Below are 114491 nucleotides of genomic sequence, written 5' to 3'. Positions count from 1 at the left end.
GGGGACGGACGCCTGGGGCGGCGTGCGGGGACCGGTGGCCCGGTGGTTCGGCCGGGGCGACCCGGCGCGCGAACGGGCCGAGCTGGCCCGCCTGGACCGCACGGACAAGCAGCTCACCGGGGTGGACGGCGATCTGGGGCGGCGGCTGCGCGGGGACGAGCAGATCTCCTGGCGCACCCGCTTCGAGATCGCTCTGGACGACCTGGACGACGGCGTGCGCCGGGACCTGGGCGACGGACTGCGGGAGCTGGTGAAGGAGCTGCGGGCCACCATCGCGCGCAGCGGGCCCACCGTCGGGCACCTGACGGCCTCCGGGCCCGGCGGGCAGGCCACCCTGGGCTCCGTCGTGAACTACGGCAGCCCGGTCAACATCGGCGAGATGCACGGGGACCTGCGGCTAGACCGCCCTTCCCCGCCGGATCCGGCCGAGGGCTGAGCGGACCGGCGGGTGTCAGGCCGTTCACACGGCACAGCCCCCACATCGTCGGAGTACTGCCCCAGGAGGCGCACTGTTTCCAGGACCGAGGCGTCGGCAGACGCCTCGCGCACGAGATGGCCGACGGCGGCACCGCCGTGCTCGGCCAGGTCCTCTCCGGCACCGGAGGGGTCGGCAAGACCCAGCTGGCCGCCCGCTACGCCCGCGACCTGCTGCACAGCGGCGAGGTCGACCTGCTCCTGTGGGTGACCGCGGTCAAGCGTGAGGCCGTCGTCGCGGCGTACGCGCAGGCCGCCGAGGACGTGCTCGGCATCACCCTCGCCGACTCGGAGCAGGCCGCCGCCCGCTTCCTGGCCTGGCTGGAGCCGCGGCCGCCCGGCGACGACGGGGAGCAGGGGCCCGGCTGGATGGTGGTGCTCGACGACCTCACCGACCCGGTCGACCTGCTCGCCGACCCCGTCACGCCCCGTATCGCCCTGTGGCCGCCCGCGGGCCCGCACGGCAGGACCCTGGTCACCACGCGGCGCCGCGACGCCGTGCTGACCGGGCACGGGCACCGCTGCATCGACGTCGGCCTGTTCGACAGGGAGGAGTCGGTCGCGTACCTCACGCAGGTGCTCGCGGGGGAGCGCAGGGACACGGGCAACGGCTCGGTCCCGGCCGTGGCGCAGTCGCCCGACTGCATCGCGCTGCTCGCCGAGGACCTCGGGGACCTGCCGCTCGCGCTGTCGCAGGCCGCGGCGTACCTCCTGGAGACCGGCCTCGACTGCCCCCGCTACCGCACCCTCCTCGCGGGCCGCACGCGTGACCTGGCCCGTCTGGTGCCCGAGCCCGGCTCGCTGCCCGACGCGCAGACCGTCACCCTCGCCGCGACCTGGTCGCTCTCCGTCGACCGCGCCGACCGCATGCGGCCGCGGGGCCTGGCGAGCCCGCTGCTCGTCCTCATCGCCCTGCTCGACCCCAGCGGCATCCCCGCGGCGGTGCTCACCGGCGCGGCGGCCCGCGGCTACCTCGCCCGGCACCGCGCCGGACCCGGGCGGTCCGAGGCGGCCGGTGAGCCCGGTGAGCCCGGTGAGCCCGAAGATCCCGTGGAGGCCTTCGACGCCGTCGACGCGCTGCGCGCCCTGCACCGCATGCACCTCATCGACTACACGCCCGGCGTCCCCCACCAGGCCGTCCGCGTCCACCAGCTGGTCCAGCGCAGCATCCGCGAGACCCTCACCCGGGACCGCACCGACGAGGCCGCGGTGGCCGCCGCCGACGCGCTGGTCGAGGCCTGGCCCGAGGTCGAGAAGGACGCCGCGCTCGGCCGGGCGCTGCGCGCGAACGCCGACGCGCTGCGGAGCGTCGCCGACGGGCCGCTGTGGGCGGAGCAGGCGCACGACGTGGTCTTCCGGTCGGCGACCAGTGTGGCGGCGGCCGGGCACTACACGCGCGCCCTGGAGCAGTTCAAGACCCTGGTGCGGCAGGCCGAGCTGCGCCTGGGGCCCGACCACCGCGACACCCTCAGGGCCCGGCTCAACCTGGCCGAGATGTGGGCGATGTCGGGCCACCCGCTGGTCGCGGTCGGCGAACTCCGGGAGGTGGCCGCCGACACCGAGCGGGTCTGCGGGCCCGACGACCCGGAGACGCTGCGTACCCGGCACTCCCTCGCCCACGCGCGGGCGCTCGCCGAGGACGTGCCCGGCGCCCTCGTGGCGTTCGAGCAGGTCCTGTGCGACTTCCAGCGCGAGCTGGGGGACGAGGCGCCCGAGACGCTGAGCGCCCGCAGCTTCCTCGCCCTGTGGTGGGGTGAGGCGGGCGACACGGCCGGGGCGATCGCCGCCCTCGAACAGCTCATCGCCGACCGCGAGGGGCTCCTCGGCCGCGACCACTCCGAGCTGTTCTGGGCCCGGCACAACCTCGCCGGGTACCGGGGGCGTGCGGGGGACACGGACGGCGCCGTGACGGCGTACGAGGAACTGCTCGCCGACCGGGAGCGGGTGCTCGGCCCCGACCACACCGACACGCTGGCCAGCCGCGCCGAACACGCCTACTGGCTGCGGGAGTCGGGCCGCAACACGGTGGCGCTGATGGCCCTGGAGCGGCTCGTCGTCGACATGGAGCGGGTCCTCGGGTCCTGTCACATCGAGCTGTACGGCGTGCTGCGCAGCCTCGCCTTCTGCTGGGAGGAGGCGGGCGACATCGCGGGCTCCGTCCTCGCCCACCGGCAGCAACTGGAAGAGCTGCGCGACGTCTTCGGACCCGACCACGCCACGACGGCGGAGGCCGCCGTCACCCTGACCCGCGCGCTGATCCACCGCGGACGGGAGCTGCGCGACGACAGCAGGACCGCACCATCCGACTCCGAACGGAGAACCGCCATGCCGGAAGAGACCAGCCAGTCGCGGCCCGCCCGCCTGGAGCAGGCCCTCGCCTGCTTCTACGAGGCGCGCGGCCTGACCGACCCCGAGGAGTCGCCGGGCGTCTACGGCATCATCCTGCACGACATCGCCGACACCTACCGCGACGCCCGTGACCTCAAGGAGGCCGTCGAGTACTTCCGGCAGGCGGTCTCGTACAAGCAGCAGGCGGACAATCCGAGCGACCTCGCCACGACGATGACCGCGCTCGCCAACACGCTGGTCGCGATGGGCGAGCGGACCGAGGCGCGGGACGTCCTGGAGCGGCTCACCGTGGAGGTCCCGAAGATCGGGGACACGGAGCGGCGGGCGGCCGTCCTGCACAACATGGCCCTCACCCACGAGGAGTTGGGCCGCATGGGCGTCGAGGGTGCCTACGCCGACGCGGTGGCCGCCTGCCAGGCCGTGCTCGCCCTGGTCGACGGCGAATCCGACCCCGGCTGGTACGCGTCCGTGCTCAAGGACATGGGGGACGTGTACGACGCGCAGGAGATGTTGCCGCAGGCGCACGCGGCGTACGAGGAGGCCGTGCGGTACACCCGCCGCATCGAGGGCACGTCCACGTCACTGATCACCGTGCTGATCGCCCTCGGCCGCACCAGCCGGCGGCTCGGCAAGCAGGAGGGTGAGACGACGGTGTCCGGCGACGGCGCGGCCGTCAACGGCGCGCACTTCGACCGCGCGAGGTCTCAGCCGAGCGACGCACCCCCGGCACCCCCGGCGGCCCCGGCGGACGCCCCACCGCCGTCCGACGGTCCGCCGCCCCCGCCCGACGGCCCGGCACCGGACGCGGCGGCGGACGGCGGGGAGTCGTAGGGACCCGCTCCGGACGGGCGTTCCGTTTCCGTGCGGTAGGAGCCGGGCGTCGTGCCCGTCCAGCGGCGGAACGCCCGGTGGAACGCCGTGTCCTCGGAGAAGCCGAGGCGGGCCGCGAGCTCCGCGATCGGCTCGTGGCCCTCCACCAGCCCCGCGATCGCCGCGTCGCGCCGCACCGCGTCCTTCAACTGCTGGTACGACGTGGACTCCTGGGCGAGCCGACGGCGCAGCGTCGCCGGGCTCACCGCGAGCCGCGCCGCGATCTCGCCGAGGGAGGGCAGCCGCGGCGAGGAGCGCAGGGCGCGGGCGAGGACGCGGCGCACCTGCTCGGCGACCGTCGTGCCGTACTCGCGCCGGGAGAGGAGCTCGAAGGGCGCCCGGCGCAGCATCTCGTCCAGCGCGTCCTCGTCCCTGATGAGCGGCGCGTCCAGCCAGTGCGGGTCGAAGCCCGCGCCGGTCCGCGCCGCGCCGAACCGCACGGGGCACCCGAAGAGCAGCTCGTACTCGTCCTTGTGCGGCGGCGGGGGATGCCCGAACTCGGCCCAGCGCAGCGGGATGCGGCGCCCGATCAGCCAGCTGCACAGCCGGTGCCAGATGATGATGAGGCACTCGGCGAGGAAGTAGTCCTGTTCGAGGTCGTTGCGGACGCCGAACACCGCCTCGTCGCGGTGCCGTTCGAGGACGAGGTCGGGGCCGCCGGGAAACAGGCCGTAGAACGTGGCGCCCCGCTGCACGGCGGTGCCGAGATCGCGGCAGCCCAGCGCGGCCTGGCACATCATCGCGAACGTCCCCGGTCTGCTGAGGGCGGAGCCGAGGCCGAGGAACTCGTCCTGCGTCGCCCGGTACAGCTCCCGGAAGAGCCGGGCGAACTGCGGCGCGGTGACCCGGGCCCGGTCGTCCCCGAGGAGCAGCGGCGGAATCTGCGCTCCCCGCAGCAGCGGCACCGTGTCCACGCCGTGCCGCTCGGCGCCGCGCAGCACGGCCCGTACGTGGTGCACGGTGATCGTCCGCCTGGCCATGTCACGACGTTAACGCCGGGAGGGCTTTCCCAGAACACCGCGCCGCGAGAACGGCTGAGCGGCCCGGCCAGTGGTGCTGACGTTTCCCGTCAGCCCCGGGGCGGGGCGGGCTCCTTAGCGTCGTAGGCATGCAGCAGACGCGGAAGGACCCCGAGAAGCCGTCCGAACTGCCCGGCACCCTCGCCCTCCTGTCGGAGTGGGCGGCCGCCCGTCACGCGGAGCTGCCGGCCCTGCGCTTCCGGCGGGGCGGGGAGTGGGCCGAGATGTCGTACGTGGAACTCCGGGACGCCGCACGCCGGGTGGGCCGGGCGCTACTCGCGCTCGGGGTGCGGGCGGGCGACCGGGTCGCGGTCCTCGCCGAGACCCGCCCCGAGTGGACCTGCACCCACTTCGGCGTCTTCGCGGCGGGCGCCGTCGTGGTCCCGGTCTATCCGACGGCCGGGGACGACGAGGTCGTGTGGGTCCTGTCGGACTCGGGCGCCGAGGTGGTGGTCTGCGAGGACGAGGCGCAGGCCGCGAAGGTCGAGCGGCTGCGGGAACGGCTGCCAGGGGTGCGGCACGTGGTCCTGATGACGGTGGAACCCGCAGAACTCGGGCCGCTCGACGCTCTGTTGGAGCGTGCGGTCGCATGCCGCGGCTCGGACCTGGCCACCGTCATCTACACCTCCGGCACCACGGGACCGCCCAAGGGCTGTCTGCTCACGCACGGCAACCTGCTGGCCGTGCAGGCCGCCACCCTGCCGCTGGTGGACGGCGGGCCCGGCGAGTCCACGTACCTCTATCTGCCGCTCGCCCATCTCCTCGCCCAGCTCATCGAGTTCACGACGCTCATCGCGGGCGGCACGCTCACCTTCTTCGGCGGGCGCATCGAGGACGTCGTCGCCGAGCTCGCCGAGGCACGGCCGACGCATCTGCCGTCCGTGCCGCGGCTGTTCGAGAAGGTCCGGTCCGTGGTGCTGTCCCTCGCCGAGGCGCAGGAGGGCGGGCGCGAGCGGTTCGAGGAGGCCGTCCGCATCGGGGTGCTCGCCGCGGACGGCGTGCTGCCCGATGAGTTGCGGGACGCGTACGAAGCCGCCGACAAGGCGCTCTACAGCCTGGTCAGGCAGGCGCTCGGCGGGCGCGTCCGGTGGGCGCTGACCGGCGGCGCGCCCATCGCGCCGGACACCGTCGACTTCCTGCGGGCCTGCGGGATCGCGGTCTACGAGGGGTACGGGATGACGGAGTCGGCGGGCGTCCTCACCCTCAACCACCCGGGCGCGGTCCGCTACGGGACGGTCGGCCGTCCCGTCGACGGCGTGGAGATCCGCATCGCCGACGACGGGGAGGTCCTGGCCCGGGGCGCCATGGTCTTCCCCGGCTACCACAACGACCCCCGGGCCACGGCCGACGTCCTCGACGGCGAAGGCTGGCTGCACACGGGGGATCTGGGCGTGCTCGACGAGGACGGGTTCCTCGCGATCACGGGCCGCAAGAAGGACCTCATCATCACCTCCGGCGGCAAGAACCTCACCCCGTCGCTGAGTGAACTCGCCATCGAGACCTCGCGGTTCGTCTCCCGTGCCGTGATGGTCGGCGACCACCGGCCCTATCCGGTCGCCCTCGTCACGCTGGACGCGGAGGAGATCGCGGGGTGGGCGGCGCGGGAAGGGGTGACGCTGAGCGGCCCCGCCGCCCGCGACCGGCGCGTCCGCGCCCTGGTCCAGGAGGCGGTGGACGCTGCCAACGCCACGGTCTCGCGGCCCGCCCGCATCCGTGACTTCACCGTCCTCGACGAGGACTTCACGGTGGCGGGCGGCCTGCTCACGCCGAGCCTGAAGGTGCGCAGGAAGGCCGTGACGGAGCGGTACGCGCGGACGGTGGACGAGCTGTACGAGCGGGGGGCCGCTGCCGGGGCCCGGTAGCCGCGGGCCGCTACTGGACGCCGGCCAGCCGCAGCAGCGCCGTGGTCGCCGCCGCACCCACCACGACCACGGCGAAGGGCGCCCTGCGCCAGGCGAGCACCCCGCCCGCCAGCACCCCGGCGGGCCTCGCCCACCCCGCGAAGCCCTGCCCCTCGGTGAGCGCCCCGGTGGCGAGCAGCGCGACGAGCAGGACGGTGGCGCCCACGGCCAGCATCTCCTGGACGCGGGCGGGGAGTTCGACGCGGCCGTGCAGGACGGGCCCGGCCAGGCGGAAGACGTACGTTCCCGCGGCCAGCGCGAGGATGCAGGCGAGTGTGGCGTTCATGCGGCGCTCCTCGAAGAGGCGGGGCGGGGGCGGCGGGGTCCGCGGCGGGCCGCGAGCAGGCCGAGGAGGGCGAGGAGCACCGGGACGCCCGCGGGCAGCAGCGGCGCCGCGACGACCGCGATGACGGCACCGGCCGCCGAGGCCCGCCGTGCCGCACTGTCGGCGCGCAGGGCGGGCAGCACCAGGGCGAGCAGCACCGCGGGGAACGCGGCATCGAGCCCGAACCGGGCGGTGTCGCCGATCGCGGACCCGGCGAGGGCGCCCGCGAGCACGCTGAGGTTCCATGCGGCGAACAGGCCGGTGCCGGATATCCAGAAGGCCGCCCTGCGCTGTCTGCGGCCCTGCTGGGCGAGGACGAACGCGGCGGTCTCGTCCGTGACGAGGTGCGCGCCGATCAGCCGCGCGGTCCAGGACCTGCCGAGGTCGTCGGCGAGGGCCAGACTGAACGCGGCCGTGCGGGAGTTGAGCAGCAGTCCGGTCGCCGCGGCCGCCACCGGGCCGCCGCCCGCGGTGAGCACGCCGACCGCGCTGAACTGGGCGGAGCCCGCGTACACGAGCAGCGACATGAGCACCGGCACCCACACGGGAAGCCCGCCCCCGACGGCGATGGCGCCGAAGGAGATGCCGACGACGGCGTCGGCGAGCCAGACGAGTGCGATGTCGCGCAGCACGCCGGGCGGCAGGTCGGAGAGGCGGACGAGGCCCGTGGACCCCTCGTCCGTTCGGCAGGACGGATCGTCTGTTCGGTGTGGCGAACGCATGCGTCGTAGGATGGGCGGAGCGGATCGCGTTCGTCAAGCCGAACGATCGGTACCCTGTACCGAACGAACGGGGAAGAGGGCTAGGAGAAGCAGTGATGACCGACGCGTCCCGCATGCCGCGCGAGTGGGTGGCCGCGGCCCTGCGCCGCGAGCGCACCAGGGCCGGGCTCTCCCTCTCCGAGCTGGCCAAACGCGCGGGCATCGCGAAGTCCACGCTGTCCCAGCTGGAGGCGGCCACCGGCAACCCCGGCATCGAGACGCTCTGGGCGCTGGCCGTCGCGCTCGGCGTCCCGTTCAGCGTGCTCGTGGAGTCGCCCGCCCCCGCCGTGACGGTGATCCGCGCGGGCGAGGGCCCGACCATGCACGCGGAGAACTCCTCCTACGCGGGCACGCTGCTCTCCCCGGGGCCGACGGGCGTGCGGCGCGACATCTACCACGGCGCGCTGGAGCCGGGCGCGGCCCGCGAGTCCGACCCGCACATCCCCGGCTCCGTGGAGCACCTGATCATCAGCACGGGCCGCCTGCTCGCGGGCCCGCAGGGCGAGACGGTGGAGCTGTCCGTCGGCGACTACATGTCGTACCGCGGGGACGTGCCGCACTCGTACCAGGCCCTGGACCCGGGCACGACGTTCGTCATGGTGATGCAACACACCTGACGGGGACGAGGGCGGACCAAGGGGCGCGGGGAACTGCGCAATCTTTTAGGGGCGCGGGGAACTGCGCGACCAGCCCCCACCCACCCGCAGAGGCGAACCGGCCGAGCTCACCCCTTCCGAGACCTAGAGGCCAGCAACTGCTCCCGCAGTGCGGTCAATTGATGCGAAGTGTCAACAGCCCGCGCCTCATCCAGCGTGGTCAGCGCCAGCAGCACCGCATCGGCGACGACAAGTGCGGTAAGCGCCTCAGTGGTGATCCCGGTCGGCGTGTGCGGCGCGGTCAGTACCGCATCGACCCGCCCCCCGTACAACTCGGCGAGTTCATCCGTGACGAGGACGACCCGCGCCCCCACCGCCCGCGCCCGGTCGACCAGCACGGACAGCTCGCTCAGCGCCCGCCCCGGCTGGAAGATCACCACCGCGTCCCCCTGCCGGATCCCGAGCAGATGGTCGGCGAGCGCGAACCCCGTGGCGCCGACGTACCGCGCACGGCGTCCGATCCTGCCCAGTGCCAACGTCAGGTGCCGGGCGGCGAGTTCGGACGCGGCGACGCCGTAGCAGTGGATCTCGGTGGCCTCCGCGAGCGCCTCCACCGCGGTGCGCAGCGCGTCGTCGGGGGTGAGCCTGCGGGCGTGCTCGATGCGCTCCTGCGCCTCGTCGAACACCTCGTCCCAGATGTCGCCGAGGTCCCGGCCGACATGGTCGATGCGCTGCTTCAGGCGGACCTCGGGCGCCACCGCGGAGGTGAAGTCCGACGCCAACTCCCTTTTGAGCGCGGGCAGTCCCGCGTACCCGAGGCGCTGCAGGGCGCGCACGACCGTGGCGTTGCTGGTGCCGCTCGCCGTGCCGAGCTCCTGCGCGCTGGCGAAGACCAGGGACTGGGGCGGCGCGCTCGCCAGGTACTGGGCGACCGCGCGCTCCGAGGCGGACAGGGCTTCCCACTGGTCGCGCACGGCGGACCGGAGCCGCTCCACACCGCGCTCCGCACCCTCTGAAATTTCCATTACAGCTATTGACTCTCGTGTGACGGCGGTTACTCTCCTGGGCAACGCATTCCAAATGGAGAGTTTCTTGTAATCGACGTTACAGGCTCTCCGTCGCTAGGAGAACCATGGCACCCCGCACGCTCCCCGTGATCGAGATCTCCGGTACGCCCGTCGAACGCGGCCGTCAGTACGGCGAGGCCGTCCGCCCCCAGCTCCGCGCCGCACTCGGCTACTACGAGGAGGCGTTCGGCCAGTCCGCCGGGCTGACCTGGGACCGCGTCACCGCACGGGCCGCCCGCTGGCTGGACCCCGTCCGCGCCCACGCCCCCCACTACGTCGACGAGATGCAGGGCATCGCCGACGGAGCCGGGGCGACCCTGCTCGACGTGCTCGCCCTGAACGCCCGCGGCGAGGTCATCTACGACAAGTCGTTCGCCGAGATGACATCCGACGAGGGGCCCGCCGATGAGGAGCCCGCCGAGGGCTGCACCTCCTTCGCCGCCTACGGAGAGGCCAGCGGCGACGGCCACGTCTACGCGGGCCAGAACTGGGACTGGCGCGCGGGCGTCGCCGACACCGTCGTCATGCTCCGCGTCGTACAGCCCCCGAAACCCACCCTGATCATGCAGGTCGAGGCCGGCCAGATCGGCCGCCAGGGCGCCAGCTCCGCCGGAATCGCGCTCAACGCCAACGGCCTCGGCGGCCGCTTCGACGACAAGGTCGGCCTGCCGCAGACCGTCGTGCGCCGCAGCGTCCTCGACCAGCCCACCATCACCGACGCCCTCGACGTGCTCTGCCGCACCCGCGCCCACATCGCCAGCAACGCCCTGCTGACCTGCCGCGAAGGCTTCGCGATCGACCTGGAGACCACACCCGCGGGACACGGCTGGATGTACGCCACCGACGGCCTCCTCGTCCACGGCAACCACTACCAGGCAGGCATCCCCGCCGCCCTCGCCGCCGACTACCGCCCCCTCTCCTCCGACTCCCTGGTCCGCGTCCCCCGCGCCGAACAGGGACTGCGCGCCCTACGCGCCGCCACCGGACCCGACGAGTCCCTGAAGCTGATCAAGCAGGCGATGTCCGACCACCTCGGACTGCCCGAGTCGCTGTGCACCCACCCCGACCCGCGCCGGCCCGCCGTCAAGCACTGGACCACGCTCGTCTCCTCCTGCGCGGACCTGACCAGCGGCGACTACCACGTCACCGCGGGCACCCCGTGCGACCGCGACTACCAGCACATGCCCTGGAACCTCTACGACGGCCCGTACGGAGACCACTCATGAGCACGTCGAGAACCGCACGCGCGGCCGCGGCGGGCCTGGCCGCCACCGCCCTGCTCGCCACCGCCTCCTGCAGCGGCGCCGACCTGGCCACGACCGGCGGCGCCCCCGCCGACGCCGCCAAGCTGAAACTGTCCGCCACGACACCCGCCGCCAAGGGCACCCAGGACAAGGCCGACTGGCTCCTGGAGGACGAGCCCGACTCCCTCGACCTCGACACCCAGGGCTCCAGCGCGGGACGGGTCGTCCTCACCAACGTCTGCGAACGGCTCTACCGGCTCCGGCCCGACATGAGCATCGAGCCGCACCTCGCCACCAAGGCCCGCACCCCCGACGACAGGACCCTGGTCCTGACCGTCCGCGACGGCGTCACCTTCCACGACGGCTCGCGGCTCACCGCCGACGACGTGCTGTGGAGCCTGCAGCGCCACGCGGACCCCGACATGGAACAGGCCGACGAGTTCGGCAACGTCCGCTCGATGAAGAAGACCGGCGACCACGAGATCACCATCCGCTTCAAGGCCCCCGACGCCCTCTTCACCAAGGCCCTCGCCGGTGACGCGGGCATCGTCTGGAACAAGAAGCAAGTACAGGCGTCCGGCAAGGAGTTCGGCACCCCGGGCCAGGACGACGCCTGCTCGGGACCGTACGAGCTGACGAAGTGGAAGTCCGGCGACTCCCTCACCATCGAGGAGTACGCGGGGTACTGGGGCAAGAAGCCGCGCACCCGGCAGGTCACCTTCCGCTGGGCCTCCGACAGCGCCCTGGTGAACGCGTTGAAGACGGGCGCCGCCGACGGGACGTACGCCGAATCCCCCAACACCGCATCCGCCCTGCGCGGCGCCAAGGGCCTCGACCAGTACTACGGCCCGTCCACCGCCTCGCTCGCCCTCATCCCGACCGGACGCGGCGGACTGAAGGACCCGCAGATCCGCCGCGCCCTCTCCCTCGCCATCGACCGCACCGGCATCGCCAGGTCCGGCTACGGCGGCCTCGTCCAGCCCTGGGCCACCCCCGTCGGCTCCGGGGCGTGGGGCTACGAGAAGCCCCGGTTCGCCGCAGCCCAGAAGAAGTTGGACGCCGCCGCCCCCGCCTCGCCCACCGCCGACGACCTCGCCGAGGCCAAGCGCCTGGTGAAGTCCGCGGGCGCACCCACCGACCCCGTCGTCATCGGCACCGACAGCACCCAGGGCCGCACCGTCGTCGCCAACGCCGTGCGCGCCGCCCTCCAGCGGATCGGCCTCAAGGGACAGATCAAGACCGTGCCGACCGCCCAGTTCGAGGAGTTCTACAGCGACCCGCAGGCCCGCGCCGACATCGACGTCCTGGTGGGGGACTGGTACATCTCCAAGGCCGACCCCATGGGCTTCTACGACAACGGCCTCTCCGACTCGCCCAACAACTGGGTCGGCTTCAAGGACGCCACGTACGACAAGCTCGTGCGCCGCGCCCTCGGCACCCTCGACGACACCCGGCGCGCGAAGCTCGCCGTCGACGTGCAGCGCAGGTTCGTCGACGCCGCCGTGTGGATTCCGCTGGCCCAGGTGCCGACCGCGCTCGTCCTGAACGACCGCATGACGGGCCCGCCCGCATCGCAGTCCTACCTCTACTACCCGTGGGCCGCCGAACTCGGCCCGAAGAAGGGCTAGGTGAGCGGCATGACCTCCTTCGTCCCCCGGCTGATCCGCCGCCTCGCGGGGCTGCTCGCCACCCTGTTCGCCGCGTCGTTCGTCATCTTCGCCGCCGTGTACGCGGCGCCCGGCGACCCCGCCGTGTTCCTCGCGGGCGGCCGCGACAAGCTCACACCGGAACGGCTCGCCACCGTCCGCGCCCAGTACCACCTGGACGAGCCCCTCGTCGTCCAGTACGGACGCTGGCTGTGGGACTGCGTCCACCTCGACCTCGGCCGGTCCTTCAAATACAGCGACCAGGTCTCCGACCTCGTCGCGGCCCGCTTCCCGACCACGCTCCAACTCGTCGCGTACGCCACCGTGCTGTTCGTCGTCCTCGGCGTCGGCGCGGGCGTCCTCGCCGCCGTCAAGCGCTCCACGTGGGTCGACTCGGCCGTCGTCGGCGGCACCACGCTCGCCGCCTCCGTGCCGTCGTTCGTCGCCGCCATCGCCCTCGTCTCGCTCTTCGGCGTGCAGCTCGGCTGGTTCCCGGTCACCGGCAGCGGCGAGGGATTCACCGGCACCCTGCACCACCTCACCCTGCCCGCCCTGTCGCTCGCGCTCGGCGCCCTCGCGATCATCAGCCGGGTGACCCGCCAGGCCATGGCCGACGCGGCCGCCGCCGACCACGTCGAGGCGGCCCGCGCCTCCGGCGTCCCGGAGCGGGAGATCATCCGGCGCCACGTCCTGCGCAACGCGCTGGGCCCCATCGTCACGATGTGCGGCCTCGTCATGGCAGGCATGCTCGCGGGCACGGTCGTGGTCGAGACCGCCTTCGGCATCAGCGGCATCGGCTCGCTCCTCGTCGGCGCCATCAACACCCACGACTTCCCCGTCGCCCAGGCCGTCCTCCTCCTCATGGTCACCGGCTACATCGTGGTCACCACGCTGGTGGACCTGGCGCACCCGCTCCTGGACCCCCGAGTGAAGGGAGCCACGTCGTGACGACGCCCGCCCTCGCCCCCGCCCCGCAGCTGCCCGTACGCCCCCGGCGCCCCGTCGCCGTCACGGTCGCCGGAGCCTTCCTCGCCCTGGTGGTCCTCGCCGCGGTCCTCGCGCCGCTCCTGGCCCCCTACGCCCCCGACGCCATCGACCTCTCCGCCTCCCTGGTCGGCACCGGCGGCGAGCACCTGCTCGGCACCGACTCCTCCGGCCAGGACCTGCTCTCGCGCGCCCTGTACGGGGCCCGGACGAGCCTGATCGCACCGGTCCTGCTGCTCGCCGTGGCCTCCGTGCTCGGCGTCTTCCTCGGCGTCCTCGCCGCCTGGCGCGGCGGCTGGGTGGACGCCGTGGTCTCCCGCCTGACCGACGTGATGTACGCCTTCCCCGGCCTGCTGTTCACCGTCCTGATCATCGCGGTCTTCGGCGCGGGCATGACGACGTCGGTGCTCGCCCTCGGCCTGGCCTTCACCCCCACCATCGCCAAGTACACGCGCTCCCTGGCCCTTTCGGAGGCCCGCAAGCCGTACGTCGACGCCTACCGGGTCCTCGGCATGGGCGGCGCCCGCATCTGCGCCGCCCACGTCGTCCCGAACCTGGCCCGCGCCGTCCTCGGCTACCTCGTGGTCCTCTTCGGCGAGGCGCTGATGTCCCTGGCGACCCTCTCCTACCTGGGCTTCGGAGCCCAACCCCCGTCCTCCGACTGGGGCCTGATGGTGCAGGAGGGGCAGGCCGCCGTGGTCCAGGGCGCGCTGCTGCCCGCCATGGTGCCGGGCACCGCCATCGCGCTCGTCGTCGTGTCCTTCAACGTGGTCGGGGTCTGGGCCGCCGACCGGCTAGGGAGCCAGTGAGCCATGACGCTCCTCGACATCACGGACCTCACCGTCCGCCTCCCCGGACTCCCCGGGACCGCGCGCCCGGTCCTCGACTCGGTGTCCCTGCGCGTCGCGCCCGGTGAAGTCGTCGGGCTGGTCGGCGAGTCGGGCTCCGGCAAGTCGACGACGGCCAAGGCGGCCATCGGACTCTTCCCGCCCGGCGCGTCCGCATCCGGCTCGGTCCGCTTCGCGGACACGGACGTCCTCGCGCTCACCGGCGAGCAGCTCCGCGCCCACCGGGCAGGCCCCGTCGCCATGGTCCACCAGGACCCGCGGGCCGCCCTCAACCCCGTGCGCCGCATCGGTGACTTCCTCACCGAGCGGGGCGCGAGCCGGGCCCGCGCGGCGGAACTCCTCGAAGCGGTGGGCCTGACGTCTCCCGAACAGCGCCTGCGCCAGCGTCCGCACGAACTCTCCGGCGGCATGCTGCAGCGCGTCGTCATCGCGGGCGCCCTCGCCGCCGAACCGCGGCTCCTCCTGGCCGACGAGGCGACCAGCGCCCTGGACGTGACCACGCAGGCGGAGATCCTCGCCCTCCTGCGCACCCTGCGCGCCACCCGCGACCTGGGCCTGCTCCTCATCACCCACGACCTGCACCTGGCGGCGGCGTACTGCGACCGCGTGTACGTGATGTACGCGGGCCGGGTGGTCGAGGAACGCGCGGCGGACGCCCTGTTCGCATCCCCCGCGCACCCCTACACGAAGGGCCTGCTCGCCTGCTCCCCGACGCTGGGCGAGTCCGGCCCCCTCCGCCCCATCCCGGGCCGCCCCCCGTCCCTGACGGACACGTTCACGGGCTGCCCGTTCGTGGCGCGGTGCGGGGAGGCGGAGGAGGCGTGCGAGACGTGGCTCCCGCAACCACGGGCGCTGGCCGACGGCGGCTCGGCGACCTGCCGTGCCGCCACTGCTGTGGACGAGGTGCACCAAGGATGAAGACGGACCTGCTGACGAAGGACCCGCTGACGCCGGACCTGTTGAGGGCGGACGGCCTCACCAAGACCTACCCCCTGCCGGGCGGCGGCCACCACCACGCGGCGGCGGACGTGAGCTTCGCCGTCCCCCGGGGCGGCGCCCTGGGGATAGTCGGCGAGTCGGGATCGGGCAAGACGACGGTGGCCCGGATGCTCGTGGGCCTGGTCCGCCCGGACCGGGGCACGATCCGCATCGCGGGCGAGCCGCGCACCCCGCGCACCCCACGGGGGAAGTCCGCGAGGCTGGCCCGCGCCCGCGAGATCCAGATGGTCTTCCAGGACCCCTACATCTCCCTGGACCCGCGACTCACGGCCGACCAGTGCGTAAGGACGGCCCTGCGCCTGCACGGCCGGGAGGAGGGCCTGGCGGAGGCCCTCCTGGACCAAGTGGGCCTCGGGGCCCGGGAGGCGGGCGCCCGCCCCAGGGAACTCAGCGGCGGCCAGCGCCAGCGCCTCGCCATCGCGAGGTCGCTCGCCGTGGACCCGCAGGTCCTCGTCCTGGACGAGGCGGTCGCCGCACTGGACGTCTCCATCCAGGCGCAGATCCTGCGGCTGCTCGACGAGATCAGGCGGGACACGGGCGTGGCCCTGGTCTTCGTCAGCCACGACCTGGCCGTGGTCCAGCACGTCACGGACGAGGTCCTGGTGATGCGGCACGGCCGGGTCGTGGAGCAGGGCCCCACCGACGGGGTCCTGAGCGCCCCCGAGGACCCGTACACCAAGCTCCTGCTCGCGTCCGTCCCCGGCGAGGGCTGGGACCCGGCGGCAGCGGTCCGGGCGAGGGCCGCCCTCTAGGGCCTGTGCCGGAAGTCCCGAAAAAGGCAGAAAAAGGCAGAAAAAGGCAGGAGCCCCGCTTCCTCCGCTTGCACGGAGGAGCAGGGCTCCTTGGGTACTGCTCTCAATCTCCGGATCTGGTCACCGGAGCAACCACACGCCCCACTTGCGTGAGGCGCCCGATTACATCGGGGTGACGTTCTCCGCCTGCGGGCCCTTCGGACCCTGCGTCACGTCGAAGGAAACGGCCTGGTTCTCCTCGAGGGAGCGGAAGCCGTTCGCGTTGATCGCGGAGTAGTGGACGAAGACGTCCGGGCCGCCGCCTTCCTGGGCGATGAAGCCAAAGCCCTTTTCAGCGTTGAACCACTTCACGGTTCCGGTAGCCATAAGCCCTCCTTGGGCCAAAGGGTTGCCCTGCTCCAGAACCAGCGATTGTTTAAACAACTGCATAAGTCTGAAAACGACGAGAGCCCACGGAGTTACATGCTCCGCAGGCTCTGTACTGCAAGGGAAACCAAACTGCAACTTGCGGCGAGCTTAGCACGCAGGCTTGGGAATGCAATAGGGGGCAAGATCACGTCACCCGGAGGTTTGACGAGGCCCCCAGTGGGGTTGACGAGGCGTGTCCGGGCCCCGGCGCCCGCACCGTACCGCAAGGGGGCTAGCCTCCCCGATGTGGACAATTCTCCCCTGAACGCCTTCGCGGGGGCAGGCGCCGAACAGCCGCACGACTCCCGTCGCATTCCCCGGCCGCGCGTCGGTCACATCCAGTTCCTGAACTGCCTGCCCCTGTACTGGGGGCTCGCACGGACCGGGACCCTCCTCGACTTCGAGCTGACCAAGGACACCCCCGAGAAGCTCAGCGAGCAGTTGGTCAGGGGCGAACTGGACATTGCGCCCGTCACCCTCGTCGAGTTCCTGAAGAACGCCGACGACCTCGTCGCCTTCCCCGACCTCGCGGTCGGCTGCGACGGGCCCGTCATGTCGTGCGTGATCGTCTCGCAGGTGCCGCTCGACCGGCTCGACGGCGCCCGGGTGGCGCTCGGCTCGACCTCCCGTACCTCTGTGCGGCTCGCGCAGCTGCTGCTCGCCGAGCGGCACGGCGTGCGGCCCGACTACTACTCCTGCCCGCCCGACCTGGGGCTGATGATGCAGGAGGCGGACGCCGCCGTCCTCATCGGTGACGCGGCGCTCCGCGCCAACCTCATCGACGGGCCGCGGCTCGGCCTCGACGTCTACGACCTCGGGGAGATGTGGAAGGAGTGGACGGGCCTGCCGTTCGTCTTCGCCGTCTGGGCCGCCCGGCGCGACTACGCGGCGCGGGAACCGGCCGTCGTGCGCGAGGTGCACAAGGCGTTCCTCTCCTCCCGCGACCTCTCCCTCGAGGAGGTCGGCAAGGTCGCGGAGCAGGCCGCACGCTGGGAGTCCTTCGACGCGGGCGTCCTGGAGCGGTACTTCACGACGCTCGACTTCCGCTTCGGCGGCGAGCAGCTCGCGGGCGTGACCGAGTTCGCCCGCCGGGTCGGCCCGACGACGGGCTTCCCGGCGGACGTGCGGGTGGAGCTCCTGGAGTCCTGACCCCGCGCGGTCAGGCGTGCGGGACCGGCGCCTGCATGTGCTTGCTGATCCACTGGATGGAGCCTTCGGCCATGGCGGGGACGTAGGTACGTGCGTTGTGGCCGCCGCCCTGGATGACGTTGAGCCGCGTCTTCACGGGCCCCTTCCCGTACGCCTTGATGAACTTCCGCAGGTTCGCCTGCCCCGACTCCTGCGTGCCGATCTGGAAGGCGAGGTCGACCTCCGGGCCCCCGCGGTCGGCGAGGTGCCGGGCAAGACGCTCCGGGTCGTTGGCCCGGCGCTCCTTCTCGTGGCCCGCCCAGAGCGGGGAGTCGGGGACGGTGTCCGGGCCGCTCGCGATCACGGCCCTGAACCTGTCCGGATGCTTCAGGACGGACTTCAGGCCCACGAAGCCGCCGGACGAGGAACCCATGAAGGCCCAGCCGTCACGGGACTTGAAGGTCCGGAAATTCGCCCGGACGAAATCGGGGACGTCGTCCGTCATCCACGTGCCCATTTTGGGTTGCCCCGGAATATCGCTGCCGTCGTAATAGTTCTTTGCGTCCGGATTGAGTACGGGCATCACCACGATGAACGGGAGGCTCTTCCCTTCCCGCGACCATCGGGCGATGCTGCTCTCCAGCTTGAGGTCGGTCCCCATCCAATAATTGTTGGGATAGCCGTTGCCGCCGGGCAGGGCTATCAGTACGGGGAAGCCGCTGTCGGCGTACTTCGGGTCGAAGTACTGCTTCGGCGCCCAGACCCATACCTTGCCGGTGAATCCGGACTTCTTTCCCTTCAGTGTCGTGACACCGATCTTCGTGCCGTCGTCCAGGGTGCTCTCGGTGGTGAAGGCCGACTTGGGTCCGGTGGGCAGAAGCGTCTTCTCCGCCGCCGCGCCCTTCGCCTGTCCGGTGGCGCCCGGAGGCTTCGGATTGTCGAAGCTCACCGGTTCGCCCTTGTCGGAGGAGCAGGCCGACAGGAGCAGCGCCGAGGCCAGGGCCGCGGCGGTCGCGGCGAGTGCGGTGGGGGAGGGGCGGCGACGGTTCATGGGGACCTCGGAGCGGGGCTGAAAGGGCCGATAGAGCCCAAAGCGGTCATTACTCACATGTAGAGGGGGAAGTGGGCAGGGGCGTTCCCTCGACGGCTCGCGCACTACGCTGATCCGGAGTGCTGAGTCGCGTGAGGTGTCCGGCGCCGCGCCTGGGGGAGGCCAAGGTCATGCATCCGCTCGAAGCCGACGAACCCACCGTGATCGGTCCCTACCGGCTGCTCGGCCGGCTCGGCTCCGGCGGCATGGGCCGGGTCTACCTGGGCCGCAGCGCGGGCGGCCGCACCGTCGCGGTCAAGGTCGTGCACCCGCACTTCGCACTCGACGAGGAGTTCCGGGCCCGCTTCCGCCGTGAGGTCGACGCGGCCCGGCGGGTCGGCGGCGACTGGACGGCGCCCGTCCTGGACGCGGACCCGGAGGCGTCCGTCCCGTGGGTCGCCACGGGGTACGCGGCCGGACCCTCGCTCACCGAGGCGGTACGGGAGGGCGGGCCGCTGCCCGAGCACTCCGTACGCGTCCTGGGTGCGGGCCTCGCCGAGGCGCTGGCGCACGTGCACGGGCTGGGGCTCGTCCACCGCGACGTGAAGCCGTCGAACGTCCTGCTCACGCTCGACGGGCCGCGCCTGATCGACTTCGGCATCGCGCGGGCCACCGACGGCACGGCCTCGCTCACCTCCACCGGCGTCTCCATCGGCTCGCCCGGCTATATGTCGCCCGAGCAGATCCTCGGCAAGGGCGTGACGGGCGCGGCGGACGTCTTCTCGCTCGGGGCGGTCCTGGTGTACGGGGCGACGGGGCAGTCACCCTTCCCCGGGGACTCGTCGGCGGCACTGCTCTACAAGGTCGTCCACGAGGAGCCCGAACTCCGCGCGCTGAGCGGCGACTTGCACGACCTCGCCGCCGCCTGTCTGGCCAAGGAGGCGTCCGCGCGCCCCACCCCCGAGGAGCTGGCCCGGCGCCTCGCCCCCGACGGCGCGTCGGCGCTGGTGGCGGCGGGCTGGCTGCCGGGGCCCGTGGTGGAGCGGGTGAGCCGGAGCGCGGTGCGGCTGCTGGATCTGGACACGGGGGCGGGCGCGGGGGCGGTGTCCGTGAATGCGCCTTCCGGGCCCGTGGCGTTCAACACCCCTTCCGTGGAGGGGTCCTTCGGGCCGCCCGACCCTTCGTACGCCTCCTCTCCCGCCTGCGCCGACGCGCCCCCTGCTCCCCCTGCTCCCCCTGCGTCCTCGGAGCCTCCGGTGCCGGAACCCCGCTCCGCAGCACGGGCGGACACCCGGCCGCCCGGCAAGTTCTCCGTCTCCGTGGCCGCGACCTCCGTGCCCGAGGGTCCGAACGGGCGCGGCCGCAAGGTGAGTTGCTCCGTCGCGCTCGCCGTGGCCGGGGCACTGGCCGCCGTCACCATCGGCTCGGTGTTCGTCTTCGGGATGCTGCCGGACGACGAGCAGTCGGCGGGCGACCAGGGCGCGGAGCCACCGGCGTCGAGCGGCGCGCCCAGCACCCCGGGCGACTCCGCCGACGAGGGCCGGGTCCCCGCGGCCTACCTCGGCGAGTGGCGCGGCAAGGCCGACGCGAGCAACGGCACGATTCCCCTCGGCACGTTCACCGTCACCCTGCGCCAGGCGAAGCCGGGGGACCGGCTCGGCACGGTCCTGCAGCGCGACCCGATCGGCAACACGTGCACGGACGTCCTGACCCTCAAGTCGGCCTCGAAGAAGGAGGTCGTGGCGGAGGGCAAGGGTGCCGAGGGCAACGGCGGCCAGTGCGCGCAGACGTCCCACACGGTCCGGCTGCGCCTGGACGCGGCGGGCAGGACCCTCGCGTACACGTCGGACGACCCCGACGCGGGCGACCCTAGGGCGCGGCTGACGCGGGTGGAGTGAGGCTGCGCTTCCGCTTCTTGGCGCAGAGGTCGTACGAGCCGATGACGGCCACTGCGCCCAGGACGGCTGCTGCGAGGCCCACCGCCCAGACGTACGGGTAGTGACTGCTGATCCAGCAGTATTCGCCTGCCGCGGAGCACGTGCCGTTCCGATGGCTGCGCTTCGGCCGGATCGTCTCCATCGCGATGGCGATGAGCATGAGCGCCGCGGCCGCCCCCGGCAGCGCGACGACCGCCCACAGCGACGAACGCAGCTTCTCCTTGCGCCAGTCGGTCCGCAAGAGCGGTGTGATCGTGAGTGCACCCGCCACGGGGAGGAGGAGCCCTGCCGTGACCGCGAAGCCGTAGCCCCCGCCGGGCCAGTCCGGCGCGAGGTCGTGCCACATCTCCCCGGCCCAGCGGACGGGGCCGAGGACGAGCGCCGTGCCCGCAACGGCCACACCGGCGAACACGGCGAAGCCGAAGCCGAAGGAACGCAGCCGCGCCCGGAGGCCCCGCTTGCCCGTGGCACCCCGCTCGCCCTTGCCACCCCGCTTGCCCGACCCGCCGGAGGTCCGCGCCCCCGGCGCGTGGTCGTACCGCAGCGCGGGCCCCGCCGCGCGCCGCCGCGCCTTCTTCGCCGAACTCCTCGAACTCCCCACGGCCGTCCGCCCTTTCACCGAGTCGCCGACTACAGCCGACTACAACGGAGTCGTCAGCGTGGCGATCTCGCCGTTGCCGAGGTGCAGCATGCCCTTGCCCGGCGCGACCGGGCCGCCGACCATGCTGCGCGAGATCCTGAGCCCGATGAGGTCGCCGCTCGAACTGTCCTGCGGCGACAGCAGAATGCCGCGGCGCCCCTTCTTCGCGTCGACCTGCCAGCCCGAGAAGCCGCTGCAGACGTCCTCCTCGTCACCGGCGAGGACCAGGGCGAGGCCCAGGTCGGCGCCGCGCTGGATGATCCGCTTGAACTGGCTCGCTGCGTCCGCGTCCTCAAGGATCTCGGCGTCGTCGATGAGGACGACGACCGGGTTCTCCGGAGACGCCTCCGCCTCGTCGATGAGCTCCTCGAACTCGTCCTCGTCGATGTCGTCCTCGGTGTACACCTTCAGCACGCCCTCGGTGCCTTCGAGCGCACGCAGCGGCGACTGGCGCGGGGCGGCGACGACGAGACGTACACCCTGGGTCCGGAACGAACGCGCCATGTTCATCAGGACCGTCGAGCGGCCCGACTTGGCCGGGCCCGCGATGACGAAGGCCGGTACGCCCTCCGCCAGGTCGGGGCCGTGGCCCATGACCTCGTCGCCGCCGATGCCCACCAGCGCCCACAGCTTGGAGCGCGAGGCGTCCGGGTCGCGCAGCTCCCAGGCCTCCTCGAAGGAGATGCGGCTGGGCAGCGTGTCGACGCGGAACGGGCGGCGGTGGCGCGGCACATCGGCGTCGCGGGCCGCGGCCTGCTCGCCGATCGCGGCGATCGCCGCGGCCTGCCCCTGGCCCGTGGAGTCCTCGGAGAGCAGCGCGAACTGCGTCTCCGTGCCGCTCTCGTTCCTGAAGGCGCGGCCCGGCGCGATCTCCTCGGGGACCTTGCGGGCCGGGATGCCGAGCATCGAGAAGTCGGAGCGGTCGGCGAGGCGCAGGCCGTACTTGTCCTCGGTGAGGGAGGAGATGCGGCCGACCAGGATCTGGCGGTCGCCCGTCATCACCATGTGGAGGCCGACGCTGGCGCCCTCACGCATGATCGTCGTGATCTCGTCGGTCAGCGCGCCGTGGTCGACCTCGCCGAGGGTGGGCAGCCAGCCCTCCCACCGGTCAAGGAGCACGACCAGGTGCGGCAGCCGCTCGTCCTCGGTGGCGTCGGCGCGCTGCTCGCCGATGTCCGCGTACCCCTTGTCGGCCAGGAGGTCCTGGCGGCGCGTGAGTTCGCCCTTGAGGCGGTTGATGAGGCGCACCACGCGCTCGGTCTGGTTGCGGCCGACGACGGCGCCGCAGTGCGGCAGCCGGGTCAGCGCGTTGAGCGCGCCGTTGCCGCAGTCGATGCCGTAGAGGTGCACGTCGGCGCTGGAGTGGGTGCGGGCGAGGGAGCCCGCGAGGGTCCGCAGCACCTGCGAGCGGCCGGAGCGCGGGGCGCCGCCGATCATCAGGTGGCCGAAGTGCGCGAAGTCCACGACGACGGGGCGGCGCGCCTGGTCGGCGGGCAGGTCCTCGACGCCGAACGCGGCGGGCGTGAGCGCGCCGGGGGCCGTGCGGGGCGCCGGGGCCGGGATCTCGTCGAGCAGCAGCGTCTCGCCGAGCGCGGGCAGCCAGGGGCTGTGCTGGGCGGGGATGCCGAGGGACCTGTTGGCCTCGATGACCTCGTCGACCAGGACCTTCAGGTCCGTGATCTCCTCCTCCTCGCGGGCCTGGGCCTTCGGCTTCACCAGCGAGGCGCGGCCGAGGGCCGCCCAGTCCAGGGCGTCGACCCAGGGCGCGAGCAGCGCCGGGTCGGCGGCGCCGGGGCGGCGGCCACCGACGCGTCCCGACTGGAAGGGCACGAGGGAGGCGTGCCCGAGACGCACGTACGCCCGGCCCGGGGTGTTCTTGGAGATGTGCCCGGCCTCGGGGGAGTCGATGACGTCGCTGGACTCGGCGCCGTCCGTCACGCGCAGCGCGATGCGGAGGTTGGTGTTGGCGCGGATCTCGGGCGACACGACACCGGAGGGCCGCTGGGTGGCGAGCAGCAGGTGGATGCCGAGCGAACGGCCACGCTGGGCGATGTTGACCAGGCCCGTCACGAAGTCGGGCAGGTCACGCACCATCGAGGCGAACTCGTCGATGACGATGAGGAGTCGCGGCACGGGCGCGTGCGACGGGTCGCGCCGCACGAGGTCCTGGTAGTCCTCGATGTCCTTGGCGTCGGCGTCGGCGAGGATGTGCTCGCGCCGCTTCAGCTCGGCGCCGAGCGACTCCAGGGCGCGCTCGACGAGGTGCGCGTCGAGGTCGGTGACCATGCCGACGGTGTGCGGCAGCTTCACACAGTCCTTGAAGGCCGACCCACCCTTGTAGTCGACGAGGACGAAGGTCATGTTCTCGGGCGTATTGGCCACGGCGAGCGCGGCCACGATGGTCTGCAGCAGCTCGGACTTACCGGAACCGGTGGTACCGGCGATCAGGCCGTGCGGGCCGTCCTTGCGCATGTCGATGCCGAAAGGACCGTCGTACGACTCACCGATGACGGCCATCGTCGACTGCCCGCCCGCCTGCCACCTGGCGGTGATCGCACCGGACGTCGGCGGCTCCAGCTGCAGCACGTCGAGCAACCGGCTCGACCCGGGCAGCGCGGAGTCCTCGGTCTCGCCGCTGATGTCGCGCAGCGGCGACACGGACCGCGCGAGGCGCAGGCACCAGGAGGGCGTCACGAAGTCGGGCCGTACGTCGCGCAGCCGCTCGGCACCGCTCATCTCGACGCGCAGCCGCAGCTCACGGGGTGCGCTGGACTGCTGGGAGTCGGGCGCGGTGGTGTGCCAGGCCTGGAAGGACGGGAAGCCGCCGGGGGCGTGCTGGGGCTGTGCGGGCGCGTTCGGCACGCCCTGAGGGACAGGACCGCCCGCGTACGCGTGGGGGACCGCCTTCGGCTCGGCGACGACGAAGGCCTGGCACTCGCCGGGCAGAAACCGTTCTTCGGTGTCGAGGCAGAGCGCGTACATGTGTACCGCGGGACCCTCGCGCAGCAGCCGCACCACGCCGGGCAGCGACCGCAGCCGCCGCGACCCGTCCCACACCACGACGATGTCCGGGTCGGAGAAGTTCGCGCCCTGGCTCTTGTTGTCCTCCGCGGCCTTCACGCGCGCGTCGAGGATCTGGGTCAGCTCACCGATGCGGGCACCGACGGTCTCGGCGTCGGTCCCGATGAGTACGTTGATGTCCTGACCGCCCGAGGGCCGGGCGTGCGGCAGCCACCGCACCCAGTCCCAGCTCTCCTTCGACGTGGCCTCGGTCAGCACGTAGAACTGCACGTCCATCGGGCTGTGCAGCGTCGCGGTCTGCGCCACGGCCCAGCGCCCGAGCGCGGTCGCGGAGTCGTCGGGCCCCGCGATGCCGATGACGCCGAGACCCTTCAGCGGCAGGGCGACGGGCGCGTCCTCGATCTTCCACGTCACCTGGCGCCGGTGCTCGTCCTTCTCCGGGTCGTCGAGGACGACCTCGGAGGGCAACTGCCCGGTGCCGAACCGGAGCAGCAGATGGTCGCCGTCGGTCCGCCGCCGCTCCCACAGCCGCGTACGGGGCCCGGTGCTCAGGGCGAGGACGCTGGCGGGGTCGGGCACGGCGTTGCGCCGGTCGAGCCGCTCGGCCACCAGGGCGTCCTGCGCGTCCTTCTCGATCCGCGCCTTGGTCTCCTTGTACTCCTTGACCTGCTTCGCATGGGACTTGCGCCCGTGCTTCTTGTCCATGAAGTAGTTGCCGAACAGCATGATGGGACTCAGTCCCGCCATGATCAGGTAGTACCAGCGATTGAAGATCATCGCGGCGACCACGGCACCGACCAGCGGGAACAGCGCCATCAGCCACGGCAGCGGGCGCGCCTCGAACTCGCGGGGCGGGCTGGGCAGCCGGAAGCTGGTCTGCCGCTCGGGCGGACGCAGCCGCGGGGGCCGGTTGTAGTCGAGCCCGGCACCGTCCTCCGACCACTTGAGGGCGGCGTTCGGGGGCGTGTATCTGACCAGTTCGAGAAGGGTGTTGCCGAGGGCGATCTGCGCGCCGAGCGGCCATACGACGGTGTCCTGCCGCCCCTTCGCCCGCTTGGCCCGCGCCTCCTTCCGGTCCTTCTTCTCCTGCCGCTCCCGCTTCTCGCGCGCCTTCCTGTCCTTCTTGGACTCGCCCTCGGGCGGGGCGGCCTCGATCGGGTCGCCCTCGTCCTTCTCCTCGCCGAAGGGCGCACCGTCGAGGGTCACACCCTCCTTGTCCTTTTCGTCCCCGTGCAGGGTGGCTTGGCAGGTGCCGTCCGTTGCAACTGACAACGTGAGCGCGCGCCCGGCCATCTCCGGATCGTCGATGCGGATGTACGCGGCGGGCCCGCTGCCGATGTCGTACCGGCCGATGCCGAGCCGGTGCACGGAACCGGCCGCGGCCCCGCTCGCGACGCGCAGCTCGACGAGGCCGGAGGGCTCCCCCGGCAGACAGCCCGCAGGATCGTTGAGGCTGATGATGGCGCCCTCGCGTAGCGGCGAGGTGACGACGGTGGCGGAGGGGTCGACGGCGTACCCGTCGACATAGATCATCGGCGCGCCGCCGCCCGGGGCCTGCTGCCCGTGCCCGATCGGGATGACCTGCGCGCCGCTGTGGCCGACCTGCCGGGCCAGTTCCACCGCGATGTCCTGCACGGTGGACTCGGGATCGGCGTCGAGAACCACGTCGGCGGTGCCCCCGCCGAACGGATCGACGACGGTCAGAGTCAGGCGCACGATCGTCCTCCCCGGAGCTGAACAATGCGCCTGACGATATCCGCTCCACCCTTCCCACAGGCAACGGCCTGCACACGGGCTCATCCCGAAACCGCACGTATCCCTTCGCACCAGTTCGCACTCGCTCATAGCAGAGCTGTGACTGAACCGGGCTGTGATCCCATCCGCCCCACCCGTAAGCTGCTGGCGCAAGAGCGGAAGATCACACCATCCGCGTTACGGGAGCCACGGGGGTTGGCCCTGCGGCGAGTTGATTGGGAGAGAGCCTCATGGCCAAGGACCTTGATGTCACATATCAGGACATGCGTGACGCGGCCAAGCACGTGGTCAAGGAGAAGGACAAGCTCAACGAGAAGCTCGACGGGCTGAAGAAGTACATCAAGAACCTCGTCGAGACGGGCTTCGTCACCAAGAGCGCCTCCAAGGCGTTCGACGAGAACTTCGACGAGTTCGTCGAGGGCGCCAAGAAGACCATCGACGGTCTGGACGGCATGGGCGACTACCTGACGAACGCTGCCGACAAGTACGAGCAGATCGACGACGAGCTGGGCCGGGCCGCGAAGAAGTAGCCACGGCGTGGCCTCTTCGAGGGCGGGGGTGGCGGGAGGTCTCCGCCGCCCCCGCCCTCGGCGTTTCGCAGGCGGGAAGCCGAGAAGCCGAGGGGCCGCGGGAACGGCGGCGTGACAGAGGGCGTGACAGAGAGGAAGGCTCGTGGGGGAGTACACGAGGATCGACGACCTGAACGTCATCCGGGAGATGGGTGTCGGCCTCGGGAAGATCAAGGAAGCATTCGACGGTCTCGGAAAGCTGAAGGGCCAGTACGAGGACGATTTCGGCGAGCACGACCTCTCCTGGCAGTTCGGGGACTTCGTCGACAACTGGGACAGCCACCGCGAGGAACTCGGGGACGAGATCAAGGGCCTCGCCGATCTCGCGAAGGGCGCCGCCAAGACGTACGAAAAGATCGACAGTGAGCTCGCGAAGGTCCTGCGCGACTCCGACAAGAAGAAGAAGTCCTGATGGCGGGCGGACGCACCACGGACTGGCAGCCGCTGGCCGACCAGGACCCCGTCCCCGGCGACCCGGACCGCCTTGAACAGTTGGGCCGCAAGCTCCGCAGGACGGCGAACGAGCTCGAACGCCAGGTACGCCACCTCAAGGCGGCGTCCGAGGTGGACTCCTGGGACAGCGACGCGGGCAAAGAGTTCCGCGAAAAGGCGAAGAAGTGCCGCGGCCGTCTGGAAGCCGCGCACAAGCGCTACAAGACGGTGGCCGACGCGGTCGGCGACCGGGTCGTGGACCACGGATCCGACTACGAGTCGAACGCCTCGGCACAGCCCGGCAATTACGCCACGGAACTCCAGCGCGCCCAGCGCATCGCCGAGGTGGCCCGGCAGGAGGCCAAGGACGCGGAGACCGAGAAGAGCGCCGCGAAGAAGGGCCTGGACGGCCTCTCCAAAAAATCCGGCAAGGACGACGACGGCGGCAAGAGCCCCAAGGAGAAGCTCGAGGACCGGGAAGAGGCCGCGGGGAAGTCCCTTGAGGCGGCCCGGAACAAACTCCAGAAGGCCCAGAGCATCCGGGACGAGGCGGCGCGCAAGGCGCGGAACGCCATCGACGACGCCATCTCCGACGATGCGCTCAAGGATGGTTTCTGGGACGACTTCGCCGATGTCGTGGACGTCGTGGCGAACTGGACGGAGAACATCTCCAAGTGGGCCGGTATCGCCGCTCTGGCGGTCGGCTGGATTCCCGTCATCGGCCAGGGACTTGCGGGATTTCTGGGCGCCGTCTCCATGGTGGCCACCATCGTCAACATTGCCTGTACGGCGATCCAGGTCGGAATGGGTGACGCGGCATGGACCGATCTCGCCACGGCAGCGGTCGGGCTGCTGATGATGGGCGCGGGCAAGGCGATGTCCAAGGTCAGTGGGCGGTATGCCAAGGGCGTGCTGAGCCGTATGCGGGCGGCCAAGAGCGGCAAGCTGACCGGACGACAGTTCAAGCGTACCCGTCAGAAGTTCAACCGTGACGCAGGTTTCGTCAAGGGGATGGAGAAGGGTGACATCGGAAAGTCGATCCGGGAGCCTGTCACCGAACTCTTCAAGGGATCCACTTGGAAGGATGCCTTCAAGGGCGGCTACCGTGACATGGGCCGGGCGCTGAAGGACAGCGGCAACGGCAGCTACATGAAGGGCATCGGAAAGTCGTTCACCCTGGCGGATTCGTCCGCGGCGTCATCCCTCAACGAGGCCAAGCGGTTGGGCAAGGACCTTGGAGATGTCGGGTTCGATGTCAACAAGATGTCGCGCAAGGCGACGCAACTGAGCCTGGCCGGCAGTGGAGTCACCGCCGGCGGCCTATTCTTCGACGAGGTGTCGTGATGGAGCAGGAGCAACAGAATTCAGGCGGAAGTTCCCCCGGCCCTGATGACGATTTCGTCGTCGAATTCGACTTCGCCGGCGGCTGGCTCGGGCTCACGCTCGACGAGGGCACCCGGGCGGAAGCCCGACAGGTGGCCGCGGGTGTGGTGGAGCAGTTCGACCCGCTGCGCCTGAGTGTCGGCAAGGCGGCGCTCCAGCAGGAGCTGGAGGAGCACGCCCTGTCGGTCTTCGAGTCCAATCCGATCCTGGCCGCCGTCGCCTACACGGACAGCGGCGTGTTCCTGGCGGACATGGCGGTCCTCGCCTACGGAGAGGACGGGGTCACCAGGCCCTCCCCGGAGGAGTACCAGCACATGCTGCTGAAGTGGTCCTACGCCGAGGTGAAGGGTGACGCCCAGATCACCGAGGTCGAGCTGCCGATCGGCCCTGCGGTCCGGGTGCAGGCGGTACTGGCCGAGAAGCGGCGCTTCGGCTGGGGCAAGAAGCTCAGTGAGTCCGTTCGGTACTGGGTCTGGCCGACCGGCAACGAGGCGATCCTGCTGGTCGAGGCCAGATGGCTCAACTTCGAACGCACCGACGAGCTGACGGACCTCGTGGACCGCGTCATGCCCTCCCTGCGCCTCGTACCCGTCCCCGAGGAGCCCGGCCAGGACACCGCCCCCGAACCCCCCAGCGAGCTCTGAACACATGCCACTCCGTACCGAATGGGACACCCCGCCCAGCGACTACACGATCTTCGTGCCCGCGGGCTGGTTCCAGCTGCACCTCGACCCCGACGAGCGCGACCGCGGCATCGCCGCGCTGGCCGACCGCCAGTTCGAGGGCATCGACAACGCGCCCGTGCTCAAGGAACGCCTGATGCGGGACCTGCAGAAGCAGGCGAAGGCGGCCCACCGCGAGGGCGGCGTCGAGCTCTACATCTCGCTGCTGACCGTCGAGGGCCTCCCGCTGGCCTCCTCACTCCTCGTGAGCCTGCTCCCGGACGGCTGGCCCGGCTGCGCCACCGCGCACGACTTGGCCCACCGGCTCACGGAGACGGGCCGCCCCGCCGAGGTGCGCAAGCTCGACGCCGCGGGTGACGCCGTACGCACCGAGAAGACCGAGGCCGCCGACCCCGAGCGCCAGATGGGCAACACGCTGGCGACGACGACCGTGACGTACCACGTCCCCGTCCCCGTGAGCCGCCAGTGGCTGACCCTCACCTTCTCCACTCCCATGGAGGGCCTGGCGGCACAGATGGTGGAACTCTTCGACACGGTGGCCGGGACCTTGCACTGGGAGTAGCCGACGGCTGCGCGTCAGGTTCCCTACTGGCACTCCCGTGCCGAGGATTCACCGCGGAAGGACTGCACAAGCCAGGTGCCGTGCTCGGTCTTCCTGAGCGTGGCGGTGTTCTTGATGAAGTCCTTGGGGCTCGGCTTCGTCTTGCGTGCCTTGCCCGTCTCGATGTCCTTGGCGAATGCCTTGGAGCGGTCCTCGCAATAGGTGACGACCGCGCGGTCGTCGTCGTTCTCCTGCACCTTCCGGTCGTAATACCGGTAGAGCCCGGTGATGGTGCGCCCTTCGGTCTTCGCCTTCTTGATTTCCGAGGCGTAGAAGGCGCGGGCCTCACCGTCGTAATAACGCGTCAGATAGCGCGAATTGGGGTCCAGGTCCACATAGATCCGTTGCCGTGCCATCAGCGCTTCGGCCTGTTCCTTGAGGACCTGGTCCTTCGTCTTGTCGCCTGTTGTGACCGACTCGATTTCGACCTTCACGTCGGCCGGCAGACCGAAGTCCGGGACCTTGGCGGATGAGGTGGGCGAGGTGGGCGAGGCCTTGGGGCTCTTCGAGATCGAGTTCGTGTTCTGATCCGCTCCCTCGGCCTTGTCGCTCGAGTCGGAACTGCCGCTGCATGCCGTCAGGAGCAGGGCCGTGGTCGCGGCGAGCGCGGCAACGATGGGCATGGTGCGGCGTTTCACGGTCGGCTCCCGGTGGGGCGAGGGGTGGCTACAACAGACCGACGTTATCTGTGGGGTTGTTGATCCCGCCAGGGGTGATAGCGGGACAAGGCGGGCGAATCCAGCAGGCTGTCACCGGGTCGTGACTCGAATCGGCCGTATGGGATTCGTATGTGGCGCGTCAATTTCCCTGGCTTTCCGGGAAATTGGACGGGTCGTGAGAATTGCATGGTGATTCGCATCGGGGCGCCCATGGTCATTCGCGTCGGGGCGCGCATGAGGATTCGCGTGGTGCGAACCTCCGTCGAGGGTCCGCCAGGGGCGCACGGGGCTGGAGTGGTAGCTTCCTCTACAGGGGTGTAGTAGTCAGGATCCCCGGCGCGCGGCACCGGGGGAACGGGGGAGCGGGATGAGTGATCTGGCGGTCGACTACGCGGTGTTGAACCGCGTACGGCACAACCTCGACCACATCGCGGATCTGATGAAGCAGCCGGGCCGGGACATGGAGAAGGTCACCGGCGACGCGATGGGCGTGCCCGAACTCGCCCGGCGCATGGACGACTTCGGGGACGAGTGGTCGTACGGGATCAAGCGGCTGACGAAGTTCTCCGGGAAGGCGTCGGAGGCGCTGCTCAAGATCAAGGAGTCCTTCGAGAAGCTGGACGACGAGCTCGCCAAGGTCGGGGAGAAGGGCAAGAGCAAGGGCAAGGGGAGCGGTGAGTGACCATGGCTGAGGCTCGACTGGAGGACTTCCCGGCCCTGGGGTTCGTGCCCTGCCCCGGCGACCATGCGGTCGCCGACGACGTGGCGAAGAAGGTCGGCAAGACGGCGAAGGCGCTCGTCGAGATCTGCCATGTGCTGCACGGCACGGGCGTCGGCGACTGGAAGGGCAAGGCGGCGGAGGGCTTCCGGGAGAAGTTCGACGACGAGTTCCGCCCCAAGATGGACGAGGCCCGCGACTCCTTTCGCGACGCCGCCTCCGCCCTGACCGACTGGGCCGAGTACATGGAGCGCCAGCAGAAGGCCGCCGTGAAGCTGGAGGCCGAGGCGGCCGTGGTCAGCAAGGCGCTGAAGGACGCGTACGACAAGGCGGACGAGCTCAAGGACGCCGACAAGGCCGACAAGAAGGAGAAGGGCTCCAAGGGCTCCAAGGACCATGAGGACAAGGTCAAGGAGGCCAACCGGGCGGTGAACACCCAGGACATCGAACTGGAGGACCTCCGCCGCAAGGGCCGCAGGCTCAAGAACAACTACCAGGAGTACGGCAAGGAGATCGCCGACCGCCTGAAGTCCGCGATGGACATCGCGCCGAACGAGCCCGGCATGTGGGAGAAGCTCGGCGACGCCCTGGAAAGCCTCGGCAAGGCGCTGGCCGACCTGCCGGAACAGCTGAAGGACGTCCTCGCCGACATCGGCGAGTGGATCCAGAACCACGCGGACTGGATCACCGTCGCGGCCTCCGTCATCGGTGTCATCGCGATCTTCTGCCCGGTGCTCGCGCCGTTGGCCATCGGGCTGAGCGCGGTGGCGCTGCTCTCGCACGCCTCGGCCTATGGGCTGAGCGGCCTTTTCCCGCCCACGGGAAACAACGGCCAGAACCTGGGCAACTGGCTCACGCTCGGCGGCGACGCGCTGGGCATGCTGCCCGGCGTCGGCGCGGCGAAGGCGGGCGTCATGGCCGGGGTCAAGGCGGGGCGGGGTGCCGGGGGCGCCGTCGCGGGCGCCAAGGTCGGCATCAAGACGGCGGGTACGACCGCGAAGAACGTGATGAAGGGCGCGGACCCGGTCGCCAAGGTCATCGACAAGCCCATCATGGCGGCGGCCGGCAAGCTCGGCGTCTCCCGGGGTGTCGCCCTGACCGCCACGGAAGGCGTCCAGGCCGCGACCCAGCTCGCCTGGACGGCACCGACCGCGATCAATGCGTACGAGACGAGCAAGGGCCGGTACGACGCCGCGACCTGGGGCACCGGAGTGGCCAACATCGCCACGGGCACCGGCGGCGGCAAGTTCGGCGGCGCCGTGGCCATCGGCAGCGCGATCGGCCTCGGAGCATGGGAGTTGACGGGCTGATGGCTACTGCCGAAGTCGACGGGACCGTCGGCGCCGAGGCCGGTCCCGCCGCCCTCCCCGACGTCCCGGACCTCCCCGACTTCTGGTTCGAACTTCCCCCGGGTTTCACGGAGTTCGACCTGACGGAGGACCCCGAGGCGCGCATGCTCCGCATGGCCGAGGCGGTCGACCCGCTCTTCGCCGCCGCCACGCCGCTGCAGAAGTTCAGCATGGTCCTGTCCGGTGAGTACGCGCTCCAGACCATGATCGCGGCAGGTGCCGAGCACGTGTCGGCCTGTCTGCTGCGGATGCCTGACGGCGGGCTGTCCCAGGGCACGTTGAGCGTGCTCGTCGAGCGGCCGGAGACCGGCCCGGAGAACCAGGACAGGCAAGGGTCGGCCAGGCGCACTGCCGTGCAGTGGCACGAGCAGCACCCGGATGCCGAAGTCGCCCTGATCATGCTGCCGTACGGCCCCTCCGCCCTCTGCATACGCGATCAGGACCTGCAGCTGCCCGGCGTGCTCTTCGGCCTCGACGATCCCATTCCCACGACACTCCGGCAGGTACAGGTCTGCGTGCCGCTGAAAAGTGGCCCGGGGGCCGTGCTCTTCGTGTTCATGACCGAGCAGCTCGGCTACTGGGACGAGTACCTGAAGATCCTCGGTGACATCCTGAAATCGGTCTCGGCGGAACGGAGCGGCAGGCATGGATAGCGCCCGGCCGGCGGGCGAGAACCGGTCCCGGCGTACGCGGCACCCCGTCGCGCTGGCGATCGGCATCGGCTGCTGCGTGCTCGCCGTGGTCGTGGGGACCTACCTTCTGGGCACCTTCGACTCACGCCTCATGGTGCCCGTGTGGATCGCGTTCGGAGCGATGCTGATCGTCCCGCTGCGGAAGCTGGGGGCCAGGGAATCCAGCGTGGGTGCGGCGCTGTTCATCGTCGTCGCCGCACTGTTCGCCGGGTACGGCGCCGATCTCGCCCGTGACGACGTGACCCTTCAGGTACGAGGCGAGAAGGTCGCGGCCACGGTCGCGAAAGAGCGGCAGGAGGGCGTCGGCAAGAGCCGCCGTTCCTTCTACGTCCTGGAGAGGCGGGACGGCACACGCGTCCCGGGCCCCGAGATGGCGACGGGCTTCGAGGCGTACGAGGTCGGCCAGGCCCTCACGGTCCTCGTGGACCCGGAGGGCGAGCTTGAGCCCCGTACGCCGGGCGAAGCGGATGCCACGGGCGAGCTGCTCAGCTCGGGAGGGGCCCTCCTCGCCGCCCTCGGCTGTGTCGCCTGGATGACCTGGCGGGGCTCGGTCGCGGCGCGCCGCGAGGAGGACGCCGGGACCTCCCCCACGCAGGACGAGCAGGACGAGCAGGAACAGAAGCTCCGCGAGGCCCTGCGCACGTCCCCCACCGACCGCCGCGGCTACATCAAGGTCCCCCCGGAGGACTACCCCGCCGTCTCCCACCGGCGCGCCGCCCGCATCGCCTGGGAAATGGGCCTGCGCGCGGAGGCGACGGGGAACCGGGGGTCGTGGCGGTTCGGGGAGAGCGTGGTGGTGGAGGTTCCGCTCGACTGAGCCTCAGCGGTTGATCGACTGGATCTCCTCGACCGTGACGTCCTGCACCGCCTCGATCTTGCCGTCGGGCATGCCGAGGGGAGCGTTCTGGCCCGTGCCCGTCCAGGTGATCTCCCAGGTGAGGGAGGCCTTGAGGGGGAACGTGGCGCCTGCGGACGAGCGGCCGTAGACGATGCCGCAGGGCGGGGTCTCCTTGGCCTTGCCCTGCGCGTAGGGCTCGCCGATCCTGCCGTCGACGATGGGGCACTGGCCGTCCGCGGGGAGCGTGGTCGCGTCCTCGGTGCCGGGGTCGAGCGTGAGCGCCTTGGGCTTGGCGGTCGTCGTCGCCTCGAGATTGAAGCCGGGGATGTTGATGGCCGCCGTCGCCTTGACCTCGTCGAAGGCCGCCTTGTCGAGCCAGGCCCACGTCGGCAGCTTCACCTTGGTGTTGCCGTCGGGCGCGAGGGTGACCTTCGTCTTCGGCAGCTCCATGTGCTGGTAGGCGAGCGCCGCGAGGATCTCCGGGTCGATGGCTTCCTCGTGCTGGGGCGGCGGGGCATCGCCGTTCTTGACCCAGAAGGGGATGTCGCTGCACGAGCTCCGCTTGAGATCGTCCGGCTCTTCCGGGTTCTCGTAGGCGGCCCAGAACATCCCCTCGCCGTCCTTGTCGACGTTGTAGTCCTTGTAGCCGGGGGTGTCCGTCCAGCCGTAGTCGTCCTCGTAATGCCGTTGGAGCTCATTGATCGCCGCGCCCGCGTGCCCGGCCATTCCGGGTGCGCTCGCCGCCTCCTTGAGCTCCTTGGACATCTTCTTCTTGAATTGCTTGGCGCCGTACTTCGGGGCGTACCAGCAGGGCGGGGGCGTCCAGTTGACGTCGGAGGACGCGACGTTGCCGCTGCCGCTCTTGGTGACGGCTCCGGTGTACTGGACCTTCGCGGCGGCGTAGATGCCGTCGCCGGATTTGTCGCTGCCGCCCTGCTGTTCGGTCTCCCGGCCCTTGCCATTGCTGGTGGGCTCCGCGGCGTAGGCCGGTTCCGTGAGAGTGATGGCTCCGACGGCGAGCGTCAGGGCCGCCGCGCAGGCTCCGAGGGGCGCGAGCCGTGATCTGTTCACTGGCACTTCTTCGCCTCCGTCTCGACGAACACCTTGGACGCCTGCCACAGGCCCTTGCTCGTGGGGAACTTGACCATCACGATCTTGAAGTAGTCGTAGTCCTTGAGGCTGGGCTTGCTCTTCAGGACCTTTCCGGTCTTGACCTCTTTGCCGAAGAACTTGCTCGAGTCCGCACAGAAGGCGACCTCCACGGACTTGCCGTTCGGGGCGGACCGCGTGGTGGCCTGGTAGTGGCGCCGGGTGCCGGTGGCCGTCCAGCCGCCGTCGACCCTGCCGTTGATCTGCACCTTGGCGTAGTGCAGGCCTCCGCCGGTGGAGTACGCGGTCACGGCCGCCTCCTTGGCCGTGCGCTTGTCGACGCCCCGGTAAATGGCGCGGACATAGTTCGCCGCGTCACTCATCGCCGCCGCCTCGTTCTTGTCCTTCGGCGTGTCCCAGTCGAAGACCAGGTTCATGCTCTTCGGCAGCGATACGTCCACGCCGTCCGGCTCGTCCTCCGCCGGAGCGCCCGACGGGTTCGCGGACTTCTCCGGCTTCGCCGAGTCGCCGCCGTCGGCACCGGCGATCTTGTCCTTGTCCTTGGCGTCGCCGTCGCTCCCGCCGCATGCCGTCAGGAGCAGGGCAGCGGTCGCGGCGAGCGCGGCGGTGACGGGCATGGTGCGGCGGTTCACGGTCGGCTCCCGGTGGGGCGAGGGGTGTCTCCAGCGTGCCGAAGTTAACCGCGGGGTTCTGGGTTCCGCCAGGGTCGAAAGCGGGACAAGTCGCCTGATTTGAGCGGACTGTCACCGTGTCGTGACGAGGGGTCCACAAGGGGACGAGGGGCGTCCGTGGCGCAGCGATCTTCTCGCTGGCACCCGATGATAGTTTCCTCTACAGCGATGTAGTAGCTGAAGTGGAAGCGTTGAGCGTGCACGCGAGCCCGGCGAGCGCACAGCCGCGGAGGCCGAGATGAGTACCTTCCGATGGAGTCACCCGTGAGCTGGCCGCATGTGGACTACGACACCGATCTGTGGATGCAGATCCCGAACTCCTGGGCGGGCACCCCGTGGAAGGGCCCCAAGGAGTGGGGCCGCGATCTGGCCGGGGCGGCGTGGGACGACAGCGATCTGGAGCCGACCCGCAAGGACGTCAAGGCGCTGGCCGCGACGCTGCGCTCCTGCGCGGAGCGATTCCCGCTGAGCCACCCCGAGTTCGACGTCTACCTCCACCTGCCCGACCCGCGCCTGATGCCGCTCCCGGTGTACGTCGCCTCGATCGAGGCGGACGGCGACCGCGAGGAGAGCCTGCGGGCGCTGGTCACCACGGACGACCCGGGCCTCGTGGAGAAGCCGATCGTGGAGGACTTCACCACCGAGTCGCTCGGCACGGGCCTGCGCTCCCTGCGCTACACGCAGCTGGCGGAGGCGGACGGCGCCACGCTCGTCGCGGGCGTGCGGTACGCCTGGCGCCACGAGGCGTCCGCATGCGACGTCCTGGTCATCGTGGCCGCCCCCGACCCGCGACGGGTGCTGGGAGCCATGGACGACCTCGACGACTTCGTACGACGGATCGGCATGCCGGGACCTTCGTGAGCCGGACGCCAGGGAGCGCGGACGCTCAGGGCGTCCAGACGCTCAGGGAACGGGCCAGGTTCTCCAGGTCCTCCGCCGCCCGCATGACGTGCGCGATGTCCTCGGAGGCCGTCCAGATGACCACGTCCGCGCCGTGCTCCTCGACCTGCCACGCGTACCGCACGCAGGCCAGCAAATGCGGGGAGTCCTCCTGCGGGACGTAGCGGAACGTGGTCATGCCCTTGCCGAGGCTGTCGGACTTGAAGGGCTTGACGACCGGCGGCTCGACGGCGGTCGTGTCGTCCGCCTCGGTGAGGGCGCGGAGGGTCTTCTCACGGGGACCCGAGGCCGGGCCGATCGCCGCGCAGACGGGGAGCGGGACGTCGGCCGGGTGGTCGAGGTGGAGGAAGAGCCAGTGGTCGGAGCCGGGCGGGGCGAGGGCCTCGGCGGTGCGCCACAGGGTGCCTGCGACGAAGTCGACGCCGTTGGGGCCGGGGTCGAGATCGCTGTCCGTCCAGAGGTCCTCGGCGACCTCGCGGGCCCAGGTTCCTATGTCGTCCCACTCGGGGAAGGGCGCCGCGCGTCCGGCACGGGGCGGGACCATGACCCACGCGTCGTCGTCGACGTCCTCGATGTCGAGGATCGGCCAGAACAGTTCACTCATGCTCGACTCCAGCGGAAGTTCGCCATCACCGCGTCGAACCACTCGACGAGCGCTTCGGCCAGCTCGTCCCGCGGGTCCCCGCCGCCGACCGTCGAGAACGCGGCGACGAACCAGCGGTTCGGGTCGCCCGGCACGGACAGGATGTACTCGACGCGCCGCGAGCCGAGCTCGGCGCCCTTGGCCGGGGCGGCCTCGGCGACGTGCTCGCGCCGCACCGCCAGCGCTCCGTCGATGTCGCCCGAGCTCAGGTCGGCGTCCTCCACACCGTCCCGCGCCAGCAACTGCACGGCCACCTCGCTCGGTTCGGCCGGGGGCTGATCCGCCCCGGTGCGTCGCGGAAGGAGCGATTCGGAGACCAGGATCGAGGCCCCGAGGTTGAAGTCGCCCATGGGTTTCACCGGCAGGTAGAGGTCCAGGCCCTTGCCCTTCTGGGCCTCGGCGACGGACGCGCGGAAGCGGCGCTCCAGCTCGCGCTTGTACGGGCCGATCCGGTCCCGCGGGGCGTCGGCGGGGATGCGGGCGTAGGCCTCGTCCAGGATGCGCCGGACGGCGTCCTCCGTGCCGTGGCGCAGCGGGACCTGGGCCCATTCGGCGGGCAGGAGCATGCGGTAGCCGGTGGGCGGCAGCTCCACGGCGGAGTCGGCGGGGGCGGCGGAGTCGGCAGGGTCGGCGGGGCCGACGGAGCCGTCGGGCTCGGGAGAGCCTGCCGACAGGGGCTGGTCAGACGGCACTTGGTTGTTCCTTGCGGTTGAGGTGCCACATCCCGGCGAAACCGGCGAGGGACGCGGCGACGGCGATCCAGAGCACCCGGACGTCCTGGCCGATGGCGAAGGCCAGCGCGTAGCAGAAGTAGAAGGCGAGCGCGATCCTCAGGAACGAGCGCTCGTCCGCCAGCTTCCGCCAGTCCGCCGGGCGGCGCGCCAGCCAGATCAGCAGGCCCGGGGTGAGCGAGCACAGCGCCCACTCCCAGGTCGGCGACGGCAGCAGCTCCTCGTCGAAGAAGTCCTTGGTCGCGGGGGTGGCGAACATGCGGAGCAGGGCCAGCACGAAGATCCACCGGAAGGCGGCGACACCGATGGTCAGACGCCGGTCGCGCCGCTCGTCCCGGTCCTGCTGACTGCCCTCGCCCCGCTCTGTCTCCCGGGTCACCATCGCGACGTCCCCGGCACCGGCGTGGTCATCCGGTCCTTCATCCGGCTGTACTCGCCGCCCGAGACCGAGTCGCCGCTCTTGTCGGCGGCGTCGAGCCCGGTGCCGACCGCCCAGGACCCGCGGAGGGCGTCCTTCTGGCGCGCGGCCTCGCGGGCGTTGTCCGCCAGCTTGGTGTTGTCCGGGTAGGCGTCACGCCACTTGTTGATGTCCTTCACCTGCTTGCCGAGCTGGGCGTCGCCGAGGGCACCGGCCTTTTCCTGCGCGGTGATCTGGGGCATCTCGGCATCGCGCACCTCTTCGCCCGCCTTCTTGCCCGCCGTGCGGTTCTTCTGCTCCATCTTCAGGCGGCGCGCGCGGTTGCGCTGGCGGTCGCCGCCCGACCGGCCGGCCTTCTTCTTCTCGCCCTTGGCGGCGTTCTTGATGGCGTTCTTGCGGGTTGCCGCCGCGCCGGCCTCGGCGCCTTCCTTGGCCACTCCCGACGCCGCTTTGCGGGAGCTCTGCTGCAGCATCTTGATGGCCTTGGCGGCCTTCACGCCGTTGCGCGCCATTTTCAGCGCGCCGATGTCCATGACGACGTCGAACCAGGATCCGTTGCCTGTCGCCGCTTGTACCAAGTGGGCGACCGCGACGATGGCGGTCAGGACGAGCGCGATGACGCCGAGCGCGGGGAAGAACATGGCGGCGATGCCCACGATCGTGGCCGCCCAGCTCAGAATGTCGGCCCAGTCACCGATCCAGTCGGCGTCGGCGACCCAGGCCTTGAAGTCGTTCCACCAACTGTCTTCCATGTCGTCGTCGATGGACTTGCGGATCTTGCCCGCGTAATGGCTCGCGCGCTCGTCGTAGTCCCCGGCCGCGGAGTTCAGCCGCCCGCGGGCGTTCGACAGATCCTCCTTGGCCTTCTTCAGGGCGGGATCCTCGGAGTCTGAATCCTTGTCGTCCTTGTCGCCCTTCTTGTCCTTCTCGTCGCCGTCCTTGGCCTTCTTGTCGGAGTCGGGCTTGTTCTCGTGGGCGTCGATGATGCGCTGGGCGTCCTTGGCGTCGCCGAGCGCCTTGTCGGCCCGCTTCTGGAACCCTTCGAGATCCTCGGCCCAGCCGGAAAGGTGGCCCTTCACCTCGCGGTAGCGGTCCTCCGCCTCGTCGAGCTTGCGGCCCAGGGCGCGGGAGTCCTCGCCGAGCTTCTCCGCGTACTGCCCCTTGAGGTTGTCCGCGTCGGCCATCGCATTGAGCGCCGCGGCCTGCGTGCGCAGGTATTCGGCGATCGTCTTCATGTGCTTGACCTGCTCGCGCACCGTCACCGGATCGCCCGGTACGGGGTCGCTCTCGCGCAGTGGTTGCCAGTCCTTGGGCCGTGCCATTTCCTAATCCCCCGAATAACCCGAATATCCTGAATAACTCGAACAAGCCAGAATGAAGCGGCTACTTCCCCTTCTTGCCCTTCTTCGACAACTGGTCCTCCAGCTTCTGGAACGCGTCCCGCGTGTTCTCGACCATCTTCCCGACCTCTTCCAGCGATTCGAGAAGGCGCTTGCGGTTCTTGTCCCAGTTGTCGACGAAATCGCCCATCGCGTCCTTGATGTCGGACGCACCGACCGCGGTCTGGATGTCGTCCTTCCACTCACCGAGATTCTTGAACTCTTTCTCGATGGCGCTCAGTTGGCTGGCCGACTTGTTGAGCAGCTGGAAGTCGACGACCAGGTCCGATCCGGACATGTCTCCCCGTTCTTGCCGTGCTTGCCGGATTTGTGCCTGATTCCGGCCCCGTTGGCGCAATCCCAACGCTACCTATTCGGCGCGCCGCTTTGCGCGGGGTACTACTTTGCCATGATCATCCCGCTTCGGCGGCGCCCGTTCTGTGGATGTCCTGGGGAAGTAAGGTCTTCTCGGTTCTCCCGGGATTCAGCCGCGCGGCCCCTCTCCCCTCGGGATTCGGCCGCGCCGCCCGCCGCTCACCGCGAGATTCAGCCGCGCCGCCCCCGCGAGAAGTCCCCGCGCGCCACCCGCCGCGCAAGCCCGTCCTCCGCGTCGGAGTGGCCGCCGTCACCGCCACCGATGAACGAGCCGTATCCGGTGGCCGCCCACACGCTCGTGGCCGCGTCCACCTCGAAGTAGGGGAGCGGGACTCCGCCGGGCCCGGCCTCCGACGTATCGGTGAGGACCTCAGGGGCGCGGCGTTCGCGGACCGCGCGGGCGCAGTCGGCGCAGGCGGCGACCCGCAGCTGGTCGCGGTGGCCCAGGGGGCGCCAGGTGATGGTGCGGGCGGCACGGCCGTGCAGGGGGTTGAAGAAGCAGAGGGGGAGCGGGTCCGGCGTACCGGCCAGGGCGTCGCGGCCCTCCGTGACCAGGGCCAGGACCCCGGCCAGGTCGGGCAGCCCGCGTGCGGAGTCGAGGACGGTGCCCGCGGCGGCGTACGCGTCGAGGGCCCGCTGAAGACCGGGCGTCGTCTCGGTGTCGGCGGCCCGCGCGGCCTCGCCGAGGGTCAGCACCTCCGTCTCCGCGCGACGGCGCAGCTCGGCCTCGTCGGCCGCGTGCGCCGCCGCGAACACCGCCTGGGGGAAGGCGAAGGGGGCGCGGGAGCGGGCGGCAGGGCCGGAGGGGGAGCGGCGGCGATGTCCGGAACGTACGAGAAGGGCCGCGCCGGACAGCAGCGCGGCCGCCACGACGACGGCGATCACGAGCACCGGCCACACGGGTCGGCCGGAGTCACCAGAGCGGCCGGAACCGCTGGTGGCGCCCGTGCTGTCGTCGGCGTGATCGCTCAGATCGTCGTCCAGCTGCTGGTCCAGCTCCTTGGTCGCCTTCTTGTACTCCGCCTTTCCGTCGCCCCGCTCGATGAGGCGGATCGCCTCGGCGGTCAGTTCGCCGAGCCCGGCGTCGTCGAACTCGTCCATGAGGCCGACCGCGCCCACCGCATCCCTGGCCTGGTGCTCCTCGCCCGGCCACTCGAAGCCGCGGATGTCGTCGTTCCACTCCTCGGTGGTGATGAGGATGCCCTCCGCGCCCCGGTCGCCCAGGTGGTCGCGGACGACGGCCGCCAGGGTGTCGGGGTTGCCGCCGAAGGCGTCGCCCTTGGCGAGCGGGACGAGCGCGACCTTGATCGGGAGGCCTGCCTTCCGGATCTGCGCGGCCAGTTCCTTCTGGCGGGCGGGCGGTACGGCGGATTCCGCGTACGACGGGTCGACGTACACCGGCGAGGTGCGCAGCGCGTCGGCGATCTTCTTGCCCGGGCTGGGGGCGGGGGTGGCGGACGCCGGGGTGGTGGCGCCCAGTGGGCCGAGGAAGGCGAGGAGAGCGAGGACAGTGAGGACAGTGAGGAGAGGGAGAAGCACGGACAGGGCGGGGGAGGCCGTGGGGGCGGCGGACGGCCGCGCCGCACCACGCTTCAGGTCATTGGACACCGGCGTACTCCCGTACCTTGCGGATGAGTTGGGGAACACCCTTACGGGCGGCGGGCAACGGCCCCGCAGCGTCCTCGTACAGCACACGGTCGCCGCCGCCGTCCCGCCCGCGCCCCGGACCGGGCAGGGTGAGACGGAGCGTGTGGGCGCGGCCGGGATCCTCCGTCACGAGGGCGCGGCAGGCGGCGCAGACCGGGATGGTGCGACGCCTGCCGTCCTCGGGCGCGTACTGGGCGTCGCGCCAGGCGGTGGCCGGTCCGTGCAGCGGGTTCAACGCGCAGCTCGGCTTGTTGGTTTCGCCGGTGGCGAGGGTGGCGCGGCCCATGCGGGCGAGGGTGACGGCGGCGGCGAGGTCGGCGGGCGGCACGTCGTCGTCCACGCGCCCGTCGGGCCCCGCGGCGTCCTGCCCCGCCCCCGCCCGGTCGGCGAGCAGCGTGGCGGTGTCGATGCAGTCCCATACGCGGGTGCGCTGGGCGGAGGGGAGAGCGGCGTCCGGATCAAACTCCCGTATGAGCGCGGCCAGTTCGTCATGAGCGGTGTTGCGGAGGTAGGAGGCGGAGGGTTCGGTGGGCGCCTCGAAGGCAGGGCCCGCACCGGACCCTCCGCCCGCCGCGCCCCGCCCCGACCCACGCGCCGCCCCACGCCGCATGACGCGCCGCACCACCCCGAGAACCCCCGCCACGACCCCGAAGACCAGCAGCGCGCCGAACGCGCCGACCATCAGACCCGGCCAGAAGTCCCCGCTGAACAGGCGGGGGAGCGCGCTCTCCTCGACGGGATCGGGAGCCGCGTCACCGTAGGAGGAGGTCTCGGGCGGGTCCGTGCGGGGCGCCTTGTCGAGGAACGTCATCAGCCGGTCGAGGCGCTCGCCGAGCCGGTGGTCGTCGGAACGGTCGTCTTCGTCGCCGTAACGGATCGCGTCGGGTACGTCGAAGGCGATGAGGTTCGCGTCGATGCGTACGTGGTACGTGATGATGTCGATCCCACCCGCCAGCGGGTCGGCGACGACGTACACGCCGGGCTTGTCGAGCCGGGCGTGCAGCGCGTCGGCGAACGCCGTGGCCTCGCCCGCGGACTCGTCCTCCGGCAGCTGCGGAACGAGGGCGACGTACACCCGGCCCCCCTCGAACTCCCCGACCCGCTGCCTCAGTTCGGCCATCCGCCGACCACTGAGAACCCGCGGGCTCTCCGGATCGGTGTAGACCGGATCGCGCCGCAGCCCGTCCGCGACGCGCTCGACGCGGGCCGTCATGTCGGTGCCGGTGGGCGGGGGAGCGGCACTCGACGTGGTCTGGTCGAAGAGGAGGGTGGCGGTGAGGGCGACGATGCCCGCGAGGGCGGCGGCGACGGAGACGACGGTCCACCGGAAGCGGGCGTTAGCGGGCTCCGACCCTTTGAAAAGCAGCTGGGTGGGGGTGAGGTTGGGGGCGGGAGCGGGGTTCGGTGCGGCCCGACGCCGCCGCCACCACCGACGTACATACGGAGCGAGCAGCAGAACGAGCAGCGGCAGGGCGGCAAGGGCGATGCCGGTCAGGAAGGACTGGTTCCGGCGGTCGGTGGGCCCGATGTGCAGCGGCTCGGGCTCCTTGTACCCCTCGCCGTGGGGCCCGTGTCCGGCGTACTCGGCCCGAGCGTCCTCCGCATGCCGCGCCGCCTTCTTGCTCCCCTCCGCGACGACCTCGACGAACCGCTCGAAGCTGAGCAGCGGCCCGGCGTCGTAAGGGAGTTCGTACTGCTGCACCGTCCGCGCGTCGTCGGTCGGCACCCGCACGCCGAAGGCGCTGGCGGCGGCGACGCCACCGTCGTCGACGAGCACATAGAGCCCGTCCCGCCCGAGCCGATCGTGCACGGCCCCGAGCAGCCCCTCGTTCTCCTCCCCGATCCCCGCCCTCGGCAGCACGAGCACATAGGTCGGCACCCCGGTCCGCTTGGCGAGCTTCGCGAACTCGGGGGCGGTGGAGCGGGGCACGGCACGGGGGAGCTGATCGGTGACGTAGACGGGGTCGGCACGCAGGTGAGCGGCGAGGGCGGCGGCTCGGGTGGGCTCTTGCGGGGGTGGTTCGGGGGCGGCGGCCAGGGCGGGGGCGGCGGCGAGGAAGGGGAGGAGGAAGGCGGCGAAGAGTATGAGGCGGGGCCACCGGGCGAGGGGGCGGCGGAAGGTACTGCGGCCCGCTCCGGACCCACGCCCCCTTTTGCAGTGGGGAGCCCTGCTTCCGTTGCGGCGATCCGCCTGACGGCCCGTCGCTTCCATGCGTCCCGTCCCCCTGGTGCGTTTGCTGGTGCGGCGCACTTTACTGTCGCGATGGACGGGGGACCATGGCAGCGGTCCGTGTCACCCGGCGCGAGAGGCGGGCCCGCACCGGCCCTGTCCGGTGAAGCCCGGTGGGCCCGGGTGGGCCCCGGAGAGAGTCAGGGCGCGGATTCTCCGCGCGTCGGCCGCCCGGCATCGGCATGATGGCCCGATGCCCGATGAGATACCTGCTCCCGTGTCCGGCCCGCGCAGAACCGACCCCCCGTACGCCGCCGCCGACGAACGCGCCTCACTCACCGGCTTCCTCCAGTACCAGCGCGAGACCCTCGCGATGAAGTGCGCCGGTCTGACTGCCGAGCAGCTCAAGGAGCGGGCCGTACCGCCCTCGGACATGTCGCTGCTCGGCCTGGTCCGGCACCTCGCGGAGGTCGAGCGGAGCTGGTTCCGCAGCGTGCTGAACGGCGAGGCGTCGCAGGCCCACTGGACGGGCCGGGTCCCGGGCGAGCACGCCGACTTCGACGTGGCGGACGCGGACGCCGACGAGGCGTTCGAGATCTGGCACGCGGAGTGCGCCCGCTCCCGCGGCATCGTGGAGGCCCTGAACTGCGTGGGCTCCCTCGACATCACCGTCGACTTCCGCGGCGACACGTACTCGCTGCGCTACATCCTCACGCACATGATCGAGGAGTACGCCCGCCACAACGGCCACGCCGATCTGCTGAGGGAGCGGATCGACGGGGCGACGGGGGAGTAGCCCCGCCCCCTCCGGCAGCCCGCCCCCGTAGGCTGGCGGTCGAGAACAGTCGGTTCCGGGGGACGGAGAGGGTGCCAGTCATGGCCCGCTACACAGCACCGCAGACCATCGCCCGCGGCGGCTTCAGCATCAAGGTGCCGGAGACGTGGTGGGAGTTCGACGTGCGCCCGGAGTCGCGCGACGCCGCCATCCGGCAGATGATCAACGACCGGGTCCGGGCGCGCCCGGAGCTGGCCCCGCACCGGGAGACCTTCGAGGCGTTCCTGCGCAAGGCATCGAAGGACGCGTGGCAGTCCGGCGCGCTGTACTGCGGCTGCATGGCGGAGAGCTTCGGTGGCGGTACGCCGGTGACGGGCTCCGTCACCGTCTCCCTGGTCGGCGCCCGCACCCCGGACGGCGACGTGCTCCCCACCGCGCCGGACCAGATCGTCGCCCAGCTCGGCGTCCGCGAGGCCAAGCGGGAGGGCGACGCATGGCGCAAGGTCACCACGGTCGACATCCCGGGCGTCGGCCCCGCGGCCCGGACGCACGGCATCGAGGACATCTCCGTCCCCGGCGACGAGCGCACCATCCGCGTGGTCCTCATGCAGACCTTCATCCCGGTCCCCGGCCAGGAGGGCAAGGTCGCCCTGGTCTCCGGCAGCAGCCAGCTCCTGGAGCTCGCGGACTCCTTCTTCGACATCTTCGACGCGGTGACGTCCACGTTCCGCTTTGCGGAGTAGGGGCGACGGGAGAACTTCCCCTCGCTGACGAGCTGCTAGTAACTTCGCCCCAGCACACGATCGGTGAAGTGAAGCGCGTATCGGGGGAGACGTATGGGGGGCCATCGGCCACGGGATTGGCATGTCCTTGACCTGGAGAAGGATCCGACGCCGGGTGATCCGCACCGGGTGCGGTCGCTGGCGAAGAACCTCCACGACTTCGCGGACGATGTCGGCCGGGTGTTGCGGGACATCAAGGGGATGGCGGGCGACGAGGCCATCCTGAAGTGGGTGGGCAAGACCGCGGACGCGTTCACGGAGAAGTTCGAGGACGCGCCGGACAAGCTGAAGAAGCTCAAGAAGAGCTACGAGATGGCCGGGGACGCGCTGTCGGCGTACTGGCCCGATCTGGAGCGCGCCCAGACCCTGGCCGACAAGGCGCTGGTCAAGGGCCGCGAGGCGCAGGCCGACCTGACCTCAGCCAAGTCCCGCCTCACCTCGGCCGACTCGTGGGTGGACAAGGCGGGCAAGGAAGCCGACAAGTACAAGGACGACAAAGACAAGCCCGGCGGCGGCAAGGACGTGCCCAAGCCGGACGAGGACAAGGTCAAGGCCGCCACCCGCAATGCGCACTCCGCGGAGAAGGCGCAGAAGTCCGCGCAGGGCGATGTGGACTCCGCGCAGAGCGCGCTGGACGCGGCGAAGAAGATGGCCGACGACGCCCGCAAGATGCGCGAGGAAGCCGCGGGCACGGCCAAGAAGAAGATCGACGAGGCGTCCGACGCGGGCATCCCGAACCGCAAGTGGTGGGAGGAGGTCGGCGACTGGGTCTCCGACAACTGGGACACCATCGTCGAAGTGTGCAAGGTCGTCGTCGCGGTCGTCGGTGTCATCGCGATGATCATCGGCGGCCCCATCCTCGCCGCCATCGTCATCGTGGCCGCCGTGATCGTCCTCGCGGACACACTCAACAAATACGCAAAAGGCCAAGCGGGCCTCATGGATGTGGCCTTCGCCGCGATGGACTGCATCCCCGGCGGCAAGGGCATCACCACCGCCGCGAAACTCGCCAAGGGGGCCAAGGGCGGTCTCAAGGCCATGGCCAAGGGCCTGGGCAAGGGAGGGCTGCGCAAGGGCGCCGACGACGCGGCGGGTGCGGGCAAGAAGGCCGCCTCGCGCTGCAAGAACGGCGACCCGATCGACATGGTCTCCGGCGAGATGCTCATGGAGGAGACCGACGTCGACCTCCCGGGCCTGCTGCCGCTGGTCCTGCGGCGCACCCATCTGTCGACGTACGGATGGGGCCGGTGGTTCGGTCCTTCCTGGTCCTCGACGCTCGACGAACGACTCGAACTGGACACTCAGGGCGTTGTGTTCGCCGCCGAGGACGGCATGATCCTCCTCTATCCGGTGCCGCTGCCCGGCACCTCGGTCATGCCCGAGGAAGGGCCGCGCTGGCCGCTGGACTGGGACGGCTCCCCGGGCGCCCCCATCCGCATCTCCGATCCGCAGACGGGCCTGGTCAGGCACTTCGCTCCGCTGGGCACGCCCGGCTCGGACGACACGGCCTTCGTGATGCCGCTGGCGGCGATATCGGACCGCACCGGCAGGCGCATCGATTTCGACCGCGACGAGAGCGGGACCCCCACGGCCGTACGGGACTCCGCCGGGCGCCACCTGCGCGTCGACACGGACGGAGGCCGCGTCACCCGCCTGAGCCTGGACGACGCGGAGGCGGGGCCCGAGAGCATCACCCTGCTGTCCTACGGCTACAGCGACGACGGCCGGGGCAATCTCACCGAGGTCCGCAACTCCAGTGGCGCGCCGCTGAAGCTCACGTACGACGGCCGCAACCGCATCACCTCCTGGACCGACCGCAACGGCGGCTGGTACCGCTTCACGTACGACGAGCAGGACCGCTGCGTCACGGGTGAGGGCGCCGACGGCCGCCTCTCCTGCACCGTTGCGTACGACACCGCGAACCGCGAGACGCGCTACACGGACTCGCTGGGCCGCACCACCGCATACCGGCACAACGAGCTGCGCCAGCTCGTGTCCGAGACGGACCCGCTCGGGCACACCACGTACTCGGAATGGGACCGGTACGACCGGTTGCTCTCGCGCACGGACCGGCTCGGGCGGACGACCCGCTACCAGTACGACGAGCACGGCGTGCCGACCCGTGTGCTGCGCCCCGACGGCCTGCAGAGCGTCGCGGAGCTCGACGAGCACGGCAGGCCCGCGACGGTGACCGAGCCGGACGGTGCCGTCTGGCGCATGGAGCACGACTCCGCGGGCCGTCTCACGGCGGAGACCGACCCGACCGGGGCCCGGATCTCCTACGGGTACGACGAGGCCGGTGGCATCTCCACGATCACCGACGCCACGGGGCGCGCGACCCTGCTGGAGACCGACGCGGCCGGGCTGCCCGTCGCGACGACCGACGCCGAGGGCGCGACGACGCGGTACGAACGGGACGCCTTCGGCAGGCTGGTCGCGCAGACCGGCCCGGACGGCTCCCGCACCGCCTTCGCGTGGACGCCCGAGGGCAGGCTCGCCCTGCGCACCCTGCCCGACGGCAGCACGGAACGGCGGACCTACGACGGCGAGGGCAACCTCGTCGAGTACGAGGACACCGTCGGCCGCGTGACCCGCTTCGAGTACGGCACGTTCGACCTGCTGGAAAAGCGGATCGAGCCGGACGGATCATGCCTGCGCTTCGCCTACGACGGCGAGCTGCGGGTCACGTCGGTGACCAACCAGCTCGGAGCCACCTGGACCTACCGCTACGACGGAGCCGGGCGGCTCACCCACGAGCAGGACTTCGAGGGCCGTACGCGGAGCTACCGCCACGACGCGGCCGGGCAGCTCATCGCGCAGACGAACGGTGCGGGCGAGACCACCGAGTACGTGCGGGACCTGCTCGGCAAGATCCTGGAACAGCGGGCTCCCGAGGGCATCACGAGCTACGAGCACGACCCGATGGGCAACCTTCGCGTGGTGCGCGGCGAGCACGGGGAGGTCGCGTACGAACGCGACGCCCTCGGCCGGGTCCTGGCCGAGACCTGCAACGGTGCGACCGTGCGCTCGGCCTACGACGCGCTGGGCAGGCGCACGCGCCGGGTGACGCCGTCGAACGCCGAGAGCAACTGGGAGTACGACGGCCGCGACCGGCCCGTCCTGCTCAGGACCGCGGGCCGGTCGGTCAGCTTCGACTACGACGCGTCCGGCCGCGAGATCGAGCGCCGGGCGGGCGCGGCCGTGCTCAGCCAGGGCTGGGACGCGAACGGCAGACTGAGTTCCCAGACGGTGACCGCAGGACTCTCGCCGAACGGGCCCGAGCGGCGCCGGGTGCAGGAGCGGACGTACCGCTACCGGTCGGACGGCACGGTCCACGCGATCCACGACCTGGTCGGCGGCGACCGCACCATCGACGTCGACGGCACCGGACGGATCACCGGGGTACGGGCCGACACCTGGTCGGAGCGGTACGCCTACGACGCGGCGGGGAACGTGACGTCCGGCGAGTGGCCCGGGGCGCAGACGGCCACGTCTTCCGGGAGCACGCACGGTGGCGCCGGCAGGCCCGGCGGCGTCCGCTACGACTTCGACGCCCAGGGCCGCGTGGTGCGGCGGCGAAGGAAGCGGCTCTCCCGGAAGGCCGACGTCTGGCACTACACGTGGGACAGCCAGGACCGGCTGGTCGGCGTGGTCACACCGGACGGGGCGAAGTGGGCGTATCTGTACGATCCGTTCGGCCGACGCATCGCGAAGCGGCGGCTCGCCGCCGACGGCGAGACCGTCGTGGAGGAGGTGCGGTTCGCCTGGGACGGCTTCGTGCTCGCGGAGCAGGTCAGGTGGTCCGTCGACGAGCCGCTCCGATGCACGACGTGGGACTGGGAGAGGGACCGCTTCAGCCCGGTCACACAGGTCGAGCGCGTCGCCGGGGCCCGGGAGCGCCCTGACGCGGAGCAGGAGTGGATCGACGAGGAGTTCTACTCGATCGTCACCGACGTGGTCGGTGCGCCCGCGGAGCTGTGCGACGAGCAGGGCGAGCTGGCGTGGCGCTCCCGGGCCACGGTGTGGGGTGCGCCCCTGGACAACGAGGCGTCCGGTGACCGCGCGTACTGCCCGCTCCGGCTGCCCGGGCAGTACCACGATCCCGAGTCGGCGCTGCACTACAACTACCAGCGTCACTACGACCCGGAGACGGGCCGGTACGTATCCCTGGACCCGCTCGATCTCGCACCGGGGCCGAACCCGCGCGCGTACGCGTCGAATCCCTTCACGGGGGTGGACCCGCTGGGTCTGGCGCCGGACTGCGAGCGCGCCCTGCAGGCCGCTCGCGACCGGGCCGATCTCGAACAGGCCAGGCCGGGCGCCAGCAAGCAGACCAGGCCGACGAGCACGGCGGGTCTCACGGTGCCGGGACATCAGGGGACGTTCAGCGGCGCGAGCCTCAAGGGCGGCGGAAACCACAGCCTGCACCCGGACGTGCAGGCCGCCTACGACAGGGTTCCGGCGGAGCTGCGCCCGGTGGGGAACCAGCACGGCCGGTGCGGTGAGGCGGAGGCCCTCTCGAACGCCATGAACGCCGGGCACGATCCGCGCGGCGGCGTGAGCGCGGCGGTGGACGTACGCGCGGCGGGCAATCCCAAACACGGTGTGCCGAAGGCGCCCTGTTCGTCATGTCAGCATGTGCTCGACCAATTCGGAATCACGGCGGTGACCTAGAGATGAGTGAAGAGTCCGGCGGGCGTTGGTCCGCGGAGACCGATCGGGTGCTGCGGGCGGCCGGCTGGCACCCCGGGCGATCCGTTCCCACGGCCGAGTGGGAGAGGGTCCTGCACGAGCACGGCGGCTTCGAGATCCACGAGGCGGCGCGGCTCTTCCTCGCCGAATTCGGCGGATTGGCGAGCGAGGAGCGGGGCCCGGGACGGACGATGGCCCGCATGGGCTTCCGGCTCGACCCTCTCGCGGCCGAATGGGACGACGAAATCTTCGACGTGCTCAGCGAGGAAGCCGGGGCATATCTGTATCCCGTCGGCGAGGCCGACCGCCGGAACACCTACCTGGGCATCGCGCCGGACGGCAGGTTTTACGTCGGCATGGACAGCGTCACGCTGCTCGCCGCGACCGGCGACGAGGCACTGGAGAAACTCATCCAGGGCATTCGGTGAATCGCCGCTGAGGGGTGGCCCGGGGCGCCGTGACGGCACGCGCCCCGGGCCACCCCCGCGTTATCCGTCCTCGGTCAGCGGCGGTTCAGCGCCCGCTTGACCTTCTTGCCCGACGGCGACTCGTCCAGCGTCTTCCACAGCTTCGACGAGCTCAGGGACGTGTACACGCCGGGCGCACCCTGCGCCCCGCAGCCGTCGCCGTACGAGACGACGCCGATCAGGATGGGGGCCTCGCGGCCGGGGACCTTGCGGAAGATGGGGCCGCCGCTGTCGCCCTGGCAGGAGTCCTTCGTCTCCACGCCAGCGCAGAAGTTGACCTTCGAGTCGTACTCCTTGTAGCTCGTCCCGCACTCCGCGTGGGAGAGGATCGGGACCCTCACCTGGCGCAGGCGGTCCGGGGTGTGGGTCAGTTCCGTGTCCGTGTTGCCCCAGCCCGCGACCGTCGCCTTCTGGCCCGGGCGGATCAGCGCGTCGGTGCCCTGCGTGGGGAGCGCGACGGGGGAGATGCCGCGGACCGGCTTCTCCAGCTGCAGGAAGGCGACGTCGTACGCCTCCTTGCCCTTGAGGTAGCGCGGGTGCACGACCACGCCGCCCTTGGCGATATTGCGTATCTGGCCCTGGCGGGAGGACAGGACCGTACGGCCCACCGCCACCTGCAGCGTCTTCGGCTTGACCGGCTTGCCCGCGTCGTCGACCAGGCAGTGGGCCGCCGTCACGGCCGTGTCGGGGGTGACCAGGCTCGCGCCGCAGAACTGGCGGTCGAGCGCGCTGCCCGAGCCCTTCGACAGGACGGCCGTCATGAACGGGTACGCGTCGTTGGAGACTTCGGTGCCGCCGATGATCGCGTGCGCCGCGGGGGCGGAGGTGGCGACCATCGCCAGGGCCGCGCCGGTCGCGGCGAGAGCGGCGGCGACGGAGGACTTGCGTGTGGGGGTTCGCAGGGGGGTTCTCTGGGGGGTTCGCATGGGGGGTGGCTTCTCTTTCGTGCGTCCGTTTGGCAGTAATTGCGGAATCACTTGGCGCGCGAAAAGTCCGGACCAGAGGGCGGTGTCAGCAGCCGTGAACTGCCGAACTGCCGAACCGTCGAACTGCCCTGCAATTGCTTAGTCGTTCAACCATCTCGAACGGTTTCCCGCGCGCCGAAAAGAGAGAGGGGGAATGTGCGGGGCGGGTTCATTCCCTGCCGCCCTCGAATTCCTCCGCGTACAACTTCCGCAATACGGGCGACAGTTCCGGCACCCGCGCGCCCGCCGCCTGCGCCGCCGCGAGAGCCCGTACGTACGCCACCGCCTCCTCGCGCAGCGCCCGCTTCTCGTCGCCCTGCCGACTGCCCGCCAGCCACGTCACGATCGCCAGCGGGATGAGCGCCCCCGCCAGGTAGCCGACCGGCGCGTCCTGCGTGTACCCCCACGCGATCCCGATCCCGCCCGCGAACAGGAGGATCCACCCCAACTCGTCGTGCCAGCCGCCTTCGTCCGCCCTTGCCTCGTATTGGGACACTGTGGCCGTTTTTGCTGGAATCGGGGTATTGGGGTCGGAGTGCGGAGTTTCTGCGCTGCCCGGAGCCTCCGTCGCCTCCACCGCCTCATACGTCGCCCCCACCGCCTCGTACGAGGGAATCGGCGCCACCCCGCGCCCCGTCCCGCCGCCCTCCCCGCTGTCCGAACGCCCCACCAGCCAGTCCGGCACATGCGTCACCGGTGCCCCATGCGCCTGTGCGACCCCGAGCACCTCGCGGTAGCCCGACAGGAGTGGATGCAGCAACTCCCGCTTCCAGCGCCGCCACACAAGGGCCCAGAGCCAGACCGTCAGGCAGAGGAGGAGGGCCGCCGGGCCGAACCGGGCCGCCGGGGGCTGGTCCGCCAGGGCGGGGACCGCCGGGGAGAGCAGGGGCCAGCAGACGCCCGCGACGACCGCAAGCCCGCCGAGCCAGCCGGGGGCGCTGTTCCCCGCCCCGCGGACCGCCTTCCTGCGCTCCCTCAGGAGGTCCGCCGTCGCCGCGTCGTCCGTGTAGTCGAAGCCGCGCCGGGCGCCGATGTCCCGTACGGCCGTCAGAAGTCGTGGATCCGCTGCCAGAGTTGCGTGGGTTATGGGGAGGAGTGCGGGGTGTTCGGTGGGGGTTCCCATGGGGGCGTCGTGTCCCTTCGCGGGTGCGGCGGAAAGTGGTGCATGAGGGCGGAACCGGCAGGGCCCCCTGGGGCGTCCCCCTTGGGGCTGACGGATCATGGCACAGGGCGCGGCACGGGGTGTGGCGCGCGGATTCCGAGCCCACCGCCCGGACTTCGCGTACGCATACATAAGCCACCTCCCGAGATCCGGGAACGGCACCGGGAGCGGCAGCGGAACCGTAGAGCACGGATTGCGCGTGGATAACGATGACAGCTGTGAGGTTCGCGATCTTTAACGCGCCTTGAGGGGCTTATGTGCTGCTGATACGGTGCGATGACTTGACACTGGACCTGTGGCTGAATAGCCGGTCCGAGACCGGGTGAGAAACCCGTGAGTGTCCTGGATGACGAAATTTGACCGAATCTTCTTGGGTGTGCGGGGAGCAGTTGCGTGAAGATCCAGGAGCGTACGGGGGCGGGCAACAACCGTTCCGCCGCGCCGGCTCAGCCAGCGGTCGGTGAGCGCCTTCCCGCGCCGCCTCGCGAGCGCAAACCGGCACTTGCCGCACTGGCCGTCCTCCTCATCCTCGTCGGAGCCCTCGGCGCCACCGTGCTCGTGCTGCGCGCCGGTGACCGGATCGAGGTCGTGCGGGTGACCCAGCCGATCTCCGCGGGCGAAGCCGCCGTCGAAGGCAAGAACATCACCGGAGTGATGGTCGCCGAGGACAGTGCCATCAACTACGTGAAGTGGGAGCAGCGCGGCGTCCTGTCGAAGCTGAAGGCGAAGAGCGACATCCCCAAGGGGGCCGTCGCCGTCGGTGAGATGTTCGCCAAGAAGACGGGGCTGCCCGCGGGCAAGGCCTCCGTGGGTCTCTCCCTCAAGGAGGGCCAGTACCCCTCCGACATCAAGGTCGGCGACACCGTCTCCGTCTTCCCCGTCGTCTCGGGCACCTCGACCGGCAAGGGTTCCAGCAGCGGCACCGGCTCCACGAGCGGCACGCCCCTGGTCGCCGACGCCAAGGTGAACACCATCGCGGCCAAGAGCGACGCCACCGTGAGCACCGGCAACCTCAACATCACCCTCGTCGTCCCGCAGGAGGAGGTCGCGGCTCTGGCCAGCGCGGCGTCCGAGGGCAAGGCCGTCGTCGCCCGCGTCTCCGACGACGACAACTAGAGGCGAGTAAAAGAGACATGGCGCTCATCGCTCTCGCCGCCGACAAGGGTTCGCCCGGCGTCACCACCGCAGCTGTCGCGCTCGCCGCCGTCTGGCCGCGCCGCGTCCTCGTGGCGGAGACCGACCCGGCAGGCGGCGACCTGGTCTACCGCAGTGCCGCCGCGCACGGCGGCCCGCTCAACCCCAACACCGGCATGCTCTCCATAGCGGCCACCGCCCGCCGTGGCCTGGTGCCCGACCAACTCTGGGACCACACCCAGCCGTTGAGCGGCGGGCTCGAAGTGCTCGTCGGGCTCGGCATCGCCGAGCAGGCCGCAGGACTCGCCGGGCTCTGGCCCACCCTCGGCCGCGCCTTCGCGCAGCTCGCCGACTCCCCGCACGCGCCCGCCGACGTGATAGCGGACTGCGGCCGGATCAGCGGCGACGGCCCGGCCGTCGAGCTGTTCCCGCACGCGGCGCTCGTGCTGCTCGTCTCGCGCACCGAGCCCGAGGCCATCGCGCGCGTCCGCGACCGCGCCGCGGCCCTCGCCACCAAGCTGCACGGCGGCCCGCGCGGCGCGGCGTCCCTGGCGCAGCCCCTCATCGGCGTACTCCTGATCGCGGACCCGGCGACCTCCGCCAAGCTCGTCCACCAGGTCAACGACATGCTGATGGCCGCGCAGACCGGCGCACGCGTCGTGGGCACCCTCGCCGACGACCCCGCGGGCGCCGACCAACTGGCCGGACGCCGCCGCGGCAGGCTCGACAAGTCGCTGCTCATCCGCTCCGCGCGCAAGGTGACCGTCGACCTGTACCAGCAGTACGGCGCCGCCTGGACCAACCCCGTCGCGCAGCAGCCCGGGACGGGCCGATGAGCGCACCCGTCGATCACCAGCTCGTCAAGCGGTTCCGGCAGGACGCCGGTGACCGCATCGCCGAGCAGCGCCGCCTCGACCAGATCTCCGGCGTCACCCCGATGTCGGGCGAGGACGAGCGGCACTACGCCCGCGCCGTCATCGCGCAGATCCTCGAGGAGTACGCGCGCACGGAGATCAACGCCGGGCGCACCCCTCTCGACGCGGAGACCGAGGAGCAGTACGCGGCCGCCGTGCACGCCGCGCTCTTCGGCGTCGGGCGGCTCCAGCCGCTGCTCGACGACCCCGAGGTCGAGAACATCGACATCAACGGCTACGACCAGGTCTTCGTCGGATACGCCGACGGCCACGAGACCAAGGCCGACCCGGTCGCCGAGACCGACGAGGAACTCGTCGAGCTCATCCAGGTGCTCGGCGCGTACTCGGGCCTGTCGTCCCGCCCCTTCGACTCCGCGAACCCGCAGCTCGACCTGCGGCTGCCCGACGGCTCGCGTCTGTCGGCGGTCATGGACGTCACGCGCCGCCCCGCGCTCTCCATCCGACGCGCCCGCATGGGCAAGGTCTTCATGTCGGACCTCGTCGGGAACGGCACGGTGACGCCGGAGATCGGGCACTTCATGGCCTGCGCGGTCCGGGCCCGCAAGAACATCATGATCGCGGGCGCGACGAACGCGGGAAAGACGACGCTGCTGCGCGCCCTGGCGAACGAGATTCCGCCGCACGAGCGCCTGGTGACGGTCGAGCGCGCCCTCGAACTCGGCCTCGACACCTATGCGGACCTGCACCCGAACGTCGTCGCCTTCGAGGAGCGCCTGCCCAACTCCGAGGGCCAGGGCGAGATCTCGATGGCGGAACTGGTCCGCAGGTCCCTGCGCATGAACCCGTCCCGCGTCATCGTCGGTGAGGTGCTCGGCGACGAGATCGTGACCATGCTGAACGCGATGTCGCAGGGCAACGACGGCTCGCTCTCCACGATCCACGCCAACAGCTCCAGCGAGGTGTTCAACCGCATCTCGACGTACGCGCTGCAGGCATCGGAACGCCTCCCCATCGAGGCGAGCCAGATGCTCGTCGCGGGAGCGGTCAACTTCGTCGTCTTCATCCAGCGGCGCAACAACTACCAGTCCGGCGGCAAGCTCCAGCGCATGGTGACCTCGGTCCGCGAGGTCAACGGCGTCGACGGCCGCGTCCTGTCCAGCGAGGTCTTCGCGGAGGCCCCCGACGGACGGGTCGTCGCGCACGCGCCGATCGCCTGCATGGACGACCTGGCCGCGTTCGGCTACCGCCCCGCCGGGCAATGGGGGTGAGCACGACATGAACTCACTGGGCTCCATGGGCGGCGTCTTCTCGCTGCCCGTCCTGTACGCACTGGGCTGCGGCGTCGCCGCCGGCGGCGGCCTCGCGCTGCTCGCCGTCGCCGTCCGCGGCCTCCCGGCCAAGCCCGCGCACGAGAAGCACCGGGCGAGCGAGCGCGCGAGCGAACTGGTCCGCTTCGTGGGCCGACGCGGCTCCGCGGCCATCGGCGTGGGCCTGGTCGTCCTGCTCCTCACCCGCTGGGCGGTGGCGGGCATCGCGTCCGGCATCCTCGTCTTCTTCTGGGACAAGCTCTTCGGCGGGGCGGCCGAGGAGCGCGCCCAGATGAAGCGCGTCGAGGCGCTCGCCGCCTGGACGGAGTCGCTGCGCGACACCATCGCGGGCGCGGTCGGCCTGGAACAGGCGATCCCCGCGTCCGCGCGGGCCGCCGCCCCGGTGCTCCGACCCCACCTGGACGCGCTCGTGGACCGCCTCCGCGCCCGCACCCCGCTGCCCGAGGCCCTCCAGGTCCTCGCCGACGAGATCGACGACGCCTCGGCGGACATCATCGTCGCGGCCCTGATCCTCAACGCCAAGCTGCGCGGCCCCGGCCTGCGCCAGGTCCTCGGCGCGCTCGCCAAGTCGGCGCGCGAAGAGGTCGACATGCGCCAGCGCGTGATGGCGCAGCGCGCCTCGACCCGCCGCTCGGTGCAGATCGTGGTCGCCGTCTCCATCGCCTTCGTGCTCGGCCTGTCCATCTTCAACCGCGAGTTCGTCGAGCCGTACGGCACGCCCGTCGGCCAGCTCGTGCTCGCCATGGTCTGCGCGCTGTTCGCGCTGGGCTTCTGGTGGCTGCGGAAGCTGTCGACGGTGGAGACGCCGGACCGCTTCCTGGTCAAGGACGAGCCGGGCGTGCAGTTCGTACGCCCGCGTGGCCCCGAGCAGGCCCCGCAGTTCGGCCAGCCGGGCCCCGCCCAGCAGTCCCTGCCCGGCTACTCCAACCCGTCCGAGGGGGTACGTCGATGAGCCTGACGATGCCGGTACTGATCGGCGCGATCCTCGGCCTCGGCATCTTCGCCCTCGTCCGCGCCCTGATGCCGTCGAAGCGCAGCGCGGTCGCGACCGTCGCCCGCATCGACGCGATGCGGGCGCGCGGCGCGGCGTACGAGTCGCAGCGCGCCACGACGGACACGGAGAGCCCCGGCCGCTTCGGCACGATGCGCGGCCGCGTGGGCCTGCGGGTCGCCGAGTTCTACCTCCAGCAGGGCTGGGAGCAGCGGTCGCTCCGGGCCGACCTGGCGGTCCTGGACCGCAGCTGGGAGAAGTTCCTGGCGACGAAGGTGCTGCTCGCCGCGGCGGGCGTGTTCTTCGGCCCGTTCCTCTTCGCCATCATCTGGACGCTGGGCGTCGGCCGCAGCCCGATCATCCCGGTGTGGCTCGCGCTGATGTTCGGCGCGCTCTTCTTCTTCCTGCCGGACCTGGAAGTACGCAGGGACGCGGCAGAAAAGCGGCGCGACCTGCGCCGCGTCATCGGCGCCTATCTGGACCTGGTGTCGATGAGCCTCGCGGGCGGCCGTGGCCTCCCCGAGGCGCTCATGGCGGCGGCGGAAGTCTCCGACGGATGGGCGACGCAACGTATCCGAAGCGCTCTGGCCGATGCCCGCATCACCGGCGTCAGCCAGTGGCAGGCCCTCGGCTCGCTCGGCGAGGAACTGGGCGTCGAAGAGCTGAAGGACCTGTCGGCGTCCCTGGCGCTGGTGGCGGACGACGGCGCGAAGGTGCGCGAGTCCCTCGCCTCCCGCGCGGAGACGATGCGACACCGCGAACTGGCCGAGATCGAGGGCAGTGCGGGCGAGAAATCCCAGTCGATGCTGGTCGCGCAGCTGCTTCTGTGCGCGGGCTTCCTGGTCTTCCTCATCTTCCCGGCGGCGATGCGCGTGTTCCAGGTCTAGCTGCGGGGCCCACGGACGACAGCGGCCCTACGACGACGGTGCCGGAGCAAACGGGGCCCGGCACCACTCCCCCCCCCCACCAAACCGAGAGGACTACTCATCATGAACGGACGGAACTTCAGCCACCCGGCTGTGGACTTCCTCGTGACCTTCCTGAAGGGCCGCGTGCAGCGCGCCCGCTCCGGCGAGCTGGACCGTGGTGCGTCCGCGGTCGAGTGGGTCATCATCTCGGCGGTCGTCGTGGCGATCGTGGGCGTCGTGGCCGCGGTCATCAACGCGGCGCTGAAGGGCGGCGCGGACAAGGTCAGCGACTGCATCAAGGGCGCGGACGCCGGCAGCACCTGCTGACGGCATCGTGAAAGGCGACGGGGTTCGAGTGCGGGGATCGCGGGGATTGCGCGGATTCGTACGCCGCAGGGTGGAGGCCGCCTCCACCCGCGGCGAATCCGGCATGACCGCGATCGAGTTCGTGCTGCTCACCCCGGTGCTGTTCTTCATGATCTTCGCGACGGTGCAGTTCGCGCTGTACTTCTTCGCGGACCACGTCGCCCAGGCGGCGGCGCAGGCGGGCGCGCGCAAGGCCCGCGCCACGGCCGACGAGAACGCGGGCGGCTGGCGGGGCGAGGCGCGTGACGTGGCCGACGCGTACATCCGCCAGCTCGGTCCCAAGCTGGTGCTCGGCCCTGAGGTGAAGACGATCCAGCCGAAGCAGAACACGGTCGGTGTCGAAATCACGGCACGGGTCCCCTCGGTCTTCCCGGGGCTCGACCTGGACGTGCACGCGGAGTCGTCGGGGCCGGTGGAACGTTTCGTGGAGGACAACGGCTGATGCGGAACTCCCGCCCGGCGGCAGCGGTCCGCTGCCTCCGCGACGACCGGGGCCTGTCCACCGTCGAAGTGGTGATCCTCGCCCCGGTGATGATCCTCTTCATCCTGGTCCTGGTGGCCTTCGGCCAGCTCGTCGACGGCCGCGGAGCCATCGACGGCGCGGCGCGCGACGCCGCACGCGCGGGGTCCATCCAGAAGGAACACGGCACGGCGATGGCGGAAGCCCGCAACGCGGCGCGGGCGGACCTGGCCGACGTCTGCTCGGGCCCGGTCTCCGTGGTCCAGAAGAGCGAGGGATTCGACGAGACGGTCGACCCGTTCTTCACCGTCGAAGTCAGCTGTGAGGTCCGGGGACTCGCCATGCTCGGCCTGGACATCCCGACGACGCTGGAGGCCACCTTCAGCTCGCCGCTGGACCCGTACCGGAGGTCGGCGTGACCCGCGACAATGCCGTATCCGCACGCTCCGCACGCACTGCACGCACTGCACGCTCCGCACGCACCGCACGCGACTGGATCGCATCCCGCCGCGCCCGCCTCGACGACCGGGGCTCGGGCGCGGGCGCGGTCATCATCTTCGCGATCGTCTTCCTGTCCCTCTCGGCCTTCGTCATCGACGGCGGCCTCTCCATCTCCAAGCGGGAACGCGCCGCGGACATCGCGGAACAGGCCGCGCGGTACGCCGCGCAGGACCTGGACCTCGAAGGCATCTACGAGGGCGTGAAGGGCGCGCCCATCAACTTCGAGAACTGCGGCGCCCGCGTGAAGGCCTTCGTGGAAGAGGCGGGACTCCAGGGCGCGGACGTCTCCAACACCCACTGCGTGACGGCGAACCCGCAGCAGGTCGAGGTCGAGGTCCAGATGACCTACAGCCCGGTGTTCACCGGCATGTTCTACGGCGGGGACGTGACGGTGAAGGGGCGCGCGGTGGCGGAGAACGAGGTCGGCTGAGCCGCCCCGCCCACCAAGCGCCTACTTCCCGTCCCCCTTGCCCTTCCCACCCTTCTCGCCCTTTCCGCCCTTCCCCTCTTTCTCCTTCACCGCATCGTTGATCTTCTTGGTCAGGTCGTCCTCGAGCTTCTTGAACTCGCGGACCACCGCATCGGACAGATCGGCGAGCTGGTCCAACTGCTGTCCGATGTCCTCGCGGCCGTCCTCCCAGTTGGACTCGAAGTCGTCCAGAGAGTCGTAGACGCCGCCGTCACCGATGTCGTCCTTGTAGGACTCGAAGGTCTTCTTCGTACGGTTCATGCGGGTCTTGATGGAGCGCAGCCTGCTGCCGTAGTCCTCAAGGTCGGTCAGCGGGATCGAGAGGTCACTCTTGCCCTTGGCGCCCATGGTTGTTGTCCCCTCCCTTAGGTGCCTGAATAGTTTAGGTATCTGAATGGACGTTTCCGGGCGAGCTTCTTAGCGCTCTGTTCAGTGCCATTCGTCGGGGTTCAGCTCTGCCGCAACGAAGGCGTCCCCCGTCGTGACGGTCAGGTCCGGCTGGCTCACCGTGCGCGTGATCCTCTCCCCGTCGAAATCGCTGAACTCGAAGATGAAGTGCTCGGCGATCGGCGGGCGGTCCAGGGGGAAACCGTCCAGGTCCGTCGACGCGTTCGCGCGGTCGGCTGCTTGGCAGAGGACCGATACGAGCAGGGGGAAGAAAGGGGCGTTCAGAAGTTGGTCCGCATCGGTTATCACCGCTGCCAGGCCGATTCTGCCCGTGACCGCCCCGCACAGGTCGTCCAGGCAGTCCACCAACGCGTGCCAGTTCCTGCCGTAGTAGCCGGGGAACTGGAGCGTCGTGGCGAAGGTGCGGTGGATGTCCTGCTCGGTCAGGAGGGCGGACGCCGCGAAACGGTAGGTGTGGCCACCCGCCGATTGCAGGGCGGACAGTTGTTGCTGGATCTGCGTCGTTCCTCGGGGGACGAAGATGACCCAGGGGGGTGCGGTTCCGGTGGCGTCGAAGGCGCTCATTCCTTGGGCCCGCCCGTTTTCTCCAGGTCCACCTGGAGTACGTGACTCAGTGACTTCTGGGTCCAGGTTCTCAGGGCCGCGTCCCGGGGGCGGAGCGTGAGGTGTTGGGCGGTTTCCGGGTCGTAGTAGTGGGAGTCGGCGTAGTGCAGTCCCGTTTCGGGGTCGAAGTATTGGCCCGGGAGGCGCAGGGGGGTGTACGCCGTGCTGTTCGACGGCCACGTGGTCGTCCCGCAGAGCGTGCTGCGGGCCCGCCATGTGACGGTGCCGCGTACGTCGACCAGTTCCGTCGGCGTTCCGGCGAGGTCGGTGACGATCGTGAAGGAGCGGGAGTCGATTGCGTCGGGGGAGGGTGCGCCGGTCGCCGACAGGATTCGTTCTGTTTGGGCGATGGGGTGGTGGTCCTCGTAGTCCCAGGTCAGGCTCACCGGGTGCGGCAGCGTTCGCGCCGTCGTCGTCTGTTCGCAGAGCGTCGTGCCGTCCCACGTGAAGTCGGTGCGCTCGACCACGGTTTCGCCCCCGGGGCCGAGTCGCTGTTTCGTGGTGCGGCGGCCCAGTGGGTCGTACGCGTAGCGCCAGCGCGTGCCGTCCGGGGTGGTCACCGACGCGAGGCGGTCCTCCGCGTCCCACGTGTATCGCCACGTCTCCGTGGGGTGGGACAGCCCGGGTTTCCGGCGCAGGACCATGCGGCCCAGCGCGTCGTATGCGTAGTGGGTGTGGCCGGCGCGCGTGAGGCGTGTTCCGGTGTACTCCCGGGGGCCCGCGGACTCGTGGCCCGGGTGGCTGTCCGGCCAGGCGGCGTGCGTCTGGTTGCCCGCGGCGTCGTAGGCGTACGTCTCCGTCCAGTTGTGGGCGTACACGGCCGTCACCCGGCCCACCGGGTCGAGTTGGAAGTGGCGGCCGCCGGAGAGCCGGTCGTCGAGGGCGGTCAGGGCTCCGTCGGCGCGGTAGGTGTGGGCGCGGTACTGGATCGGGCTGCCGTCCGGTGCCGTCACCGTGTGGGTGGTGAGGCGGCCGACTTCGTCGTAGGCGCGCTCCAGGGTCACGCATGCACCGTCGGCGGAGTGCGGAAGGGCGGCGGCTTCGATGCGCCGGACCGTCTCCCTGCCCGCCGCGTCCCGCTCGAAGTCCACGGTCCGGCCGTCGGGCGCGGTGAGCCGGGTGCGGCGGCCCGCCGCGTCGTACTCCCAGCTGCTCGTCGCCCCCGTGGGAGTCGTGCGTCCCGTACGACGGCCCGCCTCGTCGTACGCGTACGTGAGGGGCTCGCGCCCGTCGACCGTCTCGGCGAGCAGCCGCCCGGAGGGGGCCCGCAGCAGGGCGAGCCGGCAGTCGGGTCCTGCCGCTTCGGTCAAGTTGCCGAACAGGTCGTACGCGAAGGTGGTGACCCCCTCGGCGGTCTCCTTGCGGACGAGCCGGTCCAGCGCGTCGTAGGTGAACGAGATCGCGTCGCCGACCGCGTTCGTGCGGCTCACGACGCGGCCCGCGTCGTCGTACGCGTAGGACACGGTGCGGCCGTCGAAGTCCGTCTCCGCGATCAGGCGGCCCGCGGCATCGTGCTCGTACGTCCAGGACAGGCCCTGCGGGTCGTCGACCCGGGTGAGGCGCAGGGACGCGTCGTGGTCGAAGTGGTGGCGGGCCCCGTCGGCGTCGACGCGCGCGGCGAGCAGGCCGAAGTCGGTGTACTCGAACGACGAGACCTGACCCAGCGGGTCGGTGTGGGTGAGGCGGTTGCCCTCGCCGTCGTACGTCCAGGACTCCGTCGCTCCGTCCGGAGCGGTGCGTCGGACGAGCAGGCCTTCCGTCGACCACGCGAGACGGGTGGTGTGCCCGAGCGGGTCGGTGCGGGACGTGGGCCGCCCCAGCGCGTCGCGCTGCCAGACCGTGACGGCGCCCAACGGGTCCGTGACCTTGAGGGGCAGGCCCGCGCTGTCGCACCGCACGGTGGTCGTGTTACCGGCCTCGTCGGTGGCCGACAGGGGGTGCCCTGCGGGCGTGTAGGCGTGGTGGACGCTCACGCCGGACGGCTCGGTGACCGAGGTGCGGTTGCCGCGCTCGTCGTACGTGTACCGCCAGTTGAGGCCGCCGGGCAGGTCGACGACCGTCTTGAGGTTCAGGTCGTTGTAGGCGATGCGGATGACGGCGCCGTCGGGCCGCGTCAGCTCCGTGGGCAGGCCCAGTTCGTTGTTGACGTACTCCGTGGTGCGGCCGAGCCGGTCCGTCGTGGCGGCGACGTGGTGCAGCGCGTCGTACGTGGTCGTGCACGTCGCGCCGAGCGGGTCGGTCTCGGCGACGACCAGGCAGCGGTCGTCCACGGTGAACCGGGAGGTGGCGCCCCCGGCCGTGGTGACCTCGGTGACGCGGCATCCTGGCCGGGCGGGGTCGGGCACGTCGTACGTGAAGGTGTGGGCCATGCGCCCGGACGTGCCTCGCTGGGCGACGCAGCGGTCCTGGTCGTCGTAGGCGTACGTGGAGCCGCTGTTGTTCGTGTCCTGCCGTGCGGTGAGGCGCAGCCGCTCGTCGTACGTGAACCGCGTCGGCAGGCCGGAGGAGCCGGTGACGGCGGTGAGGTTGCCGTCGGTGTAGCCGTACCGCTTGACGACGAGGTCGTCGCCGCTGCCGTCCGCGGCCGCGCCCGCCACGCTGAGCACGGTGACGCGCTCGTCCTCGACGGTCAGCTGTACGTAGTAGCCGCCACTGTGGAGGATCGCGCGCGGGGTGCCTTGCGCGTCGTAGTCGAAGTCGACGGTGTTGCGGTTGCGGTCCGAGACCGTCGTCAGCAGGGCCACGCCGTCGTCCTCGCGGGGCGCGGCGAAGCGGCGGGCGATGCCGGTGACCGGGTCGGTCACGCGGTAGCCGCCGTCGGCGAGGCGCTTGAGGGGACGGCGGGGGCCGGAGTGGGGGAGGACGAGTGCCGCGGCCGATGTCGTGGGTGTCGTCGGCGCGTCCCGTCCCGCCGGATGCGGGTACGTGAGGAGCATGCCGTCCTCCGTCACGAACACGATCCCGTCCTCGTCGACTTCGAGGCGCTGGTCGATCGTGGAGGTCCACATCGGGCCGAACCAGCCGCCGGACCGGTAGTCCGAGGCGACCCTGCGGGTGAAGTCCAGCGGCAGCGTGCCGGGCAGCGAGAGGTCCGTCTCCTCCAGGGACATCCGGCCGGTGGCGACGTCGACCGGGCCGCCGCAGCTCTTGATCTTGCTCCTGACGCGGTCGTACGCGCCTCTCTCCCCGTCCTTGACCGCGGTACGGGCCGACTTGAATCCCCTGAGCCCGTCCTTCAACCCCGGAGCCCCTTTCCTGGTTCGGCCACATCCATGAGGCCGGCCTGGTCCTTTGTCTGCCCAGTATCGGCGCATGGATCGAAGGATCCAGGGTGGTGGGGTGAGACGGAAGTGAATGGTGCGCGGGCGCGACGCCCCCGTTCCCGGGCTGTGACACGGGGATTCGTAGGCGGGCCGGGGGGCCGGTGCCCGGGGCCGGACCGAGGATCCGTTCCGGAACTGTGACGGGAGCCCCCGATCCGGGCAACGGCAAGCTCAGCGCGGTCGACCGGGGTGGAACCGGCCCGTGAGCGAAACGGGCCTTTCGGGTGTGGCGGGAGGAAGCGGTCCGGCGGTCCGGTACCCGGGGCCGTCCGGGCCTGTCTGACCTCCGGCCCCTTCCGTAACATCACCTCGGTAGGCTCACCCGACCCCCCTGCCCATCCACTCCTCCCCACAGGACACCAGGACACCCGCCATGGCGCGCACCACCTCACGCTCGACGAGCCCGCCGAACCCGCAGCCCCCGCGGAACCGGACGCCGCAGCCGTTGCCGCGGCGTCGGCGCAGTTTCGGGGACTTCGTCAAGGCCTTCTTCGCGTTCGTCGCGCTGGCCGTGCTCCTCGTCGGCGTGCCCGGAGCCCTCGCGGTCTTCGTCGGGTGGCCGCTGCCGGGCGGCGCGCCCTCGCTGGACTGGCTGCAGCAGGAGATCACCGTCAGTACGTTCATCAACGTACTGACCGTCGTCGTCTGGTTCGCCTGGGCGCAGTTCACGGCCTGCGTCCTCGTCGAGATAAAGGCCGCGCTCTCCGGGGTCGGCATTCCGGGCCGGGTGCCGGGTGCGGGCGGCAGCCAGATGCTCGCGCGGCAGCTGATCGCCACCATCCTGCTCGTGGGTGCCACGGCCGCCAGCTTCGCGCCGGGCCTCTCGCAGTTCGGGCAGTCGCTGGAGGGCAACCAGAAGCCCGCGTCGGCTGCCAGTGCCCAGCAGACCCCCGGTCTCTTCGGGCAGGACCAGCAACAGCAGGCCGCCACGGCCGCCGACGCGCTGGCCGCGCAGGCCGACCAGGCAGCCGCGCACGCCGACGGCGGTGGCAGCACCGCCAAGGACGGCGACACGAAGTACTACCGGATCCAGCCCCCCGAGGGCCGCCACCACGACTCCCTGTGGGAGGTCGCGGAGCGGCACCTGGGCGACGGCCGCCGGTACAAGGAGATCTACCAGCTCAACAAGGACCGCGAGCAGCCCGACGGTTCGAAGCTCTCCGAGGCCAGCCTCATCCGGCCCGGCTGGATCATGGAGATGCCCGCGGACGCACACGGCGGCGAGCTCGTCGAGATGCCCGACGAGGCACCCAAGGTCTCCCAGGACGTCAAGGAGCAGATCTCCGACTACTCCAAGACCGGCGACCAGCGGCAGGGCGGCGGCGAACAAGGCGGCCAGCAGGGGAGCGACCAGCAGGGGAGCGGCCAGCAGCAGGGCGGCGGCAGCTCCGTCGACCACGACACCGCGCACATCGTCCTGCCCGAGCAGCGCCCCGCCGCGCCCGAGAAGCCCGCCATGCCGCAGGCCCCGGCCACCCCGGAGGCGCCCGCCGCCGAGGCTCCGTCCGCCACCGCGGGCAGCGAGTCCGACGGCTTCGACTTCGGACTGCCCGAGGCACTCCTCGGCGCGCCCCTGCTCGCCGCCGGTCTGCTCGGCGCGCTCGGCCGCCGCCGTCGGCACGCCCTGTGGCAGTCGGCCATGGGCGCGGTCGGCGGGCGCGGCGGGATCCAGCCGCCGACGCCGTCCGGTGCCGCGGCCGCCGCGCAGGACGCGCTGCTCGTGGGCGCCGACCCCGAGGGCGTACGCCTCCTCGATCTGTCGCTGCGCGGCCTCGCCGCCTCGCTCGCCGAGGAGAACCGCGCCCTGCCGACCGTGTACGCGGCCTGGCTGAGCAACGGCGACCTGCACCTGCAGCTCGCCCAGCCCGCGGGCCGCCCGCCCGCCCCCTGGCAGCTGGGGCAGGACCAGACGTTCTGGATGCTGTCGCGCGCCGACGCCGAGCGGTACGAGGACGTCGACACGGCCGCGCCCTACCCCGGCCTCGTCTGCCTGGGCACTCTGGACGACTCGCGGCTGCTCCTCAACCTGGAGGCCGTGCCCGGCATCGTGTCGCTGAGCGGCAGCCAGGCCGACCGCGCCGCCGTCTTCGCCTCGGTCGCCGCCGAACTGGCCACCAACGGCTGGTCGGACCGCATGACCATCACCGTCGTCGGCTTCGGCCAGGACCTCACCCCGCTCGCGCCCAACCGCCTCCGCCACCTGGAGGACGTCGAGGCCCTCATCGAGACGATGGAGGCGGAGACCCGGCAGCGGCGCGGCGCGCTCGGCGCCGCCGGACACGACTCCGTGCTCACCGGCCGCACCGGCCCCGCCCAGCACACCCGCTGGGCCCCGCACCTGGTGCTGCTCGCCGCGGAGCCGAGCGCCGAGGACGCCGTCAAGCTCGCCGAACTCGCCGCGGACGCGAGCCGACTGGGGATCGGATACCTCGTCGGCGCCGAGTCCGGCGACCTGCCCGGCGCCGCCTGGGAGATGGAGATCACCCGGGACGGCAGGCTGCTCGCGCCGCTGCTCGGGCTCGAACTGGCCGCGCAGGCACTCCCCGAGGACCAGCAGCGGGCCGTCGTGCAGCTGTTCACCGAGGCCGACCCGGAGGGCTCCGGCAGCTCCTCGGGCACCGGCGAAGGATCCATGGCCGCCGCCCCGCCGTTCCTCGTCGACGTCACCGAGCAGGGGCGGCCCGCGGTCTACGCCCGCCTCGTCGGTACGTACGAGATCATCGGCCTCGAAACGCCCGACGGCGAGCGCAGCCCGCTGATGCACGAGGCGCTGGCCCTGCTGCTCCTGCACCGCGAGGGAGTGCACCCCCGGGTGCTCGCCTCCGCGCTGTGGCCGCGCGGCGTCACCGACGACGTGCGGGACGCGCTCGTGGACCGGCTGCGCGAGTGGCTCGGCACCGAGCCCGACGGCTCGCCCCGGCTGCGCGCCGACCGGACCGGCAGGCTCACGCTCGCCAAGTCCGTCGTGTCCGACCTGGACGTGCTGCGGTCGCTCTACCACGAGGCCACGCAGGGACGCGGCGCGGGCAACCGTGCCGTGCGCGGGCGGATGCTCACCGACGCACTGGTGCTCGTCCGCGGTCCGCTGCTCGCCGACCGGCCGCAGGGCCGGTACGGCTGGCTCACGCACGAGATCATCGACGCCCAGCTGCCGCTGCTCGTCGCCGACATCGGGCTCGCCCTCTCCGAGTTCCACCTGGAGAAGGGCCGCGCGGAGAAGGCGATCGAGGCGCTCAACGCGGCGCTCGGCTCGGCGCCCGGCGACGAGCGGCTCTGGAACGAGCTGCTCCGCGCCACGCACGCGACGGACGACCCGGCCCGCCTGCAGCAGGTCGCCGCGGACCTCATGGCCCGCAGCGGGGCACGCGGACTGCCGCCGCGCACGGAGGCGCTGCTCGACGAGCTGCTTCCCGCGTGGCGCAGCGGAGTCACGGCGGTCGGCTGAGGCCGAAGCTAAAGCCGAAGCTATAGCCGAAGCCTTGGCCACAACGGAAGTCAGAGCTCTTGTTGCTGATACTCGTCCTCGTCGGCGCCCTCTGGGGCGCCCTCGCCGGGCTCTTCGTGCCGCGTGCCGCGTATCGGCTGTCCGTGCCGTCCGGTGAGGACCGGCGGGCCGAGACTCCCGAGGGGCAGCCCATCGGGAGCTGGGTCGGGCTCGCCCGCGAACCGGGCGGCGGCTGGTACGGCCCCCGCGCCACGGGCGTCGCCGCCACCACCGCCCTCGTCTGTGCCGCGTTCGCCGCGACCACCGGCGCACGCCCCGAGCTCGGCGTCTGGCTCCTGCTCGCGCCTCTCGGCGTGCTGCTCGCCCTCGTCGACTTCACCGTGCACCGCCTGCCGGACGTGCTCACGCTGCCGCTCGCGGGCGCCTCGCTCGCGCTGCTCGGGGCGGCGACGCTCCTGCCCGAGCAGGGCGGCTCGTGGACCGCGGCGCTCTACGGCGCACTCGCGCTCGCCGGTGCGTACTTCGTGCTCTTCCTCATCAACCCCAACGGCATGGGGTTCGGCGACGTGAAGCTGGCGCTGTGCCTGGGGGCCGTGCTCGGCTGGTACGGCTGGGGCGTGCTCCTGATGGGCACGTTCGCGGGCTTCCTGCTGGCCTCGGTGTACGGGACGGTGCTCGTCGTCACCCGCCGCGCCGGGCGCAAGACGGCGATCCCGTTCGGCCCGTTCCTGATCGGCGGGGCCTTCGTGGGCCTGCTGCTCGGGGGCTACACCGCCTGACGTCGGGCGTTCCGCAGCGCTGGCGTACGCTGGCTTGGTCCGTCCACAACCCTTACGAAAGGGACGCCCCGGTGACCGAGAAGGCCGACCTCCAGTCCGTCCTCGACCGTGCCGCCGCAGGTGGGCGGATCACTCCCGAGGAAGCGCTGGTCCTCTACCGCGACGCCCCGCTGCACGCCCTCGGCGCCGCGGCCGACGCCGTGCGCCGCCGTCGCTACGCGGGTACGGAGCACATCGCGACGTACATCATCGAGCGCAACATCAACTACACGAACGTCTGCGTCACGGCCTGCAAGTTCTGCGCCTTCTACGCCGCTCCGAAGGACACGAAGAAGGGCTGGAGCCGCGACCTCGACGACATCCTGCGCCGCTGCGCGGAGACCGTCGAGCTGGGCGGCACCCAGATCATGTTCCAGGGCGGACACCACCCGGACTACGGCGTCGAGTACTACGAGAAGCACTTCGCCGCCATCAAGAAGGACTTCCCGCAGCTGGTCATCCACTCCCTCGGCGCGTCCGAGGTCGAGCACATGGCCCGCATCTCGAAGGTCTCCGTCGAGGAGGCGATCCAGCGCATCAACGCGGCGGGCCTCGACTCCTTCGCGGGCGCGGGCGCCGAGCTGCTCCCCGCCCGCCCCCGCAAGGCCATCGCCCCCCTCAAGGAGTCCGGCGAGCGCTGGCTGGAGATCATGGAGATCTCCCACAACCTGGGCGTGGAGTCCACGTCCACCATGCTCATGGGCACGGGCGAGACGAACGCCGAGCGCATCGAGCACCTCCGGATGATCCGCGACGTGCAGGACCGCACCGGCGGCTTCCGCGCCTTCATCCCGTACACGTACCAGCCCGAGAACAACCACCTCAAGGGCCGTACGCAGGCGACGATCTTCGAGTACATCCGCATGATCGCGATCTCCCGGATCTTCCTCGACAACATCGCGCACATCCAGGGCTCCTGGCTGACGACGGGCAAGGAGGCGGGCCAGCTGACGCTCCACTACGGGGCGGACGACCTGGGCTCGGTGATGCTGGAGGAGAACGTGGTCTCCTCGGCCGGTGCCAAGCACCGCAACAACCTCCGCGAGATGATCGAGATGATCCGCACGGCGGACCGCGTCCCGGCGCAGCGCGCCACGACGTACGAGCACCTCGTCGTGCACGACGACCCGGCGAACGACCCGGTCGACGACCGCGTCGCCTCCCACATCTCCTCCACGGCGATCGAGGGCGGCACGGCCCACCCGGAGCTCAAGCTCCTCGCCTCCAACTGAGCGCGGCCGAGCCTGCCTTGCTGACACTTCACGTCGCGGAGAACTCTCCGGAGGCGGCGGTTCTGGTGGACGGCGCGAGCGTCGCGGCGGTCGGTTCCTTCGACGACCTGGCCGCGGCGCACCCCGCCGCCCGCGTCCGCCGCTGGCCGGGGATCCTCACCCCCGGCCTCCTCAACCCGTACGGCCCCGAACTCCTCGAAGCGACGTACCACCCCGACCCGCGCGAGGCCGACAGCCTCGGCACGGAGCCGATCGGCGGTGAGCGCGCCCGCGCGATCTTCGGCACCGACCCCTCCCGCCTCGGCGCGAGCGCCCGCCGCGGCGTCCAGCGCCTCCTGGCACACGGCACGGTGGCCGTGGCGGGCGAACTCCGCGCCCGCCCCGTGGTGGACGCGGTCCGCAGAGCAGGCCTGGCAGTAGGCCAACGCCCCCCACGCCTCCCCGGCCCCCCATCCCTCTCCCCAACCCCCCTAATCCTCCTCCCACTCCTCACCCAGGCCACCTCGGCCCGCTTCGCCATCTTCGACGTCCCCACCCGCCAGGACCTGGTGCACCGGGGCGCGTCGACATGCGTGGCAACGGTGGTGGGCGGCAGGTTGGTGTACAGGGCCCGCTGAGCGGGACCTGCCCACTGGGGCGGGGCTTTCTGCATGTGACGGGCGCTTGGGGTCTTGGTCTTTAGGGGCGCGGGGAACTGCGCGAGCAACCACGACGGACCCGCACCCGCCAGAGGCGATACGCGGCAGACGAGACGGCGGAGGCCCGCCGCAGGCGACGTCTAAGGGGCGCGGGGAACTGCGCGAGCAACCACAACCGCCCCGCACCCGCCAGAGGCCAGACGCGGCAGACGAGAGGGCGAAAGCCCGCCGCAGGCGACGTCTAAGGGGCGCGGGGAACTGCGCGAGCAACCACAACCGCCCCGCACCCGCCAGAGGCCAGACGCCGCAGACGAGACGGCGCCGAAGCCCGCCGCAGGCGAAAGAGCCCATCGTCAAGAGAGAAGACCGGCCTGACACAATGGCCGGGTGACCCGAGCCTCCTTGGACAAGCAGCCGCACGAAGTCGCCACGATGTTCGACGACGTGGCGGAACGCTACGACCTCACCAACGACGTGCTCTCCCTCGGCCAGGCCCGCCTCTGGCGCAAGGAGGTCGCGAAGGCGGTGGACGCCCGCCCCGCGCAGAAGGTCCTCGACCTCGCCGCAGGCACCGCCACGTCCTCGCAGCCCTTCGCCCAGGCCGGTGCGTACGTCGTGCCCTGCGACTTCTCCCTCGGCATGCTGCAGGTCGGCAAGCAGCGCCACCCGTGGATGCCGTTCACCGCGGGCGACGGCATGAAGCTGCCGTTCAAGGACGACGTCTTCGACGCCGTCACGATCTCCTTCGGCCTGCGCAACATCCAGGACACGGGCGCCGCCCTGCGCGAGCTGTACCGCGTGACGAAGCCCGGCGGCCGGGTCGTGATCTGCGAGTTCTCGCACGCGACGTGGGGTCCGTTCCGCACGGTGTACGAGGAGTACCTGATGCGCGCGCTGCCGCCGGTCGCGCGAGCGGTCTCCTCGAACCCGGACGCGTACGTCTATCTCGCCGAGTCGATCCGCACCTGGCCCGACCAGCCCGCGCTCGCCGGTCTGCTGAAGGAAGCGGGCTGGTCGAAGGTAGCCTGGCGGAACCTGACGGGCGGCATCGTGGCGCTGCACCGCGGCTTCAAGCAGAGCTGATTCGTAACGCTCCCATTGAGACTCGGGTTCTGCGGACCCAAGGGAACCGGCCACCGGGCAAGATGTGTCCGTTGATACGACCCTGCCGTTTACTTATACGGCGCTTATGGGCCGGTCCGCTTCCTTGCTGAACTCCTGAGTCCCCGGAGCGTCTTGATGGCGTCGTACTGCCCACATTGCGGGGCGCCCAGCCCCGATGAGGCCCGCTTCTGCATGAAGTGCGGGCGCGAACGCCTTCCGGCGCCAACGGAGGAGACCCCGGCCGCGGAGCAATCCCCGCCCGCGGAGGAAACCCCGGCCGCACCACAGAGCCCGCCTCCGCCTGCCTACGTCCCGCCCTCCGCAGCCCCCTCCACCCCCTCCGCCCCCTCACCCGTCGGCGCCTTCTTCGGCCGTACGTTCCGTGGGGACTGGGCGGGATCCGTGCAGGCCGCGCTCTGGCCCGTGGTCGTGCTGCTTGTCGGGGCCACCGCGCTGGCGACCCCGGCGTACGGGCAGGGCGACGACGCCGTCTTCGGCTTCACCGACCGGCTCCGCATCGCCCTCGCGCTCCTGCTCCAATCGGTCGGCGGAGGCTTCGAGTTCACCGGCCGCGAGGAGCGCCCGGACTTCGGCGACTCGGTGTCCGGCGGATCCGGCACCGACGGCCTGGGGCTCGACTCGGGCCTGGGCTCGGGCATGGGTTCGGACTCCACGGGAGCCGTGGCCGAAGGCACCGCTTCCCTCCACATGGTCCCGCTCACCATGACCGCACTGTGGCTCGTGGCGCTCTTCATCGGCGTACGCGTGCTCAGGAACCGCCTCGTGGCCCGGGGCGCGGGCCAGGGCAGCGGCACGGCAGGGCTCGAAGCGGCCGTGCGCGTCGCGCTGTTGGTGACCGTCGGCGTCCTCGCACTCGCGCTCTTCGCGCAGCCCGAGATCGAGGGTGTGGAGCTGTCGTCGTCCCCGGTGCTCGCCGCGCTGGGCGCGCTGGTGCTCGGACTCGCCGTGTCCTACGGGGTGTTGCACCGCGTGGACACGTCGGCCTGGGCGGCGAACATGACCGCACGGCCGGGAGCACAGTCCCTCATCCGGGCGACCGGCACGGCGGTACGAGCCCTCGTCGTCGTCCTCGTGCTCTGCTCGCTCGTCGCCTTCATCAGCCTCGCCCAGGTGGACGACCTGGCCGAGCTCACCGACCTCGACGACTCCGACATCTCACCGCTCCTGATCGCACTGCTCGTCCTGCCGAACCTCGCGGTGACGGCGCTCGGCATCGGCTGGGGCGCCGGCGCGGAGGCCTCGGTGCACGGCAGCAGCTCGATGTACGGGAGCGGGCGCCAGAGCGGGTCGTTCGGCCTCGCCGAACTCGGTGACGTCACCAACGACTGGGCGATCGTGGGTGCGTTGGCACTCGGCCTCGTCTGCGCGCTGACTCTCGGCGTGCTCGCCGCGCGACGCTGCGTCGGCCGCGGCGAACAGCTTCTCGCCGCGGGCGTCTTCTTCGGGTTCGTGCTGCTGCTCGCCGGGTTCAGCGGTATCGGCGTCGAGGTGTCGGGGCAGGCCTTCGACAGCGGCTCGGGGTTCGGCGGGTCGAGCAGCAGCGGTGGCGGCAGCGTGGAGACGGGTCTGAGCGTCCCGGAGGTGCTGCTGTTCGGGCTGTTGTGGATCTTCCCGGCGGCGTTCCTGGGCCCGTACCTCCTCCAGATGACGGGCCAGGGAGCCGCGGCCCCCGCGCTTCCCCCGTACGCACCGCTCGCCACGCCCCAGACGCCACCCACCACCCCGACGGTCCCGGCCTCGGCGACCCCGGCCCCGGCGACCCCGGCCCCGGCGGCCCCGGCTCCAGCGACCCCAGCCCCGGCGCCCCCGACCCCGGCGGTCCCGGCACTTCCCGCCTCGACCCCTTCGTACGCCTACCCCCCTCAGCCCACGCACCCCACCCACCCCACTCACCTGGGCCCCCAACCCCCCATCGCCCCCAAGCCGCGCGGCCGGGCCACCGTCTGGGTGGTCACCATTGCCGTCGCCCTCGTCGTCGGCGGTGGTGCCACCGCCGGGGCGTTGCTCTGGAAGGACATGGGCGACGACAAGGCGGGCGGGGCGGGCAAGGACGACAAGCCCGCGGTCAGCCGGACCGACGAGCCGAGCGCGGACCCGAGCGCGGACCCGAACGCGGACCCGAACGGCGCCCCGAGCCCGGCGGCGTCGCAGAGCCCGGAGCCGGGCGACAGCACGGACGCCGGTACGACCGGCGAGTCGAAGGTCCCCGAGGGCACCGAACGGATCACGGACCCCGAGGGCTTCTCCTTCGCGGTGCCCGAGGGATGGACCCGTCAGTCCGTCAACCCCGAGCGCCCCGGACAGATCACCTATGCCGGGTCGACCGGGCGTGAGGAGTTCCTCGTCGGCGTCGTCGCGGACGCGCCCTACACCTCGTACGAGAACTTCCGGAACATCGAGAAGCACACCAAGAAGGCGCCCGACAAGTCCGACTACGAACGCATCCGGATGGAGGAGAACACCTTCCAGGGGCAGGACGGGGCGATCTGGGAGTACACGTACACGGACGACGCGGACCGGACGATCCACGCCGTCAACCAGAGCTACGTCGCGGAGAACGGCACGGAGTACGCGATCCAGCTCTCCTGGCGCGAGGACTTCTGGCCGACGGGTGAGGGCGCGAAGACGCACGCGACCGCACTGGACACCTGGCGCCTCACGGACTGACAGACCGACAGACCGACAGACCGACAGACCGACAGACCGATAGGCCGACGCACCGACGGCCGCGGCCCGCCGCAAAGCTCCGAGCCACGCCCGGAGCCTTGCTGCAGGCTCTCTAAAGAGTGAGCCGGAAGCAGTGGGCCGTGCGCCGCGACGAATCGTCGCCGGGTACTCGCGGGGGAGTGGTGAACGACTCGACGAGCTCCATGCCGAGCCGCCGCGTCACCGCGATGGACCGCTCGTTGTCGGAGATGACCATCGCCACCACGCTCGGCACCCCCGCCGCGCGCAGTCGCTCGACCGTCGCCTCCGCGGCCGCGGACGCGTACCCCTTGCCCCAGGCGGCACGGGCGAGCCGCCAGCCGATCTCGATCTCGCCCACCGGGCCCCAGCTCCTGGGCCAGGGCTGGGCGCCGGTGAAACCGATCGGCTCACCGGCCGGGTCGAGCAAGGTCCACAGGCAGTAGCCCAGTTCGGCGTCGTGTCTGCGCTGCCGGGCGGTCAGCTCCTCGTACATGGAGAGCTCCGCCGACGAGCCGCCGAAGAACTCCATGACCTCGGGGTCGTCGAAGAGCCGGTGCCAGGCAAAGGCGTCCTCGTGGGTGGGGACGCGCAGCTGCACGGCGGGGAGATGCGCGGGCAGGGTCTCGGTCTGCTCGGTCACGTGTGGCCCTTCGGCTGGCTGATCAGTACCGCCTCATAGACTGCCCATATCCCGTGCCGGTCGGCACACAGATTTCGAGCCTTGGGGAGAACCCGCCGTGACCGAGCCGCTCTCCGAACACACCGCGGACGTAATTGTCGTCGGGGCCGGCCCCGCCGGTTCGACGACGGCGTACTACCTGGCGAAGGCCGGCCTCGACGTACTCCTCCTTGAGAAGACCGCGTTTCCGCGGGAAAAGGTGTGCGGTGACGGGCTCACGCCCCGCGCCACCAAGCAGCTGGTCTCCATGGGAATCGACATCTCCGAAGAGGCGGGTTGGCTGCGGAACAAGGGCCTGCGCATCATCGGCGGCGGTGTGCGGCTCCAGCTGGACTGGCCGGAACTCGCCTCTTACCCCGACTACGGCCTCGTGCGGAAGCGCGACGACTTCGACGAGCAGCTCGCCCGGCAGGCGCAGAAGGCGGGCGCCCGCCTGTACGAGCGGTGCAACGTCGGTGAGCCCGTCATCGACGACCGCACGGGCCGCATCACCGGCGTGCACGCCAAGATGGGCGAGGAGAAGACCCCGGTCACCTTCCACGCCCCGCTCGTCGTCGCGGCCGACGGCAACTCCTCGCGGATCTCGCTCGCCATGGGCCTGCACCGACGCGAGGACCGCCCGATGGGCGTCGCGGTCCGCACGTACTTCACCTCGCCCCGCCACGACGACGACTACCTGGAGTCCTGGCTGGAGCTGTGGGACCGCCGCGGACCCGGCGAGGACCGCCTCCTGCCCGGCTACGGCTGGGTCTTCGGCATGGGCGACGGCACGTCCAACGTCGGCCTCGGCATCCTCAACTCGTCCAAGTCGTTCCGCGAGCTGGACTGGCGCGAGGTGCTCAAGGCCTGGTGCGCCTCGATGCCGGAGGACTGGGGCTACACCCCGGAGAACATGACGACGCCGATCCGCGGCGCCGCCCTGCCGATGGCCTTCAACCGCCAGCCGCACTACACGAAGGGCCTGCTGCTCGTCGGCGACGCGGGCGGCCTGGTGAACCCCTTCAACGGCGAGGGCATCGCGTACGCCATGGAATCCGGCCAGATCGCGGCGGACGTCATCGCGCAGGCACACGCGCGTGCCACCCCCGCCCAGCGCGAACTGGCCCTGCAGAACTACCCGCAGACGCTCAAGGAGGTCTACGGCGGCTACTACACGCTGGGCCGTGCCTTCGTGAAGCTCATCGGCAACCCGAGGGTCATGAAGATCGCGACCCAGCGCGGCCTGACCCACCCGGTCCTGATGCGGTTCACCCTGAAGATGCTGGCGAACCTGACGGACCCGATGGGCGGCGACGCGATGGACCGCATCATCAACGGCCTGAGCAAGGTGGCACCGAAGGCGTGAGCCCCGGGGCGCCGTGGGAGAGTCCCGCGGCGCCCTCCAGGCCCAGGTCAGAGCCCCAGTAGCCCGATTTGCCCCATCCGTCGGGCACAAGGCACGCTGGTCGGATGATTTTCATCGCCGTGAAGTTCACCGTCCGCCCCGAGCACAGCGACAGCTGGATCGAGCGGACCGCCGCATTCACCACCGCCACGCGCGCGGAGCCGGGCAACGTCTTCTTCGAGTGGTCCCGCTCCGTCGAGGACCCGAACCAGTTCGTGCTCCTGGAGGCCTTCGCCGACGGGGACGCGGGCGCCGCGCACGTCGGCTCCGACCACTTCAAGGCCGCCATGGAGACGATGGGCGAGCTCATCGCGACCGTTCCGCAGATCGTGAACACCGAGATCGAGGGCAGCGGTTGGTCCGAGATGGCGGAGCTGAAGCCGAAGAACGCGTGAGGAAGACGTGACGAAGGCGTGAGGAACGCCTGAGAAGCCCTCTCAGGGCGCACCAAGGGCCGGAACCCCTCCAGGGGGGTTCCGGCCCTTGGTCGTAGCTCTAAGAGGCCGTCAGAGGACGCGCACGGCACCCGAGGCCGGGTAACCGGACAGGTCCTGGATGACAACGCCCTTGCCGGGGTTGGCGGCGTCCAGGTACTGGCCGTTACCGATGTACACACCGACGTGGTAGGCGGAGCCCTTGCCACCCCAGTAGAGGATGTCGCCGACCTGCAGGTTCGAGGTGCCGACCTCGGTGCCCATCGTCGACTGGTCCTGCGAGACGCGCGGAAGGTCCACGCCCGCCTGCTTGAACGCGGCCTGCACGAGGCTGGAGCAGTCCCAGGCGTTCGGGCCCGAGGCGCCCATCACGTAGGCGTCGCCGAGCTGCGCCTTGAGGAAGCTGATGACCGAGCCGACGCTGCCGCTGGCCGGGGCGACCGAGTCGGAGGCGCTCGTGGAACCGCCACCGGACTGCGTGGAGAGGTCCGTGCGCTCGGCGGAACGCGAGGCGCGCTCCTCCTCCGCCTTCTTCTTCGCGGCGGCCTCGGCCTTGCGCTCGGCCTCGGCCTTCTTCTCGGCCTTCGCGAGGTCCGCCTTGGCCTGCTTGGCGGCCTTGGAGGCGGCCGCGTCCTGCTCGGCGCGCGACTCGTAGCTGTCGGCGGCCTGCTGGGTGGCGTCCGCCGACTGCGCGATCTGTGCGGACAGATCGGTGGAGAGCGTGGGCATCTCGATGGTCTCGGACACCGGCTCGGCCGCGTTAGCCGTACCGGCGGCCGCGGCCACTGCCAGGGTGCTGAGGACGCCACCGGCAACTCCGGCACGCAGGGCAATCTTCGAGGCGCTGCGACGGGGCTTCCGGTGGCTGGGTATGTGAGCGGTGTGGGACATGAGACCAACCGCTATCAGGGACTCAGGGTTCCCTTCAAGAAACGTGTGCTGCGCCACAGTTGCGGATTCCGCGCTTGAATCCCGGGCGTGTCGCTCTTTATTGACGCCGTAACGGGCAATGCGGACAGGGCTGATCACGCCTGTGATCATGGGTTTTCTGCGATACGCCCGAATTGCCCTCGGTCTACCACCCGTTGAGCCCGTTGGCCAAGCCCGGCATATTCGGGGAAGTTGGCCGTGTGGCGCAGGTCACAGTGCCGCCTCCTGGGGATCTCCCTGAGATCTCGCTGAGACATCCCTGAGATCTCCCGCAGATTTCGACACCGGCCCGAGGGGTGAGTCGGGTGGGTCCCCGCGGACGGACGGGTCGCCAATGGGGGGTCGTGGAGATCGCTCGCGGGGGTCGGTCATGAGGGGCGGTCATGAGGGTCGGCCGCGGGGTGCCCGGCGCTAGTGAATCGGCGCACGCGTCCACATCCGTCCACACCTGTGCCGCCAAAGTGTGAACGCGGGTCCTCTACCAAGCGATCCCGTCCAGCGCCAATTTGCTTGCAGACGCCACCGCTTGATAGAGCGACACGCCCTCGACCAGCAATGACGCGCTGAGATGTCACCTCTAGTGATCACTCAGGCGCTTCGCGTATGAAGATCACCGCTCATCCGACTTCATGATCCTTCGTCAGGTGGTGGAGATCACAAAGCCGTTGTCGCACCCCGTGTCGCAGATCACAGACCGCCGGGCATAGGATGCGGGGCAGTTGGGCTTGTGACCTGCTTCACATGTAAGCGATCTTCGATGGGAATCAGGGAGCGGCCCGACGCAACCGCCAACAGTCAGTGCCGACTGAGAGGAGCGAGGAGCGTGAACGCCTATGCGCCCATCCTCGTGCTGGGAGCCCTCGGGGCAGGCTTTGCGATCTTCTCCGTGGTCATGGCCACGCTTATCGGTCCAAAGCGGTACAACCGCGCAAAGCTAGAGGCCTATGAGTGCGGCATCGAGCCGACGCCGACGCCGGCAGGCGGCGGGCGATTCCCCATCAAGTACTACCTGACGGCGATGCTCTTCATCGTCTTCGACATCGAGATCGTCTTCCTCTATCCCTGGGCCGTCACTTTCGACGCGCTGGGGATTTTCGGGCTCGTGGAGATGCTGCTCTTCGTGCTCACCGTCTTCGTTGCGTACGCGTACGTATGGCGACGCGGCGGCCTGGAATGGGACTAAGGGTCTGAGGGGTCAAAGAGCATGGGAATCGAAGAGAAGCTGCCGAGTGGATTTCTGCTGACCACGGTCGAGCAGGCCGCGGGATGGATGCGGAAGTCGTCCGTCTTCCCCGCCACGTTCGGTCTCGCCTGCTGCGCCATCGAGATGATGACGACCGGTGCCGGGCGCTATGACATGGCGCGCTTCGGCATGGAGGTCTTCCGTGGCTCGCCGCGCCAGGCCGACCTGATGATCGTGGCGGGCCGGGTGAGCCAGAAGATGGCGCCGGTGCTGCGGCAGGTCTATGACCAGATGCCGAATCCCAAGTGGGTCATTTCCATGGGGGTTTGCGCGTCATCGGGTGGAATGTTCAACAATTACGCGATTGTGCAGGGCGTGGACCACGTCGTCCCGGTTGACATCTATTTGCCCGGCTGTCCGCCACGCCCCGAGATGCTGTTGGACGCGATTCTCAAGCTCCATCAGAAGATCCAGAACACCAAGCTCGGCGTGAACGCGGAAGAAGCCGCCCGTGAGGCGGAGGAGGCGGCCCTCAAGGCGCTCCCCACCATTGAGATGAAGGGGCTGCTGCGGTGAGCGACGCGCACGACGAGCACCTGAACGGCAACGGCGTACCGGCGCCGCGCGACGAGGCCGGCGAGGTCATCGGCGTACGCAAGGGCATGTTCGGCGCCAACAACGGCGGCGACACGTCCGGCTACGGCGGCCTCGTGCGGACCGTCACCCTGCCCGGCGCTTCCTCGCGCCCCTACGGCGGCTGGTTCGACGAGACCGCGGACGAACTGGAAGGGGCCCTGGAGGAGCAGGGCCTCGTCCCGGAGAACGCCATCGAGAAGACGGTCGTCGACCGCGACGAGATCACCTTCCACATCGAGCGCGAGCACCTCGTCCGCGTGGCCCAGACCCTGCGCGACGACCCGGCCCTGCGCTTCGAGCTCTGCACGGGCGTGAGCGGGGTGCACCTTCCCGGCGACAAGGGCCGCGAGCTGCACGCCGTCTACCACCTGCGCTCGATCACCCACAACCGGCTGATCCGGCTCGAAGTCGGCGTCCCCGAAGCCGATCCGCACCTGCCCTCACTGGTCCCGGTCTATCCGACCAACGACTGGCACGAGCGCGAGGCGTACGACTTCTTCGGCCTGATCTTCGACGGCCACCCGGCGCTCACGCGGATCATGATGCCGGACGACTGGCAGGGCTTCCCGCAGCGCAAGGACTACCCCCTCGGCGGCATCCCCGTCGAATACAAGGGCGCCCAGATCCCGGCTCCGGACCAGCGGAGGTCGTACAGCTGATGTCTGCCACTCAGGGAACATCCCACGCTTCCCCCCGCGAGACGACCGAGGGGACTGTATATACGGTCACCGGCGGCGACTGGGACGAGGTCGTCCAGTCCGCGGCCAAGGCCGACGACGAGCGCATCATCGTCAACATGGGCCCCCAGCACCCGTCCACACACGGTGTGCTCCGGCTCATCCTGGAGATTGAGGGCGAGACCGTCTCCGAGGCCCGCTGCGGCATCGGCTACCTGCACACCGGCATCGAGAAGAACCTCGAATACCGCACGTGGACGCAGGGCACGACGTTCGTCACGCGCATGGACTACCTGACGCCGTTCTTCAACGAGACGGCGTACTGCCTCGGGGTCGAGAAGCTCCTCGGCATCGAGGACCAGATCCCGGACCGCGCCTCCGTCATCCGCGTGCTCCTCATGGAGCTCAACCGCCTCTCCTCGCACCTGGTGTGCATCGCCACCGGCGGCATGGAACTCGGCGCGACCACGATCATGATCTACGGATTCCGGGATCGTGAACTCGTTCTCGATGTCTTCGAGCTCATCACCGGCCTGCGGATGAACCACGCGTACGTCCGGCCCGGCGGCCTCGCCCAGGACCTGCCGCCCGGCACGGTGGACCAGCTGCGCGAGTTCGTGAAGACGATGAAGAAGAACATCCCCGAGTACGACAAGCTCGCCACCGGGAACCCCATCTTCAAGGCCCGCATGCAGGACGTCGGCTATCTCGACCTCGCGGGCTGTATGGCCCTCGGCGCCACCGGACCGGTCCTGCGCTCGGCGGGCCTCCCGCACGACCTGCGCAAGTCCCAGCCCTACTGCGGATACGAGAACTACGAGTTCGACATCCCGACCGCCGACACCTGCGACTCCTACGGACGCTTCCTGATCCGCCTGGAGGAGATGCGGCAGTCGCTGCGCATCATCGAGCAGTGCATCGACCGGCTCGCCCCCGGACCGGTCATGGTCGAGGACAAGAAGATCGCCTGGCCCGCCCAACTGGCCCTCGGCCCGGACGGCCTCGGCAACTCGCTCGACCACATCAAGAAGATCATGGGCACCTCCATGGAGTCCCTCATCCACCACTTCAAGCTGGTGACCGAGGGATTCCGGGTCCCGCCCGGACAGACGTACACAGCGGTCGAGTCGCCCAAGGGCGAGCTCGGCGTGCACGTCGTGTCCGACGGTGGCACCCGCCCCTACCGGGTCCACTTCCGCGACCCGTCCTTCACCAACCTGCAGGCCATGGCGGCGATGTGCGAGGGCGGCCAGGTCGCCGACGTCATCGTCGCCGTCGCGTCCATCGACCCCGTGATGGGAGGCGTCGACCGGTGACCACCACCCCTTCGGAGCAGGGCGCGGGCGTCAGCCTGGGCATGCCCCAACTCCCCGCCCCCGACTACCCGGCCGATGTGCGGGCCCGCCTTGAGGTGGATGCCAAGGACGTCATCGCGCGCTACCCGGACTCCCGGTCCGCCCTCCTCCCGCTGCTGCACCTGGTGCAGTCCGAGGAGGGCCACGTCACGCGCACGGGCATGCGGTTCTGCGCCGAGATGCTGGGCCTGACCACGGCAGAGGTCACGGCCGTCGCGACCTTCTACACCATGTACCGCCGCAAGCCGTCCGGTGACTACCAGGTCGGCGTCTGCACCAACACGCTGTGCGCGGTCATGGGCGGCGACGCGATCTTCGACGAACTCAAGGAGCACCTGGCCGTCGGCAACGACGAGACGACCGGGGACGGCAAGATCACCCTTGAGCACATCGAGTGCAACGCCGCCTGCGACTTCGCCCCCGTGGTGATGGTCAACTGGGAGTTCTTCGACAACCAGACCCCGGAGTCCGCCAAGCGGCTCGTCGACGACCTGCGCGACGGCAAGGTCGTCCGGCCCACCCGCGGGGCGCCCTTGTGCACGTACAAGGAGACGGCCCGGATCCTGGCGGGCTTCCCGGACGAGCGGCCCGGCGCCGTCGAGGCGAGCGGTGGCGCGGGCCCCGCATCGCTGATCGGACTGCGCCTGGCCAAGGGCGAGGAGCCGCAGCCGCGCGTGGTCCACCCGCGCACGGGAGGCCCTCAGGACGAGGCCCCCGCCGAGCACCTCAGCTCGCACGACGCGCCGCAGAAGACCTCGGCGTCCGACCCGGCGCACCCGGCGGGGCCGACCGCCGAGGAGGGGGAGTGATGACCTTGGCAGCCGAGATCGACAACGAGACCAGCCCCGAGAAGCTGCTGGCACCGGTGCTTTCGGCCTTCTGGGACGAGGAGAAGTCCTGGACGCTGGACACCTACCGACGGCACGAGGGGTACGAAGGCCTGCGCAAGGCGCTCGCCATGGCTCCGGACGACGTCATCGCGTACGTGAAGGACTCCGGGCTGCGGGGCAGGGGCGGCGCGGGATTCCCCACCGGAATGAAGTGGCAGTTCATTCCGCAGGGAGACGGCAAGCCGCACTATCTAGTTGTCAACGCCGACGAATCGGAGCCGGGGACCTGCAAGGACATCCCGCTCCTCTTCGCGAACCCGCATTCCCTCATCGAGGGGATCGTGATCGCTTGTCACGCGATCAGGTCGTCGCATGCCTTCATCTATCTGCGGGGTGAAGTCGTCCCCGTACTGCGCAGGTTGCACGAGGCGGTCCGCGAGGCCTATGCGGCGGGCTACCTCGGGAAGAACGTGCTGGGCAGCGGGCTCGATCTCGAACTCACCGTGCACGCGGGCGCGGGCGCGTACATCTGTGGTGAAGAGACCGCACTGCTCGACTCGCTCGAAGGCCGCCGCGGCCAACCGCGACTGCGTCCCCCCTTCCCTGCCGTCGCGGGCCTCTACGCATGCCCCACTGTTGTCAATAACGTCGAGTCCATCGCGTCCGTTCCCGCGATCCTGAATCGGGGGAAAGACTGGTTCAAGTCGATGGGCAGCGAGAAGTCGCCCGGCTTCACCCTCTATTCGCTGAGCGGGCACGTCACCAACCCCGGCCAGTACGAGGGGCCGCTCGGCATCACGCTGCGCCAGCTGCTCGACATGAGCGGCGGCATGCGCGCCGGGCACCGGCTCAAGTTCTGGACACCGGGCGGCTCCTCGACGCCGATGTTCACCGACGAGCACCTCGACGTTCCCCTCGACTACGAGGGCGTCGGCGCCGCCGGATCGATGCTCGGCACGAAGGCGCTGCAGTGCTTCGACGAGACGACGTGCGTCGTGCGGGCCGTGACCCGCTGGACCGAGTTCTACGCCCACGAGTCCTGCGGCAAGTGCACGCCCTGCCGCGAAGGAACGTACTGGCTGGTGCAGTTGCTCCGGGACATCGAGGCCGGCAAGGGCGTCATGGCCGACCTGGACAAGCTGAACGACATCGCCGACAACATCAACGGCAAGTCCTTCTGCGCCCTGGGCGACGGCGCGGCCTCGCCGATCTTCTCCTCGCTGAAGTACTTCCGTGCGGAGTACGAGCAGCACATCACCGGCAAGGGCTGCCCCTTCGACCCGGCCAAGTCGACTCTCTGGGCCGACAGGCCCGCTGAAAGCGCGCAGGTGAACGCATGACAGTGACCACCAACAACGCTCCCTCCGGGGGCGGGGAGGCGGCGGTTCCGCCGGCGGATCTCGTCTCGCTGACCATCGACGGCATCGAGATCAGCGTCCCCAAGGGGACCTTGGTCATCCGGGCCGCCGAGCTGCTCGGCATCGAGATCCCGCGGTTCTGCGACCACCCGCTGCTCGACCCGGCGGGCGCCTGCCGCCAGTGCATCGTCGAGGTGGAGGGCCAGCGCAAGCCGATGGCGTCCTGCACCATCACGTGCACCGACGGCATGGTCGTGAAGTCGCAGCTGACCTCGGCCGTCGCCGAGAAGTCGCAGCGCGGCGTGATGGAGCTGCTGCTCATCAACCACCCGCTGGACTGCCCCGTCTGCGACAAGGGCGGCGAGTGCCCGCTGCAGAACCAGGCGATGCAGGTCGGCGACTCGGACACCCGCTTCGAGGGCAAGAAGCGGACGTACGAGAAGCCGGTGCCGATCTCCACCCAGGTGCTGCTCGACCGTGAGCGGTGCGTGCTCTGTGCGCGCTGCACCCGCTTCAGCAACCAGGTCGCGGGCGACCCGATGATCGAACTCATCGAGCGCGGCGCCCTCCAGCAGGTCGGCACCGGTGAGGGCGACCCCTTCGAGTCGTACTTCTCCGGGAACACGATTCAGATCTGCCCGGTCGGCGCGCTGACCTCGGCGGCGTATCGCTTCCGCTCCCGGCCCTTCGACCTGGTGTCGTCGCCCTCGGTGTGCGAGCACTGCTCGGGCGGCTGCGCGACGCGCACGGACCACCGGCGCGGCAAGGTCATGCGCCGGCTCGCCGCGGACGACCCCGAGGTCAACGAGGAGTGGATGTGCGACAAGGGACGCTTCGGCTTCCGTTACGCGCAGCGCCCCGACCGGCTGACGACACCTCTGGTGCGCAACGCCTCGACCGGTGAACTGGAGCCCGCCAGCTGGCCCGAGGCCCTGGAGGTCGCGGCCCGCGGTCTCGCCGCCGCGCGCGGCCGGACCGGGGTCCTCGTCGGCGGCCGCCTCACCGTGGAGGACGCCTACGCGTACAGCAAGTACGCGCGCGTGGCGCTCGACACGAACGACATCGACTTCCGCGCGCGCGTGCACAGCGGCGAGGAGGCCGACTTCCTCGCGGCCCGGGTGGCGGGCCGGGGCCGGGACCTCGACGGGACGGGCGTCACGTACGCCTTCCTGGAGAAGGCGCCCGCCGTGCTGCTCGCCGGTTTCGAGTCCGAGGAGGAGGCGCCCGGCGTCTTCCTGAGGCTGCGCAAGGCCTGGCGCAAGCACGGCCAGCGCACCTTCTCCCTCGCGCCGTTCGCGACCCGGGGTCTGGAGAAGGCGGGCGGCACGCTGCTGCCCGCGGCGCCGGGCACCGAGACCGAGTGGCTGGACGCGCTCGCGGCGGGCGTCGGCCTGGAGGCTCCCGGCACCGAGGCGTCCGAGGCGCTGCGCACCGAAGGGGCGGTCATCGTCGTCGGTGAGCGGCTCGCGGCCGTGCCCGGCGCCCTCACCGCCGCCGTGCGGGCCGCCGCCGCGACCGGCGCCCGGCTGGTGTGGATCCCGCGCAGGGCCGGGGAGCGTGCCGCCGTCGAGGTGGGCGCGCTGCCGTCGCTGCTGCCCGGCGGGCGTCCGGCCACCGACCCGCGCGCGCGGGACGAGGTCGCGGCCGCCTGGGGCGTCGCCGAACTCCCGCACCGCCACGGCCGCGACACCGGTCAGATCATCGAGGCCGCCGCGACCGGCGAGCTCGGCGCCCTCCTGGTGGCGGGTGTCGAGGTCGCCGACCTGCCGGACCCGGCACGCGCGCGTGCGGCGCTGGACGAGGTCGGCTTCCTGGTCTCGCTCGAGCTGCGGCCCAGCGAGGTCACGGACCGGGCCGACGTGGTCCTGCCCGTCGCCGCCGTCGCCGAGAAGCCGGGCACCTTCCTCAACTGGGAGGGCCGTGCACGGATGTTCGACGCCGCGCTGAAGCCGGACCAGATGACGCGCAGGCTGGCGCCCACCGACGCGCGCGTGCTGCACATGCTTGCCGACGCCGGGGACATCCACCTGGGCCTGCCCGACCTGCTGACCCTGCGCCGCGAGCTGGACCGGCTCGGCGGCTGGGACGGCCCGCCCGTCTCCCACCACCGCCCTTCCGACGAGGCGCTGCACGCCGCCCCTTCCTATTACGCCACGGACCCCCTGGAGACCGGCACCCAGCCACCGCGGCCCGCCGCGGGCGAGGCCGTCCTCTCGGGCCACCGGCTGCTGCTCGACCAGGGCCGTCTGCAGGACGGCGACGAAGCGCTGGCCGGTACGCGGCACGCCGCCCACGCGCGCGTGTCCGCTGCCACCGCGGCGGAGTCGGGCCTTCAGGACGGCGACCTCCTGTCGGTCGCCGGACCGGCAGGGACGACCGAACTCCCGCTCCAGATCACGGAGATGCCCGACCGCGTGGTCTGGCTGCCGCTGAACTCGACCGGGGGAGGCGTCACGTCGGACACCGGCGCCCGCCCCGGCGACCTCGTCCGCATCGGCCCGGCGGTCCTGCCGGAGCCCACTGAGGCCCCGGAGGTGACGTCGTGACGCACACGCTGGTGCCGCTTGCGGCGGAAGACCTGTCCATGTTCGGCCGTGACCCCTGGTGGCTGGTCGCCTTCAAGGCGGTCTTCTGCTTCGCGTTCCTGATGGTGACGGTCCTCCTCGCCATCGTGTGGGAGCGCAAGGTCGTCGCCTGGATGCAGCTGCGCATCGGCCCCAACCGGAACGGTCCCTGGGGCCTGCTGCAGTCCCTCGCGGACGGCGTCAAGCTGATGCTCAAGGAAGACGTGATCGTCAAGCGTGCGGACAAGGTGGTCTACATCCTTGCTCCGGTCATCGCGGCGATCCCGGCCTTCATGGCGATCGCGGTGATCCCGTTCGGGCCCGCGGGCAACGAAGTCTCGATCTTCGGCCACCGCACCACGATGCAGCTCACCGACCTGCCGATCGCGATGCTCTACATCCTCGCGGTGGCCTCTGTCGGCATCTACGGCATCGTGCTCGCGGGCTGGAGCTCCGGGTCGACGTACCCGCTCCTCGGCGGTCTGCGGTCCTGCGCGCAGATGATCTCGTACGAGATCGCGATGGGTGCGGCCTTCGCCTCCGTCTTCCTCTACTCGGGTTCGATGTCGACGTCGGCGATCGTCGAGGCGCAGGCGGACCGCTGGTACGTACTGCTGCTGCCCGTCTCTTTCATCATCTACATCGTGACGATGATCGGCGAGACGAACCGTGCGCCGTTCGACATGCCGGAGTCCGAGGGCGACCTCGTCGGTGGCTTCAACACCGAGTACTCCTCCATCAAGTTCGCGATGTTCATGCTCGCCGAGTACATCAACATGGTTACCGTCTCGGCGGTGTCGGCCACGCTCTTCCTGGGCGGCTGGCGGGCGCCGTATCCGATCAGCACGTTCTGGGAGGGCGCGAACCACGGCTGGTGGCCGATGCTCTGGTTCGTGATCAAGGTCCAGCTGCTGCTGTTCTTCTTCATCTGGCTGCGCGGCTCGCTGCCCCGCGTCCGTTACGACCAGCTGATGAAGCTCGGCTGGAAGGTCCTGATCCCGGTCTCGGTCGTCTGGCTGATGCTGGTCGCCACGGTCAGGGCGATGCGGAACGAGGACTACGAATTCACCTCGATCGCGCTCTATGTCGGCGGCGGCGTCATCGCGTTGCTGCTGCTCTCCGTCGTCGTCGACATCTTCCGCGACAAGCGCGAGAAGGAAGCCGCCGCGGAGGAGGAGAAGCCGGTCGCCTTCGACCCGATGGCGGGCGGCTTCCCGGTGCCGCCGCTGCCAGGCCAGAGCCTGCCACCCGTCCCGCGCCGACGCTCGCGCCAGGAGCGGGAGTTGATTGTCAGTGGTGGCCCGGATACTCAAAGTGACGGATCCCGAAGTGACGGAAAGGAGGCGTCCGATGGCTGAGTCGAACCAGGAGTCACACGAATCGAACCAATCGAACCAGGGGTTCCAGAACCCTGTCGCGGGCTTCGGCGTGACCTTCAAGGCCATGTTCAAGAAGCGGCTGACCGAGCAGTATCCGGAGCAGCAGAAGACCACTGCTCCCCGCTTCCACGGCAGGCACCAGCTGAACCGCCATCCGGACGGCCTGGAGAAGTGCGTCGGCTGTGAGCTCTGCGCCTGGGCCTGTCCCGCGGACGCCATCTATGTGGAGGGCGCGGACAACACGGACGAGGAGAGGTACTCGCCCGGTGAGCGGTACGGCCGCGTCTACCAGATCAACTACGCCCGCTGCATCCTGTGCGGACTGTGCATCGAGGCGTGCCCCACGCGCGCGTTGACGATGACGAACCAGTTCGAGCTGGCCGACACCAGCCGCGAGAACCTCATCTACACCAAGGAGCAGCTGCTCGCCGGTCTCGAAGAGGGCATGGTCGACTCGCCGCACTCCATCTTCCCCGGCACGGACGAGCAGGACTACTACCGGGGCCTGGTGACCGAGGCCGCCCCCGGGACCGTCCCTCAGGTCGCCCTCTCCAAGGGGGAGACGCCTCAAGAGGCGGCCGCGGACTTCGGAGACGGCGAGCCCGCCTCGGAGAAGGTGGTCGGCCGATGACGCAGCTCGCCGCCTACTCGACCTCCACCGGCGAGGCCTTCCAGTTCTGGGTGCTCGGCACGGTCGCGGTGATCGGCGCCCTGTGCACCATCCTCATGAAGAAGGCCGTGCACAGCGCGCTCTGCCTGGCCGGGACGATGATCATCCTCGCGGTGTTCTACCTGGCCAACGGCGCGTACTTCCTGGGCATCGTCCAGATCGTCGTCTACACCGGCGCGATCATGATGCTCTTCCTCTTCGTGGTCATGCTCGTCGGCGTCACCGCCGCCGACTCCCTGACGGAGACCATCAAGGGGCAGCGCTGGCTGGCCCTCCTCTGCGGGCTCGGCTTCGCGGTGCTGCTCTTCGCGGGCATCGGCAACGCCTCGGTGAAGGAGTTCAACGGCCTCGGCAAGGCGAACGCAGGCGGCAATGTGGAGGGCCTCGCGGGGCTCATCTTCACCAAGTACGTCTTCGCCTTCGAGATCACCGGCGCCCTGCTCATCACGGCGACGGTCGGCGCGATGGTGCTCACCCACCGCGAGCGCACGGAGCGTGCCAAGACCCAGCGCGAGCTGTCCGAGGAGCGTGTGCGCGAGGGCAAGCACCTGCCGCCGCTGCCCGCTCCGGGTGTGTACGCACGGCACAACGCCGTGGACATCGCGGGCCTGCTCCCCGACGGCACCCCGTCGGAGCTCACGGTCAACAAGACGCTGCGTGAGCGCGGCCAGATCCGCGACGTGTCGAACGAGGCGCTGGACGACCTGCGGGCTCTGGAGCAGCGCTCCACCGATCGCCTGGAGCGGCCCGACCTGCGGCGCAGCGACATCGGGCGGACCGAGGAGGCGTCGAAGTGAACCCCGTCAATTACCTGTACCTCGCGGCGCTGTTGTTCACGATCGGCGCGACCGGCGTGCTCATCAGGCGGAACGCGATCGTGGTGTTCATGTGCATCGAGCTCATGCTCAACGCCTGCAACCTCGCGTTCGTGGCCTTCTCCCGGATGCACGGCAACCTCGACGGCCAGATCATCGCGTTCTTCACGATGGTCGTCGCCGCCGCGGAGGTCGTGGTCGGACTCGCGATCATCGTGTCGCTCTTCCGCTCCCGCCACTCGGCCTCGGTCGACGACGCCAGCCTGATGAAGCTCTGAGGGGTCGCTGAATCGTGGAGAACTTGATTGCGCTGCTCGTCGCGGCGCCTCTGCTCGGAGCGGCCGTACTGCTGTGCGGCGGGCGGGCACTGGACCGCGCGGGCCACTGGCTCGGCACGCTGCTGGCGGCCGCCTCCTTCGTCATCGCCGTGGTGCTCTTCTCGGACATGCTGGGCAAGGGCGCCGAGGAGCGCTCGCTGTCGCAGCACCTGTTCAGCTGGGTGCCCGTGGAGGGCTTCCAGGCGGATGTCGCCTTCCAGCTCGACCAGTTGTCGATGACGTTCGTCCTGCTCATCTCCGGTGTGGGCACCCTGATCCACATCTACTCGATCGGGTACATGGAGCACGACGAGCGGCGCCGCCGCTTCTTCGGCTACCTGAACCTGTTCCTCGCGGCGATGCTCCTCCTTGTCCTCGCCGACAACTACCTGCTCCTGTACGTCGGATGGGAGGGCGTGGGCCTCGCCTCGTACCTCCTGATCGGCTTCTGGCAGCACAAGCCCAGCGCGGCCACCGCCGCGAAGAAGGCCTTCCTGGTCAACAGGGTCGGCGACGTGGGCCTCTCGATCGCCATCATGCTGATGTTCACCACCTTCGGGACCTTCGCCTTCGGGCCGGTCCTGGAGGCCACGGCGGACACCAGCGAGGGCAAGCTCACCGCCATCGGCCTGATGCTGCTGCTCGCCGCGTGCGGCAAGTCCGCACAGGTGCCGCTGCAGTCCTGGCTCGGTGACGCGATGGAGGGCCCGACCCCGGTCTCGGCCCTGATCCACGCCGCCACGATGGTGACCGCGGGCGTGTACTTGATCGTCCGCTCCGGCGCGATCTTCAACGGCGCGCCGGACGCACAGCTCGTCGTCACCGTCGTCGGAGCGGTCACGCTCCTGTTCGGTGCGATCGTCGGTTGCGCGAAGGACGACATCAAGAAGGCCCTCGCCGGGTCGACGATGTCCCAGATCGGGTACATGATCCTGGCCGCGGGCCTCGGCCCCATCGGCTACGTCTTCGCGATCATGCACCTGGTCACGCACGGCTTCTTCAAGGCCGGGCTCTTCCTCGGCGCCGGATCGGTCATGCACGGCATGAACGACGAGGTCGACATGAGGAAGTACGGCGGCCTCCGGAAGTACATGCCGGTCACCTTCGTGACCTTCGGTCTCGGCTATCTCGCGATCATCGGCTTCCCCGGTCTGTCCGGCTTCTTCTCCAAGGACAAGATCATCGAGGCGGCGTTCGCCAAGGGCGGCACGGAGGGCTGGATCCTCGGTTCGGTGGCGCTTCTGGGCGCGGCCATCACCGCGTACTACATGACGCGCGTGATGATCATGACCTTCTTCGGAGAGAAGCGCTGGCAGCCGGATGCCGACGGCAACGAGCCGCACCCGCACGAGTCGCCGAAGTCCATGACCATCCCGATGATCGTGCTCGCCTTCGGGTCGGTGTTCGCGGGTGGCTTCTTCAGCATCGGCGACCGCTTCATGCACTGGCTGGAGCCGGTCACCAAGCACGACCACGGCGACTCGCCGCTGAGTGCGACCACGGTCACGGGCGCCACCATGGTGGTCCTCGTCATCGGCGTCGCCCTCGCCTATGTGCAGTACGGACGCAAGCCCGTCCCGGTCACCGCCCCGCGCGGCTCGGTGCTCACCCGCGCCGCCCGCCGCGACCTCCTCCAGGACGACTTCAACCACGTCGTCCTGGTGCGCGGCGGCGAACACCTCACGCGGTCCCTGGTCTACGTCGACCACACCCTGGTCGACGGCGTCGTCAACGGCACGGCGGCCTCGGTCGGCGGCCTCTCCGGACGGCTGCGCAAACTGCAGAACGGCTACGCCCGCTCCTACGCGGTCTCGATGTTCGGCGGCGCTGCGGTGCTCATCGCCGCGACCCTGCTGATGAGGGCGGTCTGATACCGATGTCCTTTCCCCTCCTGACAGCGACGGCGGTCCTGCCCGCGGTCGGCGCGATCGCCACGGCAGCCGTTCCGGCCGCCCGGCGGACCGCCGCCAAGTGGCTCGCACTGCTCGTCTCGCTCGCCACGCTCGGCCTCGCGGTCACCGTGCTCGTGCGGTTCGACCCCGACGGCGACCGCTATCAACTGACCGAATCGCACGCCTGGATCAAGGAGTTCGGGGTGCGGTACGAGCTCGGGGTCGACGGCATCGCCGTCGCGCTCCTCGCGCTCACCGCGCTCCTGATCCCGTTCATCATCCTGGCGGGCTGGCACGACGCGGATCCCTTGGAGACCAAGTCGTCGCGCTGGCGGCCGACCCAGGGCTTCTTCGCCCTGATCCTGGCCGTCGAGGCGATGGTGATCATCTCCTTCGAGGCCACCGACGTCTTCCTCTTCTACATCTTCTTCGAAGCCATGCTCATCCCGATGTACTTCCTCATCGGCGGCTTCGGAGACCGCGCCCACGCGGGCTCGGACGAGAACGCCTCGGCCCAACGCTCGTACGCGGCTGTCAAGTTCCTCCTCTACAACCTCGTCGGCGGCCTCATCATGCTGGCCGCCGTCATCGGGCTCTATGTAGTGGCGGGCAACTTCTCCCTCCAGGAGATCTCCGCCGCGCGCGCGGACGGCTCGCTCGACATGGCGACCAACACGGAGCGGCTGCTCTTCCTCGGCTTCTTCTTCGCCTTCGCGGTGAAGGCGCCGCTGTGGCCGCTGCACACCTGGCTGCCGAACGCGATGGGCGAGTCCACCGCCCCGGTCGCCGTACTGATCACGGCCGTCGTCGACAAGGTCGGCACGTTCGCGATGCTGCGGTTCTGCCTCGGGCTCTTCCCGGAGGCGAGCGACTGGGCGACGCCGGTCGTCCTCGTCCTCGCGCTGATCAGCATCATCTACGGCGCGCTGCTCGCGGTCGGCCAGCGCGACATCAAGCGCCTGGTGGCGTACGCGTCGATCTCGCACTTCGGCTTCATCGTCCTCGGCATCTTCGCGATGACCTCCCAGGGCCAGTCCGGCGCGACGCTCTACATGGTCAACCACGGCATCTCGACCGCCGCCCTGATGCTGGTGGCCGGGTTCCTGATCTCGCGCCGCGGCTCGCGGCTGATCGCGGACTACGGAGGAGTGCAGAAGGTCGCCCCGGTGCTCGCAGGCACCTTCCTGATCGGCGGCCTGGCCACGCTGTCGCTTCCCGGGCTCGCGCCGTTCGTGAGTGAATTCCTGGTCCTGGTCGGCGCGTTCGCCCGCTATCCGGTGGTCGGGATCATCGCGACCGTCGGCATCGTGCTCGCCGCGCTGTACACGCTCGTCCTCTACCAGCGGACGATGACCGGCCCCGTGAAGGCGGAGGTCTCGGCCATGCCCGATCTGCGGGTGCGTGAACTGGTCGTCGTCGCTCCGCTGATCGCCCTCCTGATCGGCCTCGGCGTCTACCCGAAGCCGCTCACCGATCTGGTGAACCCGGCGGTCGAGCACACGATGTCCGACGTGCAGAAGAAGGACCCCCAGCCCGATGTGGAGGCGGCCAAGTGAGCGCATCAGCCGTCCACAGCCTGTGGACAACTGCGGCCGATCCGATCGACAAGATCGACGCGCCCAATATCGAGTATGGGCAGCTCTCGCCGATGTTGATCGTCATCGGCGCGGCCGTCATCGGAGTGCTCATCGAAGCCTTCGTCCCGCGCAAGACCCGTTACTACGCCCAGCTGTTCCTCTCCGTGGTCGCCCTGGCCGCCGCCTTCGCCGCGGTGGTCGGGCTCGCGGCCCGCGGCTTCGGCACCACCAAGGCGCAGATCGCCGCGATGGGCGCCATCGCGGTCGACGGCCCCGCGCTCTTCCTGCAGGGCACGATCCTGCTCACGGGCATCTTCGTGATCTTCACCTTCGCGGAGCGGCGCCTCGACCCGGAGGCGCACGGCAACCGCGTCGACTCGTTCGTGGCGCAGGCCGGAGCCGTACCGGGCAGTGAGGGCGAACAGGCCGCCACCAAGGCCGGGTTCGCCACCACCGAGGTGTTCCCGCTGGCGCTCTTCGCCATCGGCGGCATGCTCGTCTTCCCCGCGGCCAACGACCTCCTGACGCTCTTCATCGCGCTGGAAGTCTTCTCCCTGCCGCTGTACCTGCTGTGCGCGCTCGCCCGGCGCAAGCGCCTGATGTCGCAGGAATCCGCCGTCAAGTACTTCCTGCTCGGCGCGTTCGCCTCGGCATTCACGCTCTTCGGCATCGCGCTCCTCTACGGGTACGCGGGTTCCGTGTCGTACGCGACGATCGCGGACGTCGTCGAGGGCAACGTCAAGACCGTGGACCCGGCGCTCGCCGACACCATGGGCAACGACGCGCTGCTCCTCATCGGCGTCGCGATGGTGGTGATGGGGCTGCTCTTCAAGGTGGGCGCGGTGCCGTTCCACATGTGGACCCCGGACGTGTACCAGGGCGCCCCGACGCCGGTCACCGGCTTCATGGCGGCGGCGACGAAGGTGGCCGCGTTCGGCGCGCTCCTCCGGCTCCTCTACGTGGTGCTGCCCGGTCTGCGCTGGGACTGGCGCCCGGTCATGTGGGGCGTCGCGGTCATCACGATGCTGGGCGGCGCGATCATCGCGATCACGCAGACCGACATCAAGCGGCTCCTCGCGTACTCGTCCATCGCGCACGCCGGTTTCATCCTCGCCGGTGTCATCGCCACCACCCCGGACGGCATCTCCTCCGTCCTCTTCTACCTGGCTGCCTACTCCTTCGTGACCGTCGGCGCCTTCGCCGTCGTCACGCTGGTGCGGGACGCGGGGGGCGAGGCCACGCACCTGTCCAAGTGGGCGGGGCTCGGCCGGCGGTCTCCGCTGGTGGCCGCGGTCTTCGCGGTCTTCCTCCTCGCCTTCGCGGGCATTCCGCTGACCTCCGGGTTCACCGGAAAATTCGCGGTCTTCAAGGCCGCGGCGGAGGGCGGCGCGGGACCGCTGGTCGTGGTCGGTGTGCTGTCGTCGGCGATCGCCGCGTTCTTCTACATCCGCGTGATCGTCCTGATGTTCTTCAGCGAGCCGAAGGCGGACGGCCCCACGGTCGCCGTGCCCTCGCCGCTGACGATGACGGCGATCGGCGTGGGCGTCGCGGTGACGCTGGTGCTGGGTGTGGCCCCGCAGTACTTCCTGGATCTTGCGAACCAGGCCGGGGTCTTCGTCCGGTAGCCCCTTCCATTTCGAACACACGTTGCCGCCCGGCATCCCGAGAAGGGGTGCCGGGCGGCGGCCTGTGGATAACTGTCCGGGGTGTCGGTGGGGAGCCCTATCGTGGAGGCAGTGGTCGAGGCAGGACGTACGGCGGGGGACAGGGCGATGGATGGGACCAAGGGCATGAGCGAGGTGACGGCGTCGGTACCGACGCCGGGCGCGGCAACCGGCAGCACCGTGACGGAGAGCGACGCCCTGCGCACGCTCCACCGCGTCTTCGGTTATGACGCCTTCCGCGGCGAGCAGGAACCGATCATCGAGCACGTGGTGGGCGGCGGGGACGCAGTCGTCCTCATGCCGACCGGTGGCGGCAAGTCCCTCTGCTATCAGATTCCGGCCCTGGTCAGGCCGGGCACCGGCGTCGTGATCTCCCCGCTCATCGCGCTGATGCAGGACCAGGTGGACGCGCTGCGGGCGCTCGGCGTGCGCGCCGGGTTCATCAACTCCACGCAGGACTTCGACGAGCGGCGCGTGATGGAGGCGGAGCTCCTCGCGGGCGAGCTCGACGTGCTCTATCTGGCGCCGGAGCGGCTGCGCCTGGACGCGACCCTGGACCTTCTCGGCCGGGCCAAGATCTCCGTCTTCGCCATCGACGAGGCGCACTGCGTCGCCCAGTGGGGCCACGACTTTCGGCCCGACTATCTCGCGCTCTCGCTCCTCGGGGAGCGCTGGCCGGACGTGCCGCGGATCGCCCTGACCGCCACGGCCACCGATGCCACGCACCGGGAGATCACCCAGCGGCTCGGCATGCCCGACGCCAAGCACTTCGTGGCGAGCTTCGACCGGCCCAACATCCAGTACCGCATCGTGCCGAAGGCCGAGCCGAAGAAGCAGCTCCTCGCCTTCCTGAAGGAGGAGCACGCGGGCGACGCCGGGATCGTCTACTGCCTCTCGCGCAATTCGGTGGAGAAGACCGCCGAGTTCCTGTGCAAGAACGGCATCGAGGCCGTCCCGTACCACGCGGGTCTGGACGGCGGCACGCGCGCGACGAACCAGTCCCGCTTCCTGCGCGAGGAAGGCCTCGTCGTCTGCGCCACGATCGCCTTCGGCATGGGCATCGACAAGCCGGACGTCCGCTTCGTCGCCCACCTCGACCTGCCCAAGTCGGTCGAGGGGTACTACCAGGAGACGGGCCGCGCGGGCCGTGACGGCCAGCCCTCCACGGCGTGGATGGCCTATGGCCTCCAGGACGTCGTGCAGCAGCGCAAGCTGATCCAGGGCGGCGAGGGCGACGAGGCGTTCCGCCGCCGCGCCTCCTCCCATCTGGACTCGATGCTGGCGCTCTGCGAGACCGCCCAGTGCCGCCGCGCCCAGCTCCTGACCTACTTCGGCCAGGAATCGGCCGCGCAGTCCTGCGGCAACTGCGACACCTGCCTGACCCCGCCCGAGACCTGGGACGGCACGGTGGCGGCGCAGAAGGTGCTCTCCACGGTCGTGCGCCTGAAGCGCGAGCGCGGTCAGAAGTTCGGCGCGGGCCAGATCATCGACATCCTCCTCGGCAAGAAGACCGCGAAGATCATCCAGTTCGACCACGACCAGCTCTCGGTCTTCGGAATCGGCGAGGAGCTGGCGGAGGCCGAGTGGCGGGGCGTGATCCGGCAGCTCCTCGCCCAGGGCCTGATCGCGGTCGAGGGGGAGTACGGCACGCTGGTCCTCACCGAGACGAGCAGCTCCGTCCTGGGCCGGGAGCGCGAGGTGCGGCTGCGCAAGGAGCCGAAGCGGGCTCCGGCGGCGCGGTCCTCCAAGGGCGAGCGCAAGGCGAAGTCGGCGGCGGCGGTCGCCGAGCTGCCCCAGGAAGTGGTCCCGCTCTTCGAGGCGCTCCGGGCCTGGCGCGCCGCTCAGGCGAAGGAGCAGGGCGTCCCCGCGTATGTGATCTTCCACGACGCGACCCTCCGCGAGATCGCGACCCTGCGACCCGCGTCCGTGTCGGACCTGTCGGGCATCAGCGGAGTGGGCGAGAAGAAGCGGGCGACGTACGGCGAGGGTGTGGTCGGAGTCGTCGCGGAGTTCCAGGGCGGGGCACCTGCGGTCGTTGAGGCTTCGGGTGCGCCGTCGTCGAGCGGGCCTTCTGGCGGGGCCGAGCGGCTGATGAGCGATGAGGTGGAGCCGGACTGGGGGGATGAGGAGCCGGACTGGACCTCATAAGGGCTTCGCCTCAGCGCCCCCGGCCCGGCGGGCGCTCTAGGTCTCCTCGATGTCACGAATGATCTCGGTGAGGTCCAGCGAGATCGGGAAAGGTACGGAGACCTTGAGGTCGTCGTGGAAGATCCCTGTGGGTGCGTATTGACGGGACGCGGGTTCCAGCTCGAACACGTAGACCACAGGGCGGCCCTTGTCGTTCTCCACGCGCCAGAAGTGAGCCACTCCGGCCTGCGCGTACTTCCGTGGCTTGGCCTCGCGGTCACGGACTTCTGAGTCGGGAGAGACCACCTCGATCGCCAGGATGACGTCCTCCGCCTTGAACTGGGTCTGGCTGGGACCAGTGACCGCCCCTTTACGTAGTACCACCACGTCTGGCTCCGGCCGGTTGCGGTTGTCGAGCACGACTGTCATCTCGCGACGGACCACGAGCCCGCGTGGGGCCAGAGATCGTAGCTGCCACTTGAAAAAGTCGACGGCCGACTCATGAAAGATGGTCTGCGGACTCACGAAGACGAGGCTCCCGTCGATCAGCTCCGTGTGCGGAGGCAGATTCGGAAGCCGGTCCAGGTCGTCGGCGGTCCAGCCACCCTTGGGCGGGACCGGCCACGTGGGCCCGGAAGCCTCGGGTTCGACGCTCATCAGTGCTCCCTAATGGGGTCTCCCCTGCTCGAACGAAGTTGAGAGCTTGGGGAAGGAGTCTCACCGGGTTGTTCAGGGTATCGGGGAGGAACCCTCATAGGTGCCCACGTACGTGTGAACGAGTGTCGGGGTCTTGACCCGGCAGGGGCGCGTTCGGCGAGGTCAGGGCGCGCCCCACGCCTCCCGCACCGCCCGGAGGGCCTCCGATTCGTCCGCCCCCAGCGCGCGGGCCGCCGCGGCGAACTGCCGGGCCAGCGCGGCAAGTTGTGCCGGGTCAGGATCGGAGGTGCCCGCCGGAAGCGGGGCGACCCTCGTACCGGCGCCCCGGCGGGTGTGGATCAGGGAGGCCGATTCCAGCTCGCGGTAGGCGCGGGCCACGGTGCCTGCCGCCAGGCCCAGGTCGGCGGCGAGCTGGCGGACGGGCGGGAGACGTTCGCCCTCGGGGAGGCGGCCCGTGGTGATCAGGGCGGAGAGCTGGGCCCGGATCTGTTCGTAGGGCGGGACGGGGCTCGTGGTGTCGACCCGGACGGCGGCGCTTCTGGCCGGGCCCGTCATCGGCGGCCTGCCCGGGGGGAGACGATCGTGGTCAGGGACCACGTCATGGTGGACGCCGCGGAGAGGGCCACGGGGATCAGGATCCAGCCGGTCCCGGACGCGCCCATGCAGTCGAGGCCGAGCAGGGCACCGGCGGCGAACGTCGTGGTCCCCAGCAGGGGAGTGGAGACCAGCAGGCCCCAGGCCGCGGTGATCGCCAACGCCCGGTCGCGGCGCGGCTGTTCCTCCGAGGGGCGGCGGGTGATGCGGCGCAGGGACCACGCGCACGCGGCCGTGCCGATGGCGAGCGAGGCCAGGACCGGTGCGCCGTAGAAGAGTCCGGGCCAGGGGCCGACCGTCTCCGTCATGCCCTGGCAGGTGGCGGAGAGGGTGCGCCCGGCGCGGCCCTGGTCGTCCGGTGCGGCCATGGCGGCCGCCGCGACGAGGAGGGTGATCAGTGCGAGCGCCTGGGCGGCGAGCAGGCGGGTGGTCCGGGGCGGCACGTAGTCCCGGGCTCTGCGCGGCGTGAGGTCGGCGCTGCGCACCGCGCCGCGCGGTGGGGGCGTGAGGGTGTCGCCGAGCAGTACTCCTGCGACGGCGCAGAGGCCGAACGCCGGGATGGCGTACAGGATCCCGATGCCCAGGCCGTCGTCACGGGAGGCCACGGCCCAGGCCACGGCGGCACCGGCGGCCAGCCCCGCCCAGCGGGCGTACAGATCGACGCGGGCGCGCGCGGCTGTCTCTGGAGGGACGGGTGGGAGTGGTGGGGCGATGTGAGTGCGGGTGCGGGTGTGGGTGCGGGCGCGTGTGTCCGTGTCCGTGCCGGTGTCGTGCATGTGTGAACCCCCGAGTGAGTGGTGCCGGGTGGTCGGGCCCGGACCTGTACTCGGCGCTCGCTTGTATCAAGCGCCGAGTACAAGTTCACCTCGCTCGGGGGTTTGTGTCAAGCGGTCGGTACAAGTTGTTGGTGCAGGGGTGCCGGGCTCAGCGTGCGGACGTGATCCGGCCCGTCACCTCACCCAGTCCGACCTTGGTGCCGTCGGGTCCGGGCGCCCAGGCCGAGAGCGTGACCACGTCGCCGTCCTCCAGGAACGTCCGCTTGCCATCGGGGAGTTCGAGGGGGTCGCGGCCGTTCCAGGTGATCTCGATCAGTGAGCCGTACTGACCGGCCTCGGGGCCGCTGACCGTGCCCGAGCCGTACAGGTCGCCGGTGCGCAGCGAGGCGCCGTTGGCCGTCATGTGCGCCAGCTGCTGCGCGGCCGTCCAGTACACGGTGGAGAACGGCGGCTCCGAGATGACCTGGCCGTTGAGGGTGACCGACATGTGCAGGTCGTAGCCGCCGGGCTCGTCCGCCACGGACTCCGCGGAGTCGTCCAGGTAGGGCAGGAGCTCGTGCGTGCGCTCCGGGGGTGCGATCCGCGCCGAGTCCAGGGCCTCCAGCGGGGTGATCCACGCGGAGACCGACGTGGCGAACGACTTGCCGAGGAACGGCCCCAGCGGAACGTACTCCCAGGCCTGGATGTCGCGCGCGGACCAGTCGTTGAGCAGGGTCAGTCCGAAGACGTGCTCCCGGAAGTCCGCCAGCGGGACGGGGGTCCCGTGCTCCGAGGAGGCGCCGACGACGAAGCCGACCTCCGCCTCGATGTCGAGCCGGACGGACGGGCCGAAGACGGGGGCCGCGTCGGCGGGCGCCTTGCGCTGGCCCGAAGGGCGGACGACGTCCGTCCCGGAGACGACCACCGTGCCGGACCGGCCGTGGTAACCGATCGGCAGGTGCTTCCAGTTGGGGGTCAGCGGCGTCGGCGAGTCCGGGCGGAACATCTTGCCCAGGTGGGTCGCGTGGTGCTCGGAAGCGTAGAAGTCGACGTAGTCCGCCACCTCGAAGGGCAGGTGGAGGGTGACTTCGGAGAGGGGGTGCAGCAGGGGGCGTACGGCCTCCCGGTGGGCCGGCACCGTCACCCATGCGGTCAGGGCGCGCCGCACGTCCGACCAGGCCCTGCGGCCCGCGGCGAGCAGCGGGTTCAGCGTGGGCCGCGCCAGGAGCGACACGTAGGGGGAGCCGAGCGCGGCGGCCGCGGCGCCCGCGTCCAGGACGTACGAGCCGAGTCGCACCCCCACCCTGCGTCGTCCGTCCGCCTCCCCGGCCAGGGAGAACACGCCGTAGGGAAGGTTGTGGGGCCCGAAGGGGTCGCCCTCGGGAAGGCCGAAGGGATCGCCTCCGGGAAGGTCGGTGGAGTCACCGGCGGCCGGGTCGAGCGGGGTCTGCTCGGACATGCGTACCTGCCTCGCTTTCCTTAGGGGTGTGCCACACGTTACGTGTGGAGGCCCCTGTTGCGGCAGTGTCTAAAGAGTTAGCAATGTCCGGATAAGTCTTGCTGGACTTTCCGATTCCGGCCTAGCTTTCTTTGGGGGACGCGGGCTGGGTGGGGTCCCAATCGGTTTGGCATACGTGGGGGGAACCCGTGGCCAGGATCGCCGCCAGTGCGCCGCTCGCGCCGGACCAGAACGTCCCGGGACTGATCGTCAAGTTCGGCGACTACCCGCTGCACCACGGTGGTGTGGGAGCGATCCGCAGCCTCGGCCGACTGGGCGTTCCCATGTACGCGATCACGGAGGACCGTTACACACCGGCTGCCGCTTCCCGCCATCTGACGGGCGCCTTCCCCTGGCCGACCACCGGCACCGAAGAGCCGGAACGACTGGTGGAGGGGTTACTGCGGGTCGGGCGCCGCATAGGCAGACCGGCCGTTCTCATCCCCACGGATGAGGAGGCTGCCGTCCTGATCGCCGAACATCAGGACGAGCTCTCCGGAGACGGCACAGGATTCGGCGGATTCCTCTTCCCGCGCGTGGAAGCGGAATTGCCCCGACAACTGGCGAGCAAGCAGGGCCTGCACGGACTGTGCGTGGAGCACGGCATCGCCTCGCCCACGGCCACCTTTCCGGAAAGCCCGGCGGACGTCGCGGAGTTCGCGGCCAGTGCGCGGTTCCCCGTGGTGGCCAAGAACCGCGAGGCCTTCACGCGGCGGAAGTGTCCCGCGGTGCACGGCACCACCCGTATCGAGACCCCCGGCGGCCTCCTCGCCCTCGCCCGTGACTGGGGCGAGCGGCCCGGCGTGATCCTCCAGGAGTATCTGCCCCGGGAAGAGGCCGAGGACTGGATCGTGCACGCGTACTTCGACGCGGACTCCGTCCCGCGCGCGTTGTTCACGGGGGTCAAGGTCCGCTCCTGGCCGCCGCATGCGGGGATGACGTCGAACGCGTACGTCGTCGACAACCCGGAACTAGCCGATCTCGCCACGCGTTTCATCAAGCAGATCGGCTTCACCGGCATCATCGACCTGGACCTGCGCTTCGACCGGCGCGACGGTCAGTACAAGCTGCTGGACTTCAACCCCCGCATGGGCGCCCAGTTCCGGCTCTTCGAGAACGAGTCGGAGATCGACGTCGTCCGTGCCCTGCACCTCGACCTGACGGGGCGCGCCGTCCCCGAGGGTGACCAGCGCACCGGCCATCGGTATGTCGTGGAGAACATCGACCTGCCCGCCCTCCTCGCCTACCGCCGCAGTGGATACACGACGCCGCACGCGCCCGCCCGCGCGAGCGGCACGGAGCTCGCGTGGCTCGCCGCCGACGACATGAAGCCGTTTTTCACGATGCTCGCGCGCTGTGTGAGGCCCGGGGTGAAGCATCTGCACCAGCTTTGGCGCACCCAGCGCCGCGGCAGCACCACCGCAACGTGACGCCCTGGGGAGGGACTTCGTGACGCAACCGGTAGCAGTCATCGGAGCCGGGCCGTACGGCCTGTCCACCGCCGCCCATCTGCGGGCGCGCGGCATTCCGGTGCGGGTGTTCGGCGACCCGATGGTGAGCTGGCGTGCCCACATGCCCCAAGGGATGCTGCTGAAGTCCACCCCCGCCGCCTCCAGCATCGACGCGCCGCAGCGCGGCCACACCCTCGCCGACTACTGCGACGCGGCCGGTGTCCGGCGCCTCGTCACGGACGAGGACATCATCCCGGTAGAGACCTTCGTGGCCTACGGAGAGTGGTTCCAGCACCGGCTCGTCCCCGGGCTTGAGCGCGTGAAGGTCGTCTCGGTGGACCGCCGCGCCCCGGCTGGTGGTCAGGGAGGCTTCGACCTGAAGCTGGACTCCGGGGAGCAGTTCACGGCCCGCGCGGTCGTCGTGGCGACGGGCCTCTCGGGCCTCTCGCGGCTGCCGCGCGAGCTCGCTGGGGCGGTGCCGGACGGGCCTTCCGCCACCGGCCCCGTCTCGCACAGTTCCCACCACCACGACCTGGCCCGCTTCGCGGGCCGCGACCTGATCGTCGTCGGGGCGGGCCAGTCCGCCCTGGAGACGGCCGTGCTCGCCGCCGAGGCGGGCGCGCAGGTGCGGGTGGTGGCCCGTGGCAAGGGCTCGGTGGCCTTCGGCGAACCGCCGTGGCGGCAGCCGAAGTTCCGCCCCGAATCGCCCTTCGGCCGCGCATGGTCGCTGTACGCGATCAGCTACCACGCCGATCCGTACCGCCATCTGCCGCCCCAGGCACGGCACTTCCTGGTCCGGCGCATTCTGGGGCCGCTCGGCGCGTGGTGGCTGCGGGACCGCTTCGAGGGCAAGGTCCGCACGCACGAGGTGCGCCGGATCAGGGCCACGCGCGTGGCGCAGGGGCAGCCCGTCCTGACAGTGGAGACGCTGGGCGGCCGCGTGGCGGAGCTCTCCGCCGACCACGTCATCGCCGCGACCGGGTACCGGGTGGACCTCGCGGCGATGGACTTCCTCGGCCACGGCCTGCGCGCCCGCCTCGCGGCGAGCCGCGGCACGCCGAAGCTGGGCGCCGGATACTGCTCGTCCGTCCCCGGGTTGTACTTCACCGGGATGCTGGGCGGTTCGTCGTTCGGCCCGGTGATGCGGTTCGTGTGCGGCACGGAGTTCGCCTCGCCGCGCCTGGCGTGGCACTTGGCGGCCGCATACGGCTGACGGGCAGGGGGCGTGCGCGAGGGTTCGGTGTGGGCCGTGCGCCGGGGTTCGACGCAGTACCGCAGGTGGTGCGGCATAGTCGGAACGAGGCATGCCGGAATGTAATCCTCCACTTTCCGGTGAACCGGCGGGGCGCCGATGCGGTCCGGTCTCACCCACGCGTATGCGCACCTTGCCAAGCAGCTTCCGGCGGGGCCCAGGATCCGTATTCTCTGGATCATGTCCGCTCCCCTCGCATATGCACTCATCGCCACTGACCTGGACGGGACGCTGCTGCGCGGCGACGACACGGTCTCGGACCGGTCGCGGCGGGCGCTGGCCGCCGCGGGCGCGGCGGGCGCCCGGCACCTCGTGGTGACAGGCCGCCCGGCCCCCCGGGTGCGCCCCCTCCTCGACGAACTCGGCTACGACGGCCTGGCCGTCTGCGGCCAGGGCGCTCAGCTGTACGACGCCGGGGCGAACCGGATGGAGTGGTCGGTGACGCTCGACCGCGAGCTCGCCGAGGCCGCGCTCGGGAAGATCGAGGCGGAGGTCGGGCAGGTCCACGCGGCCGTGGACCAGGACGGCGTGGAGGGCCTCACGCTCATCGAGCCGGGCTACGAGATGCCGCACCCCACGCTCCCCGCGGTGCGGGTGCCCGCGCGGGACGTGCTGTGGGAGGAGCCCATCAGCAAGGTGCTGCTGCGCCACCCGAAGCTGGCGGACGACGAGTTGGCGGCGGTGGCGCGGGACGCGGTGGGCTCGCTCGCCTCGGTGACCATGTCGGGGCCCGGCACGGTGGAGCTCCAGCCGTGCGGAGTGACCAAGGCGACCGGGCTCGCGCTGGCCGCCGAGCGGCTCGGCCTGACGGCCGCCGACACGATCGCCTTCGGTGACATGCCCAATGACATCCCCATGTTCCTGTGGGCCGCACACGGGGTGGCCATGGCCAACGCCCATGGGGAACTAAAAGCGGTGGCTGATGAGTTGACCCTCTCGAACGAGGACGACGGCATCGCCGTCGTCCTCGACCGTCTGCTGCGAGCCCAGGGCCCTTCCTGACCCGCAGCCCTTCCTAGCCCGCCGTCCGCCGGATCCGCCGCTCCCAGGTCCGGTGGAAGACGACCTCGTCGCCGTCCTTGCACACCACCTCGTTCGAGGTGATGAAGTCCGCCGCGTCGCAGGTGATCTCCGAGCGCGACTCGACGCGCGTGTCCCAGCCGAGGTCGGGCCGGTGCAGGCGGATCGTCCAGTCCGAGCGGGTGCGGGCGCTCAGCGGATCGTCCTCCTGGATCGTGTACGTCTCCACGGCGTCCTCGGTGAACTCAAGACCGTCGGGGTACACGCGCGTGCCGCCGTAACGCGGGTCGACCTCGAGCCGCCACTCGCCCTTGGCGACATCGCGTACGACAAGACGCTCGGGCCGCTGTTCGTCCAGGGTCGCCGGATACACCACGCCCAGCGGCTCGGACTGCTCGGCGGGCCCGAAGGTGATCGAGGGGTCCAAGCCGCCCTCGCGCACCGGCAGTTCGAGGGAGCTGCCCACCGGCTCCAGGGTGAAGCCCACCGAATCCGCCTGCGGCCAGATCCAGGGCCAGTAGGCGGAGGACACCGCGAGGCGGATGCGGTGCCCCGGCGGGAAGGTGTGGCCGATGCCGTTGAGCTCGAAGGTCACGTCCTCCGTGCCGCCGAGGGGCCAGGGGGCCACGCGGTCCCTGCCGTTCCGCGCGGACAGGTTGAGCACGCCCCGGGTGACGAGGGTGGACGAGCCGTCCGGCGCGATGTCGCAGAGGCGGGCGACGGCCTGGCCGTACGGCACGTCCATCCGCAGCCGCAGGGTCACCCTGGGGCGCCCGAGGACCCGTACCTCCGCGGGGACCTCGAACTCGAAGCACGCCGACTTCGCGTCCTCGTCCCGCTGGTCCGGCGGCAGGTCCGCGTCGTTGCCGAAGGGGAAGTAGCGGCCCGCGTCCAGGCCCGTGTGCTGAGGGGAGTCGACCACGACGGGCGTGCCTTGGAGGGCGTACTGGACGGGGGTGACGTTCGGGGACGGCCAGGACGGATCGCCGACCCAGCCGCCGGGCAGCTCCGGGTAGACCGTCGCGGGCGGGTGGGAGTCGCTGATCCAGGAGCGGAGCTTCGGCTCGGCCATCACCCCGGTGTCGATGCCCTTGAGGTGGTGGTCCCACCAGCGCAGGGTCTCCTGGAGGAACCCGATCGAGGGGCCCGGCGGCAGGCCCCGGTCCGGGTACTGGTGCGACCAGGGGCCGATGAGCCCTCGTACCTGGTCGTCGGGGAGGTGCTCGACGAGCCGCAGGACCGTGTCGCGGTACGGGTCGTGCCAGCCGCCCACCGCGAGGACCGCGGCACCGATCGCGGAGTAGTCCTCGCAGACGCTGCCGTGCCGCCAGTAGTCGTCCCGGGTCTGGTGGTCCAGCCAAGTGTGGATGAAGGGCTCGACGGCCGCCAGGCGCGTCAGCCACATCTCGCGCCACGCGTCACCCACGAAGTACGGGTCCGGCGGGCGCGAGACGAAGGCCAGCATCGTCGCCGCCCATGCGTGCATGTCCACCGCGAGGACGGAACCGCCCATGTAGTGCACGTCGTTGTCGTAGCGGTCGTCCGCCGAACAGACCGTGACGATCGCCTTGAGCGGCTCGGGCGCGAGCGCCGCGATCTGGAGGGAGTTGAAGCCGCCCCAGGAGATGCCGAACATGCCGACCTTGCCGCTCGACCACTCCTGCGCGGCCAGCCAGTTCACCACCTCGACGCCGTCGGCCAGCTCCTGCGCCGAGTACTCGTCGGTGGGCAGGCCCTCGCTGTTGCCGTGCCCGCGGACGTCGACCCGCACGGAGGCGTAGCCGTGGCCCGCGTACCAGGGGTGCCGCTGCCAGTCCCGGGGCGCCGTCCAGTCGCTCAGGCGGTAGGGGAGGTACTCCAGGAGCACGGGGACGGGCTCGTCGGTGACAGGGCGCCACACGCGCGCGTAGAGCGTGGTCCCGTCGGCGAGGGGTACGCGGAAGTCCTCGCGGGTGGTCTCGTACGGGTAGGAGTCGCGGATCTGCATGAGTGGAACCTCAGTGGACGGGGTGTCCTCAGTGGACGGGGTGCATGGTGCGGCGCAGCCACGGCGCCAGTGCGATCACGGCGATGCCCGCGAGCACGGCGATCGCGCCGTTCACGCCGAAGTACGCCGGGGTGGAGACCTCTCCGTACAACTTCACGACCTGCGCCTGGATGCCGTTGGCGAGCGCGAGGGAGAGGAACCACAGCGCCATGGTCTGGCTGGCGAAGGCCTTGGGGGCGAGCTTCGTCGTCGCCGACATTCCCGAGGTCTCCAGGAGGATGTCGCCGAGCCCGAGCAGCAGGTAGGAGCCGACGATCCACCAGGCCGCCATCTTGTAGGTGTCGTCGGCGTGCCCGGAGGTGGGCAGCACCATCAGGAGGAACGACAGGCCGCCCAGGATCACGCCGAACGCGATCTTGTTGGACGCGTGCGGCTGGCGCGGGCCCATCCGCGCCCAGACGGCGGCGACGACCGGCGCGAGCGCCACCTCGAAGGCGCCGAGCGCGGAGGCGTACCAGCTGGCGGGGAAGTGGTAGCCGAGGATCGACGTCTCGGCGTTCGACGCGGCGAGGAGCATCATCGTCGAGTACGCCTGGAAGAGGATGAAGTTGAAGACTACGGAGGCGAGGAACAGCACTACGTAGGGACGCAGTCGGCGCCTTTCCTCGCCCGTGACGCGCGGGCTGCGGAACATCACCGCGAAGTAGACGACCGGCGCGATCACCGAGATGAGGGTGAGCAGGTCGACGAAGCGGTCCATGGTCAGCCAGCCGACGGCGGCGAGGAGCCCCGCGAGCGCGGCGACGACGGCACAGCCGGCGACGATCATGAGGACCGCGCGGCGCATCGCCTCCCGAGGCAGGGCGAACTCCGCGGAGGCCTTGCGCCCCGCGAGGTGACGCCGCCCGGCGACGTACTGGATCAGACCGAAGGTCATGCCGATGGCGGCCGCGGAGAAGCCCCAGTGCCAGCCCTTGTGGTCGCCGAGCCAGCCGGTGATCAGTGGGCCCGCGAAGGCGCCCACGTTGATCGCCATGTAGTACAGCGCGAAGCCCGCGTCGCGGCGCTGGTCCTCGGTGCGGTAGAGCTTGCCGACCATCGAGGCGACGTTCGGCTTGAGCAGGCCGGTGCCCGCGCTGATCAGGCCGAGGCCCACCCAGGTCATCGTCGGCGTCGGCACGGCCATCGAGTAGTGGCCGCAGGCGATGAGGATGCCGCCCCACAGCACCGCGCGGTACGAGCCCAGAATGCGGTCGGCGAGCCAGCCGCCTGCCACGGAGACCAGATAGACCAGAGTGCCGTACGCCGCTGACACCGACGCGGCCGTACCGGCATCCATCCCCATGCCGTCGTTCGCGACGGAGTCGGCGAAGTAGAGGACGAGGATGGCCTGCATGCCGAGGAACGAGAAGCGCTCCCAGACCTCCAGGCCGGAGAGCGTGAGCAGGCCGCGCGGCTGCCCGAAGAAGGCGTGGTCGTCACCCGGCGGGGGGTCGTCGGGCGGCTCGGCGGGCGGCTCGTACTCGGCCGTAGTACGGGACAAAGAGTCTTCTCCCGGTCGTTACGGTTCTTGTGGTGCAGGACGGTCTTGTCAGTCGTATGGGCTGATCAAGAACATACCGGTGAGCTTCGGTCACCGCGCGGGCTGGTGTGCCGGGCGGGCGGAAGGGGCCTCTCGCACCGCGCCGACCAGGGCTTCGACGTGCGACGGGCGGGCAGGTGCTCGCCGTGATCGAAAGTCGACCGGATACGCTGACTTGAGTGATGGCAGCGACACATCGACAAACCCGTGTCATCGACCGAGATCCAATGATCGACCGAGTTGGCCGTGTGATCGTCAGCAGACAGGAGAACCTCTCGTGACCGTCGTCGGGCCTTTCGGGCTGAGCGTGCGGGACCAGGCTCTCGAAGCCGATGTCCAGGTCGGATTGGCGGCTGTCGAGGAGGGACTGCTCGAGGCCACCAAGAGCGAGGTGCCCTTCATCACCGAGGCCGCCCAGCACCTCGTCCGTGCCGGGGGCAAGCGTTTCCGTCCGCTGCTCGTGATGCTCGCTGCCCAGTTCGGCGACCCGTACGCGCCGCGTGTCGTGCCCTCCGCGGTCGTCGTCGAGCTGACGCACCTGGCGACGCTGTACCACGACGACGTCATGGACGAGGCGGACGTGCGCCGTGGAGTACCGAGCGCCAACCAGCGCTGGGGGAACTCCGTCGCCGTCCTGACCGGCGACTTTCTCTTTGCCCGCGCCTCCTACATCCTGGCCGACCTCGGCCCGGAGGCCGTCCGCATCCAGGCCGAGGCGTTCGAGCGCCTGGTCACCGGCCAGATCCTGGAGACCGCGGGGCCGACCGAGGGCCGCGACCCGGTCGACCACTACCTCGACGTGCTCAGGGGCAAGACCGGCTCGCTGGTCGCCGTGGCCTGCCGGTTCGGCGCGATGATGTCCGGCGCCGACGAGACCGTCGTCGACGTCCTCACCCAGTACGGAGAGCGGCTCGGCGTCGCCTTCCAGCTCGCCGACGATGTGCTCGACATCGCGTCCGACTCGCACGAGTCCGGCAAGACGCCGGGCACCGACCTGCGGGAGGGCATCCCCACGCTGCCGGTGCTGCGCCTGCGCGAGCGTGCGGCGCGGCTCGGCCTCGCCGAGGACATCGCACTGTGCGAGCTGCTCGACTCGGACCTCACGGACGACGCGCGGCACGCTGAGGCCCTCGTACGGCTGCGCGCGCACCCCGCGCTGGAAGACGCCCGCAGGGACACCGTCTGCTACGCGGAGGGCGCACGGGCCGCGCTGGGGCCGCTGCCGGAGGGCGACGCGAAGGCGTCCCTGGTGGAGCTCTGCGACCTGGTGGTGCACCGGGCGGGCTGAGTGCCCTCCCTTTTGATCGGCGGTGTCTACCCCTACGGGATGGGGGAGGCGCCGCCGTTTCATGTCATCCCAGGGCAGTACGTGGAGTTGCGCCCGGGGTCTGACGCTTCTCGTTGGCCGATTTGGTCGGATGGAGTCCAGCGAGAACAACCACTCCTGACCAATTCGGGTGAGAATGGCGGCACAGGGTGGACGAAGGCACGTACAGGTAAGGCCGCCGCCGACCACGGAGGTAAGGCAGACAATGGCACCGTACGAACCGGAGAAGGACACCAGCGAGGCCGGGGAACTGCGCGCGGGACGCCGCAAGGCGGCCCGCTATGCGGTCCCGATCGCGGTGGCGGGGGTGGCGGCGGCGACCATCGGGCTCGTCCCGGCGCTCGCCACGTCGGGCGACCCGGACCTGCCGAAGGTCACCGCACAGGAGCTCATCGAGAAGATCGCCGCTTCGGACACGCAGCAGCTGTCCGGCAACGTCAAGATCAGCACTGACCTGGGCCTGCCGTCGGTCGGCGGCATGGCGGGCGGCTTCGGCGGCGGTGGCGGCGCGGACCGGGGCGAGGACGGCGGGCAGCAGGGCTCGGCGGCCGACCCCAAGAGCAAGCTGATGGAGCTGGCGTCCGGTACGCACACGCTGCGCGTCGCGGCCGACGGCCCCGACAAGCAGAAGGTGTCCGTCCTGGAGGACGCCTCCGAGTACAGCATGATCCACAACGGCGACGACGTGTGGGCGTACGACAGCGCGTCGAACGAGGCCTACCACGCCAAGGACGAAGGCGCCTCTTCGGAGAAGCACGGTAAGGGGAAGCACGGCAAGGGCGAAGAGGGCGTACCGAAGGGGCTCGACGGTGAGGTGCCCTCCACCCCCAAGGAGTTCGCCGAGCAGGCCCTCAAGGCCGTCGACAGCACCACGTCCGTGAAGGTCGACGGCACCGCACAGGTAGCGGGCCGCGACGCGTACCGCCTGGTGATCAAGCCGAAGCAGTCAGGTTCGACGATCGGCCAGATCACCGTCGCGGTGGACGAGAAGACCGGTACGCCGCTGAAGTTCACCATGACCCCGGCCTCCGGTGGCGCGGCCGTCGTCGACGCGGGCTTCACCAAGGTCGACTTCGGCAAGCCGTCCGCGTCCACCTTCGACTTCACGCCGCCCAAGGGCACGAAGGTCACCGAGGCCGACGAGCACGGCAAGGAAGGCCGCGGCTTCAAGGACAAGGGAGGCAAGGGCGCCGAGGAGTTCGGCAAGGGCGACCTCAACGAACCGAAGATCATCGGTGAGGGCTGGAGCACCATCGCCGAGCTGAAGCTGCCGGGTGGCCAGGGCCTGCCGACGGCCGGTTCGGGCGACGTCCCGCCGGACGCGCAGAAGCTGATCGACTCGCTGGGCGACCAGGTCGACGGCAAGTTCGGTTCCGGCACGGTCTTCTCGACCCGCCTGATCAACGCCCTCGTCACCGACGACGGCAAGGTCTACGTGGGCGCGGTCACGAAGGACGCGCTGGTGAAGGCGGCGAACGACGCGCACTAGTACGACACGCCAGTAAGGCGCGTACTACGTAGTGGTGCGTATGACATAGGGGAAGACGGATGGAAGGTGCCTGCCTGGGCACCTTCCATCCGTCTCGTCGCACGAGGGAGGGCAACGTGCCGAGTACCAACGGCAGCTCGGTGGGGGAAGCGGACGCGGTGAAGCACGTCATCGAGACGCAGGGGCTCACCAAGCGCTACGGAAAGCACCTCGCCGTCGACGGGCTCGACCTCACCGTCCCGGAGGGCAGCGTCTTCGGCTTTCTCGGGCCGAACGGCTCGGGCAAGACGACGACGATCCGCATGCTGATGGGCCTCATCGAGCCGACCTCCGGACGCGCCCAGGTCCTCGGCCGTGCCATGCCGCGCGCCACGCGCAGCGTGCTCCCGCACGTGGGCGCGCTGATCGAGGGCCCCGCCCTCTACGGCTTCCTCTCGGGCCGCGACAACCTCCTGCGCTACGACTCCGCCGACCCCACCGCCGACCCGCGGACCCGGCGCGCGCGGGCCGAGGCGGCGCTGGACCGGGTCGGGCTCACCGCGGCCGCGGGCAAGAAGGCGAAGGCGTACTCCCTCGGCATGAAACAGCGGCTCGGGCTCGCCGCCGCGCTGCTCCAGCCGCGCAGGCTCCTCGTCCTCGACGAGCCGACGAACGGCCTCGACCCGCAGGGCATGCGCGAGATCCGCACCCTGGTGCGGGAGTTGGCGGCGGAGGGCACGACCGTCTTCCTCTCCTCGCACCTCCTCGACGAGATCGAGCAGGTCTGCACGCACGCGGCCGTGATGACCCAGGGGCGCCTGATCACCCAGGGACCGGTCGCCGAACTCGCGGCGGGCGCGCGGGGCAGGCTCGTCGTGACGACACCGGACACGGGCGACGCCGCGCGCGTCCTGAAGGAGCACGGCGTGACCGACCTGGCCGTGACGGAGGACCGCGTGACGGGCGAACCACCGGCCCAGGACGAGAGCGGCCGGGAAGTGGAGCTGGCCGAGCTGAACGCCGCACTGGTCGGAGCGGGCGTCCGCGTCCGCGGATTCGGACTCGAACGGGCCTCTCTGGAGGATGCGTTCGTGGCACTGACGGGAGAGGGTTTCGATGTCGCGGGCTGAGGCCGTTGAGGCCGCTGAGGTCATGGACGGCTCCGGGCCGGAACCGGCGGGCGGCCCGCGGGAGGTCCGTCGGCTCTGGACGCTCGGCCTCTTCCGCAGTGAGCTCGGGATCACCTTCCGCCGCTGGCGGACCCTCGCGCTGCTCGGTGTGCTGGCCGCCGTGCCGATCCTCGTCGGCATCGCCGTCAAGATCGAGACCAGCGACGGCTCCACGATCGGCGGAGGCGGCGACGAGGGCGGGCCCGCCTTCATCGCGCAGATCACCAACAACGGCCTGTTCCTGGTCTTCACCGCGCTCGCCGCGACCCTGCCGTTCTTCCTCCCGATGGCGATCGGCGTCATCGCGGGAGACGCGGTCGCGGGCGAGGCCAACGCCGGAACGCTCCGCTACCTCCTGGTCGCGCCCGCGGGACGGACCAGGCTGCTCCTCGCGAAGTACGCGACCACGTTGACGTTCTGCCTGGTCGCGACCCTGGTCGTGGCCGTGTCCGCGCTCGCGACCGGCGCGCTGCTCTTCCCGCTCGGCGAGGTCACCACGATCTCCGGCACCCGTATGGGCTTCGGCGAAGGGCTGTTGCGGGCCCTGCTGATCGCGCTCGTCGTCGCCGTGTCACTGATCGGTGTGGCGGCGCTCGGCCTCTTCGTCTCCACGCTCACGAGCAGCGGCATCGCGGCGATGGCGACGACCGTCGGACTGCTGATCACGGTCCAGATCCTGGACCAGATCCCGCAGCTGCACGGCCTCCACCCGTACTTCTTCTCGCATTACTGGCTGTCCTTCGCCGACCTGATGCGCGAGCCCGTCTACTGGGACGACATCATCAAGAACCTGCAGATGCAGGGGTTGTACGCGGCCGTGTTCGGCTCGGCGGCATGGGCGCGGTTCGGGGCGAAGGACGTCATGGCGTAGGGGACCCGTTCGGGGCGCCGCTGTCAGTTGTCGTACGGGTAGCGGGCCAGCGGCGGCTCCTGCGCGAAGAAGGTCTTGGCGCGCGCCAGGGCCTCGTCGTCCTCCAGGACGTGGCCGGGCCGGGTGCCGTTGCCGAGCAGGACGCCGCCGAAGCGCATGGGGAAGAAGGCGGCCGTGTTGCGCAGCGTGCCGATCAGCGGGTCCGCCACCTCCTCCTCGCGGTGCGCGAGCGCCGTCACGCCCCACAGGGTGCGGTCCTTGAGGGTGTCCTTGAAGGCGATCTCGGGAGTCTCCAGCCACGCGTCCCAGTAGTCGAGGTAGCGCTTGACGGTGGCCGACAGCGAGTACCAGTACAGGGGCGACACGATGACGATGTCCGTGGCCTCCAGGGTGGCGTCCAGGAGCGTCGCTTCGTTGTCGCCGGTGGGGCGGGGGCGGGCCCGGGGGCGGGTGCCGTCGTGGCGCCGGTCCTCGAAGTCGGGCAGCGGCAGCTCCGCCAGGTTCAGCCAGCGCTGCTCCACGTCCGAGGGGAGCTGCTCGGCCGCCTTGCGGGCCAGGATCTCCGTGTTGCCCTCAGGGCGGGCGCTGCCGAGGACGAAGAGGAACTTGCGGGTCATGGGATCCCCCTGGGTTGCTTGCGCACGGCGTTGCTTGCGCGCGGCGATTGCTTGCACGTGCACTATATGCACGTGCAAGCAATGCCGTCCAGGGAGTGCCCTAGAGAGTGCTCTAAGGGCGCGCCGCAGGGCCTGTTCTACGAGAGGCCTGTTCTACGAGAGGCTGTTCTACGAGAGGCCCGTTTTACGGGGGGCCTGTTCTACGAAGAGAGTCCCCACACCGCGTACGCGACCGCGTCACTGTTGCGGTCGAGCGCGGTCCCGTCGATGTTCGACACGCCGTCGCAGGACGAGTGGTAGCACTTGTCGAACGCCTCGCCTGCCGTCCCGCCCCACTTCTCCGCCTGCTCGGCCGACTTGGTGGTCTCGGCGCCGCTGAACACGCCGCCGACCGGCACGCCCGCCTGCTGGAACGGCGCGTGGTCGGAGCGTCCGTCGCCCTCGTCGTCCGGCTCCGTGGCGACGTTCTTGCCCGCGTAGTAGTCCTTGAAGGTCTTCTCGATCGTGGGGTCGTCGTCGTAGACGAAGTAGCCCGCGTTCGGGGAGCTGAGCATGTCGAAGTTCAGGTAGGAGCTGATCTTCGAACGGTCGGCGCCGGCCAGGCTGTCGACGTAGTGCGAGGAGCCGACCATGCCGATCTCTTCGGCGCCCCACCAGGCGAACCGCAGGTGCTTGGTGGGCTTGTACTTCTCGCGGGCCACGGTGAGCGCGGTCTCCAGGATGGCGGCGGAGCCCGAGCCGTTGTCGTTGATGCCGGGTCCGTCGGAGACGCTGTCGAGGTGGGCGCCCGCCATGACGACCTTGCCCTCGTCGCCGCCGGGCCAGTCGGCGACCAGGTTGTAGCCGGTCTCGCCGCCCGCCGTGAACTCCTGGACGGAGGTGGTGAATCCGGCGTCGTCGAGCTTCTTCTTCAGCTGGTCGATCGAGGCCTTGTATCCGGCGCTGCCGTGGGCCCGGTTGCCGCCGTTGGCGTCGGCGACGGACTGCAGGTCGGCGAGGTGGGCCTTGACGTTCTCGACGGAGATGTCGGGAGCGGCGGCCGCCTTCGGGGCGGGTGTCGCGTTGGATATCGCGCTGGTCGTCAGGAGTCCGGCGACGGCTATGACTGCGGCCGCGGCGGAACGTCCGGGAACGGAGAGTTTCATGTGGGGGGCTCCGGTTTCCGTGGGTGACATGCGAACTCGTACGCGATGTGTCACGCGGTTCGTGCGGATTGCGGTGTGGATTGCGCTCTCTGGTCTGGTCTGTGGGGTTGTGAAGTCCGTTTTGCCGACGGCGAGTTGTGGGGTGCTCGGGGCGTAGGGCCCGTTGCGTGTGACCGTCGGCGAGTCGCGCGCGAGTTCGGAGTTGCCTGATGGTGCGGGCGGGACTGAGGTGACGTCAAGACCGCAAAACGGGCAGCGGGTTCCGGATAGCGTGCGCACGCGCGCGGGGACACGTCGCGCCTGTCGCGGTTGCACGCGCGCGTGGAGCTCGTTCGGTGCTCGCATTCACGGGCGTACGTGGACGACCCACCCTGGTGCGTAGGTGTCGGGCACCTGGTGGCGGGGCCAGGCGCGGGCCCAGGCCGGGGGTTCCGCATCGCGCAGGACCAGGGCGGTGGGGCGGCGCGGGTCGCGCGGGCCGCCGGGTGCGCAGCCGGTGGCGTACGCGACGGGGATCACCGAGGTGTTGCCACGCAGGACACAGGGAGGGCCGTCCCTGTCCCCGCCCCCGGCTCCGGCTCCGACGCCGTGGTCGTGCAGGACTTCGGCGACGCGCGCCCAGTCGCCCCGGGCGCCCGCCTGGATCTTGGCGTTGCTCTGGGTGAGGGGGAGCTGAACGGCGAGATGTCCGAGGAGGGCGAGCCCCAGGGTGGCGGTGGCGACGTACGGCCGCCGGGACGCGAGGGCGCT

Annotated in this window: 98 protein-coding genes and 2 pseudogenes (2 of these 100 only partly in view); 66 read left to right on the top strand and 34 right to left on the bottom strand. The window is 70.6% G+C overall.

The window, feature by feature from the left end; translation table 11 throughout:
* Both ABZV77_RS08715 and ABZV77_RS08710 read left to right on the top strand, forming a co-directional pair.
* On the top strand, positions 1–436 hold the 3' portion of the coding sequence (locus ABZV77_RS08715; RefSeq protein WP_356252058.1) for a hypothetical protein. The gene continues 62 nt to the left of window position 1, outside the view; the window shows 436 of its 498 coding nt (coding positions 63–498); its start codon lies beyond the left edge, outside the window; the stop codon is at positions 434–436.
* A 116-nt stretch (positions 437–552) separates the two neighbouring features.
* Positions 553–3093: pseudogene (locus tag ABZV77_RS08710) on the top strand (tetratricopeptide repeat protein); the annotation flags it as partial.
* A gap of 434 nt (positions 3094–3527) precedes the next feature.
* Here ABZV77_RS08710 and ABZV77_RS08705 read toward each other — a convergent pair.
* Positions 3528–4673 (bottom strand): AraC family transcriptional regulator, encoded by a 1146-nt coding sequence (locus ABZV77_RS08705; RefSeq protein ID WP_356252055.1) that lies wholly within the window; start codon positions 4671–4673, stop codon positions 3528–3530.
* Positions 4674–4801: 128 nt separating this feature from the next.
* Between ABZV77_RS08705 and ABZV77_RS08700 the strand changes: the two genes are divergently transcribed.
* Complete coding sequence (locus tag ABZV77_RS08700; protein ID WP_356252052.1) at positions 4802–6574, top strand: long-chain fatty acid--CoA ligase; 1773 nt, start codon at positions 4802–4804, stop codon at positions 6572–6574.
* A gap of 10 nt (positions 6575–6584) precedes the next feature.
* On the opposite strand, the gene ABZV77_RS08695 is transcribed toward ABZV77_RS08700, so the two are convergent.
* Entirely contained in the window at positions 6585–6899 is a 315-nt protein-coding gene (locus tag ABZV77_RS08695) for an AzlD domain-containing protein (protein ID WP_356252049.1), read from the bottom strand.
* Complete coding sequence (locus ABZV77_RS08690) at positions 6896–7660, bottom strand: AzlC family ABC transporter permease (protein ID WP_356252046.1); 765 nt, start codon at positions 7658–7660, stop codon at positions 6896–6898. Before ABZV77_RS08690 ends, ABZV77_RS08695 begins: the two co-directional genes overlap by 4 nt.
* A 95-nt stretch (positions 7661–7755) precedes the next feature.
* Here ABZV77_RS08690 and ABZV77_RS08685 point away from each other — a divergent pair, with 95 nt between their 5' ends.
* A complete protein-coding gene (locus ABZV77_RS08685; protein WP_356252043.1) occupies positions 7756–8316 on the top strand; it encodes an XRE family transcriptional regulator in 561 nt (186 codons plus the stop codon).
* A 107-nt stretch (positions 8317–8423) separates the two neighbouring features.
* Here the strand turns inward: ABZV77_RS08685 and ABZV77_RS08680 are convergent, their stop codons facing one another.
* On the bottom strand, positions 8424–9320 hold the full coding sequence (locus ABZV77_RS08680; protein ID WP_356252040.1) for a MurR/RpiR family transcriptional regulator: 897 nt from the start codon (positions 9318–9320) through the stop codon (positions 8424–8426).
* A 107-nt stretch (positions 9321–9427) separates the two neighbouring features.
* Here ABZV77_RS08680 and ABZV77_RS08675 point away from each other — a divergent pair, with 107 nt between their 5' ends.
* The 6 genes from ABZV77_RS08675 to ABZV77_RS08650 are packed head-to-tail and all read left to right on the top strand — an operon-like array spanning position 9428 to position 15835.
* Entirely contained in the window at positions 9428–10588 is a 1161-nt protein-coding gene (locus tag ABZV77_RS08675) for a C45 family peptidase (RefSeq protein ID WP_356252037.1), read from the top strand.
* Positions 10585–12234, top strand: a complete 1650-nt coding sequence (locus ABZV77_RS08670) for an ABC transporter substrate-binding protein (protein WP_356252034.1) — start codon at positions 10585–10587, stop codon at positions 12232–12234. Before ABZV77_RS08675 ends, ABZV77_RS08670 begins: the two co-directional genes overlap by 4 nt.
* A 9-nt stretch (positions 12235–12243) precedes the next feature.
* Positions 12244–13200 carry an ABC transporter permease gene (locus ABZV77_RS08665; RefSeq protein WP_356252031.1) on the top strand — a complete coding sequence of 319 codons (957 nt, stop codon included), beginning with the start codon at positions 12244–12246 and terminating at the stop codon, positions 13198–13200.
* A 29-nt stretch (positions 13201–13229) separates the two neighbouring features.
* Positions 13230–14045 (top strand): ABC transporter permease, encoded by an 816-nt coding sequence (locus tag ABZV77_RS08660; protein ID WP_356252420.1) that lies wholly within the window; start codon positions 13230–13232, stop codon positions 14043–14045.
* 3 nt (positions 14046–14048) lie between these two features.
* Positions 14049–15002: an ABC transporter ATP-binding protein gene (locus ABZV77_RS08655; protein WP_356252028.1), complete on the top strand. Its 954-nt coding sequence runs from the start codon at positions 14049–14051 to the stop codon at positions 15000–15002.
* Positions 14999–15835 (top strand): ATP-binding cassette domain-containing protein, encoded by an 837-nt coding sequence (locus ABZV77_RS08650; protein WP_356252025.1) that lies wholly within the window; start codon positions 14999–15001, stop codon positions 15833–15835. Before ABZV77_RS08655 ends, ABZV77_RS08650 begins: the two co-directional genes overlap by 4 nt.
* A 162-nt stretch (positions 15836–15997) precedes the next feature.
* On the opposite strand, the gene ABZV77_RS08645 is transcribed toward ABZV77_RS08650, so the two are convergent.
* On the bottom strand, positions 15998–16201 hold the full coding sequence (locus tag ABZV77_RS08645; RefSeq protein WP_006138897.1) for a cold-shock protein: 204 nt from the start codon (positions 16199–16201) through the stop codon (positions 15998–16000).
* Between the two features lie 354 nt (positions 16202–16555).
* Here ABZV77_RS08645 and ABZV77_RS08640 point away from each other — a divergent pair, with 354 nt between their 5' ends.
* Positions 16556–17392 (top strand): menaquinone biosynthesis protein, encoded by an 837-nt coding sequence (locus ABZV77_RS08640; protein ID WP_356252417.1) that lies wholly within the window; start codon positions 16556–16558, stop codon positions 17390–17392.
* Positions 17393–17402: 10 nt separating this feature from the next.
* On the opposite strand, the gene ABZV77_RS08635 is transcribed toward ABZV77_RS08640, so the two are convergent.
* A complete protein-coding gene (locus tag ABZV77_RS08635) occupies positions 17403–18422 on the bottom strand; it encodes an alpha/beta fold hydrolase (RefSeq protein ID WP_356252022.1) in 1020 nt (339 codons plus the stop codon).
* Between the two features lie 170 nt (positions 18423–18592).
* Here ABZV77_RS08635 and ABZV77_RS08630 point away from each other — a divergent pair, with 170 nt between their 5' ends.
* Positions 18593–20299: a serine/threonine-protein kinase gene (locus ABZV77_RS08630; RefSeq protein WP_356252019.1), complete on the top strand. Its 1707-nt coding sequence runs from the start codon at positions 18593–18595 to the stop codon at positions 20297–20299.
* Here the strand turns inward: ABZV77_RS08630 and ABZV77_RS08625 are convergent.
* Positions 20271–20939 carry a hypothetical protein gene (locus ABZV77_RS08625; RefSeq protein ID WP_356252016.1) on the bottom strand — a complete coding sequence of 223 codons (669 nt, stop codon included), beginning with the start codon at positions 20937–20939 and terminating at the stop codon, positions 20271–20273. The genes ABZV77_RS08630 and ABZV77_RS08625 overlap by 29 nt on opposite strands.
* 39 nt (positions 20940–20978) lie before the next feature.
* Positions 20979–25715, bottom strand: a complete 4737-nt coding sequence (locus tag ABZV77_RS08620; protein WP_356252013.1) for an FtsK/SpoIIIE domain-containing protein — start codon at positions 25713–25715, stop codon at positions 20979–20981.
* A 269-nt stretch (positions 25716–25984) separates the two neighbouring features.
* Here ABZV77_RS08620 and ABZV77_RS08615 point away from each other — a divergent pair, with 269 nt between their 5' ends.
* The 5 genes from ABZV77_RS08615 (at position 25985) to ABZV77_RS08595 (ending at position 29383) form a co-directional block, all read left to right on the top strand.
* Positions 25985–26284: a WXG100 family type VII secretion target gene (locus ABZV77_RS08615; RefSeq protein ID WP_063792492.1), complete on the top strand. Its 300-nt coding sequence runs from the start codon at positions 25985–25987 to the stop codon at positions 26282–26284.
* Between the two features lie 142 nt (positions 26285–26426).
* On the top strand, positions 26427–26735 hold the full coding sequence (locus tag ABZV77_RS08610; protein WP_356252010.1) for a hypothetical protein: 309 nt from the start codon (positions 26427–26429) through the stop codon (positions 26733–26735).
* Positions 26735–28099 (top strand): hypothetical protein, encoded by a 1365-nt coding sequence (locus tag ABZV77_RS08605; RefSeq protein WP_356252007.1) that lies wholly within the window; start codon positions 26735–26737, stop codon positions 28097–28099. The genes ABZV77_RS08610 and ABZV77_RS08605 overlap by 1 nt, the downstream gene beginning before the upstream one ends.
* On the top strand, positions 28099–28782 hold the full coding sequence (locus ABZV77_RS08600; RefSeq protein ID WP_356252004.1) for a hypothetical protein: 684 nt from the start codon (positions 28099–28101) through the stop codon (positions 28780–28782). The genes ABZV77_RS08605 and ABZV77_RS08600 overlap by 1 nt, the downstream gene beginning before the upstream one ends.
* A gap of 4 nt (positions 28783–28786) precedes the next feature.
* Positions 28787–29383 carry a hypothetical protein gene (locus ABZV77_RS08595; protein ID WP_356252001.1) on the top strand — a complete coding sequence of 199 codons (597 nt, stop codon included), beginning with the start codon at positions 28787–28789 and terminating at the stop codon, positions 29381–29383.
* A gap of 23 nt (positions 29384–29406) precedes the next feature.
* On the opposite strand, the gene ABZV77_RS08590 is transcribed toward ABZV77_RS08595, so the two are convergent.
* Positions 29407–30060: a hypothetical protein gene (locus ABZV77_RS08590; RefSeq protein ID WP_356251998.1), complete on the bottom strand. Its 654-nt coding sequence runs from the start codon at positions 30058–30060 to the stop codon at positions 29407–29409.
* 388 nt (positions 30061–30448) lie between these two features.
* On the opposite strand from ABZV77_RS08590, the gene ABZV77_RS08585 reads away from it, so the two are divergent.
* The 4 genes from ABZV77_RS08585 to ABZV77_RS08570 are packed head-to-tail and all read left to right on the top strand — an operon-like array spanning position 30449 to position 33657.
* Positions 30449–30763 (top strand): hypothetical protein, encoded by a 315-nt coding sequence (locus tag ABZV77_RS08585; protein ID WP_356251996.1) that lies wholly within the window; start codon positions 30449–30451, stop codon positions 30761–30763.
* A gap of 2 nt (positions 30764–30765) precedes the next feature.
* The gene (locus ABZV77_RS08580) at positions 30766–32109 is read left to right on the top strand and encodes a putative T7SS-secreted protein (RefSeq protein ID WP_356251993.1); all 1344 of its coding nucleotides are present in this window, start codon (positions 30766–30768) and stop codon (positions 32107–32109) included.
* Positions 32109–32801, top strand: a complete 693-nt coding sequence (locus tag ABZV77_RS08575) for a hypothetical protein (RefSeq protein ID WP_356251990.1) — start codon at positions 32109–32111, stop codon at positions 32799–32801. Before ABZV77_RS08580 ends, ABZV77_RS08575 begins: the two co-directional genes overlap by 1 nt.
* A complete protein-coding gene (locus ABZV77_RS08570; RefSeq protein WP_356251987.1) occupies positions 32794–33657 on the top strand; it encodes a hypothetical protein in 864 nt (287 codons plus the stop codon). The genes ABZV77_RS08575 and ABZV77_RS08570 overlap by 8 nt, the downstream gene beginning before the upstream one ends.
* A gap of 3 nt (positions 33658–33660) precedes the next feature.
* Here the strand turns inward: ABZV77_RS08570 and ABZV77_RS08565 are convergent, their stop codons facing one another.
* Together ABZV77_RS08565 and ABZV77_RS08560 are read right to left on the bottom strand one after the other, a co-directional pair.
* Complete coding sequence (locus tag ABZV77_RS08565) at positions 33661–34755, bottom strand: hypothetical protein (protein WP_356251984.1); 1095 nt, start codon at positions 34753–34755, stop codon at positions 33661–33663.
* Positions 34746–35420 carry a hypothetical protein gene (locus ABZV77_RS08560; RefSeq protein ID WP_356251981.1) on the bottom strand — a complete coding sequence of 225 codons (675 nt, stop codon included), beginning with the start codon at positions 35418–35420 and terminating at the stop codon, positions 34746–34748. The genes ABZV77_RS08565 and ABZV77_RS08560 overlap by 10 nt, the downstream gene beginning before the upstream one ends.
* A gap of 303 nt (positions 35421–35723) precedes the next feature.
* Here ABZV77_RS08560 and ABZV77_RS08555 point away from each other — a divergent pair, with 303 nt between their 5' ends.
* A complete protein-coding gene (locus ABZV77_RS08555) occupies positions 35724–36320 on the top strand; it encodes a hypothetical protein (RefSeq protein ID WP_356251978.1) in 597 nt (198 codons plus the stop codon).
* Positions 36321–36345: 25 nt separating this feature from the next.
* Here ABZV77_RS08555 and ABZV77_RS08550 read toward each other — a convergent pair whose 3' ends face one another.
* The 7 genes from ABZV77_RS08550 to ABZV77_RS08520 all read right to left on the bottom strand — a co-directional run bounded on the left by ABZV77_RS08550 (position 36346) and on the right by ABZV77_RS08520 (position 43764).
* Positions 36346–36963 (bottom strand): hypothetical protein, encoded by a 618-nt coding sequence (locus tag ABZV77_RS08550; protein WP_356251975.1) that lies wholly within the window; start codon positions 36961–36963, stop codon positions 36346–36348.
* Positions 36960–37694 (bottom strand): hypothetical protein, encoded by a 735-nt coding sequence (locus ABZV77_RS08545; protein WP_356251972.1) that lies wholly within the window; start codon positions 37692–37694, stop codon positions 36960–36962. Before ABZV77_RS08545 ends, ABZV77_RS08550 begins: the two co-directional genes overlap by 4 nt.
* The gene (locus tag ABZV77_RS08540; RefSeq protein WP_356251969.1) at positions 37684–38115 is read right to left on the bottom strand and encodes a hypothetical protein; all 432 of its coding nucleotides are present in this window, start codon (positions 38113–38115) and stop codon (positions 37684–37686) included. Before ABZV77_RS08540 ends, ABZV77_RS08545 begins: the two co-directional genes overlap by 11 nt.
* A complete protein-coding gene (locus ABZV77_RS08535) occupies positions 38109–39473 on the bottom strand; it encodes a DUF308 domain-containing protein (protein ID WP_356251966.1) in 1365 nt (454 codons plus the stop codon). The genes ABZV77_RS08540 and ABZV77_RS08535 overlap by 7 nt, the downstream gene beginning before the upstream one ends.
* Positions 39474–39534: 61 nt before the next feature.
* On the bottom strand, positions 39535–39828 hold the full coding sequence (locus ABZV77_RS08530) for a hypothetical protein (protein ID WP_356251963.1): 294 nt from the start codon (positions 39826–39828) through the stop codon (positions 39535–39537).
* 248 nt (positions 39829–40076) lie between these two features.
* Positions 40077–41513, bottom strand: a complete 1437-nt coding sequence (locus ABZV77_RS08525; protein ID WP_356251961.1) for a hypothetical protein — start codon at positions 41511–41513, stop codon at positions 40077–40079.
* A complete protein-coding gene (locus ABZV77_RS08520) occupies positions 41503–43764 on the bottom strand; it encodes a hypothetical protein (RefSeq protein ID WP_356251958.1) in 2262 nt (753 codons plus the stop codon). Before ABZV77_RS08520 ends, ABZV77_RS08525 begins: the two co-directional genes overlap by 11 nt.
* Positions 43765–43975: 211 nt before the next feature.
* Between ABZV77_RS08520 and ABZV77_RS08515 the strand changes: the two genes are divergently transcribed.
* The 4 genes from ABZV77_RS08515 to ABZV77_RS08500 all read left to right on the top strand — a co-directional run bounded on the left by ABZV77_RS08515 (position 43976) and on the right by ABZV77_RS08500 (position 50399).
* On the top strand, positions 43976–44518 hold the full coding sequence (locus ABZV77_RS08515) for a DinB family protein (RefSeq protein ID WP_356251956.1): 543 nt from the start codon (positions 43976–43978) through the stop codon (positions 44516–44518).
* A gap of 80 nt (positions 44519–44598) precedes the next feature.
* On the top strand, positions 44599–45240 hold the full coding sequence (locus ABZV77_RS08510; protein ID WP_356251953.1) for a hypothetical protein: 642 nt from the start codon (positions 44599–44601) through the stop codon (positions 45238–45240).
* 93 nt (positions 45241–45333) lie between these two features.
* Complete coding sequence (locus ABZV77_RS08505) at positions 45334–49953, top strand: DUF6531 domain-containing protein (protein ID WP_356251950.1); 4620 nt, start codon at positions 45334–45336, stop codon at positions 49951–49953.
* Between the two features lie 2 nt (positions 49954–49955).
* Positions 49956–50399, top strand: coding sequence for an SUKH-3 domain-containing protein (locus ABZV77_RS08500; protein WP_356251947.1), 444 nt, complete (start codon positions 49956–49958; stop codon positions 50397–50399).
* 74 nt (positions 50400–50473) lie between these two features.
* Here ABZV77_RS08500 and ABZV77_RS08495 read toward each other — a convergent pair whose 3' ends face one another.
* Positions 50474–51364 (bottom strand): serine protease, encoded by an 891-nt coding sequence (locus ABZV77_RS08495; RefSeq protein ID WP_356251944.1) that lies wholly within the window; start codon positions 51362–51364, stop codon positions 50474–50476.
* A 208-nt stretch (positions 51365–51572) separates the two neighbouring features.
* Complete coding sequence (locus tag ABZV77_RS08490) at positions 51573–52526, bottom strand: hypothetical protein (protein WP_356251941.1); 954 nt, start codon at positions 52524–52526, stop codon at positions 51573–51575.
* Between the two features lie 432 nt (positions 52527–52958).
* Between ABZV77_RS08490 and ABZV77_RS08485 the strand changes: the two genes are divergently transcribed.
* The 9 genes from ABZV77_RS08485 (at position 52959) to ABZV77_RS08445 (ending at position 59558) form a co-directional block, all read left to right on the top strand.
* A complete protein-coding gene (locus tag ABZV77_RS08485; RefSeq protein WP_356251938.1) occupies positions 52959–53681 on the top strand; it encodes a hypothetical protein in 723 nt (240 codons plus the stop codon).
* A 17-nt stretch (positions 53682–53698) separates the two neighbouring features.
* The gene (locus ABZV77_RS08480) at positions 53699–54535 is read left to right on the top strand and encodes a hypothetical protein (protein WP_306335036.1); all 837 of its coding nucleotides are present in this window, start codon (positions 53699–53701) and stop codon (positions 54533–54535) included.
* On the top strand, positions 54532–55842 hold the full coding sequence (locus ABZV77_RS08475) for an ATPase, T2SS/T4P/T4SS family (RefSeq protein ID WP_356251935.1): 1311 nt from the start codon (positions 54532–54534) through the stop codon (positions 55840–55842). Before ABZV77_RS08480 ends, ABZV77_RS08475 begins: the two co-directional genes overlap by 4 nt.
* Positions 55843–55849: 7 nt before the next feature.
* Positions 55850–56854, top strand: a complete 1005-nt coding sequence (locus ABZV77_RS08470) for a type II secretion system F family protein (RefSeq protein WP_356251932.1) — start codon at positions 55850–55852, stop codon at positions 56852–56854.
* Positions 56851–57780 carry a type II secretion system F family protein gene (locus ABZV77_RS08465; protein ID WP_356251929.1) on the top strand — a complete coding sequence of 310 codons (930 nt, stop codon included), beginning with the start codon at positions 56851–56853 and terminating at the stop codon, positions 57778–57780. Before ABZV77_RS08470 ends, ABZV77_RS08465 begins: the two co-directional genes overlap by 4 nt.
* Positions 57781–57882: 102 nt before the next feature.
* A complete protein-coding gene (locus ABZV77_RS08460; protein ID WP_055567411.1) occupies positions 57883–58128 on the top strand; it encodes a hypothetical protein in 246 nt (81 codons plus the stop codon).
* Positions 58129–58231: 103 nt separating this feature from the next.
* The gene (locus tag ABZV77_RS08455; RefSeq protein ID WP_356252414.1) at positions 58232–58609 is read left to right on the top strand and encodes a TadE family protein; all 378 of its coding nucleotides are present in this window, start codon (positions 58232–58234) and stop codon (positions 58607–58609) included.
* Positions 58609–59046, top strand: coding sequence for a TadE/TadG family type IV pilus assembly protein (locus ABZV77_RS08450; protein ID WP_356251926.1), 438 nt, complete (start codon positions 58609–58611; stop codon positions 59044–59046). Before ABZV77_RS08455 ends, ABZV77_RS08450 begins: the two co-directional genes overlap by 1 nt.
* 77 nt (positions 59047–59123) lie before the next feature.
* Positions 59124–59558 (top strand): pilus assembly protein TadG-related protein, encoded by a 435-nt coding sequence (locus ABZV77_RS08445; protein ID WP_356252411.1) that lies wholly within the window; start codon positions 59124–59126, stop codon positions 59556–59558.
* A 21-nt stretch (positions 59559–59579) separates the two neighbouring features.
* Here ABZV77_RS08445 and ABZV77_RS08440 read toward each other — a convergent pair whose 3' ends face one another.
* The 3 genes from ABZV77_RS08440 to ABZV77_RS08430 form a co-directional block, all read right to left on the bottom strand.
* Positions 59580–59945 carry a hypothetical protein gene (locus tag ABZV77_RS08440; protein WP_356251923.1) on the bottom strand — a complete coding sequence of 122 codons (366 nt, stop codon included), beginning with the start codon at positions 59943–59945 and terminating at the stop codon, positions 59580–59582.
* An 81-nt stretch (positions 59946–60026) separates the two neighbouring features.
* On the bottom strand, positions 60027–60569 hold the full coding sequence (locus tag ABZV77_RS08435) for a barstar family protein (protein WP_356251920.1): 543 nt from the start codon (positions 60567–60569) through the stop codon (positions 60027–60029).
* Positions 60566–63847 (bottom strand): DUF6531 domain-containing protein, encoded by a 3282-nt coding sequence (locus ABZV77_RS08430; protein WP_356251917.1) that lies wholly within the window; start codon positions 63845–63847, stop codon positions 60566–60568. The genes ABZV77_RS08435 and ABZV77_RS08430 overlap by 4 nt, the downstream gene beginning before the upstream one ends.
* Positions 63848–64304: 457 nt before the next feature.
* On the opposite strand from ABZV77_RS08430, the gene ABZV77_RS08425 reads away from it, so the two are divergent.
* The 7 genes and pseudogenes from ABZV77_RS08425 to ABZV77_RS08395 all read left to right on the top strand — a co-directional run bounded on the left by ABZV77_RS08425 (position 64305) and on the right by ABZV77_RS08395 (position 73856).
* Complete coding sequence (locus ABZV77_RS08425; RefSeq protein WP_356251915.1) at positions 64305–67376, top strand: BTAD domain-containing putative transcriptional regulator; 3072 nt, start codon at positions 64305–64307, stop codon at positions 67374–67376.
* Positions 67377–67435: 59 nt separating this feature from the next.
* Positions 67436–68155 carry an A24 family peptidase gene (locus ABZV77_RS08420; RefSeq protein WP_356251912.1) on the top strand — a complete coding sequence of 240 codons (720 nt, stop codon included), beginning with the start codon at positions 67436–67438 and terminating at the stop codon, positions 68153–68155.
* A 71-nt stretch (positions 68156–68226) separates the two neighbouring features.
* Positions 68227–69426 carry a cyclic dehypoxanthinyl futalosine synthase gene (gene mqnC, locus ABZV77_RS08415; RefSeq protein WP_356251909.1) on the top strand — a complete coding sequence of 400 codons (1200 nt, stop codon included), beginning with the start codon at positions 68227–68229 and terminating at the stop codon, positions 69424–69426.
* A 17-nt stretch (positions 69427–69443) separates the two neighbouring features.
* Positions 69444–70043, top strand: coding sequence for a hypothetical protein (locus ABZV77_RS08410; protein WP_356251906.1), 600 nt, complete (start codon positions 69444–69446; stop codon positions 70041–70043).
* A 408-nt stretch (positions 70044–70451) separates the two neighbouring features.
* Positions 70452–71147 carry a demethylmenaquinone methyltransferase gene (locus ABZV77_RS08405; protein ID WP_356251903.1) on the top strand — a complete coding sequence of 232 codons (696 nt, stop codon included), beginning with the start codon at positions 70452–70454 and terminating at the stop codon, positions 71145–71147.
* Positions 71148–71303: 156 nt separating this feature from the next.
* Positions 71304–71372: pseudogene (locus ABZV77_RS08400) on the top strand (zinc-ribbon domain-containing protein); the annotation flags it as partial.
* Positions 71373–71570: 198 nt separating this feature from the next.
* Entirely contained in the window at positions 71571–73856 is a 2286-nt protein-coding gene (locus ABZV77_RS08395) for a hypothetical protein (RefSeq protein ID WP_356252434.1), read from the top strand.
* 112 nt (positions 73857–73968) lie between these two features.
* Here the strand turns inward: ABZV77_RS08395 and ABZV77_RS08390 are convergent, their stop codons facing one another.
* On the bottom strand, positions 73969–74496 hold the full coding sequence (locus tag ABZV77_RS08390) for a GNAT family N-acetyltransferase (RefSeq protein ID WP_356252408.1): 528 nt from the start codon (positions 74494–74496) through the stop codon (positions 73969–73971).
* A 118-nt stretch (positions 74497–74614) separates the two neighbouring features.
* Here ABZV77_RS08390 and ABZV77_RS08385 point away from each other — a divergent pair, with 118 nt between their 5' ends.
* Together ABZV77_RS08385 and ABZV77_RS08380 are read left to right on the top strand one after the other, a co-directional pair.
* Positions 74615–75901, top strand: coding sequence for a geranylgeranyl reductase family protein (locus ABZV77_RS08385; RefSeq protein ID WP_356251900.1), 1287 nt, complete (start codon positions 74615–74617; stop codon positions 75899–75901).
* Positions 75902–76005: 104 nt separating this feature from the next.
* Positions 76006–76335 carry an antibiotic biosynthesis monooxygenase gene (locus tag ABZV77_RS08380; protein WP_055564037.1) on the top strand — a complete coding sequence of 110 codons (330 nt, stop codon included), beginning with the start codon at positions 76006–76008 and terminating at the stop codon, positions 76333–76335.
* A gap of 111 nt (positions 76336–76446) precedes the next feature.
* Here the strand turns inward: ABZV77_RS08380 and ABZV77_RS08375 are convergent, their stop codons facing one another.
* Positions 76447–77265 carry a C40 family peptidase gene (locus tag ABZV77_RS08375; protein ID WP_356251897.1) on the bottom strand — a complete coding sequence of 273 codons (819 nt, stop codon included), beginning with the start codon at positions 77263–77265 and terminating at the stop codon, positions 76447–76449.
* Positions 77266–78127: 862 nt separating this feature from the next.
* Here ABZV77_RS08375 and ABZV77_RS08370 point away from each other — a divergent pair.
* The 15 genes from ABZV77_RS08370 to recQ all read left to right on the top strand — a co-directional run bounded on the left by ABZV77_RS08370 (position 78128) and on the right by recQ (position 96369).
* A complete protein-coding gene (locus tag ABZV77_RS08370; RefSeq protein ID WP_003992243.1) occupies positions 78128–78487 on the top strand; it encodes an NADH-quinone oxidoreductase subunit A in 360 nt (119 codons plus the stop codon).
* A 21-nt stretch (positions 78488–78508) separates the two neighbouring features.
* The gene (locus tag ABZV77_RS08365) at positions 78509–79063 is read left to right on the top strand and encodes an NADH-quinone oxidoreductase subunit B (protein WP_055564035.1); all 555 of its coding nucleotides are present in this window, start codon (positions 78509–78511) and stop codon (positions 79061–79063) included.
* Positions 79060–79782: an NADH-quinone oxidoreductase subunit C gene (locus tag ABZV77_RS08360; RefSeq protein ID WP_356251893.1), complete on the top strand. Its 723-nt coding sequence runs from the start codon at positions 79060–79062 to the stop codon at positions 79780–79782. The genes ABZV77_RS08365 and ABZV77_RS08360 overlap by 4 nt, the downstream gene beginning before the upstream one ends.
* Positions 79782–81116, top strand: coding sequence for an NADH-quinone oxidoreductase subunit D (locus tag ABZV77_RS08355; RefSeq protein WP_356251890.1), 1335 nt, complete (start codon positions 79782–79784; stop codon positions 81114–81116). The genes ABZV77_RS08360 and ABZV77_RS08355 overlap by 1 nt, the downstream gene beginning before the upstream one ends.
* Positions 81113–81964: an NADH-quinone oxidoreductase subunit NuoE gene (nuoE, locus tag ABZV77_RS08350; RefSeq protein WP_356251887.1), complete on the top strand. Its 852-nt coding sequence runs from the start codon at positions 81113–81115 to the stop codon at positions 81962–81964. The genes ABZV77_RS08355 and nuoE overlap by 4 nt, the downstream gene beginning before the upstream one ends.
* On the top strand, positions 81964–83325 hold the full coding sequence (gene nuoF, locus ABZV77_RS08345) for an NADH-quinone oxidoreductase subunit NuoF (protein WP_356251884.1): 1362 nt from the start codon (positions 81964–81966) through the stop codon (positions 83323–83325). The genes nuoE and nuoF overlap by 1 nt, the downstream gene beginning before the upstream one ends.
* Entirely contained in the window at positions 83322–85889 is a 2568-nt protein-coding gene (locus tag ABZV77_RS08340) for an NADH-quinone oxidoreductase subunit G (protein ID WP_356251882.1), read from the top strand. Before nuoF ends, ABZV77_RS08340 begins: the two co-directional genes overlap by 4 nt.
* A 38-nt stretch (positions 85890–85927) precedes the next feature.
* On the top strand, positions 85928–87265 hold the full coding sequence (gene nuoH / locus ABZV77_RS08335) for an NADH-quinone oxidoreductase subunit NuoH (RefSeq protein ID WP_356252405.1): 1338 nt from the start codon (positions 85928–85930) through the stop codon (positions 87263–87265).
* Positions 87258–87917 (top strand): NADH-quinone oxidoreductase subunit NuoI, encoded by a 660-nt coding sequence (gene nuoI / locus ABZV77_RS08330; RefSeq protein ID WP_356251879.1) that lies wholly within the window; start codon positions 87258–87260, stop codon positions 87915–87917. The genes nuoH and nuoI overlap by 8 nt, the downstream gene beginning before the upstream one ends.
* On the top strand, positions 87914–88753 hold the full coding sequence (locus ABZV77_RS08325; RefSeq protein ID WP_356251876.1) for an NADH-quinone oxidoreductase subunit J: 840 nt from the start codon (positions 87914–87916) through the stop codon (positions 88751–88753). The genes nuoI and ABZV77_RS08325 overlap by 4 nt, the downstream gene beginning before the upstream one ends.
* On the top strand, positions 88750–89049 hold the full coding sequence (nuoK, locus tag ABZV77_RS08320) for an NADH-quinone oxidoreductase subunit NuoK (protein WP_003974374.1): 300 nt from the start codon (positions 88750–88752) through the stop codon (positions 89047–89049). The genes ABZV77_RS08325 and nuoK overlap by 4 nt, the downstream gene beginning before the upstream one ends.
* Before the next feature lie 14 nt (positions 89050–89063).
* Positions 89064–90959, top strand: coding sequence for an NADH-quinone oxidoreductase subunit L (gene nuoL, locus ABZV77_RS08315; protein WP_356251873.1), 1896 nt, complete (start codon positions 89064–89066; stop codon positions 90957–90959).
* A gap of 5 nt (positions 90960–90964) precedes the next feature.
* Positions 90965–92536, top strand: coding sequence for an NADH-quinone oxidoreductase subunit M (locus ABZV77_RS08310; RefSeq protein WP_356251870.1), 1572 nt, complete (start codon positions 90965–90967; stop codon positions 92534–92536).
* Entirely contained in the window at positions 92533–94182 is a 1650-nt protein-coding gene (gene nuoN, locus ABZV77_RS08305) for an NADH-quinone oxidoreductase subunit NuoN (RefSeq protein WP_356251867.1), read from the top strand. Before ABZV77_RS08310 ends, nuoN begins: the two co-directional genes overlap by 4 nt.
* Before the next feature lie 165 nt (positions 94183–94347).
* Positions 94348–96369: a DNA helicase RecQ gene (recQ, locus tag ABZV77_RS08300; protein ID WP_356252402.1), complete on the top strand. Its 2022-nt coding sequence runs from the start codon at positions 94348–94350 to the stop codon at positions 96367–96369.
* Between the two features lie 36 nt (positions 96370–96405).
* Here recQ and ABZV77_RS08295 read toward each other — a convergent pair whose 3' ends face one another.
* The 4 genes from ABZV77_RS08295 to fahA all read right to left on the bottom strand — a co-directional run bounded on the left by ABZV77_RS08295 (position 96406) and on the right by fahA (position 99813).
* Complete coding sequence (locus ABZV77_RS08295; RefSeq protein WP_356251864.1) at positions 96406–97005, bottom strand: Uma2 family endonuclease; 600 nt, start codon at positions 97003–97005, stop codon at positions 96406–96408.
* 162 nt (positions 97006–97167) lie between these two features.
* Complete coding sequence (locus tag ABZV77_RS08290; protein WP_356251861.1) at positions 97168–97560, bottom strand: GntR family transcriptional regulator; 393 nt, start codon at positions 97558–97560, stop codon at positions 97168–97170.
* Positions 97557–98375 carry a hypothetical protein gene (locus ABZV77_RS08285; protein WP_356251858.1) on the bottom strand — a complete coding sequence of 273 codons (819 nt, stop codon included), beginning with the start codon at positions 98373–98375 and terminating at the stop codon, positions 97557–97559. Before ABZV77_RS08285 ends, ABZV77_RS08290 begins: the two co-directional genes overlap by 4 nt.
* A gap of 148 nt (positions 98376–98523) precedes the next feature.
* The gene (gene fahA, locus ABZV77_RS08280) at positions 98524–99813 is read right to left on the bottom strand and encodes a fumarylacetoacetase (protein ID WP_356251855.1); all 1290 of its coding nucleotides are present in this window, start codon (positions 99811–99813) and stop codon (positions 98524–98526) included.
* A 188-nt stretch (positions 99814–100001) separates the two neighbouring features.
* Here fahA and ABZV77_RS08275 point away from each other — a divergent pair, with 188 nt between their 5' ends.
* The 3 genes from ABZV77_RS08275 to ABZV77_RS08265 all read left to right on the top strand — a co-directional run bounded on the left by ABZV77_RS08275 (position 100002) and on the right by ABZV77_RS08265 (position 103557).
* Complete coding sequence (locus ABZV77_RS08275; protein WP_356251852.1) at positions 100002–101282, top strand: ATP-grasp domain-containing protein; 1281 nt, start codon at positions 100002–100004, stop codon at positions 101280–101282.
* Between the two features lie 19 nt (positions 101283–101301).
* Complete coding sequence (locus ABZV77_RS08270) at positions 101302–102516, top strand: FAD-dependent oxidoreductase (RefSeq protein WP_356251849.1); 1215 nt, start codon at positions 101302–101304, stop codon at positions 102514–102516.
* 219 nt (positions 102517–102735) lie between these two features.
* Positions 102736–103557, top strand: coding sequence for an HAD family hydrolase (locus tag ABZV77_RS08265; RefSeq protein ID WP_356251846.1), 822 nt, complete (start codon positions 102736–102738; stop codon positions 103555–103557).
* 13 nt (positions 103558–103570) lie between these two features.
* Here the strand turns inward: ABZV77_RS08265 and ABZV77_RS08260 are convergent, their stop codons facing one another.
* Complete coding sequence (locus ABZV77_RS08260) at positions 103571–105562, bottom strand: CocE/NonD family hydrolase (protein WP_356251843.1); 1992 nt, start codon at positions 105560–105562, stop codon at positions 103571–103573.
* A 28-nt stretch (positions 105563–105590) separates the two neighbouring features.
* Entirely contained in the window at positions 105591–107105 is a 1515-nt protein-coding gene (locus ABZV77_RS08255) for a peptide MFS transporter (RefSeq protein WP_356251840.1), read from the bottom strand.
* A gap of 316 nt (positions 107106–107421) precedes the next feature.
* On the opposite strand from ABZV77_RS08255, the gene ABZV77_RS08250 reads away from it, so the two are divergent.
* The 4 genes from ABZV77_RS08250 to ABZV77_RS08235 all read left to right on the top strand — a co-directional run bounded on the left by ABZV77_RS08250 (position 107422) and on the right by ABZV77_RS08235 (position 111979).
* Entirely contained in the window at positions 107422–108432 is a 1011-nt protein-coding gene (locus ABZV77_RS08250) for a polyprenyl synthetase family protein (protein ID WP_356251837.1), read from the top strand.
* A 244-nt stretch (positions 108433–108676) separates the two neighbouring features.
* On the top strand, positions 108677–109960 hold the full coding sequence (locus ABZV77_RS08245) for a DUF2092 domain-containing protein (protein WP_356251834.1): 1284 nt from the start codon (positions 108677–108679) through the stop codon (positions 109958–109960).
* A 116-nt stretch (positions 109961–110076) separates the two neighbouring features.
* Entirely contained in the window at positions 110077–111069 is a 993-nt protein-coding gene (locus tag ABZV77_RS08240) for an ABC transporter ATP-binding protein (protein WP_356251832.1), read from the top strand.
* Positions 111070–111091: 22 nt separating this feature from the next.
* A complete protein-coding gene (locus ABZV77_RS08235) occupies positions 111092–111979 on the top strand; it encodes an ABC transporter permease (protein WP_356252399.1) in 888 nt (295 codons plus the stop codon).
* 23 nt (positions 111980–112002) lie between these two features.
* Here ABZV77_RS08235 and ABZV77_RS08230 read toward each other — a convergent pair whose 3' ends face one another.
* From ABZV77_RS08230 to ABZV77_RS08220, 3 genes are all read right to left on the bottom strand, one after another.
* On the bottom strand, positions 112003–112596 hold the full coding sequence (locus ABZV77_RS08230; RefSeq protein WP_356251830.1) for an NAD(P)H-dependent oxidoreductase: 594 nt from the start codon (positions 112594–112596) through the stop codon (positions 112003–112005).
* A gap of 200 nt (positions 112597–112796) precedes the next feature.
* Entirely contained in the window at positions 112797–113741 is a 945-nt protein-coding gene (locus ABZV77_RS08225; protein ID WP_356251827.1) for a M28 family metallopeptidase, read from the bottom strand.
* 345 nt (positions 113742–114086) lie between these two features.
* A protein-coding gene (locus ABZV77_RS08220) for a hypothetical protein (RefSeq protein ID WP_356251825.1) crosses the window boundary here: on the bottom strand, positions 114087–114491 show its 3' end. Its footprint extends 1089 nt past the window's final position; only the last 405 of its 1494 coding nucleotides appear in the window; its start codon lies off the right edge, out of view; it ends in the stop codon at positions 114087–114089.

The sequence above is a fragment of the Streptomyces sp. NPDC004732 genome, from assembly GCF_040609235.1.
Classification (GTDB): domain Bacteria; phylum Actinomycetota; class Actinomycetes; order Streptomycetales; family Streptomycetaceae; genus Streptomyces.
Note: the sequence above shows the minus strand (reverse complement) of the source record. Positions and strands in the feature narration are given on the sequence as shown.

What these genes read in the sequence shown, in the direction of transcription:
- ABZV77_RS08705 (WP_356252055.1), bottom strand. Translation starts at nt 4,673, where the DNA reads ATGGCCAGGCGGACGATCACCGTGCACCACGTACGGGCCGTGCTGCGC.
- ABZV77_RS08700 (WP_356252052.1), top strand. Translation starts at nt 4,802, where the DNA reads ATGCAGCAGACGCGGAAGGACCCCGAGAAGCCGTCCGAACTGCCCGGC.
- ABZV77_RS08695 (WP_356252049.1), bottom strand. Translation starts at nt 6,899, where the DNA reads ATGAACGCCACACTCGCCTGCATCCTCGCGCTGGCCGCGGGAACGTAC.
- ABZV77_RS08690 (WP_356252046.1), bottom strand. Translation starts at nt 7,660, where the DNA reads ATGCGTTCGCCACACCGAACAGACGATCCGTCCTGCCGAACGGACGAG.
- ABZV77_RS08685 (WP_356252043.1), top strand. Translation starts at nt 7,756, where the DNA reads ATGACCGACGCGTCCCGCATGCCGCGCGAGTGGGTGGCCGCGGCCCTG.
- ABZV77_RS08680 (WP_356252040.1), bottom strand. Translation starts at nt 9,320, where the DNA reads ATGGAAATTTCAGAGGGTGCGGAGCGCGGTGTGGAGCGGCTCCGGTCC.
- ABZV77_RS08675 (WP_356252037.1), top strand. Translation starts at nt 9,428, where the DNA reads ATGGCACCCCGCACGCTCCCCGTGATCGAGATCTCCGGTACGCCCGTC.
- ABZV77_RS08670 (WP_356252034.1), top strand. Translation starts at nt 10,585, where the DNA reads ATGAGCACGTCGAGAACCGCACGCGCGGCCGCGGCGGGCCTGGCCGCC.
- ABZV77_RS08665 (WP_356252031.1), top strand. Translation starts at nt 12,244, where the DNA reads ATGACCTCCTTCGTCCCCCGGCTGATCCGCCGCCTCGCGGGGCTGCTC.
- ABZV77_RS08655 (WP_356252028.1), top strand. Translation starts at nt 14,049, where the DNA reads ATGACGCTCCTCGACATCACGGACCTCACCGTCCGCCTCCCCGGACTC.
- ABZV77_RS08650 (WP_356252025.1), top strand. Translation starts at nt 14,999, where the DNA reads ATGAAGACGGACCTGCTGACGAAGGACCCGCTGACGCCGGACCTGTTG.
- ABZV77_RS08645 (WP_006138897.1), bottom strand. Translation starts at nt 16,201, where the DNA reads ATGGCTACCGGAACCGTGAAGTGGTTCAACGCTGAAAAGGGCTTTGGC.
- ABZV77_RS08635 (WP_356252022.1), bottom strand. Translation starts at nt 18,422, where the DNA reads ATGAACCGTCGCCGCCCCTCCCCCACCGCACTCGCCGCGACCGCCGCG.
- ABZV77_RS08630 (WP_356252019.1), top strand. Translation starts at nt 18,593, where the DNA reads ATGCATCCGCTCGAAGCCGACGAACCCACCGTGATCGGTCCCTACCGG.
- ABZV77_RS08615 (WP_063792492.1), top strand. Translation starts at nt 25,985, where the DNA reads ATGGCCAAGGACCTTGATGTCACATATCAGGACATGCGTGACGCGGCC.
- ABZV77_RS08605 (WP_356252007.1), top strand. Translation starts at nt 26,735, where the DNA reads ATGGCGGGCGGACGCACCACGGACTGGCAGCCGCTGGCCGACCAGGAC.
- ABZV77_RS08600 (WP_356252004.1), top strand. Translation starts at nt 28,099, where the DNA reads ATGGAGCAGGAGCAACAGAATTCAGGCGGAAGTTCCCCCGGCCCTGAT.
- ABZV77_RS08595 (WP_356252001.1), top strand. Translation starts at nt 28,787, where the DNA reads ATGCCACTCCGTACCGAATGGGACACCCCGCCCAGCGACTACACGATC.
- ABZV77_RS08585 (WP_356251996.1), top strand. Translation starts at nt 30,449, where the DNA reads ATGAGTGATCTGGCGGTCGACTACGCGGTGTTGAACCGCGTACGGCAC.
- ABZV77_RS08580 (WP_356251993.1), top strand. Translation starts at nt 30,766, where the DNA reads ATGGCTGAGGCTCGACTGGAGGACTTCCCGGCCCTGGGGTTCGTGCCC.
- ABZV77_RS08575 (WP_356251990.1), top strand. Translation starts at nt 32,109, where the DNA reads ATGGCTACTGCCGAAGTCGACGGGACCGTCGGCGCCGAGGCCGGTCCC.
- ABZV77_RS08570 (WP_356251987.1), top strand. Translation starts at nt 32,794, where the DNA reads ATGGATAGCGCCCGGCCGGCGGGCGAGAACCGGTCCCGGCGTACGCGG.
- ABZV77_RS08550 (WP_356251975.1), bottom strand. Translation starts at nt 36,963, where the DNA reads ATGAGTGAACTGTTCTGGCCGATCCTCGACATCGAGGACGTCGACGAC.
- ABZV77_RS08540 (WP_356251969.1), bottom strand. Translation starts at nt 38,115, where the DNA reads ATGGTGACCCGGGAGACAGAGCGGGGCGAGGGCAGTCAGCAGGACCGG.
- ABZV77_RS08535 (WP_356251966.1), bottom strand. Translation starts at nt 39,473, where the DNA reads ATGGCACGGCCCAAGGACTGGCAACCACTGCGCGAGAGCGACCCCGTA.
- ABZV77_RS08530 (WP_356251963.1), bottom strand. Translation starts at nt 39,828, where the DNA reads ATGTCCGGATCGGACCTGGTCGTCGACTTCCAGCTGCTCAACAAGTCG.
- ABZV77_RS08520 (WP_356251958.1), bottom strand. Translation starts at nt 43,764, where the DNA reads ATGGAAGCGACGGGCCGTCAGGCGGATCGCCGCAACGGAAGCAGGGCT.
- ABZV77_RS08515 (WP_356251956.1), top strand. Translation starts at nt 43,976, where the DNA reads ATGCCCGATGAGATACCTGCTCCCGTGTCCGGCCCGCGCAGAACCGAC.
- ABZV77_RS08510 (WP_356251953.1), top strand. Translation starts at nt 44,599, where the DNA reads ATGGCCCGCTACACAGCACCGCAGACCATCGCCCGCGGCGGCTTCAGC.
- ABZV77_RS08505 (WP_356251950.1), top strand. Translation starts at nt 45,334, where the DNA reads ATGGGGGGCCATCGGCCACGGGATTGGCATGTCCTTGACCTGGAGAAG.
- ABZV77_RS08500 (WP_356251947.1), top strand. Translation starts at nt 49,956, where the DNA reads ATGAGTGAAGAGTCCGGCGGGCGTTGGTCCGCGGAGACCGATCGGGTG.
- ABZV77_RS08495 (WP_356251944.1), bottom strand. Translation starts at nt 51,364, where the DNA reads ATGCGAACCCCCCAGAGAACCCCCCTGCGAACCCCCACACGCAAGTCC.
- ABZV77_RS08490 (WP_356251941.1), bottom strand. Translation starts at nt 52,526, where the DNA reads ATGGGAACCCCCACCGAACACCCCGCACTCCTCCCCATAACCCACGCA.
- ABZV77_RS08480 (WP_306335036.1), top strand. Translation starts at nt 53,699, where the DNA reads ATGGCGCTCATCGCTCTCGCCGCCGACAAGGGTTCGCCCGGCGTCACC.
- ABZV77_RS08475 (WP_356251935.1), top strand. Translation starts at nt 54,532, where the DNA reads ATGAGCGCACCCGTCGATCACCAGCTCGTCAAGCGGTTCCGGCAGGAC.
- ABZV77_RS08470 (WP_356251932.1), top strand. Translation starts at nt 55,850, where the DNA reads ATGAACTCACTGGGCTCCATGGGCGGCGTCTTCTCGCTGCCCGTCCTG.
- ABZV77_RS08465 (WP_356251929.1), top strand. Translation starts at nt 56,851, where the DNA reads ATGAGCCTGACGATGCCGGTACTGATCGGCGCGATCCTCGGCCTCGGC.
- ABZV77_RS08460 (WP_055567411.1), top strand. Translation starts at nt 57,883, where the DNA reads ATGAACGGACGGAACTTCAGCCACCCGGCTGTGGACTTCCTCGTGACC.
- ABZV77_RS08455 (WP_356252414.1), top strand. Translation starts at nt 58,232, where the DNA reads ATGACCGCGATCGAGTTCGTGCTGCTCACCCCGGTGCTGTTCTTCATG.
- ABZV77_RS08450 (WP_356251926.1), top strand. Translation starts at nt 58,609, where the DNA reads ATGCGGAACTCCCGCCCGGCGGCAGCGGTCCGCTGCCTCCGCGACGAC.
- ABZV77_RS08440 (WP_356251923.1), bottom strand. Translation starts at nt 59,945, where the DNA reads ATGGGCGCCAAGGGCAAGAGTGACCTCTCGATCCCGCTGACCGACCTT.
- ABZV77_RS08435 (WP_356251920.1), bottom strand. Translation starts at nt 60,569, where the DNA reads ATGAGCGCCTTCGACGCCACCGGAACCGCACCCCCCTGGGTCATCTTC.
- ABZV77_RS08425 (WP_356251915.1), top strand. Translation starts at nt 64,305, where the DNA reads ATGGCGCGCACCACCTCACGCTCGACGAGCCCGCCGAACCCGCAGCCC.
- ABZV77_RS08380 (WP_055564037.1), top strand. Translation starts at nt 76,006, where the DNA reads ATGATTTTCATCGCCGTGAAGTTCACCGTCCGCCCCGAGCACAGCGAC.
- ABZV77_RS08375 (WP_356251897.1), bottom strand. Translation starts at nt 77,265, where the DNA reads ATGTCCCACACCGCTCACATACCCAGCCACCGGAAGCCCCGTCGCAGC.
- ABZV77_RS08365 (WP_055564035.1), top strand. Translation starts at nt 78,509, where the DNA reads ATGGGAATCGAAGAGAAGCTGCCGAGTGGATTTCTGCTGACCACGGTC.
- ABZV77_RS08355 (WP_356251890.1), top strand. Translation starts at nt 79,782, where the DNA reads ATGTCTGCCACTCAGGGAACATCCCACGCTTCCCCCCGCGAGACGACC.
- nuoF (WP_356251884.1), top strand. Translation starts at nt 81,964, where the DNA reads ATGACCTTGGCAGCCGAGATCGACAACGAGACCAGCCCCGAGAAGCTG.
- ABZV77_RS08340 (WP_356251882.1), top strand. Translation starts at nt 83,322, where the DNA reads ATGACAGTGACCACCAACAACGCTCCCTCCGGGGGCGGGGAGGCGGCG.
- nuoH (WP_356252405.1), top strand. Translation starts at nt 85,928, where the DNA reads ATGTTCGGCCGTGACCCCTGGTGGCTGGTCGCCTTCAAGGCGGTCTTC.
- nuoI (WP_356251879.1), top strand. Translation starts at nt 87,258, where the DNA reads ATGGCTGAGTCGAACCAGGAGTCACACGAATCGAACCAATCGAACCAG.
- ABZV77_RS08325 (WP_356251876.1), top strand. Translation starts at nt 87,914, where the DNA reads ATGACGCAGCTCGCCGCCTACTCGACCTCCACCGGCGAGGCCTTCCAG.
- ABZV77_RS08310 (WP_356251870.1), top strand. Translation starts at nt 90,965, where the DNA reads ATGTCCTTTCCCCTCCTGACAGCGACGGCGGTCCTGCCCGCGGTCGGC.
- recQ (WP_356252402.1), top strand. Translation starts at nt 94,348, where the DNA reads ATGAGCGAGGTGACGGCGTCGGTACCGACGCCGGGCGCGGCAACCGGC.
- ABZV77_RS08295 (WP_356251864.1), bottom strand. Translation starts at nt 97,005, where the DNA reads ATGAGCGTCGAACCCGAGGCTTCCGGGCCCACGTGGCCGGTCCCGCCC.
- ABZV77_RS08290 (WP_356251861.1), bottom strand. Translation starts at nt 97,560, where the DNA reads ATGACGGGCCCGGCCAGAAGCGCCGCCGTCCGGGTCGACACCACGAGC.
- ABZV77_RS08285 (WP_356251858.1), bottom strand. Translation starts at nt 98,375, where the DNA reads ATGCACGACACCGGCACGGACACGGACACACGCGCCCGCACCCACACC.
- fahA (WP_356251855.1), bottom strand. Translation starts at nt 99,813, where the DNA reads ATGTCCGAGCAGACCCCGCTCGACCCGGCCGCCGGTGACTCCACCGAC.
- ABZV77_RS08265 (WP_356251846.1), top strand. Translation starts at nt 102,736, where the DNA reads ATGTCCGCTCCCCTCGCATATGCACTCATCGCCACTGACCTGGACGGG.
- ABZV77_RS08260 (WP_356251843.1), bottom strand. Translation starts at nt 105,562, where the DNA reads ATGCAGATCCGCGACTCCTACCCGTACGAGACCACCCGCGAGGACTTC.
- ABZV77_RS08245 (WP_356251834.1), top strand. Translation starts at nt 108,677, where the DNA reads ATGGCACCGTACGAACCGGAGAAGGACACCAGCGAGGCCGGGGAACTG.
- ABZV77_RS08235 (WP_356252399.1), top strand. Translation starts at nt 111,092, where the DNA reads ATGGACGGCTCCGGGCCGGAACCGGCGGGCGGCCCGCGGGAGGTCCGT.
- ABZV77_RS08230 (WP_356251830.1), bottom strand. Translation starts at nt 112,596, where the DNA reads ATGACCCGCAAGTTCCTCTTCGTCCTCGGCAGCGCCCGCCCTGAGGGC.
- ABZV77_RS08225 (WP_356251827.1), bottom strand. Translation starts at nt 113,741, where the DNA reads ATGAAACTCTCCGTTCCCGGACGTTCCGCCGCGGCCGCAGTCATAGCC.